Raw genomic sequence first — 115,343 nt, 5'->3', positions numbered from 1 at the left:
ACTACAGAAAAAGCATCAGATAAAACTGTTGTGGAAACAGTTACGGCAAGTGGAAAAATCCAGCCAGAAACTGAGGTTAAGTTAAGTTCTGAGGTATCTGGAGAGGTGGTAGAGTTAAAAGTAAAAGAGGGTGATATTGTTAAAGCAGGCCAGTTGCTTTGTAAAGTACGTCCGGATGTGTTACAATCGGGTTACGAAAGAACCGTGGCAAGTTTTAATGCACAAAAAGCCAGCGTAGCTGCAGCGCAACAGCAGCTTGCCCAAAACCAGGCTAATTTTGTGAATGCAGAAGCTACCTACAAACGTAATGTTGAACTTTTTAATAAAAAAGTAATTTCAGCTTCAGAGTTCGATGCAGCAAAAGCGGCATTTTTAACTGCTAAAGCAAATTTAGCCAGCGCAAAAGAAAATGTAACCGGCGCCAAATTTACTTTAGAGCAAACTGGTGCAAATGTTAAAGAAGCGGGTGCTAACTTAGCTAAAACCACTATCTACGCGCCGGTTGATGGTGTCGTTTCTAAATTATCAATTGAGCTTGGCGACCGTATTTTGGGAACTTCGCAAATGGCAGGTACGGAGATTATGCGTATTTCTAATCTTTCATCTATGGAAGTTAATGTTGATGTAAACGAGAACGACATTACCCGTGTTAAAGTTGGCGATAAGGCTTCTATCGAAGTAGATGCATTTTCTGATAAAAAATTCAGAGGTGTGGTTACCGAAATTGCAAGTTCATCAACTGCAGTTGGAACTACCACATCTACTTCTGTTGATCAGGTGACGAACTTTTCTGTAAAAATCAGGATTACCGAAGAAATGGAAGGCAAACAACAATCTATTTTCCGTCCGGGTATGTCGGCAACGGTTGATATTGAAAGCGAATCGTTAACCGGATTGGCTATTCCAATCCAGGCAGTGTTTACTGATAATGCAAAGTCGGGCGGTAGCAACAATAACCAGGGCAACCAGGAAAATACCGATAAACAGAAATCGAAACTTACCGACAAAAAGGTGAAGCAGTATGTTTACACTTACGATGCTAAAAGCAAAAAAGTTAAAAAAACAGAGGTGACTACAGGTATCCAGAACGATCAGTTTATCATTGTAAAATCGGGTGTTAAAGCCGGCGATGAAGTGGTAACTGGTCCTTATTCTGCCATTCAGAACAAATTGAAAGATGGTATGGTGGTAGAAAAAACAGCTAAAGACCAATTGTTTAGCAAAGACGGTAAGAAGTAGTTTATAAATAATAGCAAGAAATAGTAACTTGCGTTGTTTAAGGTGTATTCCTCAGGTTTAGGGTGTAAGGTTTAAGGTAGGGCAAGTTGCCTAAAACCTTAAGTCTTACACCTTTTGCCATATACCTTTTGAAAAAGAGTTTTACACCTTTTACCTTAAACCTTTTTTATAATCATGGTACCTAAAATAGCAATGATAGGGGGCGGGAGCTGGGCTACTGCCATCGTAAAAATGCTTGCAGATAATTTGTCTGAGAAAGAGATTTTTTGGTGGATGCGTAATGAAACAGCCATTGAGCACATTAAAAAATTTAAACACAATCCTCATTACCTCAGTTCTGTTGAGCTAAAGCTCGGTCAGGACAATATCTCGTCTGATATCAGTTCGATTATAAAATCAGCTGATTTTGTTATTTTAAACGTTCCTGCAGCTTTTTTAAAGGAAACACTGTCTGCCATAACCCCTGAAGATTTAAAAGGCAAGAAAATAGTATCTGCCATTAAGGGAATTGTACCTGAAGATAACCTGATTATCGGCGAATTTTTGCACGAAAAATACAACATCCCATACCACGATATTCTCGTTGTAAGCGGCCCCTGCCATGCGGAAGAAGTAGCCTTTGAGAAACTATCTTACCTGACCATTGCCTGCACCGATGTAGATAAGGCAGCTGCATTTGCCTCGATTTTAAATACACGTTACATTAAAACCAATGTTTCTGATGATATTTTCGGTACTGAATACGCTGCAGTTTTAAAAAATATTTATGCCGTAGCCAGTGGCATTTGCCATGGCATAGGTTATGGCGATAACTTTCAGGCCGTGCTGATCAGCAACGCCATACGGGAAATCAAACGCTTTGTAGATTTGGTTCATCCCATTGATCGCGACATTAAAGAATCAGCCTATCTGGGCGATTTGCTCGTAACTGCATATTCACAGTTCAGCCGCAACCGTACTTTTGGTAATATGATAGGCAAGGGTTATACCGTGAAATCGGCACAGTTAGAAATGAATATGGTAGCCGAAGGTTATTATGCCGCAAAATGCATGCACATCAAAAACCAGGAGTATAATGTAGACATGCCCATCTGTAAGGCTGTTCACAGCATCATTTACGAGAAACGATCGCCACAGATAGAAATGAAGCTACTGGCAGAAAAATTAAACTAAAATCAGCGTAGGTTAATAATTATAGTGATTTGATTCAATAATTGTTTTTGTAAAGCAGGTTTTGTACCGGTCGGTTAGGGCAGTCCTTCTTTCCACTATTATCTTTTTGTGAGCGTTAGAGGAAATGTTTTTGATTGTGCACCAAAAAGGATAACCGCTGCAATAAGGTTTATTTAACGGAGGGCAGGTGTAAGGAACAATTAACGCTTTGCCTATCATAGATGTTTGTATTTTGTTCTTGGCAGGAACAACGTTTCTAGCCCCGGGCGCAGCGGCATCCCTGAAGCGCAGCGGAGGGATACAGCGTAGCACGGGAACAAACTTTAATCATTATTACTGTCTTTGCGCTCCAAAAACAAATCTTTATTTTTTAAACCTGAGTTCGATTAATAATGTGCTTTAATTTGGGTTATTTGGCGCCTTGTATGAACGGTCGTCACCCTGAACTTGTTTCAGGGTCTTTATAGCAAGGCTGTTTAACAGGAAAGATGCTGAAATAAATCCGATAGCTATTGGATCAGCATGACGAAACGGCTAGCCAATTCGTCCTAATAAAGTACATTAATTTTTAAACATTAATCGAACTCAGGTTGAAAAGCAGGCTCATTGCTTTTCGGTTAGGGCAGTCCTTCTTTCCGCTATTATCTTTTTGTGAGCATTAGAGGAAATGTTTTTGATTGTGCTTCAAAAAGGATAACCGCTGCAATAAGGTTTATTTAACAGAGGGTAGTGTAAAGAACAACCAAACTGATTACCCTGCACGCTAAAAAAGCATCCTGAAAATTACGTTTCTCAATCTCAAAAAAAATCCTCTAATAACATTTATTAATAAATACTTTGCTATCAAACAAAAGAGGTGGCGAACTGTTATCATTATCAGTTAAATAAAAATATAGCTGTCATGAAAAAGAAATTAGTAATGGGTTTATTAACAATGGCCTTAATTGGCGGTGTAACCCTTAGCGTAAGCGCACAAGAAAAGAAAAAAACTGAGGTAGGTAAAGCATTAGATCATACCGGAAAAGCAATTGGTAAAGGTGCTAAATCGGTAGGGAATAAAACTGCTGAGGTAGCGGTAAAAGGCAGTTCGAAAGTTGCTGATAAAACCTGGAAAGGCAAAATGGCACCAGATGGTTCTGATGTTTATATTAATGCCAAAAATGAAAAATACTATGTAAACTCAAAAGGAGCTAAAATCTGGTTAAAACCTAGTCAGATTAAAACCAGACCAGCATCAAAAAACTAATAAGTATAAAATGTACTGTATCATAAAATAAGTTATTGAGCTTGAATCGAGGAAGCATCTAAACGCTTTAAACAATATTATGGCAAGGTGATTCGACAGGTTCAGGATTACAAGTCTATATTTCTGATACAGCTTCTTTTTATTAAGAGGTTTGATTATAGCCTTAAAACAAAAAAATCCCCAAAAGACTAGCTTTTGGGATTTTTAATTAATTATGTTTTATTAAATAATTGTTCCGTATAAATCGAAATCTTCTGCTCTGTCAACCTTTACATTAACAAAACTTCCATTAGCAGCATAGCCTGTTGTTGCGTCGATTAACACTTCATTATCTACCTCAGGTGAATCAAATTCGGTTCTGCCTACAAAAAAATCACCTTCTTTTTTATCAATCAGCACTTTGAAGGTTTTGCCTACTTTTTCCTGGTTGATATCAAATGAAATGCCTTGTTGTATTTCCATGATATCGTCTACGCGTTGTTGTTTAACTTCATCCGGGATATCATCAACCAAAGTATGGGCATGTGTTTTTTCCTCGTGCGAGTAGGTAAAGCAGCCTAAACGATCGAATTTGGTTTCGGCAACCCATTCCTTCATTTCTTCGAAATCGCGCTCTGTTTCGCCAGGATAACCGCATATTAAAGTGGTACGCATGGCAATATTCGGCACTTTATCTCTAATTTGGTTAACCAGATCGATGGTTTTCTGTTTAGTTGTGCCACGACGCATCGATTTTAGCATGTTATCGGTAATGTGTTGTAGCGGCATATCCAGGTATTTGCAGATGTTGTCGCGCTCATTCATGGCGTCTAAAATTTCCATCGGGAAACCAGAAGGGTAGGCGTATTGTAAACGGATCCATTCGATTCCGGGAACATCCGACAGGCGACGCATCAACTCGTCTAATTTACGTACGCCGTAAAGATCCAAACCATAATAAGTAAGGTCCTGAGCAATTAGAATCAGTTCCTTGGTGCCGTTTTTGGCCAATATCTTAGCTTCGTTAACCAGTTCTTCCATTGGCTTGCTTATGTGCTTGCCACGCATTAAAGGAATGGCACAGAAAGAGCAAGGACGGTTGCAACCTTCGGCAATTTTAAAATAAGCAAAGTGTGATGGGGTAGTGAGCAAACGTTCGCCAATCAGCTCGTGTTTGTAGTTCGCACCTAGTTCGTGCAAAATATTTTGTAAATCGTTAGTACCAAAAAATGCATCCACATTGGTAATTTCCGATTCCAGTTCTGGTTTATAACGCTCAGAAAGGCAGCCTGTAACTACAACCTTACCAATTTTACCAGCTTCTTTAAGTTCGCTGAACTGAAGGATGGTATCAATTGATTCCTGTTTAGCATTGTCGATAAAACCGCAGGTATTGATTACAACGATATCATCTTTGCCCATTTTGTCTGATTCGTGCACAACGTTTAAATTGTTGCCACGCAACTGTCCCATCAGTACTTCCGAATCGTATATGTTTTTTGAACAACCTAATGTAATCACATTGATTTTAGGCTGTTTAACTGCACTTTTACTTCTAACTATTTTGGTATTCATCTTTCACTTAATCTTTCTATAAACACAACATTTTGTAATCTGTGTCTTGTTGGAGTAGTCGTCATCCTGAATTCATTTCAGGATCTCAAGGACAGATGCTGAAATAAATTCAGCATGACGATTGATAACGATTTTATTTATAAATTTAGCTTACTTAAACAAACTATTCACAAACTCTTTCTTGTCAAAAAGCTGTAAATCGCCTATTTTTTCTCCTACACCGATATATTTAACAGGAATTCTGAATTGATCAGAAATGCCAATTACTACACCACCTTTTGCCGTTCCATCTAATTTGGTGATGGCCAATGCATTCACATCAGTAGCTTCGGTAAACTGTTTGCATTGTTCAAAGGCGTTTTGTCCGGTCGAGGCATCCAATACCAATAAAATTTCGTGCGGTGCACCTGGTACTACCTTTTGCATTACCTGTTTAATTTTGCCCAGCTCATTCATCAAGCCGATTTTGTTGTGCAAACGGCCGGCGGTATCGATAATCACTACATCTTCGCCATTTGCAACGGCCGACTGTAAAGTATCAAAAGCAACTGAGGCAGGGTCAGAACCCATAGCCTGTGCCACCACCCTCACGCCAACGCGTTCGCCCCAAAGTTTAATCTGGTCAACGGCCGCAGCCCTAAAGGTATCGGCCGCACCAAGAACAACCTTAAGTCCTGATTCTTTAAGTTTATGCGACAGCTTCCCAATGGTAGTGGTTTTACCTACACCATTTACGCCAACCACCATAATTACATAAGGTTTATGGTCGCCATATTCGAACTGACGGAAATCGTTACTGTTATTTTCCGATAACAGCAGTTGGATCTCATCACGAAGAATAAAATTCAGTTCAGAGGTGTTAAGATATTTATCTTTGGCAACACGCTCTTCGATGCGCCTGATGATTTTTAAGGTGGTACTTACGCCTACATCAGAAGTTACCAAAACCTCCTCCAGATTATCAAGTACTTCATCATCAACAGAAGATTTTCCTGCTACGGCCTTGGTAATTTTGTTAAAGAAACCATCCTTAGTTTTCTCTAAACCTTTATCCAGTGCTTCCTGAGCTTCAGGTGCAGTTTCTTTCTTTTTGAAAAAATCGAATAAACCCATTAGTTATTTGTATGTTTTTTTAGGAAATCGGTAGGTGTTTGAAAGCTACAGCTGGATTAATTTTCCATTAAATCTTCAGTAAATTTATTGGGAAATTTCTGAAGACCCTTCTTGAGCAATACTTTGTTCCGTTTGAACCAAAATAATTACTTCAACTTCTTTGTTTTTTTATATCAAATCCGTCAGGAACAACAATAGTTCCGTTTTCGGAAACTTTTGCTTTAAACTCATACGCTTCCATGGTTATGCTTTTTTCAAAGATAATCAATTATTTCCTAAGGTAAATTTCACTAACAAAAAAAGCCCTTCCGGTTAAAACGGAACGGCCTATAATATTTTATTTTAAAAAATATTAACCTTATTTAGATGCGATAGCATCTTTTACGTGGTCGTTGTGTACGATAAGTTCTTTGAATGAGTAAGCACCAGTTTTTGGTGATTTTACCATTGTAATCACTTTCGAATATTCTTTACCTGTACCTGTTTTAAGGGTTGCAACTACTTTCTTTGCCATGTTCTTATAATTTTAATGATCGAATTAGAGAATGTTAGAATGAGAGAATTTTTTAACTCAATCATCCAATCAATCTATCATTCAATTATTTTATCTCTTTATGTACGGTTACTTTTCTCAATACTGGATTGAATTTTTTCAATTCTAATCTTTCAGTAGTGTTTTTACGGTTCTTGGTAGAAATATATCTAGACATACCTGGCATGCCACTTTCTTTATGTTCAGTACATTCTAAAATAACCTGAACTCTGTTACCTTTTTTTGCCATTTTAATATAAATTGAAAACTGTTAATCTCAACAGTTAATGTTTTTTACAAAAATCCTTTTTTTACGAAACGGTTAATTGCTTCGCTAATACCCACTTTATTGATGGTTTTGATCGCTGAAGTAGAAACTTTCAACGTAATCCAACGGTTTTCTTCAGGAATATAAAATTTCTGAAGTTGTAGGTTTGGGTAAAATTTGCGTTTGGTTTTAACGTTTGAGTGAGAAACGTTGTTACCTACCATTGCTTTTTTTCCTGTTAAATCACAAACTCTTGACATGACTTGTAAATATAGTTGTTAATATCGTCCGCTTAATTTTTTTAAGAGTGTGCAAATATCTGAAAAATAATTGTAAACGGCAATAGCATAGCTAATTATTTTTTACAATTAATATTTACAGGCGGCAAGTGCCTTTACAATGATTGTTATGCGGAATATTTAAATCTCCGCATTCTAAAAATAAATATTTTTTATCAAACGTTTGATATTCATTTTGATACGATAAGACTATTTTTCCTTGGTATTATTTATTTAAATTAGCTGCCACTAATCCAAAATATAAAAACTAGCAATGCAAATTACATCTTTTAAGCAATACGAAGAAGATTATAAGAAAAGCGTAGAAAACCCTGAGCAGTTTTGGGGCGAAGTGGCACAGGACTTTCAATGGCGCAAACCTTGGTTTAAGGTATTATCCTGGAACTTTAACGAACCAAATATCAAGTGGTTTGAAGGTGCTAAACTTAACATCACCGAAAATTGTTTAGACCGGCACTTAGCTACCAATGGAGATAAACCAGCCATTGTTTGGGAACCCAATAATCCGGAAGAAGAAAGTGTTACTTATACTTATAAAATGTTGCATGAGCGTGTTTGCCGTTTTGCCAATGTTTTAAAACGTAATGGTGCTAAAAAGGGCGACCGTATTTGTATTTACATGCCAATGGTGCCCGAACTGGCTATTGCTGTTTTGGCTTGCGCCAGGATTGGCGCTGTTCACTCCGTTATTTTTGGTGGATTCTCTGCTAAATCTATCGCCGACCGGATCAATGATTCGCAGTGTAAAGTGGTGATTACGGCCGATGGTTCTTACCGTGGAAACAAGCAGATTCCCTTAAAAGATGTAATAGATGATGCATTAATTGGTTGTCCAACTGTAGAGAAATGTATTGTATTAACCCATGTTCGCACACCTGTTTCTATGTTGAAAGGAAGAGATGTGTGGTGGGAAGATGAAGTTAAGCACGTAAATGATATTTGCGAAGCGGAAGAAATGGATGCAGAGGATATGCTCTTCATTCTGTATACTTCTGGCTCTACCGGTAAACCTAAAGGTGTGGTACATACCTGTGGTGGTTATATGGTTTATGCGGGTTATACCTTTTCAAATGTGTTTAATTACCAACCTGGAGAAGTTTATTTCTGTACGGCCGATATTGGCTGGATCACCGGTCACTCTTATATTGTTTACGGACCGCTTTCGCAGGGTGCAACCTCAGTGCTTTTCGAAGGGATTCCGACCTACCCAAGTCCATCGCGTTTTTGGGATATTGTAGAAAAACACAAAGTAAATACCTTATACACCGCACCTACCGCGATCCGCTCTTTAATGAGTTTTGGTGAAGATCCATTAAACGGCAAAGATCTAAGCACAATCCGCGTTTTAGGCTCGGTAGGAGAGCCCATTAATGAAGAGGCATGGCATTGGTTCGATGAAAAAATCGGGCACGGTAAAGCGCCTATTGTTGATACCTGGTGGCAAACGGAAACGGGAGGCATCATGATTTCTCCCATCGCTACGGTAACACCAACCAAACCTAGTTTTGCTACATTACCTTTACCAGGAATTCAGCCAATTTTAGTTGATGAAAATGGAAATGAAATCAAAGGAAATGGGGTGATGGGAAATCTTTGTATTAAATTCCCGTGGCCGGGCATGTTGCGTACTACTTACGGCGACCATGAACGTTGCAAACAGACTTATTTCTCTACTTACGAGAATTTATATTTTACTGGTGATGGCTGTTTGCGTGATGAAGATGGTTATTATCGGATTACCGGTCGTGTTGATGATGTATTAAATGTTTCGGGGCATCGGATTGGTACAGCTGAAGTGGAAAATGCCATTAACATGCATGCGGGTGTGGTAGAAAGCGCGGTTGTAGGTTATCCGCACGATGTGAAAGGGCAGGGGATTTATGCTTTTGTAATTTACCCTGAAATGCATAGTGAAGCAGAATTATCTAAAAAAGATATATTACAGACGGTTACCCGCGTAATTGGGGCGATTGCCAAGCCCGATAAAATATTGTTTGTTTCTGGTTTACCCAAAACACGTTCAGGCAAAATTATGCGTAGAATTTTGCGTAAAATTGCCGAAGGTGATACAGCTAATTTAGGTGATACCTCTACCTTGCTTGATCCGGGTGTGGTAGAAGAAATTATTGAAGCAGCGAAGAAGCTTTAGTAGCTTATCATATTTAACGGGAAAGCCTCCAGATGTCAATCGGGAGGCTTTCCCGTTTATAAGCAATTATGATTAGTAGCCTGGGTTTTGCTTTAAAGCTTTGTTCACATTTATTTCACGATCTGGAATTGGAAATACCAATTTAGGGTCATTATAAGCAAAACTGCCTATAGAACGTTTGGTACGTTTATAATCATGAAGCCTGAAACCTTCATAATCCAATTCTTTTTCGCGTTCGTTTAAGATAATGTCGAGAGTTGGCACTACGTCTCCCAGTCCGGCTCTTGTTCTCAAAGTGTTAATATCATCAGCTGGAGTAGCTCCAATGTTAGTACCTAATCTGAAATTACATTCTGCACGGATCAGGTACTGTTCTGTAACCCTGCAAACAGGTATATTATCATAAAAGCTATACCATTTTTTAGTAAAAAGACCTGTCCTGGCACCAGTACCTTCATAAATCATTTCGGTCTGTCTTTTATCACCCGTTTCAAAAGAGTTGTAAAATGTGCTATTTACCAGCGCATCAGCTCTTCCTACATCCCCACCCGTACTGTTCTGGTAACTGGCATAAAAAGTAGCTAATCCATCGTTTGATGTTCCGGCATTACTTTGTTCGTTCTGTTTGATTTCGAAAATACCCTCACTTGAATTTTTGGTTCTGAACGGTGCTTCAAGAGAATTGGTAATTAAGTGATATGGACTGTTGGTAATAATATCATCGGCCACATCCCTTGCTAAAGCATACTTGCCTTCCTGTAGGTAAACCCTGGACAGAAAAGCTTTGGCTGCATATTGATCATCAACTGAGGCCAATTTCGTTATGGCCGATTTTAAATCGTTTTCTACTGCAATATAAACCTCGGCAACCGTATTTCTTGCAACTGAATTGGTTACATTATCAATGGTTTTTACCGCTTTTGTGATGATAGGAACGCCTAAGTTTGTATTAGCGCCGGATGCATCATAAGGCAAACCGTAAAGCCTCACCAGCTCAAAATGCATAATACCCCTTATAAATAATGCTTTACCTTCTATGATGTTTTTGGTATCGGCATCGCTTACCACATTTAAGGCAGAAAGTACAATATTTGCGGTATTAATTGCACTGTAAGCGGTTATCCAGGTTCTCCTCACATCAGCGTTATCTGCTACAATAGCCTTGCTCGAAATGTTGCGGTAGGTAGTAAAAGTGCCACGCCAGGTTAAGTAGTTATCGCTGGCATAAAGATCTGGTATAAATACCAGGTTATTCCCGTATAGATCGCCGGTAGCCATAAAGGTATAGGCACCCGTTAATGCATTTTGAACATCTGCAGTTGTATTGAGTGCCACATTGGCATCAATATTTTGTTTAGGATCTATTTCTAATTGCTTTTTACAGCTGGATATGCTTAAAACAATAAGAAATGCAGCTAATATATTTTTATAATTTTTCATATTCTAATGTTTTTATAAGCCAATGTTTAAACCGAAAGTAATGGTTCTTGCTTGTGGAGGAGTGTAAAAATCGTGACCCAGTTGAATGTTATCAGACTGGAGGTTGCCGCCACTAGGGGTATTTACTTCAGGATCGTAGCCTTTATAACCCGTTATGGTAAATAAATTAAGGGCTGAAGCAAATATTTTTACATTTTGCAATTTATATTTATTGGCAAACGCTTTAGGTACATTATAGCTGAAAACCACACTTTTTATCCTAAGGTAAGAACCATCCTGTATCCATCTGGATGACGGGCTTGTTCCGTTTCCTTCACCAAATCTTGGCTGTGGGATAGTCGTAATGGTGTTTGTTGGTGTCCAATAGTTTAACTGATCAATAGTCTGGTTATCAAAGTAGTCGCCATTAGCAGATTGGAAAACGCCTGCCATGTTATAAATATCATTACCAGAAACAAACTGCGCCTGAACATCCAGGTCAAAGTTTTTGAAAGAGAAATGATTGCCAAAGCCACCAAAGAATTTAGGATTGGGATCGCCCAGCTTTTGGTTTTGCGCAAGGGCATAATCATTGGTCGTTGCTGTTCTTGATGCATCAACAAAATAAAGGGCATCACCATTGGCCGGATCTACACCTGCATAAGCTTTGCCGTAAAAGTACCCTAATGGTTCTCCAACAGCCACACGGCCTAGAAATCTTCCGCCAGGATAAATCGGTTGGTCATCCACCAAGCGTAAAACTTTGTTCCTGTTAAGTGAGATGTTGAAAGAGGTAGACCATTTAAATTCGCCGACAAAATTTCTGGTATTTAAGGAAAATTCAAATCCCTTGTTTTGCATATCGCCAATGTTCTGTGTAATAGACGAAAAACCATTTGTAGCAGCAATTGGTGCATTTAATAATAAATCGGTTGTTTTCTTTTTATAGTATTCAACAGTACCAGAAATGCGGTCGGAGAATAGACCAAAATCTAAACCAATGTTGTAATTTGTGGTATTTTCCCAGCTTAAATTCGGATCGCCTAACTGGCTCGGACGTGTACCGCCTACACCTGCATAATTAACGCCACGGTATAGATTCCTTGAGGCAAAATCGCCAATTTCTGCATTACCCGTTAAACCATAACTGCCTCTAAGTTTTAACAGGCTTACCCAGCTGCTCGATTTTAGAAACTCTTCCTGGTTGACAATCCAGCCTGCAGAAACTGCCGGGAAAGTTCCATACCTGTTATTCACACCAAACCTTGATGAACCATCCGTTCTTATTGATGCACTTAACAGGTACTTATCTTCATACTTATAATTTACCCTCGCCAAATATGAAACAAAAGTGTGTCTGGTTTCTGAAGATTCACCTGCAGAAATTACTGCTGCACTTGCAATCTTAGTAAAACTGTCTGATGGTAGTGTAGTTCCCGTTACAGATGAGTATCTGAATTTCGTATCCTGAAAGGCAAAACCAGCCAATACGTTCAGGTTATGTTTTTCATTAAATGTTTTGGTATAATTAAGGGTATTATTGGTATTAAAGTTTATGGATTTGGCCATATAATCAGAAGAATAACCTCCTGTACTACCTCCATCCTGTGTTTTTGATCCTAAAAACTGCTCTTCTTCCAAATTGTTAAAATCAAAGCCGTACTCACTTCTAAAAACTAAATCGGGTGTGATTTTTAGGCTTGCATAAGCATTGGCAAAAGTTCTGTACGTAGTTGATAGATTTTTGCCATTTTCATAATCGATTAAGCTGTTATAATAAACAGTAGAACCATTCAATTCACCTGATGCATCACGTACAGGCTGAATTGGTGGCAAGGCATTTAATTGTAATGGATTAGAGAAGGCATTATCAGTAGGAATACGGTAATTATCTACTTTAGAGATGTTAACTGACCCTCCAACATCTAAAATTTTCGAAACAGTATGGTCTAAACTTAAGCGGCCACCAGTACGTACATAGCGGTTGCTCACTATAATTCCATCGTTATTGTTGTAGTTTCCGGAAAGCATAAACCTGGTTTTTGCATCACCACCATTAATATTTAAGTTGTACTGTTGTGTATGTCCTTTTCTAAAAGCTTCGTTTACCCAACTGGTATTGTTGTTGCTCGTCCAGTCATCTGTGCCCGTATAATCTTTCCACATTTCGGCGGCATTGGCATAGTCTCCGTCATCATAGTTGTTATATTTAAAAGATGCGTCTAATAATTGACGGTATTGATCGGCATTTAAAAATTCGCCCTTTTTGGTTGGATCGCTGAAGCCGGCATAATATCCAAAATCAATATTGGTTCTTCCTTGTTTGCCTTTTTTGGTTGTAATCAGCACAACCCCATTCGATCCCCTGGCGCCATATATGGCTGCAGATGCTGCGTCTTTTAAAACTTCCATCGATTCTATATCATCAGGGCTAATGGCCGCAAGCGGGTTATCCGCTTCAGTATAGGTTCCCAATGCTTCACTCACAATTGGCACGCCATCAATAACAAATAAAGGCTGGTTACTTGCCGAAATAGAAGAAATACCCCTTACCCGGATTTGAAGCGCCTGGCCCAGTTTACCACTACCAGAGTTGATAAATACACCAGGTGCTTTGCCTTGTAAAGCACTTTCGATAGTTGTCAGGGGTTTGTCTTTCAAATCGGCTGCTGTAACTCTTGCTATTGATCCCGTCACATCCCGTTTATTCTGCGTGCCATATCCCACCACAACTACGTCTGATAGCGTATTGTTTTCCTCATCGAGGTTTACATTAACGGTCTGCCCGGTAATGGGCACCTCTTTGGTTTTGTAACCGATAAAGCTAAAAACAAGTGTTTTAGCATTGTCTGCTACAGTTAATTTAAAGGCTCCCGAGGCATCACTTTGCGTGCCGTTAGCGGGTGAGCCTTTTACAAATACGCTAACGCCTGGAATTGGTCCGGAGGCTGACGTAACTTTCCCGGTAATTACTTTGCCTTGTGCGAAAGCAAACGAAATTGCACCGAGAGACAAAATCATACTTAAGAGTAGTTTTTTCATCAAATTATTAGTTTAGTTAGTAATGTTTGATAGTTGACAGAAATGATACCCTTAATATAATTAAAAAATCATATAAAACCTGAGGGAATAAGGTAAAATAACTCAGTTACTGAAGTAAAGAGGTGAAAAACTAAACAAAAAGTGCATAAGATTGTTATTTAATTTATAAAACACATTATTCACAACAAAAAAATACGAGCATGGATAAGTTAGAATTAAAAGGAAAGTGGAATGAAATAAAAGGAAAGGTTAAACAAGCTTATGCTGATTTAACAGACGATGATTTAAAGCACGAGGAAGGTCAGGATGATGAATTGCTGGGGAAATTGCAACAAAAAACTGGCAAAGGAAGAGATGAACTCGTGAAATGGATTAACTCATTATAGTCACAATTCTATAAGACAAACAGGCGGTCAATTTGGTCGCCTGTTTTGCTTTAAAAATATTTTTTATGCCCGATATCGCAAGAAGATTTCCCGAAAACCCAATTTTATGTCCAAAAGATCTAAGTGCCAGTAGGGCAGGACTGGAAATCGTTTGTCTTTTAAATCCGGGGGTTTTTACATTCGGTGGTAAAACATGGCTGCTTATACGGGTTGCCGAAAGACCTGAGCAAACCAGAGGTATTATTTCTTTCCCTGTATTGAAAGATAATGGAATTGAAATTATAGCCATAGCAGAAAATCATCCCGATTTGGATACTGGCGATCCGAGGGTGATCAATTATAAAGGTGCTGATTATTTGACCACTTTGTCTCATTTAAGATTGGTTTGCAGTGATGATGGTATAAAATTTTATCAGCCAGCTGGTTATCCTTTATTACAGGGTGAGGGAGAAGATGAAACATTTGGCATTGAAGATTGCCGTGTATCCTTAATCGATAAAACTTACTATTTAACCTTTACTTCAGTATCTGCCCATGGGGTTGGGGTTGGATTAAGAACAACAAAAGATTGGAAGATCTTTGAGAAACACGGAATGATTATCCCACCCCATAATAAAGACTGCGCCATATTTGAAGAATGCATTAACGGTAAATTTTATGCTTTGCACCGTCCTAGTAGTGTGGCGCTGGGTGGTAATTATATCTGGCTGGCCGAATCTCCCGATGGAATCCATTGGGGCAAACACAAGTGTATTGTTAAAACGAGACCTAACTACTGGGATAGTGCCCGTGTGGGCGCCGGTGCAGCACCCATAAAAACCGCAGCAGGTTGGCTCGAAATCTATCACGGTGCAAACGGAAAACATCAATATTGTTTAGGCGCCTTTCTCATGGATTTAAATGATCCATCGAAAGTACTGACCAGAACCGAAGAACCGATTATGGTGCCAACAGCAGATTACGAACTGCATGGTTTCTTTGGTGAAGTGGTATTTACAAACGGCCACATTGTTAACGGAGATGAATTAACGATTTACTATGGCGCCGCTGATGAATTTGTTTGCGGGGCTAAATTTTCGGTGAAGGCGATTTTAAGTACATTGATGTATTTTTAACTGTTGACCGTTAAATGTGAAAACACAATTTGCTTTTTTCTGCGCTACACAACTAATGAACTAATCAATCGATGATAAATAGCGTTAACGAGCGTGAAATATATCTCAAGTGATAACAGAAAACGTCTTTTTGTGCTTCTGAAGTGATAAAATGACTAAGGTTGGGAGATGCTTTTATGCGCTCTACAGCTCTAAATAGTAACAGAAATTTCGTTTTTAAACCGGATTGAAGGGGAGATCCTTTTTTGCTGCGGGGGCGTTTAGGTATGGGCAAAAAAGATCGGACCGGAAAGCCGGAAGAAATGCCAATAAAAGCTACGGACTCTGCTTTCCCTTTATTAGGAGTAAATACTCATCGCTCAGCGTATGACGAAACATCTGCTGGTATTTGGCATTCAATTTATTTGAACGATTACCCGCCTAGAAACTAACTATTTACCTAAAAAAAAGCGATTCCCGGAAACGGGAATCGCTTGCAATTTTAGTTTTATGGCAAAGGGTTTACCTTAAACCCTCCGCCTTCAAACCCTTAACCTTGTTAGTATCCAAAAATCTGCTCCAGGCTTAATTTAGTTACCGGGCCAAATTTTGCTAAATCAGTCATGTTGATTTTTTTCTCTGAAGCAACAATACAATAGCTGTATGGCTTGCCCGAAAGATTGTTCTGATGGAACGATTTTATATCAGCAAAAGTAAGTGGTTTCAGGTTTGCGTATTCATCAATTCTTGAATCGTGATCAAAACCTAATTTTTTATCGGCAAGGTAATTGTAAATGATACCGTCTTTAGTAACGCGGCTGGTTTCTAAACCATTTAATGAGTTGGACTTAGAAAGTGCGAATGATTTGTCGGACTCAGGCAAGGTGGTTAATAACTCATTCATACCGGCAACTGCCTCGTTCATTTTGTCGGCCTGTGTACCTACATAAGCAACAATTGTATTCTCTTTCTCTTTAGTATTTGGAGAAGAATATACGGCAAAGGTAGAATAAGCCAAGGCTTTAGATTCGCGGATGGTTTGGAATACAACCGAGCCCATGCCACCGCCAAAATAATTGTTAAATAAAGCAATTTTTGCAGCATTAGCCGGATCGTACAATCCACCATTGCGTACCCAACGGATTTCGGCCTGTACCATATCATAATCGGCAAAGTATACTTTGTTCGAATCGGTTTTGGTATATACAAATTTCTTAACCGGCGCAGCATCAGTAAATTCTTTTGCCAGTGGATGTGCCTTTACAATATCAGCAGAAAATGCAGCCAATGTTTTAGGTCCGTAATAAGTAATGGTGTGTTTGTAATTGGTAAGGTTATGTAAAATGTAGATCAAATCTGCCGATTTCATGTTTTTGATCTCGTCATTGGTTAATCCGTAATTAAAAGGATTATCTGCACCATACTGTGCATAACTCATTAAACCACTCAGAATTGACGATTTATTTAATTTTGCATTATCTCTTGATTTTAACAACCGGCCTTTTAAATCTTCTAAAGCTTTTTCGTTTGGTTTGCAATGTGCTAAAACATCTTCAAGTAAAGCCACCGCCTTATCAAAATTCTCTTGTAAACCGGTGATGGAAACGGTAGTTACATCAGTACCTACATTGATGCTATAGCTACAGGCAATATTATAAAATGCTTTATTAATATCTTCTGCAGAATATTTATCAGTACTTAGGAAAGATAGGTATTGCGTAGCATAAGGCAGCAATTTGTAGTTATAAGAACCCATATCAAAACGGTAACCCATGCGGAAAATGCCATTTTCGGTATTTTGTATCGCAATTACATCGGCAATACCTGCTTTACCAAAATTAAGGTCTTTGGTATAATCTAAAAACTTAGGTGCGATAGGTTTTACAGGAGCATCAATAATGTTTTTGGTAAATGGCGAAACTTCATTAGCATTGGTTTTTACCGCTGTAATGATAGGTTTTTCTACTTTAGCAATGCCTTTGTCTTCGCCCTTATGTTTTAAGATAGCAGCATAGTTATTAATGAAAAACTTGTTGGCAAAATCTACAATTTCCTTTTTGGTTACTTTAGCCATTGCATCGGTTGATGCCAGGGTTTTATCCCATTCTGTGCCGCGGTTTTGGATAAAGGCATTCATGGCAAAATCTGCGCGAACGTCGTTATTGTCAAAACTTTGCAGTTCTGCCAATTTAATGTTGGCCACGGTTGCTTTAATCAGGCTTTCGTCGAACTCGCCTTTTTTAAGCAATTCTACCTGCTCTAATAATAATTTTTGGGCCTCTTCTAAACTTTGTCCGGCTTTCGGAGAACCAGATAAAATGAAGATTCCGTAATCTTTCATCGAGTTATAACCCGCACCTGCACGCAACATCTTTTGTTGTTGGTTAATGTTGATGTCCATTAAACCTGCTTTGCCATTAGATAAAATGCTCCCGATTAAATCTAAAAGTAAACTTTGGTGGGTATTTTGGGCAAAGCCCCTGTAAGCAATATATAAATTTTCGGCACTTGGACCGTAAATATCAACCGTTTGAACCTGGGTTAATGGCTTTTCTGGCGCAGGATTGTAAAGTGCAAATGGTTTAGGAACCATATAAGCAAAATCTTTGTCGATTTTTTTAATTAAATCATCATAATTAATATCACCACTCATAATTAAGGCCATATTGTTAGGCACATAATATTTGTTGTAATATTTTCTGATTTCGACTAATGATGGATTTTTTAAATGTTCAATTGTACCAATGGTGGTCTGCTGTCCGTAGTTATGTGTTGGAAACAATGCATACAGCATTTTCTCATACATTTTACGACCATCGTTATCCATGCCGATGTTTTTTTCTTCGTAAACAGCTTCTAATTCTGTATGGAAGATGCGGAAAACAGGAGCGCGGAAACGCTCAGCCTGCACAGCCAGGAATTTATCAATAGCATTTGATGGAAGGTCTTCTTCGTAAACGGTTTCTTCTACCGCGGTATGCGCATTGGTAGAGTTACTTCCGATTGATTTCATCATTTTATCGTATTCGTTTGCGATAGAATAATTAGAAGCTTCGCCCGATGTTTTGTCTATTTCTTTATAAATCTCCTTACGTTTAGCCGGATCGGTAGTTTTGATGTACGTTTCGTAAAGTGCTTCGATCTTGTCTAAAAGTGGTTTCTCTTTAGCATAATTTAGTGTTCCGAATTTATCTGTTCCTTTAAATAAAAGGTGTTCTAAATAATGCGCCAAACCGGTATTGGTACGAGGATCGGTATTACTGCCCGCTCTTACTGCCATTTTGTAAGTAATATTGGGCTCTTTGTTGTTTTGAGATAAAATTACAGTCAAACCGTTTTTTAACGTATAAAAACGTGTTTTGGTTGGATCGTTGGTCACGTACTTGTAGGTATAGCCACCAGAAGTTCCTGTTTTCCATTGGTAGGTTGTTTGCGCCTTCGCTAAAGAACCTGTAATTAGAAAACAAGCCAAAGTAAATAGTTTAAATTTCATTGAATTGTTTGGTTTATGATCATGAATGTGTACCGGTTGATTTAAGTGTGATCTCCAGTACAGTATTCATTTTTAATAAGTTATTTGTTCAAATATAGATGCTTTCTGGCAGTGAACGAAATAATTTTGACTTCTAAACTAAAAATCCAGGAATAAATGGTTTTAGTATATAAGCCATGGTTTATTGTGCCTTGAATTTATAATCTGTATTTTTACAGGCATGACAAAGCAGGGCACAAAACCAAATATTTTAGTGGTAAATGATGATGGGATTACCGCTACAGGTATAAAGAATTTAATGGAGGTAATGCAGGAGCTGGGCAACGTGGTGGTAGTGGCACCAGATAGACCTCAAAGTGGAATGGGCCATGCCATTACCATTGGCAAACCGATCCGTTTTGATAAGGTTGATCTTTATGCAGGCGTAGAAATGTATAAATGCAGCGGTACGCCGGTTGATTGCGTTAAAATAGCGGTAAATAAGATTTTTAAAGGTAAAAAACCTGATTTATGTGTATCAGGAATTAACCATGGACTAAATAATTCGATTAATGTGCTGTACTCGGGCACCATGTCTGCTGCAGTAGAAGGTGCGATAGAAAGAATTCCATCTATTGGTTTCTCTCTCGATGATTTTGCTGCCGATGCCGATTTCAGTTGTACTAAAAAATACATTAAAAATATCTGTGAGCAGGTTTTAGCGAATGGTTTACCCGAAGGCACGCTTTTAAATGTGAATTTCCCGAAAGGTGACAAGCTAAAAGGGGTTAAGATTTGCCGCCAGGCCAATGCCAAGTGGATGGAAGAATTTGATGAGCGGACAGATCCTTACAAACGCCCATATTATTGGCTTACGGGTGTTTTTGAAAATTTCGATAAAGGAGAAGACACAGACGTTTGGGCATTGGAGCACAACTATGTTTCTATTGTTCCTGTTCAGTTTGATTTAACGGCGCATCATGCTATACAAGCCCTTAACAGCTGGGATTTCATAGGTAATAGCGATTCAAAAGCTGCGGGTACCAAAGTTTCAGCGCCCGATGGCATTAATTTAGGTTAAGCGCTTGCCATTATGATTGATCAGTTAAAAAGATTAAATAATTCGGTGTGGATAGGTTTGGGCATTGGTTTGCTTGTACCATCAATATTTTGTTCAATTGCCTGGTACATTATTCACCATGTGGCTTCCCTTGCTAAAGCTGATCTGTTATATATTGGTGGCATTGCCATAAATGCTTATACCATGCAATACTTTTTTAAATACAACAAAGAAAATATTGGTAGAGGTATTTTAGCGGCAACGTTTTTGTGTGCTTTTATATTCTTTGCATATAAAGTTTTTTAAGGGTGGAAAATGGAATGTGTAATGCTGATGATGGGGATTTTACCTTACATCTTCCATTGTCCATCTTACATCATACATAACAAATTATGAAATACTACCTCGTAGCCGGAGAAGCCTCAGGCGATTTACATGGCGCCAACTTAATGAAAGCCTTAAAAGCCGAAGATGGCGGAGCGGTATTCAGGTATTTCGGGGGGGATAAAATGCAGGCCGAAGGTGGCGAGTTGGTTAAACACTATGCTGATATGGCATTTATGGGTTTTACCGAGGTAATTTTAAACTTACGCACCATCTTCAGAAACCTCAAAGCATGTAAAGAAGATATTATAAAATGGAAGCCTGATGTTTTGATTTTGATCGATTTTCCTGGTTTTAACTTAAAAATTGCTGAATTTGCAAAGGCCAATGGCATAAAAGTGTGTTATTATATCTCACCCAAAGTTTGGGCCTGGAACCAGAAACGGGTGCTGAAAATCAAAAAGGTTGTGGATGATATGTTCTGCATCCTGCCTTTCGAGGTAGATTTCTATAAAGAATGGGGCATGCAGGTAGATTATGTGGGCAATCCATTATTAGATGAGATTGCGCAGTTTACACCAGACTTAAATTTCCGCAGAAGCCATCAATTAGGAAATGAAAAAATTATTGCCTTGTTACCAGGTAGCCGTAAGCAGGAAATAGAACGTTTACTCCCGGTGATGTTAAGCATTACCGAAAATCATCCCGATTATATTTTTGCCATTGCTGCTGCACCAACCTTTACCGAAAGTTATTATCGCCAGTTTACGGGAGACAAAAAAGTTCATCTTCTTTTTAACAATACCTATAATTTATTGTACCATGCCCATGCTGCAATTGTAGCTTCAGGAACAGCTACATTAGAAACTGCTTTGTTTAAAGTACCACAGGTAGTGATTTATAAAGGAGGCACAATTTCAATTGCCATCGCACGGATGTTGGTGAAAATTAAGTTCATCTCGTTAGTTAACCTGATCGTGAACAAAAAGATTGTAACCGAACTTATCCAGGAAGATTGTAACCCCCAAAAGGTAAACGAAGAACTCAAAATTATCTTAACAGGCGAGGGCAGGAACGAGATGTTAAAACATTACGACGAACTGCTATTACTTATGGGCAAACCAGGCGCTTCGGCAAAAACAGCCAGATTGATTGTAGAAAAGCTAAAAGGATAAAATTTTAGTCGAGTAAGTATCAACAACAATATACCCGGTGTTGGGTATTGATGGTATTTTAAAACGTGAGTTATTTTTAAATAAAAAATTAACCTCATGATTAAAGCCTTAACGACTGCCCTCTTAATTGCCGTTTTTTTTATTTCCAATAAATCAATTGCGCAGAACCCGTCTGGATACGATACCATAATGGTAAATTCTGTCCCTTATGCAGAACTTCCTAAGCAAATTAAATATTTTGTAGATAGAAACCGAAATAATTTTAGTTTCAATGAAGATATTTCCTCTTCTGTTTTTTTATCAAAAGCTTCGTTTGCTGCGAATAAGCGATGGATGACCAAAAGTGATTTTTCCGACCGGAAAAGCTTGATTTTAGATGCTAAGATCAGCCCTTACATTAATATTTCACCTTTTAACTGGACAATAAACTTAAATAAAGAAAAAGAAAGCTATCTTATGTTTGCTCTTTATTTCAATCCTGAATTTGAAGTGCGGATTTTTAATAACGACAAATCGGTTGGAGATAGTTCGCTACCGGTGCGTACGGCTTCATCACGGCCCGGAGGTGAATTATTTATCACTCATAGCGCGCTCTATAAAAAAGATAGGAGTCATAACTTTGGTTTCTCTGTTAAGGGTTATCATCATTCTAACGGCCAGGATGGGGAAGAGTTTAACAGTACCGATAAGGCTTGGGGTAAAAAGGGATATTTTAATACCTACAACGGTAATTTCAGTGATGATTTTGTAGTCGAATTTAATGGGATTATGTTTCTGAAAAATGCCAGTAACACCCTCAATCAGTATTTAAAATTTGGTTATGGCCAATCATCAGGATTGGCACCAGGAATGAAAAAGTATAATATTTATGGTACCAATAGGCTTAATTTATTTTATACCTATAAATGGTCCACAAAATATGGGCGCAATATAGTTGATCATGAAAATCGAAATGTTTATAATGTAACTGATGAAAATTATCCTGTTGAAAAATTAAGGATAGAATTTTTTGCAAGTTTCATCACGAACTCGATGAATGTTGGACCCATTTATAATTTATCTAAAGCAACTTTCCGGGATCGAATAAATTTTCATTCTACTCTGCACTACAGGATACGTGGCTTTAGTGCTGCAGGATTGTTTGTAGAGGGTGGTTATTATGGACAAGATACATACAATGCCTATTTTCAGCGATCAGCCTGGTTTGCAAAAGCTGGTCTTAGTTTTGGATTATTTACCTATCCAAAACATACTGATGACCTTAAATAATCAGGCTTTTTCATTTTGTTATTTTTAACCCTGTTTTTTATTATTTATAAATTCCTGCACTTGTTTTATTAGTAAAGTTTTGTTTTACTTATAATGTAACATTTTAAGGTGTTTTCATTTTTTTTAAAACAAAACCGTGTTTAAGGCGTTACTAAATCGTTTTGCGGAAAACCTAATCGTAACTAATTAATTTCATAGCTCTTATTAATTTGGTGAAATTTGGCCGCATTGCGTAACTAATTATAAACTAAACTAGTGAGTGCCAATGAGAAACATTTTACTCAGGACGACAGGATTCCTATGCCTTGTCCTACTTTCAAGCCCCCAGTTGTTTGCGAAAATTAATAGCGAAAACAAGAATTTTAACCGCTACTATTTTCAGCAGGATACAACTAAAAAACAAGACACAACAAAAAAAGTCCCGGTGGCCAAACCTGCTGATTCGGTAAAAGTACCGCCAAACCCGCTGGGTGGCTCGCGCCCTGTTACTTCCCCGGCACCAGCCCCAACAACAACAGCGCCTGCCACACCAGCAAGCACCGCCCCAGCAACATCAGCAGGTCAAAAAACAATTACCGGTATCGTTGTAGACGAGCAGAAAATCGGTTTACCTGGCGTTGGAATTAAAATCCAAGGTAAAACCGGAGGTGCCGTTACGCAGGAAAACGGTAAATTCAGTATAACTGTTACAGCGCCAACTGATGTACTTGTTTTCAGCTATATCGGCTATCAATCTAAATCTGTTCCGGCAGGGAATGGCGACGCCCCATTAACCATCAATCTTACACCATCTGGTGCTCAGAATTTAAGTGATGTTGTTGTGGTTGGCTATGGTACGATGAAATCTAAAGAAGTTACTTCGGCAGTAGCCCACGTAGATACTGCCCAGTTTAGGCAGAGTGGTGCCCGGAGCCCGCTTGATTTGATACAAGGTAAAGTGGCAGGTTTGAACATCACCCGGGCGGGGAGTTCGAACCCAAACTCAAGTCCAAGTGTGCAGCTGCGTGGTGTGGTTTCGGTTGCAGGTAGTGCCAGTCCGCTTTATGTAATTGACGGGATTCCGGGTGGGAACCCGGATTTGCTTCAACAGGATGATATTTTATCGGTTGATGTATTAAAAGATGGATCTGGAGCAGCCATTTATGGTACAAGCGCAAACGCGGGTGTAATTTTGATCACCACAAAAAAAGGCAAACCCGGGCCGCCAACCTTTAATTACTCGAGTTACATTCGTAAAGAATTTGTTCAAAACAGATTAGATTTTTTATCAGCGGAAGAATTTAGGGCAAAAATCAATTCGGGAGAGATTAATGCCCGTGATTACGGTGCAAGTGAAGATTTATATGGTGCATTGATTAACAAGGGTAATTTGTCGCAAAATCATAATCTTGCATTATCAGGTGGTACCGATAAAACGAGCTATCGTGCAAGTTTAAACTACCGCGATTTACAGGGTATTGCTTTAGAAAACGGAAGGAAAGAATATACAGGTAGATTGAATATCAATCAAAAAGGCTTTGATGATAAATTGAACATTCAACTAAATTTAGCTACAAATATTAATAATGCGAATCTGCTATCTAATGGAGTAACATCAGATTTTTTCAATAATGAGTTAAACAGAAGTGGTTGGGAAGAAGAGTTGGGTAAAAATCCGACTAAGCCAATTTATAATCCAGATGGTTCATATTATTACGATAATCAAAGTACAAACCAATATGCCAGATTATTTAATAATACCAGTTACCGCAAGCAGCAAACAACATCGGCAGATTTAAAAGCTGATTTTGACATTACCAAAGGATTAAAAGCAAGTGTTTTCGGATCTATGCAGCGTAACAGTTATTTAGATGGTGGATATGCAACCTTGGCAAGTGAAGATTCTTTTGAGAATAGTGATTACCCTAGCGGCGGTTATGCTTTCAAAAATAATTTCCTTTCTCAGGCCTATGCCTTTGAACCTACTTTACAATACAATACGGTTGTCGCAGATAAACATTCTTTTACTGCATTGGCAGGTTACAGCTATCGTTACAATATAGAGGAGGGTGCCAGAATGAGTACCCGTGGTTTTCTGAACGATCAGTTCAATGAAGATAACATGGAAGTTGGACAGGCATTAGCCGACGGAAAAGCATCAATGGGCAGTTATAAAAACGATAACACGCTAATTGCATTTTTCGGAAGGGTTAACTATGCATTTGATAATAAGTATTTGGTGCAATTAATTTTAAGGCGTGAAGGTTCTTCCCGTTTCGGTGATAATAACAAATGGGGAAATTTCCCAGCAGTATCATTAGGTTGGAATGTTACCGAAGAAAAATTCATGGAAAACGTAAAGTGGGTTAATTATTTGAAATTAAGAGCAGGTTACGGTGTAACGGGTAACTCTGGTTTTGCAAATAACGCATCAAGGGTAACACTCGGTCCGGGTGGAAAATATTTATATCCTGATGGCAGTTACCGCGAAACTTATGGGCCAACACGTAACCCAAATCCATTTTTGAAATGGGAATCGAAACGTGAAACCAACATCGGTGCCGATTTTACATTGTTCAATAGCAAGTTAACAGGTTCATTGGATTTGTTTGATAGAACAACTAAGGATTTGTTAGATCTTTACACTACGCCTCAACCGCCATATATTCAAAACCAGATCTATGCAAACGTAGGTAATATTTCTTCAAGAGGTATTGAACTTGCTTTAAGTTATCAGGCAATTAAAACCAAGGATTTTACTTTTAGTATGGATTTTACAGGAAGTACCATTAAAAACACTTTGAATTCTTACTCGAATGATGTTTTTGCTGTGAAGTTTAAAACATTTGGTGGTATTGGTGGTGCAGGAGATTTAGGTGATGCCATTACCACCTACGAAGGAGAAGAGGTAGGTATATTTTATGGGAAGCGTTTCGCCGGTTTTGATGCTAATGGAAAATGGCTTTTCTATAATAGAAACGGACAAGCCGTACGTAATGATCAGATCAACAACTCTAAAGATAAAAACCTAACAGATCTTGCTCCCCTGGGAAATGCAATACCTAAATATTACGCTTCATATACAGCGAATTTTACTTATAAAAACTTTGATTTTAGGGTTTTCCTCAGAGGTAAGTTTGACTATAAAATTTTAAATACTACCGCATTAACATACGGAAACCCTTTTGTTACGGGCTCTAACTATTTAAGAGATGCTTTTGGGAAGTATAGTGAAATCAACGATACTTTTATGTATTCAGACTATTACCTGGAAAACGGAACCAATGTTAAAATTGATGAGGTGACTTTAGGTTATAACTTTAAGTTAAAAACGAAGTTCATCCGTAATCTGCGGGTATACGCTACAGGCCAAAATTTAGCTACAATAACCGGTTACTCAGGTAATGATCCTGATTTTGTACAAGATACTGGCTTAGGTCCGGGTATTGATAGCCGTGGTGCTTATCCAAGTACAAGATCATTCCTTTTTGGTGTTAACGTAGGCTTCTAAAATATAATAAAATGAAAAATAAATCAATCATATATACAGCCCTTGCATTAGTGGTAAGTATGGGCACAGCCTGTACTAAACTAGATGAAAATGCATACGATGTTATCCCGGCTGAAAAATTCTACTCTAATAAAAACGAAGTTATTTCTGCTGTTTTAAGGCCGTATACTCATGCAAATGCCTGGGTTACGCCATCTGGACAAGATGGATGGTGGCGATTGGCCGAACTTTCAGCTGATCAGTTGGCATGGCCAACAAAGGGACCACATGGTGAAGACGGAGGCAAGTGGAAAAGATTACATTACCATACCTGGACGGTTGATGAAGGAGGTATCAATAATGCATGGTCCCTAATGTACGGAGGGGTTGGTTTTTGTAATGATGCCATTGGAAACATCGAGAAGAGAGATATTGCGCAGATGGGAATTACCCAAGAGGAAAAAAATGGCTATGTTGCAGAACTAAAATTACTTAGGGCATTTCACTATTTAAAGTTGATGGATTTGTTCGGTAATATTCCAATTGCAACAGATCTGGTTGATCCATCAAATCCTGTATTGCCAAATACTACTGCAAGGAAAGATGTTTTTACCTTTATTGAAAAGGAAATTAAAGATAATATCAATAACGTGCCTAAGCTGGCAAAATCGCAACTTGGAAGAATGAGCCAGGCAAGTGGTTATGCCATGCTGGTGGAGTTATATTTAAATGCAGAAGTATGGACTGGTACACCACGGTGGGATGATTGCATCGCGGCAGCTGATAAATTAATTAATAATGAGGCAGGTGGTCAAAATGGTAATATGGCGCTTGATCCAAACATTACCGATCAATTTAAAAATACAAATGATCAATCAAAAGAAGTTATTTTCTCCATTGCTTATGATTTTACCAGAGCTAAATTTGAACCATCGTGGACGGGTGAGTTTTATCATTTTGCACAACGTGATATTTATGGCGGCGGCAGGAATGGTAACGATGGCATCGTTTTAATTCCAGGTGTTTATGAAAAATTTGAAGCTGATGATTTGCGTAAAACTGGCTGGTTACTGTTTGGTCCTCAGAAAAAGTTCGCTGATGGATCTGATGTTCAAGGTACAGTAGAGTATGCAGGCAAGCCACTTGTATTTGTTGATAACATTCAAAGAAATTCGAAAAATTCTACCGTTAGCAATATGAGTGAGGGCGAAGAAAATAGTGGAGTTCGTTTTAATAAATATAAACTGGGCAATTCTATTCCAGGAATTGTAAATGGGGTGAGAGTAGAACCTAATCCAAATTACAACAATACAGACTGGAATGTTTACCGGTTAACATGGATCTATTTCGCAAAAGCTGAAGCCATTATGCGTAAAAATGGAGGTGTTGCCAATGCAGATGCAGTTAAGCTCATTAATGATTGTAAATCGAGAGCTTATACGCCGGCAGTTTGGGCTAGCAAAGCTTATACCGTGGCTACCTTAACGCTTGATGAGCTTTTGGCAGAACGCGGCAGGGAATTTATATTTGAAGGTTTTAGAAGGGACGATTTGATTAGATTCGGAAAATTTGCAACCGGAAGTTGGTGGGATCATAGTCCATCCTCATCATTTAAAACATTATATCCTATTCCACAAAGGCAAAGAGATTTGAATGTTAAACTGACTCAAAACCCAGGTTACTGATAAAAAACCACAAAAGGCGCTTAAATGCGCCTTTTGTGGTTTTAAGCTTTACATATATTTTGTTAAGCTTTAATAACTGTTTCTAAAACGATTATCATAAAAAATGTTAAATTGCGTTTTTATAACGGGCAAAAAATTAAAAGCTATAATTTTTATTTAGCTTTGAATCGAGTAACTTAAAAGAATTCCAGCCAAATGAAATCGCTTTCTATCAAAGATATAGCCGTAAAAGCCAATGTATCCATTACCACAGTTTCGTTCATTATTAACGGTAAAGCAAAAGAAAAATCGATAAGCGAAGCAGTAATAGAGAAAGTAGAAAAAATTATCGAAGAAAGTGGTTATAAACCTAATCAGATTGCAAGAAGTTTAAGAACCGGTAACTCCAATATCATCGGCCTGATTATCGAAGATATTTCCAACTCATTCTTCTCCAGGATTGCCAGGTTAATCGAAGACAAAGCTTATAAAAGAGGATATAAAATTATTTATTCCAGTACAGAAAACAGTATCGACAAGGCGAAGGAACTGATCAACATGTTCAAAACGCGAAAAGTTGATGCCTATATCATCTCTCCTATAAAAGGGATAGAAGAAGATGTAAAAATGCTGTTGGAAGATGGTAATCCGGTAATCTTTTTTGATAGAAACCTGCCCGATATCAATACCAGCTACGTTGGAGCCGATCATTTTAATGCTTCATACCAATCAATACAGCATTTTATCGGTCAAGGTAAAAAGAACATTGCCCTGGTTACTACTGATATCAACGTAGAGCAGATAACAGCGCGTTATGATGGTTATAAAAAAGCATTAGAAGATCATGGAATCAAGTATGACGACAACCTGGTTTTAAAGATCCATTTTAACCAGGAAGAAAGCGAAACCATTGCTCAGGTTAAAGAACTTTTCGATAATAAAAAAATTGAGGCAGTATTATTTGCAACCAATTATTTAGCAATCAGCGGATTAAAAGTATTGAAAAAGATCAATAAGAAAATAGGCGGGGATTTTGCTGTTATTGCATACGATGATCATGAAGCTTTCGAACTGCACACACCTGGTATTTCAGCAATTCAACAACCACTTGAGGAAATTGCAGAGAATGTAATTAAGCTGATTCTTAAACAATTGTCGACCAAAGCCAAACCCGAAAACCAGGAGATCATTATTCCAGCTAAATTAATCATAAGGGATTAAATTCAGTAACTTAAATATTACATTAAACTATTTTAATATGATATTTATTTCTCTAATATTGAATTAGTAAAACGTTTTACTTTAATTGAACACCAAACAACAATATTCCCATTTAATTTAGTGTTGATTTGACATTTTATTCTGTTGCAGAATTAAGAAATCAATTAAGGTCATTAAGTAAAACGATTTATTAATTGACCAAATATTAATTTATGAGAAAACTTTCCTTAGTAGCACTTTGTCTTTTTTTTAATTTAATTACTAAAGCACAAGATAAGGCACCTGCTTATCCGTTAATTACACATGATGCCTATTTCAGTATTTGGTCTTTCGGCGATGGGCTTAACCAATCTGTTACCAAACATTGGACCGGGAAGGAGCAATCTTTATTAGGTGTAATAAAGGTTGATGGCAAATATTACCGGTTTCTGGGCGAAAAAAGTAAAACTTTTAAAGACATACTTCCAGCAGCTGATGCATTAAAATATCAGGCTGGTTATCGCTTCGATAAACCTGAAGCAGGTTGGGAAAGCATTACATACAATGATAAGGACTGGAAAAAAGCCGAAGCTCCTTTTGGAGACGATAATTCTGCCAAAACAAAATGGAATAGTGATGATCTTTACTTCAGAAGAACCTTCGATGTGGCCAAAGTATCGGCTGCAAAAAAATACCTGAAACTCAATCACGATGATAATGTAATTGTTTATTTAAATGGTAAAATAATTTACAAAAAGAACGGATGGGTTTCTGATTATAGCTATTTGCCAATTGAAGATGGTATTTTAAAAACAGGAAAAAATGTACTGGCTATCCATTGTAAAAATACCGCTGGTGGCAGGCACCTGGATGCCGGGATAGTTGAAGAAGAGGCAGATCATCTAAACATTGCTCCAGCCACTCAAACCAATGTATCCATTCAGTCAACCACAACCAAATACACTTTTAGCTGTGGCCCGGTAGAACTACAGGTAGCTTTTACCTCCCCATTATTACTGAATGATATTAAATTAACCGCAAGGCCAATCAGTTATATTAATTATGCCGTTAAATCTACTGATGCCAGGCAGCACAGCGTAGCTATTTTCTTTGGGGCATCATCAAACCTGGCCGTGAATACACCAAATCAAAGCGTATCGGCTTGGAAGAGTTCAAAAAACAATCTCTCTATATTAAAAACAGGAACCGTAGAGCAGCCGGTGTTAAAGAAACGGGGAGACGACCTGCGCATTGATTGGGGCTATTTGTACCTGGCCGTTCCGGGCAGATTTAATGCCAGGCAATTTATAGCTCCGCAGAACGAAAGCTTAAAAGCTTTTATGGAGGCAAAATATCCAACTCAAAACCAGGTTTTAAATTCCAGGAACTTAAGTTTAAGTAGTGTTATTCCTTTCGGTTCGGTTTCTTCCACACCCGTAGATAAATATATGATGTTGGGATATGATGACCTGAAATCAGTTGAATACTTTGGTGAAAAACTACAGCCTGTTTGGCGACAATCTGGTTCAAAGCAATTCGAAGATCAGTTGGCTGAGGCCAGTGCCCAATATCCTGATTTAAAAAACAAGTGTGCCATTTTTGATGCCCAACTATATGCTGATGCAGAAAAAGCTGGGGGAAAAGAATATGCCGAACTGTGTAAGCTAGCTTATAGACAGGCTATTGCTGCGCACAAAATCGTGTATTCCCCAAATGGCGATATCCTTTTTTTATCCAAAGAAAATTTCAGTAATGGCTCCATCAATACGGTAGATGTTACTTACCCTTCAGCACCGCAATTTTTGGTGTACAATCCTGAATTGTTAAAAGGCATGCTGAATGGTATTTTCTATTATTCAGAAAGTGGAAAATGGAAGAAACCTTTTGCCGCACACGATTTAGGTACTTATCCTTTGGCAAACGGCCAAACCTACGGTGAAGATATGCCGGTAGAAGAGGCTGGAAATATGATCATCTTAACTGCTGCTATTACCAGGGCAGAAGGAAATGCAAAATATGCAGGGAAACATTGGGAGGTAATGTCAGTATGGGCCAATTATTTACTAAGAGAAGGATTCGATCCTGCAAACCAGCTTTGTACCGATGATTTCGCAGGTCATTTGGCCAGAAATTCGAATTTATCGGTAAAGGCCATTGTGGCTTTAGGTGCTTATGCACAAATGGCGCAATTATTAGGCAAAGCTGATGTAGCTGCAAAATACAGAACGGCTGCTTTGCAAATGGCGCAGAACTGGATGAAAATGGCCGATGATGGCGATCATTATGCTTTAACCTTTAATGATAAAAATACCTGGAGCCAGAAATACAACCTCGTTTGGGACAAATTGTTAAAACTTAATCTTTTTCCTGGAGAAGTATACAAAAAGGAGATTAACTTTTATTTAACCAAGCAAAAGGATTTTGGATTGCCGTTGGATAGCCGCAGGACCTACACTAAATCGGATTGGATTATGTGGACTGCGACTTTGGCTGATAATGAAGCCGATTTCCAAAAATTTATAAGTCCGATATACCGTTATGTTACCAAAACAGAAAGCAAGGTGCCATTGAGCGATTGGCATGAAACCACCAATGGTAAAATGACCGGCTTCCAGGCCAGGAGTGTTGTGGGAGGTTATTTCATCAAAATGTTAGCTGATAAATGGAATATTAAATAAAATATTAAGCCGCTTTGCCTGCAAGCATTTACCTCCGCAGGCAAAAGCTGATTTTTAAAAATACAGTTGATTTATATTGACTGAAAAGAACCAACACACACAAATGAAACTCAAATTAATCACATCAATTTTATGCTGCATTGCAGCCAAGGGGTTATTGGCGCAACAGAAGGATTTTGTCCATTATGTGAACACACTGCAGGGGACCAATTCTAAACATGAACTCACGCGGGGGAATACCTATCCTACTACTGCCTTGCCTTTTGGTATGCATACCTGGACGCCTCAAACCGGTCGGAATGGCGACGGATGGAAATACCAATACTTTAAAGACAAAATTAGGGGCTTTCAGCAAGCGCACCAATGCAGTTCGTGGACGAGAGATTATGCCGTATTTTCTTTAATGCCAGTGGTTGATGAGCTGATTGTAAATGAAGATAAACGCGAAACTAAATTTAGCCACCAGGCTGAGATTGCTAAACCAAACTATTATAAAGTAACATTCGAAAACGATATCACCACCGAAATTTCACCATCTGAACGTGGTGCACACCTCAGGTTCAGCTATCCAAAAGGCAAAAGAAGCTTTTTAATTTTAGATGGTTATACCAGATTGAGCGGTGTTCAAATCTATCCTAAAGAAAATAAAATAACTGGTTGGGTAAACAATGGCGAAGGTTTTAAAAGGGGGTGGAAAAGTTATTATGTAATCCGGTTCGATCAGCCAATTAAATCTTACGGTACATGGGAAAACAAACATAATACCGTTGCAAAAGATTCCATTTCTGCTGAAGGATTAGGTAAGGGTGCATTTGTACAGTTCGAATCGGGCGCAAAAGTGCAGGTAAAGACAGCATCATCTTATATCAGTCTACAACAGGCCGAACTTAATTTAAAACGAGAACTGGGCAACGATAAAACTTTGGAAGATACAAAAGCCAATGCTGCTGCGGTATGGAATAAATCGCTCGGAAAGATAGAAGTGGAAGGTGGATCGAAAGCAGATATGGAAACGTTTTATTCTTGCTTTTTCAGGGCAAGTTTGTTCTCCAGGAAGTTTTACGAAATTAACGAAGCTGGAAAACCATATTACTTTAGTCCGTATGATGGTAAAGTACATGATGGCTATATGTTTACCGATACAGGGTTTTGGGATACTTTCCGGGCCCAGTTTCCGCTAAATACACTGATACAGCCAGAAATGCATGGTCGTTATATGCAAGCCATGCTCGATGCCTACGCGCAATGCGGTTGGTTACCCTCATGGTCTTTCCCCAGCGAAGCCGGAAGTATGATCGGTAACCATGCTATTTCTTTGTTAGCAGATGCCTGGGCAAAAGGAATCAGAACATTTGATCCGAAAAAAGCTTTAGATGCCTATTATCACGAAGCGATGAACAAAGGGCCATGGGGACCGGCAAATGGCAGGGATGGCGTAATCGAGTATAACCAGTTGGGTTATGTTCCTTATCCAAAATATAGAGAAGCCACTGCAAAAACATTAGAATATGCTTACGATGATTATTGTGCTTACACTTTAGCCAAAATGATTGGCGATAAACATTATATGGAGGTTTTTGAGAAGCCGATGTTCAATTATAAAAATGTTTACGATCCGGCTACACGTTTTATGAGGGGAAGGAATGCGGAAGGCAAATGGTCGCCAAATTTCGATCCAACCGAATGGGGAGGTCCGTTTACTGAAGGAAATGCGTGGCATTGGCAATGGTCGGTTTTTCAGGATACCAAAGGTTTAATTAATTTGATGGGAGGAAACAGCAATTTTATCTCCAAGTTAGATTCTGTTTTTAGCGAACCCAATAAAGTAAATGTGGGTTCGTACGGGGGGATGATTCATGAAATGACCGAAATGGTAATGGCCAATATGGGGCAGTATGCACATGGCAATCAACCCATACAGCACATGGTTTATTTATACAACTATGCCAACCAACCCTGGAAGGCACAATTTTATGCCCGTGAGGTGATGCATAAGCTGTATGATGCAACAGAAAATGGTTATCCTGGAGATGAAGATCAAGGGCAAACTTCTTCCTGGTATGTATTAAGCGCTTTAGGGTTTTATAGCGTAACCCCTGGTTCTGGCGAGTATGTTTTAGGAAGTCCGGTATTCAAAAAAACAACCATAAACTTAGAAAATGGCAAAAAATTCATCATTGAAGCACCTGCAAATGATATTCATCATGTTTATATAAAATCAGCAAGCTTAAATGGTAAAAATTATACCAAAAATTTTATAAATCATAGCGATTTGTTAAAAGGAGGGGTGTTAAAATTAGAGATGAATGTTAAACCTTCGTTAAATAGAGGGCTATCAGAAGAAGATAAGCCATTTTCAATCAGTAAATAGATATGGAATTGCTACTTTTGGCGAATTAATTCAGATTAATAAAGAATAGATAACAGAAATATATATAGAATGGAAAAGCCTGTTGCATTAGGTGTAGATATTGGCGGCTCGCATATAACGGCCGCATTGGTGGATTTGGAAACAAGAACTTTAGTGAAGAATTCTATCAAACGTAGCCCTGTGAATTCGCAGGAGAGTAAAGAAGTGATTTTATCGGCATGGTGCGATATCATCAATAAGGCTTTTAAAAATATTAAAAACGGTGCCCGGAATGTTGGAATTGCCATGCCAGGTCCGTTTAATTATAGTGAAGGCATTTCATTAATTAAAGATCAGGATAAGTTTAAATCACTTTACCAGATCAATGTAAAAGAAGAATTGTCTGAAAGATTGGATATCCCTGCAGAGCATATTCACTTTATAAACGATGCGGCAGGTTTTTTACAAGGTGAGGTTTTTGCCGGCGCTGCCAAAGGAAATGGGAGTATATTGGGCTTAACGCTTGGTACCGGACTGGGTTCATCGCTTTGTCTCAATCATAAAGCTTTTGATGCTGACCTCTGGAACTCCGAATTTTTAGACGGAATTGCGGAAGATTACCTTTCTACGCGCTGGTTCGTAAAACGTTTTAACCAACTTAGCGGCAAAACGGTAGACGGGGTGAAAGAACTGGTGGAATTAATAGAAACAGATCATTTCGCGACCATGGTTTTTATGGAATTTGGCTATAACCTGGCTCAGTTCCTGATCCCTATTATTAAGGAGCACAAAATAGACACTGTAATAGTTGGTGGTAATATTGCGCAATCTTTTAACGCATTTGCCCCAGAATTAATTGCAACACTTAAAGGAAATGGAATAGATACTGAAATCAAAATTTCAGAACTTAAAGAACATGCAGCGTTAATTGGTGCTGCGAGTTGCTGCGATATGAGTTTAACTTAACGTATTTGCCATAATAGCTCACAATATTTTAAACTTATTCTAAAATAATCGCAGAATTGCAATTTTCATAATGTAATTCTGCGGTATATCTCCACTTTTTCTTTTTTCTTAAAAAATAGTGCTTTTCACAAGATTTTTATTACTATAATTTAATCCATATAGGCTACTGTCCGTAATTTCCGGAGATTAACTTTGATAAAAAAATAAAATAATTTTTGATTTATTAATAATATGCTTATTATTGTTTAATAAAACGTTTTAGTATTCAATTAATTAAACATTTTAGTTTATTACAACAAGTGTTGATCACCAGATCAGGGCTTTTTTTTATCTGACATTACTAAAACGTTTTAGTGTATTAAACTAACTATCTATTCATGTACAAATAAAAAGGAGAATCCAATGAAGTAAAATTTACATTTTAACATGTCCTCTTCCGCCTCCAACGGAAACCAAACCAAACTAAAACCCATTTATGAACAAAAAAACATCCGACCAGAATTGGCCATGTCTTTGGCAATACCAATGTTTTTTCTCGCCTTAAGAAGCCAGCACATAAGGTAGGTGTATAAGCTAACCCCTCCTTAAAATCAATTTAAACTCCTGATCATTCATTGATCTGCGATTAACTATTGCACATTTTAATAACCACCAAACTATAAATTAATCAATTATGAATCTTTTAAAAATTACCAGGAGCACTTTCGGACTCTGTGTTGCCCTGGTTTTACTTTTTGGATGCGGTAAAGAAGAATATCCTACAGTGGATCTTTTTACCTGGAAAGCCAAAGTAGATGTAACGGCAAAAGCCGCACTTTCTGTTAACATTGAGAGTTCCGGAGGATCAGCAGGTGCAGAGGGATCTGCAAAGGTGGTTGATAACGATCCAGCCACAAAATTCCTGATCAACCCTTATCAAAGCAACTTTTATTTGCAGTTATCTTTTGCGGCTCCCCAACAAGTAGCCTCTTACACGTTAACATCGGGTAATGATGCTCCGGGCAGAGATCCGAAAAACTGGAAATTAAGCGGTTCTTTGGATGGCACCAATTGGGTAGATCTGGATACCAGAAATGGCGAAACATTTTCAGGTCGTAACATGCTGAAAACCTATAGCTTCAAAAACAAAGTTTTGTATAAGCATTACAGGTTAAGCATTACAGCAATTGGTAGCGGTTCATTGTTTCAGTTGTCAGAATGGCGTGTAATCGAAGTGCCAGAGGAGCAACAGTAGCTTTCAATCCAACTTCTGTAAATAAGATACACAAAGATTTATTCAGCCGGTTCAATAGGTTAGGCAATAAATCTATTTCAATTGATCAATAGACCTATAACAGTAATCTGTTAACAACAAATGAATTTTATGATGAAAAAAAATACAAATTTAACTGGAGGCAGGCTCAGGCTTAAAGATTGTGCTTTTAAGGCTATCGCTTTTACTTTAGCTTTAAGCAGTAGTTTTTACGCAACAGCTAATGCTTCAGCGATTAATATAAACAGTTCGGTTTCTGTTAATAAAGCCAAGGCCGATATTGTGATACGTGGTATCATTAAAGATGAGGCAGGTTTGCCACTACCTGGAGCAGGTGTTAAGGTGAAAGGTAGTTCTACCAGTGCAGCTGCAGATGTAAACGGAGCTTTTACCATTACCGTTCCTGATCAAAATACAGTTTTGATTATAACTTATGTTGGTTATGATACCAAAGAAATTACAGTTGGTACCCAAACCACATTGGATATCCGTTTAAAGGAAACAACAGGTTCTGATTTACAGGAAGTTGCCATTGTAGGTTTCGGTGTGCAGAAAAAGGAAAGTTTAGTAGGTGCACAGTCATCGGTAAACGTTGCAGATTTGAAACAACCGGTTTCCAGTATGAGTCAATTATTGGCAGGTCGTATCCCTGGTGTAATTAATGTATCAAGGAATGGCGAGCCAGGTGCAACCGGATCAGATATCTTCATCCGCGGTATATCTTCATTGTCATCTGGCGATAGAAGCCCGCTTGTGATTATTGATGGTGTTCCTAACCGTAACTTAAATGATATCAGTGTTTACGATGTAGAAAACTTCACTGTACTGAAAGATGCAGCTGCCACAGCGGTATATGGTATCCGTGGTGCAAACGGTGTAATCTTGATCAATACGAAACAAGGAAAAACCGGTTCACCGAGAATTAACGTAGAATATTACGAAGGGATAAGCCGTTTCACCAAAAGACCACAATTGATTGACGGTGTTAATTACATGAACTTAGCTAATGAGGCCAAATACTCTGATTATTTGAGAGGAGGAGCTGCAGGTGCATTCACACCAGCATACTCGATAGATGCGGTTCAAAAAACTGCTGCCGGTACCGATCCGATTCTTTACCCGAATGTAAACTGGTTTGATGCCATTTATAACGATTTTGGTAGAAACAGATCAGCAACGGCCAACCTGTCGGGTGGTGTAAGCAATGCAAAATATTATGTATCATTAGGTTATTATGGTGAAGATGGTTTATTTAAAACCGATGAAGCTGTAAATTCTGCTGTTAAACAAAACTATGGCCGCTATAATGTTAGTGCAAACTTAAACTGGGATATTACCGGTACCACCAAGTTAGATTTAGGGATCAAGGGTATTTTGGGGCAAAATAATTATCCAAGTAACTTGCTTGCACAGGATATTTTCAGTCAGGCCTTTTTAATTAACCCTACCTCTTTTCCAGTGCTTTATCCAAATGGCAGTTTACCCGGCATCAGCCCGCAAGCCGATCAGCGTAACCCTTATGGTGATGTTACGAGAAATGGATATAGAACCAGTTACACTAACCAGTTGTATTCAAATATCCGTTTAACACAGGATTTAAAAGAAGTAACACCTGGTTTGTCGGTTACCACCATGTTTTCTTTTGATGTGAATAATACCAACGGAATTAACAGGACGAAAAGAGAGAGCTTGTACAGGATTAACCCCAGCGATCCTTACATCACTCCGGGAGATCCAAATTCAGGTTATAAATATGGTTTAGTTTTACAGGGACAAGACTTTTTAAACTACAACTATGATAATGGTGGTGACAAGAAAATGTACTTTGAAGGAGCTGTTAACTATAACCGTACCTTTGGCAAACATGCTGTAAGCGGCTTATTGTTGTATAATCAAAATGATAATACTAAAGCTTCTGCACCTAACCTAACACTATCACTTCCTTACCGCTTACAAGGTTTAGTAAGTCGTGCTACTTATGCTTACGATAATAAGTATTTCTTTGAATTTAACATGGGTTATAATGGTTCAGAAAACTTTGCTCCAAATAAACGTTATGGATTTTTCCCGGCTGTTGGACTGGGATGGTTGCTTTCGAGTGAGAAATTTTTCGAACCGCTTAAAAATGCTATCCAGATGGTCAAATTCCGTTATTCTGACGGTATTGTGGGTAGTGGAGGCAGTGGCAATAGTTATGCAGATAACGAAGGGCAACGATTCTATTATTTGACTAAAGTTGGGGATGCGGGTGATTATACTTTTGGCCAAAATGGAAATCTTGGAACGAACGGTTTAGGTGTAACGGCTTATGGTGTAGATGTAACCTGGGCGGAAACACGTAAACAGGATTTGGGTTTTGAATTAAAAACGTTGAATAACAACTTATCGTTAATCGTCGATTTTTATAAAGAAAGAAGAAAAAACCAATTTATCAGTAGGGGTACAGTACCGAATTATATCGGTTTGGCCAATACACCAATTGGTAACCTAGGTATTGTTGATAACAAAGGTATAGATGGTACCATCCAATATGATACACAATTCGGTAAAGATTGGTCGCTTAATTTAAGAGCTAACTTTACTTACAATAAAGATAAAGTAATCGAGAATGATCAGGCGCCGAAACCTTATCCCTGGATGGAGCAACGCGGTTATAATGTTTTAGCTGCCACACGTGTTGGTTATATTGCCGAAAAGTTATTCGATAGCCAGGCAGAGATCAATGCAAGTCCAACACAATTTGGTACGCTAATGCCAGGAGATATCAAGTATAAAGATTTAAATGGTGATGGTAAAATCGATTCATTTGATCAGACGATAATCGGTAGGGGTGATATTCCTAGCACAACCTATGGTTTCGGTTTCTCGTTAACTTACAAAAACTTCGATTTTGGTTTGTTCTTCCAGGGACAGGACAATGCTGATGTTATTTTAAATATTCCTTCATTCGCCAACTCGGGTGGTTTGGGTAATATGCTCGCCGTAGCTGCAGATCGCTGGACACCAACAAATCCTCGTCAGGATGCAGTTTATCCTCGTTTATCTTATGGTGGCACGAATAACAACAACTATCAATCGAGTACCTGGTGGAAACGCGACATCAGCTTCCTGAGGTTAAAAAACGCAGATTTGGGTTACACACTTAAGGAAGGTATAAAATCTATTGGCGTTAAACGCTTAAGGGTCTATGCAACAGGTTATAATGTGTTTACCATTAGCAAGTTTAAGCTTTGGGATCCTGAACTTGGTACTAATAACGGTACACGGTACCCACTAACCTCTAATTATTCTTTAGGTCTTACCGCTAATTTTTAAAATAAAAAGAATGAAAAAAATATTGATATATACAGTTGGCGCATTACTGATCGTTGGTAATTATGGCTGTAAGAAATTTTTAAATCAAGTACCTGATGATAGGCTAACCTTCGATCAGATGTATGAAAAAAAGTCTACTGTTGATCAGGCATTGGCAAACGTTTATTCTACACTTCCTGATCAGGATCAGGACCGCTCACCATCAGCAGGTGGAAACATTGGTCCGTGGACAGCTGCTTCTGATGAGGCGGATTACACCTTGCCAAACTTTAGCGAAAACGTAAATTCGGGTGCATGGGATGCAACCAGTGGCGCGGTAAACTACCATTGGCAAAGGTTTTATCAGGGAATACAATCTGCCAGTTCTTTTATGGCAAATATTAACAGGTGTACCGATTGTAACATTGGCGGAATTGATATTGTTAACCGTTACTATAGCGAAGCCAGGGCTTTAAGAGCCATTTATTACTATTATTTAGTGAGGCAGTATGGCCCTGTAATTTTATTGGGCAATGATCCAATCGCATCTGACGCCCCACTACCGGAAATCAGTAAGCCGCGTAATTCAATGGATGAATGTATCGATTATATCGTAAGTGAATTAGAGGCAGCAAGCTCGCGTTTACCCGCAACGCCACAAGCGAGCCAGGATTACGGACATATCACTGCTTCAGTTGCTGATGCCTACAAAATAAAAGCATTATTAACCGCTGCACGTCCATTATTTAATGGAAACACCGATTATGCCAGTCTTAAAAACCAGGATGGTAAACAATTAATCAGCCAAACTGCTGATGTTGCAAAATGGACAAAAGTGGCAACTGCTGCAAAAGCATTTTTAACCAACTCCCGTTATGCAAATTATGCACTTTATAATGTTACTGCTACCCCTGCTGGTTTGCCGGATAATGTTTTTAACAGGGCTTTCATTGCTACAAGAGATGTGTTTTTGAACGGTTGGAACTCAGAAATTATTTTTGGCAGGGGAGGTGATGTTACGCTTTATCAATATTCATTGGCACCAAATCACAACGGAGCTTCCGGTGGCGACAAAGGCGGGTCTTTCTTGTCTCCTTCGCAACAACTGGTAGATGCTTATTTTACAGCAAATGGATTACCAATTGAAAATGATCCGACTTATACTGCAAGTGGTACCTCGGCTTATCAGGCGCCAGATCCGAACGATCAGGATGGACCAAGGACAATTAGCAATATGTATGTTAATCGCGAGCCTCGTTTTTATGCAAATATTACGTATAGCGGGCGTAAGTGGATCAATCCATCATCAAATATTATCACCAGTTTTGAATTTAATGGTAATGCCGGCAAAAATGCTATTGCCAATAACGATTATACTAAAACAGGTTATACTTCAAGAAAGCATTTAACTGTTGCGGGTTGGACAGAAGGTAGACCTATTTTTACCATGATCAGATTAGCTGAGATCTATTTGGATTATATTGAAGCTCTGCAGGAGTCGAGTCCTTCAGATCCTGATATCTTGATTTATTTGAACAAGATCCGTGTTAGAGCGGGTATAGCACCTTACGGAAGTGGCGCTGGCGCATTACCTGTACCAACCGATATGAGAGATGCTATCCGCAGAGAAAGACGTGTTGAACTGGCTTTTGAACTAGACCGCTATTTCTATACCAGGGAGTGGAAAATTGCAGAAACGACCGATACGCAGATCAAGGGTTTAAACATTACCCAAAATGCACCAGGATTTTTTACACCTGTGGTTACCGAAAACAGGGTTTTCCAAAAGAAACATTATTTATGGCCTATACCAAATGGCGAAATTCAAAAAGTTCCTGTAATTGTACAAAATACAGGCTGGTAAATACTTATGGCACCGGGTGTTTCACCCGGTGCTTTTTTTTAACATTAATACTAGCGCTATGAAAAATATTTTATCGTTATCCGCAATTGTACTATTTGCTGTATTAGCTTGCAACAGTAAAAAAGCACCAGTAGAAACCGTAAAGCCCGCGCCGCCGTTGGTAGAAAGTGTAGATACACCAGATGCGCCACCTAAAACATGGAAAGAGCATTGGTTTGAGCATGTGCAATTGCTGAACCGGGTTTATTATGATACCAGTGTAGTGGTTTACTACGATGGCGATGTTAAACCAATTATTGCCTGGCCAAAAACATACATGGCAGAAGCCTGGAACTATACCAAAAAAACTTACGGCAAGTTTGGAGAGGATAGCCGCTTATTTGTAATTTATCATGCAGGTAAATATAGCGGAGGTCATCCGGGTACTTATCTGGATGCAGGGCATGATTATAGAAACGTAACCGATTGCGGTGCCAGCAGTCTCGATGCCTGGACTACCGGCATTGATAATGATATTGATTTGTCTACCCACGAAATCGGTCACATTGTAGAAGGAGCATCAAAAGGAGTAAAAGAATCGCCGGCTTTCGATATCTGGCATGATAGTAAGTGGATGGAGATTTATCAATACGATGTGTATTTAGGCTTAAACAGAACCGACGATGCGCAACGTTGGTACAATAAAATGATGACTGTTACTGACAGTTACCCTAAAGCAGGAACACAATGGTTCAAAAATTGGTTTCTTCCAATTTATGATAACTATGGTAAAGCAAAGGTTTTAAATGGTTTCTTTACCTTATTGTCTCAACAATTTCCTAAACAACAACTCATTGTACAAGGTAAAAGCTATCAACAATATACCCGGAAAATGAATTTTGGTGAATTTATTCATTTTTGGAGCGGTGCAGCAAAATCAGATCTGGCACCGCTGGCATTAACGGCTTTTGGACCAAAGGACGAAAAAGGAGCAGACTGGGCCCCAATGCTGGCGAAGGCTAAAACCGATTTTCCTAACATAAACTATTAAGATTTAATTACGATGAAAGATTCAGGATAACAGCCCTGGATCTTTACTTTTTATCAAAAACACATATATAAAACCAAATGATTAAGAAAATTTTAGTCCTCGCATTGGCATCATTCTTAGCAGGTACTACTGTTGCTCAAAACAGAGAAAGAGAATATAAAATTACCATCAATAACAAAGACAGTATAACAAATGCCTTGATTAATGCTAAACTTAAGGCCGCTTTTTTTCAGGTTTACCCAAAATTTGCCCAGGCAGATGGATACCGTACCAAAAGAAATGTAGTGTTAGATTTAGTAACGGAAGAAACACCAACAATACAAGCTAAAGCCGGAGAAATTAAAGTAAACAGTCAATGGGTTAAAAATAAATCGCAAAAGAGAATCCAAAAGGAACTATTTACCGCACTTTCAAAAAACTGGGTTTCTTACAGTAAAGAAAAACATAAAGGTTATGAATTAACATTTATCAGTAAAGACCCGGATTTAGATCCAATGGTAAGGAAGAAGTTAATTGCCACTTATTTCGAAATCTATCCAACTTTAGTTAAAACATTTAACGAGAAATCTACACACGATGTGCTTTTTGTGGTAGATACAGCTTATAAAGCAGTTGCAGAAGCAAGCGGAAACAGAATTTTATTTAGTGCTGGTTACATGAAAGCACACCCAACCGATATTGATGTGGTAACACACGAAACCATGCATATTGTGCAGGGTTATGGCTATAGTGCCGGCCCGGTTTGGCTAACTGAAGGCATTGCGGATTATGTGCGCTATAAATATGGGGTTGATAATGTAGGATCAAAATGGAGTTTGCCAGCCTACAATGAGAAACAGAGTTACACCAATAGTTACAGGATCACTGCGCGATTTTTTGCCTGGTTAGAACAGAATGTAAAACCTGGTTTAATTGCTGCGTTAGATAAGCAACTAAGAGCGCATCAATACACACAAGAATCATGGACAGACCTAACCGGAAAGACCTTAGATCAGCTTTGGGCTGATTATGGTAAGGAACCACAAAAAGTAAACCTTACTTATAGCAGTAAAGAATAAGAAATTTATCTACACAGAACGATCCGATAGCCTATCAGATGAACCGCAGTGGAATGGAAATCCTTCGACTCCGCTATCAATGACAGATTTAAAAAATCGACGTCATTTCGACTGAAGCGCAGCGAAATGGAGAAATCTTTGAACTATGTTAAAAGATTTCTGCACTGCGGTAAAAATGACGTCCCTTGTATATCTGTCATCAACACTCCGATGTATTGAAAAATCCTAACTTCTACCATTGACATACTCTAAAAAAAAGGTAGTCATCTCGATCGGAGCAACGCGAAGTGGAGAGATCTATCAAAACAGATTTAGCTTCGCAGAGCTTTCGGGTTTTCGATTCCGTTGCACTCCGGCCGAAACGACAACCGCTGTTATGTAAAAATAACCATCACTAAAGTAAAATTTTTGATCATTTACTAAAACGTTTTACATATTATATTTATTTTGCAGAACTAAACATGGCTAACCAAAATAATAATAACACAGATAAATGAAAAAAACAGCTATTCTTTCAATTTTCGTAATGTTTGTTTCCACGTTTTCATTGCAATCAAAAGCACAGGAAATTACCAAAAAGAGCGGTTACACTTTATCTTTCGAAAGCAATTTTGCGGCGCTGGATCCACAATTGAAAAAGCGCTTAATTAAGACCTTTTTTGATGTTTATCCAAAACTGGCAAAAGAATACAATCCATCAACCATTAAAGTGGTAAAGTTTTTTGTTGATACAGCTTATGATGGCGTTGCCGCGACTGCTGATGGAAAAGTAACCTTCAGTTCTATCTGGATGATTAAACATCCCGAAGATATTGATGTGGTTACCCACGAAGTAATGCACATTGTGCAGGATTATGGTCGGAGCGTTGGGCCAGGTTGGTTAACAGAAGGTATTGCGGATTATGCCCGTTATAAATTCGGTGTAGATAATGCAGGCGCTAAATGGTCTTTACCTGCTTTAAAACCAGATCATAGTTATAAAAATAGCTACCGTATTACTGCTGCATTTTTTGCCTGGATGGAAAAAAGTATAAAACCTGGGATTATTAAAACCGTTGATGCTTCTTTAAGAGATCATACTTATACTAAAGATATCTGGACAAAATTAACCGGTAAAGATTTGGATGCGCTTTGGGAAGATTATGTTAAAAATTCTGAAGTTTAAAAAATAAATACAAGCATATAAAAAACACAAACACAACAAATGAAAAGATTATTTATCGCCTTATTGAGTGTCGCGGCATCAACCAGTTTCGCGCAAACAATTGGTAAAATCACAGATCCGGTAGATTGGATTAACCCATTGATGGGAACAGCTTCGAAACCAGATCTATCAAATGGAAATACCTACCCGGCAATCGGATTGCCATGGGGAATGAACATGTGGTCGCCACAAACCGGTAAAAACGGAGATGGATGGGCCTATGTTTATGATGCCGACAAAATCCGTGGCTTTAAACAAACGCATCAGCCTTCGCCCTGGATGAACGATTACGGCGCTTTTTCTATTATGCCCGTTACTGGCAAATTAAGATTTACTGATGATGACCGTGCAAGTTGGTTCAGCCATAAAGCAGAGGTTGCAAAGCCATATTATTACAGTGTTTATTTGGCAGATGCTAATGTAACCACCGAAATTACCCCAACAGAAAGAGCCGCACAGTTCAGGTTTACTTTCCCTAAAACGGATAGTGCTTATGTAGTTGTAGATGCACAGAATAAAGGTTCTTATATCAAAATTATTCCTGCAGAAAGAAAAATTATCGGTTATACCACCAAATATGCACGTGGTCCATTGCCTAAAAATTTCAAAAACTACTTTGTAATCTATTTCAATAAAGATTTCAAGTTGGCTAAAACCTGGGATGATAAAAAACTGAACGACAAAGATTTAGAGTTAACGGTAGATCATGCCGGAGCCGTTATTGGTTTTGCTACACAAAAAGGCGAGCAGGTAACTGCTAAAGTTGCTTCTTCTTTCATTAGCTTCGAACAGGCTGATCTTAACTTAAAAAGAGAAGTGGCCAGCGATGGTTTCGATGCAACAAAAGCAAAAGGCAGGGCAACCTGGAACAAAACTTTGAGCAAAATTTCGGTTGAAGGTGGTACCATTGATCAGGCCCGTACTTTTTATTCGGCCATGTACCGCACTTTGTTCTTTCCAAATAAATTATATGAAATTGATGCACAAAACCAGATCGTACACTGGAGCCCTTATAACGGGCAGGTTTTACCAGGTTATATGTTCGCCGGTACAGGTTTCTGGGACACGTTTAGGGCATTATATCCTTTCCTAAACCTGGTTTATCCTTCCATCAATAAGGAAATGCAACAAGGCTTAATCAACGATTTTAAAGAAGGTGGCTGGTTGCCTGAGTGGAGCAGCCCGGGTTATGCCAACATTATGGTGGGTAACAACTCTGCTTCGGTAGTTTCTGATGCTTACATTAAAGGTATGCGTGGCTACGACATCGAAACATTGTGGCAGGCTTTAAAACACGGGGCAAATAACGAGGGGCCGATGGAAGCCGTTGGCCGCGATGGTGTTAAATATTACAACGAATTGGGTTACGTACCTTTCGATGTAAAAAAGAATGAAAATGCAGCTAAAACATTAGAATATGCTTATGATGACTTTACCATTTACCAATTGGGAAGAGCTTTAGGTAAACCGGCTTCGGAAATCGATATTTATAAGAAGAGAGCCATGAACTATAAAAATCTTTTCGATCCTGCTTCTGGTTTAATGCGTGGTAAAAATCAGGATGGAACTTTCCAAAGTCCATTCAGTCCGTTTAAATGGGGTGGTGCGTTTACCGAAGGCAATAGCTGGCACTATACTTGGTCTGTTTTTCAGGATATTGATGGTTTGGCCAGATTAATGGGTGGACATAATTCGTTTGTAACCAAATTAGATTCGGTTTTCTCTATGCCTCCGGTATTTGATGAGAGCGCTTATGGTGGAGTAATCCACGAGATCCGCGAAATGCAGATTGCAAACATGGGCCAGTACGCACATGGTAACCAACCGATTCAACACATGATTTACCTGTATAACTATGGTGGTGCGCCATATAAGACACAATATTGGGTAAGAGAAACCATGAACAGGATGTACAAAGCTACTCCGGATGGATATTGTGGTGATGAAGATAACGGGCAAACTTCTGCCTGGTATGTTTTTTCGGCAATGGGATTTTACCCGGTAACACCAGCAGTTGATCAGTATGTTTTAGGCGCTCCTTTGTTTAAAAAGGTAACCATTACTTTAGAAAATGGTAAAACGGTTGTAATTAATGCAGCAGCCAATAGCGATAACAACCGTTATGTTCAGTCGCTACAGATGAATGGTAAACCATATTCTAAAAACTGGATCAGCCATAGTGGTCTGCAAAAAGGTGCAGTGTTAAATTTTAATATGACCGCAACGCCGAATAAAACCAGAGGTTCAAATCCAGCTGATTTCCCTTATTCATTATCAACAGAAAAATAGAGAAGATAAAGACTGCATCATAAAATATAATTGTCATCCTGAGCCTGCCTAAGGACAGATTTAGGTTTACACTTTATGATACAGTCTCATTTTTAAAGTAATAATTGGCCTCAATATGCCTTAAACTAATAAATCAAATATATGAACATCTCAAAGACGGGTTTTACAGCCATTTTCTGGTTTTGCGGAACCCTGTTGGCATTTGGCCAGCGTATCGATCTAAAAGATCTTTCAGCCTTTAAAAACCCATCAAATTCATGGTCATTGGCACAAAATGTAGTGGCCGACCTAAACACCGAAAATGTTTTAAAAACAACAAAAGGCGAAGGGATTTTGGTTAACCAATCTACAGCAAAAAAAGCCGGATCTGATTTATACACCATAAATGAATATGGTGATGTAGCTGTAGAATTAGATTATTTAACTGCAAAAGGAACAAATTCCGGTATTTATCTTCAAGGTAATTACGAGATCCAGATTGACGATGCATGGGGATTGAAAAATGCCACATCATCAAACAATGGCGGTATTTACCAACGCTGGGATGATAGCAAACCCGAAGCCGATAAAGGATTTGGTGGTGTTGCTCCCCGTCAGAACGCAAGCAAGGCACCAGGTTTATGGCAGCACATTAAAATTATCTTCCAGGCACCAAAATTTGATGCCTCAGGAAAAAAAACACAAAATGCTAAAATCGTCAGTGCAGAACTAAATGGTGTGCTGATTCATGAAAATGTTGAATTATTTGGTGCAACCAGAGGCGCTGCAGGAGCTGAAAAAGCAAAAGGACCTTTACGTTTGCAAGGCGATCATGGTTCGGTAGCGTTCAGAAATATCCAAATCACTGAACTATCCGAAATTCCAAAACCAAACCAAAATGACGGTGCAGATCCTATATATATTGAAGCAGCAAGCAACAATATGATCAGAAGTTTTGTAGATATTGCACCACGAGTACGTTCGGTACACGCTATTTCGGTAGGTGGACCGGAAAAGGTTGCTTATAGCTACGATTTAGATAATGGTACATTATTACAGGGATGGCATGGTGATTTTATTGATGCTACACCAATGTGGGATGGCCGCGGAAACGGTACCTCACGTGCTTTGGGCAGTGTTACCCGTTTCACTAAAAAACCTGTTCTGGCTATATCAAAGTTAGCAAACGATCAGGCTAATTGGATTGCAGACACGGTTGGCACTGGTTTTAAAACCAAGGGTTATGTAATGGATAAACAAGACCGTCCGGAGTTTAAGTACATCATTAACGGAACAAATGTTACCGATGCGATAAAAGTAATGGAGAATGGACAAGGCTTAACCCGAGAGATTACTGTTGATAAACCATCAAAAGATTTGTATTTCCTTTTGGCTACTGCTTCAAACATTGAAGAAGCTGGCAAAGGTTTGTATTTAATTGATGATAAAGCGTATTACATACAGCTTGGTGAAGGCACCGCAAAACCGGTTATTAGAAATATTGATGGCAAATGGGAAATAATTGCAGCCATTGGAAGTAAGTTGAATTATACCATTTTGTTTTAATTGTGATAGTAATGAGAAATACATTTAAAAAATTAGCAATACTGGCATTAAGTTTTAGCTTTACTACAGTTTTTGCACAAGAAACACCGAAAGAAGAAGATTTTTTCAGGATAAATAAAGTACGCGTACCCGAAGGCCCGATTTTAGAAGTTGGCGGTCTGGTTACTTTACCAAATGGCGATTTAGGCGTATCTACCCGTAGAGGAGAAGTGTACATCGTAGAAAACCCCACAAGTGCTAAACCCTACTGGCGCAGATTTGCCTATGGTTTGCACGAAATTTTGGGCATTGCCTATAAAAATGGTGCAATCTACGTAGCGCAACGCGGCGAATTAACCAAATTGACCGATAAAGATCAGGATGGCAAAGCCGATGTGTACGAAACCATTTATGCATGGCCTTTAAGCGGTCACTACCATGAATATAGTTTTGGTCCGAAATTAATGCCTGATGGTACTTTTATGGTTACCGGAAACGTAGCCTTTGGCGATGAAGAATGGTGGCGTGCAGAAAGTCGTGTACCCATGCGTGGTTGGGCCATGAACATTACCGAAGATGGTAAAATGAGCCCTTATGCTGCTGGTTTCCGTTCACCAGCGGGTATTGGCAGTATTGATGGTCAGTTTTATTATACCGAAAACCAGGGCGACTGGGTAGGTTCAGGTGGTTTATGGAAAGTAAATAAAGGTGATTTTATGGGGCATCCGGCCAGTTTAAGGTGGACTAACCTGCCAAATTCTCCGGTTAAACTACAGTCCGATTTCTTCTATTCTCAAATGGATGAACGCCGTATTAAAAACGAACAGGGCAGATATATTAAACCGGAAAACAGGGTAAACGAAACTTTCAAAACTTTGTTTGAAATGAAAAAGGTATTTCCAGAGCTGCGTTTACCATCAGTTTGGTTGCCTTATGGTATTTTGGGTATCTCATCTGCAGAACCTGTTAAAATTCCAGCCAATACTTTTGGGCCATTTGCAGGCCAGATTCTGGTTGGTGATCAGGGGATGAGCATCATTTCCAGGATTTTCATGGAAACTGTAAAAGGTGAAGAACAGGGGGCTGCCTTCCTTTTCCGTAAAGGTTTCCGTTCGGGTGTGTTAAGGTTAGAGTGGGGTACTGATGGATCATTATTTGTGGGCGAAACCAACCGTGGCTGGGGATCGGCAGGTGATGCCAACGAGGGTTTGGAAAGATTGGTATACAATAATAAAACGCCTTTCGAAATGAAAGCCGTTAGGGCAATGCCTGATGGTTTTGAAGTGGAGTTTACTATGCCTGTTGACCGTAAGTCGGCAGAAGACCTGGCTTCTTACAATGCAGAAAGCTTTATTTACAAATATCACCCTGTATATGGTTCACCTCCTGTAAACACAGAGAAATTAAAAATCTCCGGGGTTAAAGTTTCGGCAGACGGTTTAAAAGCAAGAATCATTGTACAAAATCTTCGTCAATATTATATCCATACTTTAACATTAGATGGTTTAAGATCTCAAGATGGCTTTTACTCTTTAGTTCACCCGGTAGCTTATTATACCTTGAATCAGATTCCTGATGGCAATAAACTTTCTGCGAGCGAAGTGAGTACTAAAAACTCAGCAACACCTGTAAACGCTCCTGCTAAGAAAACAGTTGCACCAAAGGCAGTAACTGGAAAAGCGCCTGAAGCAAAGGGAACGGCAACTCCTGCTAAACCAGCTGCTATAGCCAAGGCACCTACCTTTAAAGAAGTTGAGGGTTTGTTAACTAAAAATACTTGTCTGGCTTGCCATAATCAAACCAAAAGACAAATTGGCCCACCATTCGTAGAAATTGCAAAACGTAAATATTCACCAGAGAAAATATTTCAGTTGATCCATAATCCGCAACCGCAAAACTGGCCGGGTTATTCAACAGAAATGCCTCCGATGCCGCAAGTAACCAAAGCTGAAGCGTTAAAAATTGCAGCCTGGATAAACTCTTTAAATAAATAAGTTGATTGTTAGGAAACGGTTGGTAGAAATACCAGCCGTTTTTTGTTTTATAAGAAAATGAAGTGTGTTGGTGTGGGGGGTTAGATGAACAGAAATTTTTAATTGAAGCGTCACCCTGAATTTATTTCAGGGTCTATTAAATGAAAAGATCCTTCGACTATGCTCAAGGATGACAAAATGCTTAGAAAAGAAATGGGGATTCCACTATTGCAGAATCCCCATCATCTAAATTAACGCTCTCATATACATAAACGCTGTAAAAACGATTTATTGCATTAGTAAAAAAAAATTTTTCGTTTTTGGGATGGTTTTCATAAAGCCTATTCTTACTTTATGCTACTACAGATAACGGTATAGTATCCTGGGTACCTGCTGGCAGGTAGCATGGGCCCTGGCTTACCGCAGAAAGCCCCAAAAAAGACGTTGGCTTTACCTTTTAGGTAACCAAAAGGTAACGGATAGGTAAGCCAGGGGTAACCGTGGGGTTAACCTGGTGCCTAGAAAGGGTAAATAAAGGGTAAAGAATAGGTAAACAAAAAATCTTTTGTTTTTTAAATTATTCCTCTTTGTTGCATCGCATCGGGATTGCCATTAACGACCTTTACGATCTTTCTATAATATCATCTAAAAGAAATGGGGATTCCACTATTGCAGAATCCCCATCATCTAAATTAACGCTCTCATATACATAAACGCTATTAAAACGATTTATTGCATCAGCAGTAATTTATTTTTCGTTTTTGCAATGTTTATCATTTAAACCTATTTTTACTTTATGGCTACTATAGATAAAACCCAACAAGATGCAGAAAAATTGGCGGCCGCCCAGGCTGCAGTAAAATTTGTTAAAGATGGCGATATAGTAGGCTTGGGTACGGGATCTACCACAACTTTTGCCATTAAAGAATTAGGTAAACGAGTAAAAGAAGGGCTTAAGATAAAGGCTGCTGCAAGTTCCATCCGAACAGAAGAACTCGCGAAATCTCTGGGCATAGAAATTCTTGACCTTGGGCGTTTAAGCAAAATTGATATCAGTATTGATGGGGCTGATGAATTTACAGAATCACTCGATCTGATTAAAGGCGGAGGCGGGGCACTGTTTAGAGAGAAGATAATTGCTTCACTTAGTAAAGATGCCATCATTATTGCCGACGCTTCAAAAAAAGTTAAAAAATTAGGTGCTTTTACTGTTCCTGTTGAGGTAGTTCCATTGGCCTATCAATACGTATTCGATCAAATTAATAAACTTGGTGGAAAGGGTATATTGAGAACTGTAGAAGACCGAACATTTATTACTGACAATGGTAACCTGATTATTGATGCAGATTTTGGTCTTATTGATGATCCTGCAAAATTAGCTTCTGATCTTAATCAGATTAACGGATTATTGGCCCATGGTTTATTCATTAACATCACTTCGAAAGTAATCATGAGCGAAGGGGCAGATATTATTATTTTTGAATAGCTATTAGTTCACTGGTTAATTAATCATTGGTTCATTTCCCTTTATTGCGCTAAAAGAAAATTTTTCTTAATGATCTTAATTTTCTAAATGGTGATCTAATTTTTAGTAAAGGAGTTAAGGAAATTAAGTTTTAATTCCGTGTTCTCGGTGTTTCCGTGGCAAAACTGATAATTTCACCGATAATTTCTTCTTTTCTTAAATCACCGTAAATTTTTACCGACAGTTTTATTTCACTCACCGATAAAACATCACAATTAGGGGAAAAGCCATTCTCCGGCATTGGTATTCGTGATACATTTGAATCATAAAACAAAACGGTCATGGAAAATTTAATCAAAAAAAATCACACAGATAAACAATTTGGTCTAGGCATTTTAATCATCGCCATCGGTTCGGTATTCTTATTAAGAAACTCGGGAATAGATGTGCCACATTGGATATTGAAATGGCACACCATTATGTTAGGTATCGGTTTATGGATGGGCTACCGTAAAGACTTTCAGGGAAGTGGCTGGTTGGCATTGACCATTATTGGAGGCTTATTCACTTTTAAAGCGATAAACATATTTGATTTTGATCTGTTTAGAATTAGTATGCCAATGGTATTGATCGGCTTAGGTTTATATGTAATCTTAAAGCCTAGAAAAGTACAAAACTTCGATCAGTATTTTGAAAAAAAACCAGTTGATTTTACTGATAAAGAAAGCTAAAATTCTTAACTCTATCATATATTTTAAAAGGGGACATTTTTTGACAATGTCCCCTTTTTATGCTTAATAGCAGAGGGTATTGAGCATGGAGCTCTGAATACGTTTAATTGCTGCCCCAAGCGCTCCGCGCTTAGCCAAAAAGAAACGGGGATTCCACCCTTAGGCAGTATCCCCGTCATCTAAATTAACGCTCTCACATACATAAACGCTGTAATTGGAATATATTGTGTTGAGTTTAATTTTTTTTCATTTTTTTGCTAAACCTGTAAAACCGGCACCGCTTTATGATATTTATTGCGGTATTCAATAGGGGTTAAGCCTGTTATTTTTTTGAAAACATCCCTGAATGATTTAGTATCGGTATACCCTACATCAAACATCACTTCGGTAATATTTTTTCTGCTCGATTCGAAACTCCGTTTTGCGGCTTCAATTTTAACCCTTTGAATATACTCGATTACGGTATTTTTGGTAGCACTTTTAAACCTCCGCTCAAAGCTCCTTCTGCCCAGCGCCAGCATATCAGCCAGTTGGTCTACCGTAATCCGTTCCTGGTAATTTCCATCAATAAATTCCTGGGCCTTTTTAATTTTTGCATCCTCATGTCCTTTTTGCCCCTGGAACATCATAAAAGCCAGCTGACTTTCGCGATCGATATCAATAGCGAAATATTTAGCGGCTAAAATGGCGGTATCCCGATCCGTATATTTCTCTACCAGGTATAAAAGCAGGTTCCAGTACGAATTTGCGCCACCGCTCGAATATAATCCCTGCGCATCGGTAATGATGCTGCCATCAACCAATTCTACATCAGGAAACATTTCCCTGAACTGATTGGCAAACAACCAGTGTGTAGAACATTTCCGGCCGTTTAACAAACCTGTGGAGGCCAATATAAATGCGCCTAAACAAAGTGAGGCTATTTCGGCCCCTTTTGCATGCTGTTTTACAATCCACGGTACCAGATCCTGATTTGCCTCCATGGCATAACCTACATTACCGCTTATTGCCGGAACAAAGATGAGATCGGTATGTTCCACTTCATGCAATAATTTATCGGCATGTACTGAGAAAAGACTATTGTTCAGCTTTACCTCTTTTGTCATGGCTACCAGCTCTACTTTAAAAAGCGGTAATTTACCTGATGCCTGTAAAAATTCGTTAACAGCGGTAAATAAATAGCGTGGATCTGCAATGGCCTCGATCACGGCAGTCTCTGGTATTAAGATAGATACGTGTTTCATATCTCAAATATAGCAAGGCTATTTGTCGTAAACAACCCCCGCAATTGTCGTTTCTACGGGTTCCGCTTGCTGTAATCATCCTGTATGTTTGTATATAGTTAAGGGTTTATGCCAAAATGTATGATGGAAGAACCGATTGCTAAATGGCATCAAATAAATAGGAACAAATGGCTAGCATAAATTCATATCTTACTTTTAACGGAAATTGCCGGGAAGCAATGACTTTTTACCAGGATTGCCTGGGTGGAGAACTAACGCTCGAAACCATTGGAGAATCGGATTTTGCAGGAAAAATGCCCAATGTCATACGAAGGAGCGTGATGCATGCCATTTTAGCTAAAGATGAAATGGTAATTATGGGTACTGATATGGTTGAAGAAAAGGGGCTTGTAAAAGGAAACTCCGTATCTATGATGCTCAACTGCAATTCCGAAGAAGAGGCAAAAGCTTTTTACCATAAACTTTCCGTTGGCGGCAGAGCCTCACACCCTTTACAGGAAACCTTTTGGGGAGCACTTTTTGGCGATTTAACAGACCGTTTTGGGAACAACTGGTTAATTAATTACGATAAAAATAGATAAACATGAAAAAGTTGACAACCTGGTATTGGATTGCAACCATCACTTTCGCTTTAATGATGATTATGGATGGCTTTGGTGGAGTAACACAGCAGGAAGCAGGGAAAGAAGTACTTAAACACCTCGGTTATCCGATGTATATGCTCATCATTGTAGGCATTGCAAAATTGCTTGGGTCATTATCAATTTTACAGAATAAATATACAACTATTAAAGAATGGGCTTATGCAGGTTTTGCCATCAATTTTATTGGCGCTTTTGCTTCCAGAGCATTTGTTGGAGATGGTGTATCGTTGTTGATCCCTCCACTTGTTGCTTTGGTTATGATGTTTATTCCTTATATTTTATGGAAAAAAGTAAAGCAAATGTTAAAAATAGTTAAAACTAAATAATTAGTTTGATTAAAAGCTTTTGAGAACCAAATATTGTTAACTTTGGGTATTGTAAACAACCAAACACAATAAAAAACGATCATGATTTCGGGTTTAATGTGGAATCATAATGGTTTAATTACCCTAAAAACAATATTATACGAATGAAAAAGAGCCTTTTATTCATAATCGCTTTACTATTTACTACTTCGGCATTTTCTCAAAATGTGATCCAGCTTTTCAATGGCGCAAACGATTTTTTTAAACTGTTACAGGAAGAGAAATTTAAAGATGCGCACGCTTTCTTTGATGATACTTTGAAAACGAAATTAACAGAAGAAAATTTAAAGAAACTTTGGGGAGATATAGGAACAAAATATGGAAAGGCAGAGTCTTTAGATGCCATTCAAAGTAAAGCTCAGGGCGAGTTTTTCGCTGTAACGGTTGAAGGTAAATTTGCTAACGGTAATCAGAACTTTATTTTAGGTTTTAATAAACAACAGAAAATTGTCGGAATCTTTCTGGCACCTTCCCGCAAATCGTCCACTTATTTAAAACCAACCTATGTAGATACCAGTTTATACCGGGAAAAGTCGTTATATATTGGTCCGGCAGGAAAACAATTGGCTGCCATTATCACAACTCCAAAAAATGCCAAAAATTTCCCTGTGGTGGTTTTTGTACACGGCTCCGGACCTGCCGATATGGATGAAACAGTTGGTGCAAATAAACCCTTTAAAGATTTGGCTGGCGGTTTAGCCTCTAAAGGAATTGCTTCTGTTCGATACGTAAAACGAACTTTAATTTATCCGAACGAATTTAATAAAGCTTTTACTGTAAAAGAAGAGGTGCTGGATGATGCAACTGCAGCTATTGCACTTGCAAAAACGGTTGTTGGGGCCAATCCCAAAGCGGTTTATGTATTCGGTCATAGTTTAGGTGGAATGTTAGCACCTAAAATAGCAACACTTACACCTGATTTAGCGGGGATTATTTTGGCGGCAACACCAGCGAGAAAATTAACAGATATTATTGTAGATCAGAATAAATATATGTTCGATCAGGCTAATGATACTACAGCTGCCTTTAAAAAACAATTGGCAGATGCTGATGCGGAAATTGATAAAAGTAGAATTTCGCAGTTGGGAACAACCATAAAACCTGATTCTGTAATTTTAGGATTGCCTGCCAAATATTGGGCAGATTTAAATGCCTACAATCAGGTTGCTGTAGCTAAAACTCTTTCGAAACCTAAAATCTACGTATTGCAAGGTGGTAATGATTTTCAGGTAGGTAAAGTAGATTTTGATTTATGGAATGCTGCTTTGAGTAAAAAGAAAAATGTGGTTCTTAAATTTTACCCGGATTTAAATCACCTGCTAAGTTCTCAAACCGAAAAGGGAACAATGGCACAATACCAGGCAGCGGTAAGTGTATCCGAAACTTTGGTTAACGATATTGCCTTATGGATTAAAGCCAAATAGTATAAATCACTTATCAAAAAAGAATAAAGCTCCGATCAAATTTCAGGAGCTTTTTTTGTGAATTAAGTTTCTTTACATCATGTCTTTGTTCATTAATCACAAACAATTCAAAAAATAAGCGGTTTAAGTTTATGACATCTCATCTTAAATAGTTTGTTTATGGAAAAGCGGAAAATCACTTTAAAAGGAATATGGGGCATTTTAAAAGCATCGTTTACCGGATTTAATAATCATAAGGTAACGAAACTTAGTGGCTCATTAGCCTATTATACGGTGTTTTCTATGGCGCCATTGCTTGTGGTTATTATTTCTTTGTGCGGTATATTTTTAGGCAGAGAAATAGCCGAAGGGCAGGTTTATGCCCAGCTTGAAGGATTTTTAGGTAGAGAATCGGCTACTTCCCTGCAACAGCTGATTAAAAATGCTTATTTGGATGGAAAAAGCACTATCGCCTTAATCATTGGTATTTTTACACTATTGCTTGGGGCAACTACCGTTTTTGGGGATATCCAGGATTCAATTAATACCATTTGGGGCTTAAAACCAAAACCTAAAAGGGGTTGGGTAAAGATGTTACAGAACAGGTTTTTGTCTTTCTCAGTAATTATCAGTTTGGGCTTTGTGCTATTAGTTTCACTTGCTGTAACCTCAGTCTTAGATGCTTTTAGCAGCCGTTTACAGGCCAGGTTTGCCGAAGTATCGGTCATTGTATTTTATATCATTAATCAAGTGGTTACCCTTGCTGTCATCTCTTTAATATTTGGAGTAATATTTAAAGTATTACCTGATGCAATTATAAAATGGCGTGATGTAATTGCCGGAGCAATTGTAACGGCAGTGCTTTTTATGATTGGTAAATTTGCCATTTCAATTTATATTGGGCAAAGCAATGTTGGGAGTACTTATGGGGCAACGGGTTCATTAGTAGTGGTGCTTTTGTGGACGTACTATTCTTCTATCATTTTATATTTCGGTGCCGAATTTACCAAGGCTTATGCGGTTGCTTTTGGGTCGGAGATTTATCCTTCGCATTATGCGGTCACCACGAAAGAAATTGAAGTAGAAACAGAGGGTAAATCTATTCAGGATAATCACCCTGAAATCAAAGAAGAGGTTAAAAAAGCATAAATTATTCTCCCCAGGCCGTAATGATCAATCTTCTTTGTCCACCATGGTTGCGGTGCTCGCAAAGGTAAATTCCCTGCCAGGTACCAAGTGCTAATCTGCCATTTCTTATCGGGATAATTACGGAACTACCCAAAAGTGCCGATTTTAAATGGGCTGGCATATCGTCCGATCCCTCGTAGTCATGCTCATAATCAGGATCGTTTTCCTTAACGGTTTTATTAAAGAACATTTCAAAATCCATTCTGACCGTAGGATCAGCATTTTCGTTAATCGTAAGAGAAGCAGAGGTATGCTGTATAAAAACCTGACAAATACCAATGTTAATCTCGTCAATTTGAGGCAAGGCATCCTCAATCTCATCGGTAATAATATGGAATCCCCTTCTACGTTCTCTGAGTGCTAAGGCTTGTTGATATATTTTCATTTGAATTAATTCTCGATGATTTTGATGAAATCCTTTTCACTAGGTAAGACAGTTAAATACTTACTTGCGAAAATTTGTTCATTGTTTTCAGGAAGTGTATATCTTACTACCGATTCACTTTTATCCTGGCAAAGAATAATACCGATGGTTTTATTTTCATCCTCAAGTTTTACTTCTCTGTCAAAATAGTTCACATACATCTGCATCTGACCAATATCCTGATGTTTGAGTTCTCCTATTTTTAAATCGATAAGTACAAAACATTTTAAAATACGGTTGTAGAAAACTAAGTCTATTTTGAAATGTCTTTCTTCAAAAGTTATTCTTTTTTGACGGGCTACAAAGGTGAAACCATTACCGAGTTCTAATAAGAAATGTTCAAGTTTATCAATTAATTTTTGCTCTAAGTCACTTTCTGAATAAAAACTTTGCTCTGGTAGTCCTAGGAATTCCAGTACATAAGGGTCTTTTATTAAATCCTTGTTTTTTTCAATTATTTGTCCTTTTTGGCCAAGTGATCTTATCTCTTCCTTGTTTTTGCTTATTGCCAAACGTGTATATAATGCTGAATCATATTGGCGCTGCAACTCGCGTAAACTCCAATTGTTTTTGATTGATTCTATTTCGTAAAAATTACGTTCGTTTACATTTGTTATTCTCATTAACTTGAGGTAGTGAGACCATGTAAGTTTGAATTCAGCAGACAGTGTCTGCTGAATTTTAGATTTACGAAATACAATGTTGGCAATTTCTTCATTTTTGAATTTATCAGTGGCTGTCTGATTTTTTTCCAATTGCGCAGACACTGTCTGCGCAATTGAATAAGTTAAATAAAACTGGCGCATTTGTTCTAAATTTCTTTTTGAAAAACCTTTGCCAAGTTCAGCAACTAATTTTTCAGAAAGTTCATTTAAAATCTGTTTACCGTATTCTGCTCTTTCTTTCCCCTGTTGCTCTTCTTCAACAATCATTCTGCCAATTTCGAAGTAAGCAGTAGCCATTGTATTATTAATGGTTTGTACTACATTTTGCCTCGCTTGGTTAAGCAATTTAATAACCTTTGTATATAAGTTTTGCTTTTCAATTTGCATTTTTATATTTATCTTATATATTGAAAGAATGTTTTTTCACTTTAAAACTGGTATTGATGATTATTTCAAAAACTCCACATTCCATATTTTTTCTGCTTTTCTGCCAATCAACCAAAAAGAGGTCGCTAATACAGAGAAGAATAAGGCTTTATGCCAACTGTCCCAAAAATATTCAAAATAGCGCGTATAGAGGTTAATAAAGAGAAAGGTAATGCCGAATTCGCGGGCAATATCATCACGGTATTTTAAGCCAAATAAAGTGCTTGCTACACAAATAGCTCCTGAAATCAGCGCCCAATAAAACAAGCTCAGTTGCCTAACCTTGTACCATTCTTCTAAACTGGCAAAATTGCCGAATACAGATAGGGCCCAAAGCGATACAAAAAGGTACACCATTCCGGCAATATAAGTAACCTGAAAGAAATTTTGCGTTTTAGGAAAAGCTTTCATAATGAAAGATGCCGCAGTTAATACTGCGCCGAAAACGACAAAGCGCAAGGGATAATTCATGCCAAGGAAATAATAATTCCATCGGCTTAAATAGCCTGTTTCTGTGCCAAACCAGGCACCTAATGATATCAAGGCAAAAATCCATATTAAACGTGAATTGAAGAGATAACCTAAAGCACCATAAATGAAAACAGATATTAAAATCAGGATGGAAAAATTGCCAGATCCATTATCCAGCACTTTTCCGAAATAAGCAATTGCATTTGCCGTGAGCAAAATAGCAGAAAACACAATGGCTTCATTGCTAAACTTTAAATGTGCCAGCTTCTTCTTCCGCCTGAAACCCAGGATATAAAGCCATCCCGCCAATCCGCCAGAAATGATAGCAATAACGATATTAGGCGTATTGTAAACCCGTTTTAAATAGTCTAAGATTGAATTATCAATAAGGAGCGATCCAAGAGCAATAAAACCACAAGCTAAGGCTACCCAAAAAGCATATTGTGCCAGACGTAACCAATCGAAGTTTTTGGCTTCATAACTTTTACGGAGTTTATCGCCTGTTTCATCATTAATTAAGCCATCATTTTGCCATTGCTCAATCATGTCATCTAGAAACTCACTCTTTTCTCTGTCAACTTTCATAGGTTAGGTTATACACGAAGATATGTTTTTTGACCGGAAGTCAGAAGTCCAAGTTCCTAAAGTGAAAAAACATATTATCTATACATATAGACTTCTGACTTCGGACTAATCTATATAACCTCTTTGATTTTTTTATTGTTCCCAACAATCCAAATTACATCGCCGTTGTCGAACACAAAGTCGGATGAAGGATTCAATATCCGATCAGCACCACGTTCAATACCCACAATTAGTGCCTGTGCTTTTTCGCGGATCCCTGCATTTCTGATACTCATGCCATAAACAGGCGATTCGGCATGAACAATAACCTTTTGCAAGGTCATTTCTTTATTCGGGAAATTATTTTCTTCGGCTGTTTCCGGAGCATCAACTTCTAAAAGTGCCTTAACAGCGGCCAATTGATCATCAGCACCAATCAACAATAGTTTGTCGTTAGGATAAAGCCGCTCGTCTCTGCCTGGCGTTGGGATATTGTTTCTTCCACGTTCGATTAAGGCAATATTTACCCCATATTTTTCCCTGATCATTAATTCGGTAAGCGTTTTTCCTACCACTTCCGATTCAGGTGAAACAGTAAGTTCTGTGAGGTGGGTATCCCAAGGCAAAATGTCAGGTTTTTGATTCTCACGGGCATTTAAATTCAACATGAAACGTCTTTCCAGCTTATCATAAAAAGACTGCAGTTTCCTGGAGAAGATAACCATGCCTAAAATAATCAGGCCTAATGCGATTACAGCTGCAATCCAGGTGTCGAAGAATTCATACATTAAAAATCCTACAAAGAAGATCCCTAAAGCTATTCTGAAAAATTCGATGGCAATTAACGGACCACGGGTATATTTTTTATTCAGCCAAAGGTGAGAATAGGCTGTTCGTTGAATCCTTCGGATAGATAATGCCCATAAAAATGGCGACATTAAAATGAACGAAACCACTACGCTGATGATAATAGAAGTTAAGCTATTGGAAATATTGCTTACAATAAAAGGCTGAACATATCGGTAAGCCAGAAATATGATTGCTATGATGATTACCGAGTGGATAATCGTATTAAAAATATAAGACCTTAATAGAACTTTCCAATCGCTTAACGTGGTAATCCCTTCAGTACTGGAGCTGTATCTTTCTATACCATCAAGCCATTTTTTTGGTAAAACGCGGTTTAAATACTGGTAAAAAGGTTCGGATAGTTTAATCAGGTATGGTGTGGTAAAGGTTGTAATAGCTGCCGCTGCTACAGCGATTGGGTAAAGGAAATCGCTGGTTACTTTAAGGGTTAATCCTAATGAGGCAATGATAAATGAAAACTCACCAATTTGTGCCAAACTCATGCCCGATTGTACCGAAGTTTTTAGCGGCTGACCAGACAATAACGCCCCTAAAATGGTAAATATGATTTTCCCAAAGATGATAACCACGGTAGCCACTAAAATGGGAACAGCGTATTTAACCAGCATCGAAGGATCAATCAGCATACCAACTGAAACAAAGAAAACCGCGGCGAATAAATCTTTTACCGATTTTGTTAAGTGTTCTATTCTTTCGGCCTGCGTAGTTTCGGCTAAAATAGAACCCATAATAAATGCACCTAAAGCCGGAGAAAACCCAACCTTATCGGCCAGTAATACCATCACCAAACACAAACCTAAAGATACCACCAGCATGGTTTCATCATTCATTAATTTTTTGGTTGCTTTAAGAAATGAAGGGATTAAAAATATTCCACCCAAAAACCAAAGCACCAAAAAGAATGCTAGTTTTAAGATAGAATACAGCATTTCTGTACCTGCCGACTGCTGGCTTACGGCCAACGTAGAAAATAATACCAATAACAAGATTGCCACCAGATCTTCAACAATTAAAACCCCGAAAACCAGACCGGCAAACTTTTTATGCTTTAGGCCAAGTTCTTCGAAGGCTTTTATGGTAATCATGGTTGAGGATATGGATAAGATTCCACCTAAAAACAGGCTGTCCATATCTTTCCAGCCCATTGCTTTACCAACCAAGTAACCTGCCAGAATGATAAAAAGGACTTTCACAATCGCGGTGATGGAAGCGGAACCGCCAACTTTAACCAGTTTTTTAAAGCTGAATTCTAAACCAAGGCTGAATAAAAGGAAAATTACACCAATTTCGCCCCAAATGTTAATACTCTTGGTATCGGTAACAGAGGGAAAAAAATCTAAATGAGAACCAACCAATAGGCCAGCCAGTATATAGCCCAGAACGAGGGGCTGTTTAATTTTTTTAAATATAAGAGTGGTTATTCCTGCGGCAGCAAGGATTAATCCTAAATCGGCTATTAAATCGGGTAAATGCATCTATATAAAAAGTAATGTTGTTTAAATAATTTATTTCCAGCTATAATTGATACCTGGCATTTTATAACCCACATTGAAGTGGTTAATAATGAAATTACTTACCAAAAAACATGTTTTGGATAGAGCATCTTAAACAGGCACCAATAATTATGATTTAATCTTTTGATTACAACTTTTGTATTGATGGTTTTGTTCTTTAAAAAAAGGAATAGCCAAAAAGTGATGAGAACAAAAGCACTGGAAGATATTTTTACAATAGAACTGTTAATAAAATCTTTTTGCAGGCTTTCATTATCCTGATTGAAACCAAGATTAAGGTTGATGTTTTTTTTACAGGAAAAGAAACTGATTTTAGTGTTTTTTAATGCGGCATCATTTCCTTGTTTTTGCGATGCGAAGACCGCAAAATTAATGGAGATAGATAGAAAGAAAATGATGTAAAAAACCCTCATTGCCGCTAATATAACGAAAATAAGGCTTTTTTGAAAGGGAAATCTGATTTAAACAGACTTAAATACCCTTTTGACTTAGATTATTAAAATTGAGTTTATAAAATCACTCTCATCTCGAGTTACCGTCATTTCGAGCGGAGTGCAACGAAGTCGAGAAATCTGTTTAGATAGATCTCTCCATTCCACTGCGTTTCAGTCGAGATGACAATCGAGCTGGATACCCTAAAAAAAATCACCTGTTAAAATAATTGAGCGTCGCTTCCTTATCTTTTTGCAATTGAACGGTAAGCGCTTCTAATCCGGTAAATTTTACATCGTGACGTAAGAATTTCAAGAAATTCATCTTGATGTCCTGTCCATAAATTTCCTGGTTAAAATCGAAAATATTAACCTCAATATTTCTGGTCATCCCATTAATGGTTGGACGCTGCCCGATGTAGGCCATGCCTTTATAAGTTTGGAGTTTGGCGTTTTGCGTTTGGAGTTGATCCACCGCTAAGCCCTCAACGCCCAGCGCTGAACCAATCTCAACTGTAACGGCATAAATGCCATCGCCAGGAATCAGTTTATATATTTCTTCTACGAAGATATTGGCGGTAGGGAAACCAATTGTTCGGCCAATTTTATCGCCTTTAATTACCCTTCCGAAAATAGAAAATGGATAACCCAGATAATCATTGGCTAAACTTACATCGCCAGCCAAAAGTGCCTGTCGGATTTTGGTCGAGCTTACTGCAACATCATGAATATCCTGTTCCATAATTTCCTCCACATTAAAGCCATAATGTAAGCCAGCGGCTTTTAAATCATCCAGGTTGCCAGAACGGTCTTTACCGAAACGATGGTCATAACCAATAATAATATGCCTGGTGCCAATGTTGTTTACCAGTATGTTTTTTATGTAATCTTCAGGCAGTTGATTGGAGAAATCTCTGGTAAATGGTGTAATGATTAAATGATCTACCCCTAAACCTTTTAAAATTTCTGCTTTTTCCGTAATTGTGTTAATCATTTTTAGATCCTGGTTTTCAGGATCAATAATCATTCTCGGGTGTGGGAAAAAAGTTAGTATTACGCTTTCTCCTTTATCAGATTTTGCTTTTTCTACCAGTTGTTTGATGATTTTTTGGTGCCCGAAATGTACACCATCAAAAGTGCCAATGGTTACAATGGCATTATCTAATTTCTTAAAATCCGAAAGGTTATTGTATATCTTCAATGGGATGGAAAATTAATGTAAGGCATGGCGTTTAACTACCCCGCCCTTTAAATCGGCAATTTGTTGTTGTATTACAAAGGCATCTGAATCAATCTGCCGGATAGCAGTTTGTAATTTGCTCATTTCTAGTTTGGTAACCACAGTAAAAATAATATCAATATCTTTCTTTTCTCCGTAACCGCCTTCGCCTTTATAAATGGTCACACCTCGTTTCATTTCGTTAATGATAAACCCTTTTATAGCTTCCTGATGTTCTGAAATAATGGTCACACCTGTATATTGTTCTATGCCATTTACGATAAAATCGATGGTACTAGATGCAGATAAGTATGTTAGAATGGCATAAAGCGCAGTTTCGATGTTTAGGAAATAAGCTGCGAATGCAAAAATAATGATGTTTAAAATCAGGATGATATTTCCAACAGTTAAAATGCTGTTTTTACTGATGTAAAGCGCTAAAACTTCTGTACCATCAATTACACAGCCGCCACGCATGGCCAATCCGATTCCTCCACCTAAAAACAAACCGCCAAAAAATGCAATAAGTAATTTATCGTGTGTAATGGGCTGAAAGGGCAATATAATTAGCGCCAGTGAGAGCGTAGCAATGGCGATAGCAGTTTTAATGGCAAAGCCTTTACCAATCTGCCTGTAACCTAAAATAACAAATGGGATATTGATGATAGCAATGAGGTACGATAAATTCCAGCCAGTTAAGGTGCTTAGCAAGAGGGAAATACCAGTAACACCACCGTCAATAAAATGGCTCGGCATTAAAAAGCTTTTTAGGCCAAAACACGCCGAAGTTACACCAGCAATAATTAAAAGAATTTCTTTTACAAACCTGGTGTGCCTGTTTTTGATTCGGTTCATGCTTCTGTTTCAGTTTTAGCTTCTTCTTTTTTACTGCGAATATAATTAACAAGTTCTAATACCTCAAACGCATCTTTTAGTAAAAAGTTTCCGCTTCGGGTACGGGTAAGTTTAGAAAGGTAAGCGCCGTTATTTAAAGTTTTACCAAAATCGGATATTAATGAACGGATATAAGTACCTTTGCTACACACAATCCTGAAATCGATTTCTGGCAGTTCGATCCGTGTAATTTCAAATTCCGGTACACTTACAAAACGTTTCCTTAATTCAACCTCTTCACCCAATCTTGCTTTTACGTATAAACGTTCACCATTTACCTTGACTGCTGAATGTGCAGGCGGATATTGCTCGATATTGCCAATAAATGCTTTACAGGCAGCATAAATTTCTTCTTCGGTAATGTGGCTGATGTCGAAGGTTTCATCAACCTCCGTTTCCATATCAAATGACGGGGTAGTAGCGCCCAAAATCATGGTGCCGGTATATTCTTTCTCTTCAGCCTGAAAAGTGTCTATCTGTTTGGTTAGCTTGCCGGTACAGATAATCAATAAACCTGTAGCAAGTGGATCTAAAGTGCCGGCATGACCAACTTTTAGTTTTAGTGGTTTTAAAGAATTACGTATTTTGCCAACCACATCAAATGAAGTCCATTTGTATGGTTTGTTAATTAAAAGCAATTCGCCTTCAGCAAAATTGAAGTCTTTGAATTTAGAATTTTCGGTACTCACAAATCTTTTTTGCGCAAAGATACGGATTCAATGTGGTTTGCTTAAGTTTTTTTAACCACAGATGTACAAAGATAAACACGGATGATTATTATCTGTATGCATCCTTTTTATCTCCCGAAAATCGGGACAAGTTGTGGTTAAAATATTTACATGAATTATATGATCTGTAAGTTGTGTCCGCTTAATAACAGGATGATAATGATTAAACCAGCAGCAATTCTGTACCAACCAAAGACTTTGAAACCATGTTTGTTCAGGTATCCGATAAAACTTTTAATAGCCAATAGTGCTACCACAAAAGCAATAACGTTACCGATAATTAGAAGATTAGTTTGATCATGGGTAATGGTGTGCCCTTCTTTGTAAAAATCGTACAGTTTTTTCGCGGTTGCAGCAAACATAGTCGGTACCGCAAGGAAAAATGAAAACTCAGCGGCCACTTTTCTGCTTAATTTCTGACTCATCCCACCAACAATAGTTGCTCCCGAGCGCGATACACCTGGTAACATGGCGATACATTGAAAGAATCCAATTTTTAAAGCGGTTAAATAAGTTACCTTTTCTTCTTCCAATACCGTGGGTTTATTAAACCATTTATCAACAAATAAAAGGATGATCCCCCCAATTAGCAGAGAAATGCCTACTGCCATCGGACTTTCCAATAATTCGTCGATTTTTTTGCTTAATAACAGGCCAAATACAGCCGCAGGAATAAAGGCAACAAGCAATTTAATGTAGAAAGTTATTGATTTGAAGAATCTCTTAAAATAGAGTACAACCACCGAAAGTATTGCGCCCAACTGGATGACAATGGTGAAGAGTTTTACAAATGGTTCGGATGCGATGCCCATAAATGATGATGCAATAATCATGTGACCAGTGCTCGATACAGGTAAAAATTCAGTTAATCCTTCAACAATTGCAAGGACAATAGCTTCAAAAGCGTTCATATTTTTAGGAAAGGAAGGAAATAAATAAAACGCTCAATCAATTAATTAAGCGTTTTAATATAATCCTAATAGGATAAATTTATTTTTTTAAGATTGCATAAATACCAAAAGCAAAACCTGCCAATACCACTATCGGAGCCAATAAAGTTCTTCTGAAGTCGTAAATGTCACCAGTAGTGCCCATCATCAAGATAAAACCAACCGCTACAATTGCTATGCTGATTAACAATAACTGATAGTTTTTTTTGGTAAAAACCAATTCGCTTTTAACGTCCTTTACAACCGGACTTGTTTTTTTTTCTGCCATTATCTATAAAGATGATAAGATTTTAAACGTAAATATCTGCTTACTGCAAACCATGTACTAATGCCTGTTATAAAAATACCCACAATTAAAAGGCCTGTAAATACGAAGCCAAATTCCTGGTAGTTATTTAAAATAATAATCTCAGGTACCTCTTTGCGGGCATAAATTAAAGTTGCCAATAAAATAATGATGGCAATAAATGCCGCAATCAGGCCGTGCAAAGCAGCATACAATAAGAAAGGACGTCGAATAAAATTTTTCGTTGCACCAACCAGCTGCATACTTTTAATTAAAAAGCGCTGTGAATAGATTGCTAGTCTTATCGTGTTGTTAATCAGTGCGATAGAAATGATTAATAGCAACGCTGCGAATGCTAAAATAATTAAACCAATAGTATTGATATTTTTGTTTACCATATCAATTAAAGAACTTTGGTAAACCACTTCTTTAACTACAGGATTCTTAGAAATACTTGTTTTTAAGGCATCTATACTTTTATTGTTTGCATATTCTGCTTTTAAATACACATCAAAGGTAGATGTTAGTGGGTTGTAGCCTAGGAAGTTAACGAAATCTTCACCTAAATCCTGTGTTAAATTTCTGGCTGCAAGTTCTTTATTTACATATTGAGTTTGCTTTACCGCCGGGTTAGCATTTAACTCTTTTTGGAAAGCCAAAACATCCGCTTCTTTTGCACCTTCATCAACAATAATGTTCAAAACGATGTTTTCTTTAACGTAGTTAGACAGGTTTTTGGCATGTACAAGTACTAAACCAAGTAGCCCCAGCATCAATAAAACCAATGCAATACTGATTATAGTAGAGATATAAACGGTTTTGGTTTTCTTAGATGCATCACTCACTTCGAATTCTTCCATGTATTTCATTTTTGTTTCTGCGAAAATATAAATTATACCTGATAAACACCAATTAATGATTGTTAAATGAATACTAACGTATGCGATTAGCTTTTAGTTTGAAGATTAAATTCCATGGCAAATCTGATTCTTTTTCGAATGCCGGTACGAAATTTGCTAAAACGGCGTTAATTATGGATATCTTAAAACTAAATTTAACTATGAAAAGACAAATTACAATTCTAAGTTTATTAATGCTTCTTACCTCAACCATTATTTCATGCAAAAAAGATACTACTTCTTTAAAAGCTCAAATGATGGGCCGTTGGACTTTAAATAGGATTGTGACCACAGGTTATACTGACCAAAAACTTAATGGAGACGTTAATTATGGCAAAACCACTGATTATATTGATTATAAATCAAATAATGATGACCAGGTGGAGATAAGTTTATCTGGAAACAGGGCAATTGGTGAGTATGTGATCATTTATTCTGATCAGTTTAGTATGAGTATTAATGATGGTCTTAATTATTGTAAAATAAACAGTCTTACTGCAAACAAATTAGAGTTTACTGCTAAAATTGATAAAACAAACATTACTAAAGTATATTATTTATCAAGATAAAATCTTAATCCCCCGATTATTTGCTTTGCCATTGGTTTTTAGATCAATGGCATATTTTTTTTGCGAAGGTATATTATAGCCATGGTGTCGGTTGTTACCAATTGACACTGAATCGCATAAGCTTCATTTTATTTTCGTGGTGTCAGTTGTTACCAACTGACACTAAAAACACATATTCTAGATATTTCATTATTTTAAGTAACCGATAGTCAGATCGTAACATCTGACTACACAAAAGGTGCCGGGGTTTTACTCTTAACTTCTTCTTATTCTGCATTTCTGCTGGCAAAATAATATCATGAATCTCCTTTTTTAAGCCCCTTAATTTCCGTATTTTCGCCCCTTTAAAAAATTAAAACTTGCAATGGATTACCAATTCAAAGAAATAGAACGGAAGTGGCAGAAATTCTGGGCAGATCATCAAACATTTAAGGCCGAAAGCAATTCTGAAAAACCAAAATACTATGTGTTAGATATGTTTCCTTATCCATCAGGAGCAGGCTTACACGTTGGTCACCCACTGGGTTACATTGCATCAGATATTTTTTCGAGATACAAACGCCTTAAAGGTTTTAACGTATTGCACCCGATGGGATACGATTCTTTCGGATTACCAGCGGAGCAATATGCGATACAGACCGGACAACATCCGGCCATTACTACTGAAGCAAACATTGCAACTTACCGCCGACAGTTGGATCAGATCGGTTTTTCTTTTGATTGGAGCAGGGAAGTACGTACCAGCGAGCCGTCTTATTACAAATGGACGCAGTGGATTTTTATGCAGTTGTTCAACTCGTGGTATAATATTGAGAACGACAGGGCAGAAGATATTACCACCTTGATTGAAAAATTCAACGCATCGGGTACTGCTTATGTAAAATCGGTTTGTGACGAAGATACAAAAGAATTTCTGCCAAGCGACTGGGCAACTTTTACTGATGAAGAGAAACAGATCGAATTGTTAAAATACCGTTTAACTTATCTTCGCGAAAGTACTGTAAACTGGTGTGCAGCTTTAGGTACCGTTTTAGCAAATGATGAAGTAAAAGACGGTTTTTCAGAGCGTGGCGGTTTCCCGGTTGAGCAAAAGAAAATGATGCAGTGGAGTATGCGGATTACTGCTTATTCAGACCGGCTTTTGCAAGGTTTAGATACGATTGACTGGCCAGAGCCAATTAAAGAAATGCAGCGCAACTGGATAGGCAAAAGTGTGGGAGCATCTGTTAAATTTCAGGTAGAAGGAAAAGATAAACAGATTGAAGTGTTTACCACGCGCGTAGATACCATTTTTGGTGTTTCGTATCTAGTATTGGCTCCGGAACACGAATGGGTTGCAAAATTGACGACTCCCGAACAAAAAGAGGACATTGCAAATTATATCGCTTTAACGAAAAAGAAATCGGAATTAGACCGTATGGCTGATACCAAAACCGTATCCGGTGCTTTCACAGGTACTTATGTCATAAATCCGGTAAGTGGTGAGCGCGTTCAATTATGGATTGCTGATTACGTATTGGCTGGTTATGGAACAGGTGCGGTAATGGGTGTGCCAAGTGGCGATCAACGCGATTGGTTATTTGCTAAACACTTTAATTTACCGATTATCCAGATTTTGGACGGGCAAAAAGATATTGATGTGCAGGCAGATCCGACCAAAGAAGGGAAATATATCAACTCTGGTTTTATTAACGGGTTGACTTATAAAGAAGCTGTAGCATTCTTGAATAACTGGTTAGAAGTTGAAAAAGTTGGAAAAGCCAAAGTGAATTTCCGTCAACGCGATGCGATTTTCGGTCGACAGCGTTATTGGGGTGAACCGATTCCTGTTTACTTTAAAGATGGGTTACCATATTTGGTAAATGAAGAAGAATTGCCTTTGTTGCTTCCGGAAATTGATAAATATTTACCGACCGAAACAGGTGAGCCACCATTGGCCAGGGCCGAAAACTGGTTGCCAAAAGATGGCGGGCACTATGAATTAAGCACCATGCCGGGTTGGGCAGGAAGCAGCTGGTACTGGTACCGGTATATGGATGCCAATAATGACGCAGAATTTGCTTCGAAAGAAGCAGTTGAGTATTGGAAGGCTGTCGATTTGTATATCGGTGGTTCTGAACATGCAACTGGTCACTTATTGTACAGCCGTTTCTGGAATAAATTTTTGAAAGATTTAGGTTATACCAAGGAAGAAGAGCCTTTTAAAAAACTGATTAACCAGGGGATGATTCAGGGTAGGAGTAATTTTGTTTATCGTATTAACGACGAGAACGGAAAACCTACCAATACTTATGTTTCTGCCGGTTTAAGAAAAGAATATAAAACTTCAGCTTTACATGTTGATGTAAACATTGTTGAAAACGATGCGTTAGATCTGACGAAATTTAAAGCCTGGAGAGAGGAATATGCCAATGCAGAATTTATTCTTGAGGGTGGAAAATACATTTGTGGTGTTGAGGTAGAAAAAATGTCGAAATCAAAATTCAATGTGGTTAATCCTGATGATTTGATTGAACGTTACGGAGCCGATACTTTGCGCATGTACGAAATGTTCTTAGGTCCGTTAGAGCAAAGTAAACCCTGGAATACCAATGGCATTGAAGGGGTATTTAAGTTCTTGCGTAAATTCTGGCGTTTGTTCCACAACGAAGACTGGACTTTCCATGTAAATGATAATGTACCTACCAAAGCGGAGCTGAAATCGCTGCATAAAATCATTAAAAAAGTACAGGATGATATCGAACGTTTTTCTTTCAATACTTCTGTATCAAGTTTCATGATTGCGGTAAATGAATTAACGGATCTTAAATGTAAAAACCGTCAGATTTTGGAAGATATGGTGATTATTCTTTCGCCTTATGCGCCACATATCTGTGAAGAACTTTGGGTATTGTTAGGTAACGAGGCTGGAACTTTATCCTATACTGCTTTCCCAACATTTAAGCCTGAGTATCTGGTAGAAGATGAGTTTGCTTACCCGGTTTCCATCAACGGTAAAATGAAAATGAACCTGAATTTGAGCTTAACTTTAGCCCAACCAGAAGTAGAAAGTATTTTATTGGCTGATGAGCAATTCCTGAAATTCTTAGATGGGAAACCAACCAAAAAGATCATTTTCGTTAAAGGAAAGATTATTAACGTGGTGGTTTAGAGAGGTAGAAGGCGGAAGGTAATAGGGTGGAGGGTTTTCCTTGCGCTTGCCTAAGCTAGAAATATAAAAAGTTCCGTCATTCCCGCGCAGGCGGGAATCTTAAAGCTATCGGATTGCGATTCCCAATCAAGTTGGGAATGACGCGGCGTTTTAATTCATTGATTATCAGATTAGACTAAAGCGATAAAAAACAAAACCCGGACTACGTTTCGTAATCCGGGTTTTTTATTTCTTTGGGACAGGTCCCAATAGAAAGGTCGTCATCTCGACTGAAACGCAGTGAAATGGAGAGATCTCCTTAGCAGATTTAGCTTCGCTGAGCACTTCGTGGTTCTCGGCTGTGCTCGAAATGACGATTGCACTGATATTAATTTGTAAATAATATACCTATTCAGCTATGTATCGTTCAGGATTTTGTTGCTAAATATAAATTAAACCTTCAGCCTTCCACCTCAAAAGCCTATCTATCTCCTCTTTTTCTGTTTCCACCAAATCTCCTGTTGTTGCTGGCATTACGTGGCTTACCACTCATATTGCCATCACCACTTTTTTTAGCACCGCCGCCGCCTTTAGATTGGGCTTGTGGTTTGCGTTTAACCTGATTTTTGGCTAACATACTTTCCCAGCTTAACGGGTAAGGGTGGTCGTCAACTACTGGCAACGTAATTTTGATCAGTTTCTGGATATCCAATAAGTATTCGTTTTCCTCTGCATCACAGAAAGAAATCGCAATACCGTTTGCACCAGCACGACCGGTACGGCCAATTCTGTGAACGTAAGATTCAGGAATGTTTGGTAACTCAAAATTGAAAACATGTGATAACTGATCAATATCAATACCACGTGCAGCAATATCAGTCGCTACCAAAACACGGATTTTTCTATCTTTAAAATCAGTTAATGCCCTTTGACGGGCATTTTGCGATTTATTACCGTGGATAGCAGCAGCTTTAATACCAGCATGAGCCAAATCCTTAACAATACGGTCTGCACCATGTTTGGTACGGGTAAAAACCAAAGCAGTTTCGATCTTTTTATCTTCAAGAAGATGGATCAATAATTTCTTTTTATCAGGTTTGTCTACAAAATACACCGACTGAACAATTGTTTCGGCAGTAGAAGAAATAGGGGTGACCTCTACTTTTGTCGGACTAGATAAAATCGTATTCGCCAACTTCTGGATTTCATCTGGCATGGTTGCCGAGAAAAATAAAGTCTGACGTTTAGCTGGTAATTTAGCTACTACTTTTTTCACATCGTGAATAAAGCCCATATCGAGCATCCGATCAGCCTCATCCAGTACGAAAAGTTCAATGGTATTTAAGCTAATGAATCCCTGGTTCATTAAGTCTAATAAACGGCCAGGTGTTGCCACTAAAATATCAACGCCTTTTCTTAGGGCTTCGACCTGCGAGTGTTGGTTTACACCCCCAAAAATTACCAGATGACGTAAGTTTAAGTGGCGGCCATAAGCTTTAAAGCTTTCTTCAATCTGAATGGCAAGCTCGCGTGTAGGCGTTAAAACTAAAGCCTTTATGTTTTTAGTTGCTTTGGTGTTGATGTGTTTTTCGTGCAATAACTGCAACATCGGAATAGCAAAGGCAGCAGTTTTTCCGGTACCTGTTTGTGCGCAACCTAATAAATCTTTGCCTTTTAATATTGTTGGAATGGATTGCTCCTGTATTGGTGTTGGTTGTGTATAACCTTCGGTCTCAAGGGCCTTTAAAATGGGCTCAATGAGGTTTAATTCTTTGAATAACATGTATTTTCTGTGTAATATTTATCGAAGAAGCTAGAACAATCATTTGTTGAAGGACTAACTTGCGGAGAGAATATGCCATTCAGAATGGCAAGCCCTTATTCCTGCTTCAGGTGCAAAGATACAAAAAATGTATAAAGAATGTGTTTTTTGATAAATGTAAATCTCAATCATTATGTTGATTACGCGTGTAAGCCTATTATATTACATCATAATCTTTTTAGTTAGTATTTTGTATATATATAATTTGTAGTATAATTATTTTTTATATGTATATTTATTTTAAATAAGTGTATTTTTTACACTAGTTTATATTTATTTGTAAAATACCACTATGTAAATCATAAATAAAGCAACTAACAATCTTACCTAACCAACCTACTTATGAGAAAAAAACTACTCCCTAATAGAAGAAATCACTTCTTCCTGCATCCTCCGTCTTTTAGCGGTGGTAAATCCTTTAAAGCAAGTTAATTAATACACCATCTTAACAGAGACAATAAACTGATGTTGTCTGTTTATCAGATATCAGAAGTATGAGTACGCATTATTAACCTAATCATTATAAACCTATGAAACAAAATCTATTTTGTATCAAGAGGAGTTTTCTTCTCTTGTGTTTGGGGATGCTATTTGCCCTTGGTGCAATGGCCCAATCAAAAATTACTGGTAAAGTTGTTGCCAGTGATGACAAATTACCTGTTATTGGAGCCACAATTAAAATTAAGAATGCCGCCGGAGGTACCACTACTGATGCCAACGGAACTTTCTCTTTGAATGTAAAGCCTACTGATATTTTGGTGATTTCTTTTGTTGGCTACGGGAATAAAGAAGTGGCAGTGGGTAAACAGACCAATATCACTATTATTTTACAGGCTGAGAATAACAATTTAACAGATGTGATTGTAACCGGTTATTCTTCTCAGCGGAAAAAGGATTTAACCGGTGCCGTTGCTGTGGTTAACATGGAACTGTTAAAAGCACAACCCGCTGCAAGTGCGGTAGAGGCCTTGCAAGGTAAAGCAACGGGTGTGCAGATTATAAACGACGGTGCGCCAGGCTCAACACCACAGATCAGAATCAGGGGAATCAGTACCATTAATAACAACGAACCACTTTATGTTATTGATGGCGTTCCTTTTGAAGGTAAATTATCATGGCTTAACCAGAATGATATCGAAAGCCTGCAAGTATTGAAAGATGCGTCTTCGGCATCTATTTATGGCTCAAGGGCAAATAATGGTGTGGTAATCATCACCACTAAAAAAGGGATAGTTGGTGCACCCAAAATCACGCTCGACTCTTATTATGGTACACAGGTTCCCAGAAAAAATAGTTTTCCTGAAATGATGAATCCCCAGCAATATGCACAGTATATATTTGACGGTTATGCCAATGCGGGGCTACCAGTTGCAGCAGGAAAAAATTATGGTTCTGGTTCAACTCCTGTATTGCCAGAATATTTGGTGGCCGGTTTAAGCCTTGGTCAGGATGTTACTGCTGCTGATGCAGATCCTTCTAAATACAACTATAGCCGTGATCCTGATCTTTTTTATCAGATTACAAAAGCAAATAAAGCGGGTACCAACTGGTTTGATGAAATTACTGAAGTCGCGCCTGTTCAAAATTATCAGCTTAGCGCTACAGGAGGTGGAGAAAATGCAACTTATACTTTCTCTGGTGGTTATCTGGATCAGAAAGGAACCATTAAATACACCGGATTTAAGCGGTTCAATTTTAGATCGAACACCAATATTTCAGCATTTAATAAAAGGGTTCGCTTTGGTGAGAATGCGCAATACAGCTATTCAGAAGGCTTTGGTTTGGGTGTAAACCCGAATGTTTCTGGTGATTATCAGGATCAGGGAAGTGCACTGGGCTGGGCATACCGGATCCCTACCATTATTCCGGTTTACGACATTGCCGGAAATTTTGCCGGTAGCCGCGGAAGCCAGCTGGGAAATGCTGAAAATCCTGTTGCTTTTCTGTATCGCGCAAAAGACAATAAGAATAAAAGTAATTTCTTTTTCGGAAACGTTTATGCGGAGGGCGATATCATTCCAGGATTAGTATTAAAAACCAATTTCGGTTTGCGTTATGAAAACTTTAATGGTTTATCTATGCGTTATCCAAACCTGGAATTTTCTGAAGGCAACAATTCGAATAACCTGAACGAATATCAGGGGTATAATACCGAATGGACCTGGACCAACACTTTAAATTATAGTAAAGTATTTAATGAAAAGCATAGGGTAAATGTATTAGTGGGTACTGAAGCCATCAGATCACGATCAAGACAGCTAAATGCCGGAAGAAATGGCTACTTCATTTTAGGCAGTCAGGATTATTACTACCTCAATACAGGTTCATCTAATATCAGTAATTCGAGTTACGGATCAATTGGCTCCCTTTTCTCGCTATTTGCCAAAGCAGATTATTCTTATCATGACCGTTATCTGGCTAGTGTTACCATTCGCCGTGACGGTTCTTCTAACTTCGGCCCTGCAAACAAGTACGGTTATTATCCGGCAGCGAGTGCAGCATGGAGGTTATCGGAAGAAGAATTTATGAAAGATGTTAAATGGATCAGCGATTTAAAATTGAGGGTTGGATATGGCCAAACCGGTAACCAGCGAATACCTCCATATCAATACATCAACAGATACCAGAGTTCTATTGTTAACTCAGCCTATGCTGTTGGCGGAGGCAATGGCCTTACTACCGGTGTGTGGCAAAATGCTTATCAAAATCCGGATGTAAAATGGGAATCGTTAAAAGCCTTAAATGTTGGTCTTGATTTTACGCTAATTGGCGGTGCCATTGACGGATCATTAGACTGGTACAACAAAAAAACTTCCGATATGCTTTATAATTTGCCATTACCATCGAGCGTAGTTGGTTTAGGTAGTTCGCCTTATGTTAATATCGGTGATATGAGCAATAAAGGGGTCGAATTTAATGTTGCTTATCACTACGGAAGAAGCGCAGATAACCCTTTTAAATTTGACATTGGTTTAAATCTCTCCAAAAACGACAATAAAATTGTGAGGTTAGCGCCTGGTATTTTTAATCAGATTTATGGCAATTACAGAAGCTTACAGACCAGTGTTTTGCAGGAAGGTGAGCCTTTCGGATCTTTCTTTGGATACAAAACAGCCGGAATCTATCAAAGTACAGCAGACATTCAAAATAATCCTTCGTACGCAGGCGCAAGGGTTGGCGGTTTGCGTTACCAGGATATCAATGGCGATGGTATAATCGATCCTAAAGACCGTACCATTATCGGCAATCCGAATCCAGATTTTACCTATGGTGTAAATTTAAATGCATCTTACAAAAACTTCGATATTTCCGCTTTCTTATACGGTGTTCAAGGCAATGATTTGTTTGAGGCGACCCGCTATTTTACTGACTTTCCATCTTTTGCCGGTGCTAAAAGTACAAGATTGTTAAACGCCTGGAGTCCGAGTAATTCTTCAAGCCTTACCCCATCTGCTTACGTGGGTGCATCAGATGTTGAACTGGCTTCTTCAAGTTATTATGTTCAGGATGGTAGTTTTTTAAGGTTGAAGAATATACAGATCGGTTATTCAATTCCAACAGCTAAAGCATTCGGGCCAAAATCGGGTATTACCAGAATCAGAGTTTATGTAAGTGCTACTAACCTTTTCACCATTACCAATTACACAGGTCTGGATCCGGAGGTGAGTCAAACCAGAGATGCTTCTTCTTCTGTAGGAAGTTCGGGTCCTCCTGCCGATACTTTTTCGGCACTTGGGGTTGATAAAGGCGTTTATCCTTCGCCACGTCAGTTTTTAATCGGTATTAATGTTGGATTTTAATTAAAAGATATCAAAATGAAACATATAAAATATATTCTTCTTTCCTTATTGATTTGCAGTACGTTTTCCTGCAAAAAGGAGTTTTTAACGCTTCAGCCTCAAGGCGAATTAACAGAAGCCCAGCTTACTACGCAAGATGGGGTAGAAGGTTTGCTGGTAGGGGCCTATGGGTTACTCAATGGCAATGTAAACGGAACTTATGGCAATTATGGCGCAGCACCAAGCCAATGGTTGTTTGGCGAGGTGGCTTCTGATAATGCACACAAAGGGAGTGAGATTGGCGATCAGCCACCAATGAATGCCATTGAGCAACATGCGCCAACCAGTACAAATGATAATTTATCGAATATTTGGGACAGGTGTTTTGAAGGGATCCAACGTTGTAACAATACCCTTAAAATTCTGGCCAACCTCCAGGCCGGACAAGGTACCGCAAAATTTAGCGATGCCCGCGCAAAGGAAATTCAGGGGGAAACCAGATTACTTCGGGCGCACTATTATTTCTTTTTGGTACGGATATTTAAAGTTGTGCCATACATTACAGAAGCCACAAGCGGTACATTTGTTCCGAATGATAAAGATATTTATCCAAATATTGTAGATGATCTTCAGTTTGCTGTTGCCAATTTAAGCACAACTAAACCAAAAAATCAAAAGGGCAGGGTAGATAAATATGCTGCTCAGGCTTATCTTGGAAAGGTATTTTTATATCAAAAAAAATATCCTGAAGCCTACGATTTGTTGAATGCTGTAATTTTGGCAAAACCATCTCTGATTGATATGCCCTATTCCGATAACTTTGATATCACTAAAGAAGACGGACCAGAAACCATTATGTCTGTTCAGCATTCTGTTGGAACAGATGGTACTGGCGGAGATAATGGCAATGTAGGCGATATACTTAACTTTCCTTATGGAAATGCACCTATTAACTGCTGCGGTTTTTTTCAGCCAACTATAGATTTAGCCAATTCATTTAAAGTAAGTGCTGTAGGGTTACCGCTATTGGATGGCAGCTACCGTACTAATCCATATAAATCTGATTATGGGTTAACCGAAGCAGATAAAATAAATTATGCTGTAGACAAGACCTTACCTTTAGATCCAAGAATTGAATCGACAATAGGAAGACGCGGTGTTCCATATCGGGATTGGGGTATAATGCCTGGCGATACCTGGATTCGTGATGCCAGTAATGGCGGTCCTTTTCTGGCTGTTAAGAATACCATTGATGTTGCTCAGATTTCGAGCGGAACTGCACCAGGTACCACCAATGTAACCGGATTAAATGTGAATCTGATCCGTTTAGGCGATGTTTATCTGATGGCGGCAGAATGTGCGGTAGAAAAAGGCGATTTAGCCAGGGCCTTAACGTTGGTAAACGCAGTGAGGGCCAGGGCAGCCAAAATAACGCCCAGAGATATAAACGGTGTGCCGGCTGCGGCTTACAAAGTTAGTGAGTATGTATCGTTCCCAAATGATACTTATGCCAGAAATGCGGTACGTTTTGAACGCAGATTGGAATTGGCAATGGAAGGCCACCGGTTTTTCGATCTTGTGCGTTGGGGCATAGCCAAACAAACCCTTGAGAGCTATTTTGCTTTTGAAGGCGGATACTTTAATTACTTAAAAGGCATCACCATCGAAGCCAGGGACGATTATTTTCCTTTACCTCAGGATCAGATTGATAGAAGTAAAGGCACACTCAAACAGAGTCCGGGATATTAGGATACTGATATAAATAAAATACATGGGTGGAGTAATGGTATTAAATACTGGTATGCCCATTCATGTATTTTTACTTAATTAATCTTTAATTCAGGCTAAAATCAAAAGTCATTTTTCGTGGCTGCTGTTGTTGCATTTCTTGATTTAGCTTATCTGCCATAAGATTAAATTCTATGTTGTTGATCACTTCATTGTTGGCTAACCACACCAGGTTCTGGTAGTTTTCTTCAAGGGTACAACTGAAATTTATTTGCCCATATTTATTAAGTAAAAATGTATTCCTTGTTACTTTTAGCACCTCAATAAAAGCGTTAACTTCTGCTTTGGATGGTTTGTTCTGTAAAAATTCGATAGCTTCTACATTGCCATATTTCACTAAATAAAAGGTCCGTTTATAAGTGAGTAAAAACAAAATAAAGAGTATCAGCGATATTCCAAAATAGAACAAGTATACTGAGCTATCAACGCCTTCTCCAGTATGTCTTAACAAGTATAATAATACGGAAACCAAGCCCAGTAATGTTGATGAAAATAGCAGTCCATAAATGCCCTTGTTATCTTTATAAATTCTTGTGCCAACATTTTCGTATGCTAATAGGTACTCTCCCGAACGGAGCAGGCTCTTATGTTTTACCTGAAGTCCTTTTTCGGTAATTAAAAATGATTTATACCTTAACCTTAAGTCTTTTTGTATAATTGATTCATTCATATTTATTAGATTGCATCGACTCCCAACTCAAAACGCTTAACGCCAAACTATTTCTCCTCCTTAAATCTGCTGAAAACCAAAAGCGCGATTAAACACAGCCCGAAACCTACCACGCCATTTAACCTTAATCCATAATCATTGCCCGGATCTTTGCCGTAAATGGTAAGCATGGCGAAAATGGCAATACCCAGGGTTTGTCCGAGTTTTACAAAAAGGTATTTGACAGCAAAAAACATTCCTTCGTGGTTTTCACCTGTTTCTAAAGTATCTCTTTGGGCGATATCAGCCAGAATAGCCGTAGGTAAAATGCCTAGAGCAGCTAATGGAAACGATGCCGATAATACCAAAATATAAATCTGTGTATGCGGGCCAAAGGGTAATTTGCCTAAAAAGAAAATGGTGACAAAGATTAAGCACAACACGCCAAAGGCAAGCAATACAAAAGGTTTTTTGCCTATTTTAGCCGAACCAAAATTAACCAGCGGATAAAATAACAAAGAAGCCAAAACCATGGCGCCCATAAATTTCCCGCCTTCCGATTCCGGCAGGCCCAATAAAACGGTACAGAAAAATAATAAACCGCTCGAAATAATGCTCAATGCCGTGTAAAAAGCAAAATCAGATATCAGGTAATATTTAAAATTGCTGTTTTTAAAGGTGCTCTTAATTGCTGGCCATAAAGGCACATGAGTAGGTTTCGCAACCGAGAATTCCTTTTCGTTGATGAAGAAAATAGGCAATAACATCACCAGTCCGGATAAGATACACAAACCCCAAATTGCGATCTGGATGGCTTCGCTGCGGTTGGCTACATGAAAATGAGTCTCAACCAGATCGGCAAAGTTGTTGGTGCAAGCCGATAAAATGATTCCGATTACAAAACCAACCTGCTGATAACTGGAAAGCTTAACTTTTTGTCTTGGTGTGTTGGTTACTTCTGCCAACAGCGCGTTATAAGGAATAATATAGGTAGTAACCGATACAAAAAATAAACAAAGTGTGACGGTTAGCCACCAGGCATTGTGCAGGCTCTCCGTTTTTTGGATGGGGTAGAAAACCAGTCCGCAGAAAAGCATGGCCGGAATAATGGCCCATTTCATAAAAGGCATCCTGCGACCGTTTTTATTGGTACTCGCATCGCTCTTTGAGGCTATGAAAGGATCGTAAATGGCATCTACCAGCCTGCCTGATGCAGCAATAATAGAAAGGATATTAAACGCACCCAACAAAACAAGCTGTGGCACCAAAGGTGGTAAGCCAGCATTACTTGGGGGCAGATAGAAATAGGGAAGCATTACGATGATGATGTTTGTCATCGTGCTCCAACCAATCATACCGGCAGCGTAAGCAATTTCTTGTTTTAAGGAGAGTGTTTTGTTCATTAATTATTTAAAATTATTTTATGTTTAGCAGATTTATTTTACTACGGTTTGCCTTAAATCATAAACCCGACAGCAGCGGAAATACTTTTTGTAGCTCCTTCGACAGGCTTAGGATGACAACAACAAAAAGATTGTAGCGTATGGCGGGACTATCGAAACCGACCAGCACTGCAATTGCTTTTCAAATTAAAACTATTTTTTATTAAACCACCTGCTTACAAAATAAATCGCCAGAAAGCCTGCAAAAATATATAATCCGTTCAGCGCCGCATTCGGATCATCGGCATAAATGCTAAAGGCCACGAAAGTATAAGCCGCAATAAATATAATAGGCAATATAGGATATAAAGGAACAGTATAGATAGTTTTTTTATCAAGATTTGCTGTTCTTTTTCGAAGGATGAAAATTGTGGCAGCCGAACTGGCCATACTGATGCTCTCTAAGAAAATGGTATAGTTTAAAATCTTATCGAAGGTTTTGGCATAGAAAATAATCACCACTGCAATCAAGGTGAAAACCGTTAAGCTAATCGTAATTACCTCGGTTTTTCTGTTCATCCTGCTGAATATTTTTGGCAGTGCACCTTCTTCGCCCATGGCAAACATCGCCCTGGGGTTGCTTAACAGATTTACATTTACATAACCCATTACAGAGAAAAATATAATTACCGAAAGTGCGTTAAATCCTGCCGGGCCAAAGATTTTTGAGGCCAATATCGCGGCTATACTTTCTGCCGATTTTAATGCTTCGAAACCGATTACCTTTACATACACATAGTTGATGGCCAGGTAGAGCATTACAATAATGGTTAAGCCAATAATGATAGCACGTGGGATCACTTTTTTGGCTTCTTTCACTTCGCCACCAAAGTTGATGGTTTGTGCATAACCTGCATAAGAAAAAGAAACGGCAATTAAGCATAGGCCTAAAGCTTTTCCATAATCAGACCAGGTTGGCAAAGCGCCAGCTGCTGTTTTAAAAATTGGTGTAACTGTTTGCGTTTGTCCGCCAAAAAATACTGCGCAAATCAGCATTAAAATCATTCCGATTTTAACTACCGTTAATACATTTTGCGTTTTAGAACTTGCTTTCAAACCGAAAAGGTTAATGAAATAGAATGTTAAGATCGTAATAATGGCAATGGCTACCCGATAAGTTTCTGTTTGCTTGTCAACCGGTAAAATAATTTTACTCAGGTATTCTGCCCCAATAATTGAGATTGCTGCTACAGAAGCTGCGCTCGAAATAATCACGATACAATTAATGGCAAATGCAATGGATGGGTGATAAGCGGAAGAAAATATTTTATAATACCCGCCCGTTACCGGAAAACGAGAGCCAATTTCTGCATAAGTTAATGCACCGCAAAAGGCTACAAAACCACCGATAAACCAGGCCAGGTAAAACAGTTCGGGAATCTGGGCCTTAGCTGCTACGTTTACAGGTGTGCGGAAAACGCCCATCCCAATAACCAAACTCACCACAATCATAGATAAATCGAAGAGCGAAAGCTGTTTCTTTTGTTGCATTAAATAGAATTTTGAATATGGGATGAAGATAGGGAAATTATGGAAGATGTAAGAGGGAAGAGGGGGATTGACTTATGGTCTTTTGGTTCATGATTGATAGCTTAAGGGGTTATCAATAATTGCCTATAAAAACCATGAACCATCAGCCGCTAGGCTATTGACTATTAGCCATGAACTGAACTATTAACCATAAAACCATGAAGTATCTGCAATCGCCCTGCTATCTGGCCATCGTCCATCTTACCTAATACCTCTTCCATCTTTTTGTGGAAATTTTATTTTGCGAGCCTCACAGAATAAATCTATTATTGTATAATAATTCTGAAGAGCGTATTTAAAAATATTTTTATTTCAATCATCAGGGTTATTTCTACAAATTCTTCATCGCTTTGCAGGCCTATAAATGCAAAGTTTTTCACTGAAGAACAGATAAATACAGTATGGCAGAAGTAATTTATAACGACGACAGTATTCGTTCACTAGATTGGAAAGAGCACATCAGGCTTCGTCCGGGAATGTACATTGGTAAACTTGGCGATGGTTCTGCACAGGATGATGGTATTTACGTTTTGTTAAAGGAGATTGTAGATAACTCTATTGATGAGTTTGTAATGGGAACGGGGAAGACCATCGAAATTACACTATCTGAACAAAAGGTGAATGTGCGCGATTATGGTCGCGGTATTCCATTGGGCAAAGTAATCGATTGTGTAAGCAAAATCAATACGGGTGGTAAATACGATAGCAACGCCTTTCAAAAATCTGTTGGTTTAAACGGGGTAGGTACCAAAGCCGTTAATGCACTATCTACCAGTTTTACCGTACAATCTTACCGTGATGGAAAAACGAAAAAGGTAGAATTTTCTAAAGGCGAAATTGTAAACGAGCAACCTGTTATCGATACCACTCAGCGCAATGGTACCGCAATTACTTTTTATCCTGACGAAACCATTTTCAGGAACTACCATTACATTCCTGATTTTGTAGAGAGCATGGTGTGGAACTATGTTTTCTTGAACACGGGTTTAACCGTAAATTTTAACAACCAGAAATATTTTTCAGAGCGAGGCCTGTACGACCTGCTCTCTAAATTTAATAAGCCAGAAGAAATCCGTTACCCGATTATTCACATGATTGGACCGGATATTGAAATTGCCATGACCCACGGTCAGCAATATGGCGAAGACTACCACTCATTTGTAAACGGACAACACACTACGCAGGGTGGTACACACCAGGCGGCCTTTAGAGCTGCAGTAGTGAAAACGGTTAGAGAGTTTTTCAAAAAAGAGTTTGATGCGGCCGACGTACGTTCGTCCATTATAGCGGCAATTTCTGTACGTGTGCAGGAGCCTGTTTTCGAATCACAGACCAAAACAAAACTGGGTTCGCAGAATATGGGACCGGAAGGACCATCGGTAGCTACTTTTATTAACGATTTTGTTAAAAAAGAGCTTGACGATTATCTGCATAAGAACCCAGATGTTGCCGATGCCTTGCTGAAAAGAATTATGCAATCTGAGCGTGAGCGTAAAGATATTGCAGGCATCAAGAAACTGGCGAATGACAGGGCAAAAAAGGCGTCCTTACACAATAAAAAACTGCGCGACTGTAAAGTGCATTTTAATACTACGCACGAGAAACGATATGAAACTACCTTGTTTATTACCGAAGGAGATTCGGCATCGGGTTCGATCACAAAATCGCGCGATGTAGATTGTCAGGCCGTATTTAGTTTAAAGGGTAAGCCGCTTAACTGTTATGAGCTTACCAAAAAAGTAGTTTACGAAAATGAAGAATTTAACCTTTTACAGCACGCTTTAAATATCGAGGATGGTTTAGAAGGATTGCATTATAATAATATTGTGATTGCAACAGATGCTGATGTAGACGGTATGCATATCCGTTTGTTAATGATGACTTTCTTCCTTCAGTTTTTCCCTGATCTGGTAAAAGCTGGTCATGTTTATATTTTACAAACGCCGCTTTTCAGGGTTCGGAATAAAAAGGAAACCATTTATTGTTATAGTGACGAAGAGCGTAAAAATGCAATCGAAAAACTAGGCAATAAACCAGAAATAACGCGATTTAAAGGTTTAGGCGAAATTTCGCCCGATGAATTTGGATTATTTATTGGAAAAGATATCAGGTTAGACCCTGTGATTTTAAAAGATCAAACCATTAAGAGCCTGCTCGAATATTACATGGGTAAAAATACGCCAGACAGGCAACAGCACATTATCCGTAACCTGAGGGTAGAGAAAGACGAAGTGACTGAAGAACCTAAAGTGATTAGTGAAGAGGTAGCATAAATCCTTCGACTCTGTTACCATTGACGGACTCCAATGGAATGGTCGTCATCTCGACTGTAGCGCAGCGAAATGGAGAGATCTTTGACCAAGTTATTGAAATCTAATTTGAAAGATTTTGCTTCGCAGAGCCTTCGGGTTCTCCACTGCGGTCGAATTGACGATACTTCGAGATCATTCACATGAAATTGCAATAGCACTATTCTCCAGCGTCTTTAAGAATTTGTAAAGTCAACCAATCAGAAATCCTGAAATTAGTTTGCTGTATTTTTGTGACATAGGGTTTAACAGCGGGAATAATGCCATTAAGTTTTGCGCTAAGTATCACGCCAATTGTACCTGTAATATTAAGCTCAAGCTTTTTAGCAAATCTCCTGGCTTTCGCATCATCTATAATAAGTAAATCTGCACGGATTTCTGTTGCAAGAGCCATTGCACTCGCTTCGCCAATATCTACAGTTTCAGCATAGTCATATAACAAGCCACGATTCAATACCGCTCTTACGTCAACCCAATCAGGTAGTCTTTTGCCGAATTCAGCAGCTATTTCGGGAGTTGTTATTACCTGCTTGTACAGGGAGTGGAGTAAATTTATACCATCTATTTTGTCCAGCGTAATGAAACAGCTAGCATCGGTAATGACAATTTTATCCTTTAAGAGCATTTCTGAATGTTTCAAGATCTTCAGTCGCACCTTCGTCGAGATAATGGACATTATACTTGATCAGGATTTCAGCAAAATCCCATTTTTTCATCTGGCACATTTCAGCGGCTTGTCTTAAGGTAAGCTTACCTGCTTCATATAGTTTGGCTGCAATAAGGCGCGTTGTCTCATCATGCTCTTTCTCAAGGGCATCAGGAACTTGTATGGTCATTGTAGTCATTATATAAAGATACAGATTATTAAAATTTAAAACAAAATGTACGCTGATAGGTTTACTACTCCAATTTTAAAAGCAAGGATTTATCTGCTGTGGTCGAAATGATGGTTTATATCAATCTGTTATTCAGTTATTTATATTCTAAAAAAAGCATTTGGTAATGATGATCGTTTTTTGAAAAGATTCTGAAACAAGTTCAAGATGACGGCTATAATCTCAAATGGTAATTATTCCTTAGGGGCATTCACCGTATCCTCCGGATGTTGCGGTGGCAGCACATCTACCTTTTTCTCTACGATGGTAATTTTGGTGAACACTGCATATTTACTAGGAGAGATGCCGTTATCATATTTTTCGGCATAAGCCTGGGTAAATTCTGCCCCAAAATACAAGATAATAGATGTATAATAAATCCACAATAAAATAACAATGATAGAACTGGCGGCGCCAAAAGCAGAACCTGGATTACCTTTTTCGATATAAATCCCGATCAGGTATTTACCTAAACTGAAAAGAACAGCAGTAAATAATGCGCCAATTATTGCCGATTTCCAGCGGATGATCACATCTGGTAATACTTTAAAAATAACAGCAAATACAGCGGTAACTGCTGCCAGTGTGATGACGTTGTTCAGGATATAAATAATCAGCGCCATGGTATCATTTGCAACCGGAATAACTTCGTTTATATTGCTCCTTGAAAGCAGACTGGCCAATTTAGAACCCAAACCCACCACTACACTATTTACAACCAGCGATACCAGTAATAAAAAGCCCATCGAAACAATCAACGAAAATGATAATAATCTGTTGGTCAGCATTTTTATCCAACCCTTTTTGGGTACGGCCTTTACTTTCCAGATCATATTGATACTGTCCTGAATTTCTATGAAAATGGCCGTCGAACCTATAATCAGCACCACAATACCTACTATTAAACTAAAAGTAGACTGACCTGTTTTATTGGCATGTTCTACAAAACCCTGTATTTGGCCGGCAGCATCTTTACCAACCAGTTCGGTAACCTGTCCGAAAAATTTCCCTCTTGTTTCTTCATTTTTTTTATCGCCTAAAAATAAAGTTGCAGCCGACAGGAGGATAATGATTAGCGGCGTAAGTGAAAAAATGGTGTAATAGGCAAGTGAAGCACTTAATTTAGTGACCCTATCTTCAACAAAACCTTTTCCTGCAGCAATAAATAGGTGATAAAGCGCAATAAAGAAGTTTTTGATCCTGGTGATTACTTTCATCGAAAAATTAAAACGGATATCCTATTCCTATGTTAAAAATTAAATTTTGTCTGCGCCAATCTTTATTGCCAAAGGCAATATCATCAAATACCCATCTTTGTCCTTCGGGCAGGTATGGCTTACGAACAGGGAATGCCACATCTAACCGCACTACAAAAATTGTAGCATCTACACGTAAACCTGCTCCGGTACCTACGGCCAGTTGGTCAAAAGCATTACTTAATTTAAAGCCAGACCCTAATCTCGCCGTCTCTGGTTTGCCAGGTTCTCCCAGATCTTCTTTCCTTAACCAGATATTACCTGCATCTACAAATAATGCACCATAAAGCACACTTACTATCTTAAACCGAAGTTCTGAATTGAGCATTAATTTAATATCACCACCCTGATCTGCAAAAAGCGCAGTGTCTGGTACCTTGTAAGTACCCGGACCTAACGTACGTGCCGGAAAGGCCCTGATATCGTTGCTACCCCCTGCAAAAAACTGCCTTACAAATGGTAATGAAGTACTATTGCCATAGGCATAACCATACCCCAGGTTTAAACGGTTTGCCCAGATCAGGTTACGATTGATTTTGTAAAAATCCCTAAGATCAGCCTCAGCCCTTATAAATTGAGTTAATGGCTTATTTAAGAAAGTTTTTTGTCCTTTATCATTAGTTGGGGTAAACAAACCCCAAACGTTGCCGCCCGTTTCCAAACCACCATAAAAATAAATATTATTACGGCGTTTAGTTTCCATCTGGTTGGTGTAGGTAAAATTGTAGCTACTTCCGATGATAAACTGCTTTTCTAAGGTAGTTCTCAATAAAGGATTTTGCGCATATATCCTTTGTTCTGTTGTGTCAGAAGGGAAAGTAGTTGATACATAACTGATTGATATAGGATTAAAATTGTGCTCTTTATATTGATTTTCTCTAAAATTGTAACCGTATTCACCCTTTACTGCATGTAAAGTATACTCTGAACCCCGGTTGAGCATTTGATAAGATAGGGTTGCGATGGTTTTTGGAATGAATGCGTTTGTGCTATTCGGTTTATAAAAAGGAACAATAAATCTTGGGAAGGTTAACTTTCCCTCAGCTGTTAACGATAATGAATTCCGCCCTAAAGAAGTTCCTTTAGTTTGTGTCTCAAAACCACCGCTCACACTTATATCCAGTTGTTCGGCATTTCTAAACAAGTTTCTGGTAGTTTGCGTAACTTTCACTTCAGAACCTACAAAATTGTTCGATTTACTGGTACCTGTAACGGAAAAGCTCAGCGAGTTTTTCTTTAGCGGAGTAAGGTAAATGTTCAGGTCCAATTCGTTATTCTTGAAGCTATCAACTGGTAAGAACTCAGCCCTAACATCCCTGAAAGCACCAACATTCACCATCCTGTTTAACGATTGATTATGATCTTTACGGTTGTAAGGTTCACCTTTCTGGAAGAAAACCAAACGATCGAACAATTTTGGTTTAAAGGTGTTTCGGTCATCGTAAATACTGAAATCGTGATATTCCAGTGGTTTTAGCTTTCTTAATATGGTATCTCTCCTTAAGCTATAGCTAGGGTAAATATTAATATTCCTGATGGTGTAAGGTTTCAATCCGGCATCAGGCGCAATGTCTTTAACTTTGACGGTCACATTTACCAGATTTTTACCAATAGTACTATCAATCTGCATAATCAGGTAATCAGGACTGAAATAGAAATAACCCTGCTCTTTAAGGTCATTATCGATCCTAATACGCTCATTTTTATAATTATCAAGGTCATAGTAGTCGCCTACTTTTAATAAAGTTTTATCTTTGTTCTGATTGATGATTTTGGTTAAAATTCCACTATCAGGCGGGAAGGTAACTTTATTTATTTTATATCGGTTACCAGTTTCTGCAGTGTAAACGGCTTTACCTTTTTTATCTTTCACTACAGTATCGCCGGTAACAGTGGCCTGTAAATAACCCTCGCTGATTAAATAACTGGTAAGAACATCATTATTGTATTTTAGTTTTACCTCGCTAACCAATACAGGTGGTTCGCCTTGCTTGCGTAGCCAATTTCTAAAACCTTTTGGCTTTTTAGGTTCGCCCGCCAGGTTATAAATGCCGAGTTTATATTTTACACCCAAAATGGATTTGTTCGGGCGGGGTCTTGTTTTGCTTTCTAAATCACGCTTTACCTGTTTTTCGTCATCAATTTTGCCTGATGAATCTGCATTGATCTTTACTTCAGCACCTGTATATAAATGTTGTCCCGGCTTTAACGATTTGGTAGAGCTACATGCAGCCCAAACTAAGCAGGCCAGTACAAATAAAATTGGTCTAATTAGTTGTTTCATTTTTTGGTTTTTGTTCAATGTTTCTTCTGTTGCGTTTTTTCTGGAAAATCTCTCTGAATTTATTGTAATCGACTACGAGGGTAAAACCTAAGCCAGTTTCGATAATCTGCCCCTGTACAATTACGTCATTTTGGTTGCGTCGGTAAGCCCTTAGTCTGTATCTTCCATCAGCTGATAAAGCATATTCAACATTTACGTTCCCGCCGATATCTGTCGATTTTTCGCCCGGTGCCTGCGGTCCTTCCAATGCGAAAGAACTACCCACCGTTACTGTGAGCCTATCGTTCAATAATTTTTTAGATAAACCAACTTCCAGGTCTGTTTTCTGTTGAAGTGATCCGGTAGAATAATCTTCTGAAGAATTTACCCCAAAGTTCAATTCTACACCTTGAATTAAATCGGATGCAAGATTATTCAACTGCTCGGTTAATAATTTACTTACACTCGATCTTGCCAGGGTAGAAACACCACCACCACCGCCGGCCAAACTCTCAAAAGGATTGTTGGCGATAAACCTGTTCAAGGCTAACAGTGCAAAAACCTGTTTATTCAACTCACTTTCGTCGCGGTTTACATTGATCAGTTTGGTATAAACCGTTCCATTTAAGGCGCCACGTTCATTTTCCGGCAAATCAAGTTTGAAAGAAATGATCGGTTTCAACAGTTCACCTTTCATCATTAAATAAACCTGGAAAGGCAGTTTGGTTTTAGCCTGAACATTATCCGGCTCATTAATCAGATCGATAGGAGCCGCGTTTACTTCGTACAGCGCTGTTAAATTGACATTTGCCGAAGTAGGCTCGCCCGTCCAGATAATGGTACTTCCTTTAACCAGTTTAAATGCTTTTTTACCCAGCGGACCAACCGATAAATTATAAGAACCATCAATAATTTCGTAACGGCCTGTTAAACTGATTTTACCGCTTGGATCCATAGTGGCATTAAGATCTGCCTCGCCTTTAATGTTCAGGGCATCGCCATTTGACGGATCTACCACCACATTAAGTTCGGCCTCAGGATCGATGGTGATAGCTGCAACCAGGTTAATCCCTTTCATAGCAGCTTTACTTACGCTATCTACTTTTAAAGCCTTCTGACCGTTAAATGGTGGGGCATCCGCATCGATAAATTGCACAATTCCCTCCTGATCAATAATAGCAGGATCGCTTGATGGCAAGGCAAAGAAGAATTTGGTGCCTTTGTTTACCCTGATGTTCATGTTCACATCTGGCTGGTTCAAATCGCCGCGCACTTTTATATCACTGGTTAAAAATACAGTTCCATAAATCATATCATTATCTGCCGCAGTGGAATTGATGGCTCTGAAATTGTTCATTTTGATATCTAAACCAAAACGGTAATTTTTAAAATCGCTGGTATAAACTTTTCCGTTGATGGTTGCTTTCTGATTTAAAGAATCAATGAGGGTGAAGTTGTTAAAACTGATGCCTTCATTTGTAAATGATATTTTCTCATTTGGCATACGGAAATAGGAGTTTACATAAGCCACTCTAATCCCTGCATTATTGAAAGTTAAATCACCGAGTATTTTAGGGGCCGTTAGCGCACCTTTAACAGTAAGAGCGCCAGTTAAGGTACCTGTGCCGTTTTTAAGCTGACCAGCAGATAAACTTTCAATGTTTTTCATTTCAATTTTATCGATGTTCACCGTAAGATCTAAAGCACTTTGAGGTGTAGTATAATAGAATCCATTTACCCTTAACTCATGCACACCGGTTAAGGCAACATTTACTTCGAACGCATTTTCGGTATTGTTGTTTACGGCTAAACGTAATGTACCCAACTGATCTTTCTGATAACGCAACTGATCGATGGTTAAATTGGCTTCAAATTTTGGTGTGCTGGCCAGATCTTTAACATTTGCGGTTCCGTTTAAACGGCCACCAACCAGCGTAGTATCGGTTTCTGCAAATTTGGTTAAGGTTTCCAATTGGAAATCTTTAAACGCTACAGCCAAAGGTGCATTAGGTTGGGTAGGGTTGCTGTTGATGGAAAGTGACTGCCCGCTGTTGCTGATCTGAAATTGGTTAACCAATATGCCCGATGCGCCAAACTGAATGTAATTATCTTGCGAAACCACCCATTTTTGATAATCGAGCAATAACTTTTGAGGATCTAAAGTGAATTTAAAATCTTTATTAATGGATTGAAAAGTGCCACCAATTACATATTTATTTTTGAGCTGCCTATCGCGTAGGAAAATGTTAACGCCTAAATTATTGTTAGCCGCATCGCCGCTTACCTCGGTATTGAAAAGTGAAATAGATGGACTTTGAAGGCTTTTAACGGTTAAACTATAATCTAATTTATCGTTATCGTTATTGATGTTTAGAACCGTGGTATCTACTTTGAAATCGCCATAAACTACCTGCGGGAAATTACCTTTGAGCTGCAGGCTGTCTTTTTGCGTATCAATCAATCCGTAAAACTGTGATTGTTTAAATACCGTTAATTCAGGCACAAAATTCTTTAATAGTTTAGAATCATAAACCTGGACAAAAAATCTTAAACGCTGATCGGGAACCTTAGTAACGGTACCAAAAGCATAATATTTATTGATTTGGTTAATTATTGCACTACCCATTTTGGTCAGTTGGTATTTGCCGTCAATTTTTGCTGAAAGTATTTCAGATTTTAGGGTCAGTTCGTTTTCTGTTGCATTAGATTTTGCACGGATCGAAATCGTATCAACATTAATTCTTTGTTTATCTTTAACCAGTTGTAAGCCCGTAACATCAGCCGATCCATTTAAATAATCGGCATCTGCAGTGGCCAAATCTACTTTAACCACTCCGGCAGCACTTAAAACCGTCGGACTGAAGTTTAAAGCCTGAAGGTTTACCTGTTTTAAATTCAGATCAGCCTTTACCGCAGGATATTTGCCCGCCATGTTTACTTTCGCGTCTAAATTAAAATTGGCGTTGCTATCGGGCATGCTACTTTTAATGCTGATGTTCTGGTTGCTATAATTTCCGGCAAGGGTTAAGTTGCGGTAGGTATATTTATTATAATAAGCACTTAACACCTTTGCATTAAACTTCGCATTGATTTTTTTAGGATCGAGTCCTGTACCAGCCACATTGGCCTTAACTGAAACCCGGCCTAGTTTAGGTTGCATTTTTAACAGCCTGCCCACGTTGAAGTTGTTTAAACTGACGTCTGCCTTGTAACTTTCTTTACCCTTAGGGCCATTCATGCCTGCAACTACCACAGCACCACCCATATCAGTATTGATGTTCAGGTTGGTGTTGAAATCAGTCATCGAACCTTTAAAATTACCTTTTGCATCGATTACGTTAGGCAGTTCGATTGAAGGGGGAAGAGACTTTTTAGGTACAGCCACCAAAATATCACCTTTGGTAACATGAATTTTTTTAATGTTTAAATCCAGAAAGGTTTTTTTTATATCAGGCAGCCCTTTTGCTTTTCCACTGATATCAATCTGTGTATTTTTTAATCCGCTGATCTGCAGTTTCGGAATATTGAGGTCGTTTAAATAGCCGTTAACATCAGCATTGATTTTTATTTTTTCGTTGCGGTAATTGGCCGGTACTGCAGTGCTAAAGTATCCGGCATCTTTTAAACCAATGGTGGTATTTTTAAGGGTAATATTCAGTTTTACACGTTCAGGGTGTTTGGTTAAATCCTCCATTGAGGTGAAATTTAATTCTGTAGCATTCTCAATTGAAGTATTTGGTGTTTTCAGGATAAAATTGCTCAGCTTGATCTGTTTATCGTTATATACCGCATCACCACGTAATTCGTCTAATACAAATCCGCTTTTTTCTTTTAGTGATCCGTTTTTAACATTAGCTTTGATACCTGCGGCGCTATAACTTACATCACTTGCCCCCAAGTTAAGCTGGTTAATTTTAAGGTGGTTAAAATCCATTCCCTTAGGTGTTGGCTTTGCACCCAGATTATCAAACTGTACATCGTTATCAGCTAAACTAATGTTCTTAATTATTAAACCCAAAGGCGATTTTTCGGGAACTACGGTATCTTTAACCTTCTTTAAATCGTTGCCTGGTACTGGCTTAAAGGCGAAAAGAATATTCGATTTATTTAAATGTGCATCATCAACTGAATATTTGCTATTGGTTAAATCTACATTCAGGTTTACCAGACCAAGATCATTTACATCAGCAACTGCTTTGGTGGTCGAAATCTGGTCGTCGTAATTTACCTTTACATTTCTGAAAACAAAATTTTGTACTTCGATCAACGGCAATTTACCCTGCTTTTTCTCTGTACTATCCACACTATTGGTGATGTGCTGAACCAATTTAACTAGTGGCTTTTGCTGTAAATAACGAAGCGAAGTATTCACCAGACTTAATTCTTTAATTACATAGTGCTGATTGGCCAGATCAAAATCTTTTATTTTGGTTTTAAATGCGCCTAGATATAATTTAACATCGTTGCCTGCAACATCATCGCGATAGTTAATGCCAATATCTTCGAACGAAACTTTATCAACAGAGAATTTGAGGGTAGAAGTAGTATCTTTCTTTACGTTCTCTTCTGGTTTTTTCTGATCGCTTGCAAAAGCATCCACCAGGAAAGAGAAGTTAAATGTTGTGTCAGGACTGATACGCTTCACATTTGCACGTACATTTTTTAGTTCAATGTCATTGATCTCAACCGTATTTTTTAACAGCTTAAATAAACTGATGTCTACAGCAAGTTTTTCAGCATATAATAAGGTATCCCCTTTGCGGTCTTCGATGTAGAATTTGTTTAAGACCACGTCTTTCGGTAAAGCAATTTTAATGCTTTCTAAGCTTACTTCTGTCTTGGTTTTGTTTTTAAGGTAGTTTATAGCTTTGCCTTTAACAAAATTCTGAACGGCAGGGATATTTAAAGATAGGGCTACACCCACCACCAGAATGATGATGGAAGCAATTACCCACAATAAAATTTTAAGACTTTTGCGTACGTATTTATTCAAAGCTAAAGGTGTTTGGTGTTTGATAAATGCCAAAAGCATGCCGCTAAAATTAATTTTAAGGCATGTTTTACTAAATAATACAAAAAATAACTTAAATTGTTCGCCCGCTATAAAAATTTAACATTGGCGGTTTCATAAATAGTTAAAAATGAATTCAATAAATCTAAATATAAGTTTTGAACAATACTCGGGTATTTCAGAATTAACATTAGCTGATAGAACCCTTTGTGAACTTTCAGAACAGGCTTTAAATACTTCTTACTCTCCCTATTCCAGATTTAGGGTGGGTACAGCAATCCGTCTGGCCTCGGGCGAAACCATTCTGGGCAGCAACCAGGAAAATTTAGCCTATCCATCAGGACTCTGTGCGGAGCGTGTTGCACTTTTCAGTATCGGTTCTACTTATCCGGATGCGGTGATAGAAAGCATGGCAATTACAGCACAGACCGATAATTTTGAAATTTTAAAACCAGTAACTTCTTGCGGAGGCTGTTTACAGGTAATGGTAGAATTTGAGCGTAAACAGAATGCACCTATAGAGGTGATTTTTTATTGCTTAAACGGAGAAGTTTTAAAAGTACCCAGCGTAAAGAGTTTAATACCATTTGCTTTCGTTGAGGATAGGTTGGAAAGATAAAGCAATATCAGACTTTCGATGATATATTAAGTTAATCGTCATTACAACCGGAGTGCAACAAAGTCGAGAAATCTATACAATTAAATTTTTCCACTCCGTGTTGCTTCGGTCGAGATGACGATTTCTACTTTAATCTACCGGTTGCCATCTTACCTACCACACTTATTAAACTATTCTCTATATTTGGGTTTTAATCATAATGAAGCACCTCTACATCCTTATTTTTTCGGTTTTTCTTTCTTTTAAGCTGCAAGCTCAGGACTTACTTAAAAGTAATGCGGTTTATAAAATAGTTTACTTCCGTTCATCCGATGGGAAACCAAAAGAAGATCGAAATCCCGCTGTGGTAATGGCTTCAGCAAAGCAGAACTTAATCAGCAATACGTCCATTCTTGATCATAAGGCAAAATATCCTTTCGAACAAAGCATCGTAACCAAACCAGATCAGATTTTATTTCAGGTGGCTGATTTAGGAGCTAATAATCAGATTGCCACTGCTGATAGCGCTGCAATTGTTAAGCAGGTTTTTGAGTTTGGTACAGAAACCAAAGTAATTTTGGGCTATACCTGCAAAAGAGCAACAACAGTGGTAAACTCTAACCGTATCGATTTATGGTACACCAGAGATGCTGGTATAAAAGCTGCACCAACCAGTTTAGGGCAAAACTTGGGCCTGGTTTTGGAGCAGGTTCGTAATGGAAACAGTTATGTAACGGCTACAAAAATTGAAGAAGTTAAGAAAGCACAGACTATAGATCTACAAAAAATAAGTGCTAAACTTACCGATGGATTAACGTATAAAGATTTGCTTTGGAAAAGCAGGTTTACCACGATAAGTGTTTTTAATAACGAAACGATTAATTTTATAGATAAACCGCAATCAAACGATTCTGTATTCCGCTTTGCTGGTGGAACTGTAATTGCCAGAAAGATTAAATTCCCTCAATTGACCAACCCAAATGTATTTGTCGATTTAACCGAACAATCAAACGGTGATGCTTATGATAGAACAGGATCAGTATTTATCATCCCGACAGATAAGCAGATCAGTTTAATGGATGCGCTTAAAAATTCCATTAAAGACCTACCGGTTTACGACAATGGTAATGGAAAGAAATACCAGGGGGTTGTTGCCACAGCAAATTATAATCCTGTAATAGAATTGATGCGTTTTTTTACCCCCTTTGGTGTGGGCAAATACAATAATTTAAAATTGAAGGATAAAAATTGGGCTGAAAAGGTTTACTATAGACAGGATATCTCGGAATTGTTTCCACTGGTAAATGACAAAGAAGCCTGGGTAGCAGTTTTCGTTGGTAATTACGATAAAGGTGGCCATAACGTTTCTTTAAATATAACCCTGCACAACGGCGGAAGGCCAAAAGAAGCGAGGGGAGTGATTTTTCCTTTATTCAATTCGACCAATGTAATGGAAATGTCCGGACAGGAATATGCAACCATGTTCAGTAGTGAAAAAGGTTTGGAAGTTTCTTTTACTTTAGCAAAAGATTTAAAGGATGCGAAATTGCGCTACATTACCACCGGACATGGCGGCTGGGGTAATGGCGATGAGTTTGTGCCACGGAAAAATACCATCTGGCTGGATGAAAAAGTGGCATTCGCTTTTACACCATGGCGCCAGGATTGCGGTTCGTACCGGTTGTCGAATCCAGCTTCAGGCAATTTTGAAAGCGGACTTTCTTCGTCGGATTTAAGCCGCTCTAATTGGTGCCCGGGTACGGTTACCAATCCGAACTGGATTAGTTTGGGTGATTTAAAAGCCGGTACGCATACCATAAAAGTAACCATCCCGATGGGTAAACCAGAGGGTGGCAGCTCTAGCGCCTGGAATGTTTCGGGCGTGTTGTTGGGGGTGGAATAACCAAATGATTTGTCATCCTGAACGCAGTGAAGGATCTTTTTCCTGCCTCTTTTTACCATATCAGGCATAAGGGGATATAAGTTCGGCTGACCCTATAATTGTTTTTTTATTTTTACTTTTCAAATAGCGTCTAGGTGTGGTTTTATGCACCCTGTAACCCTAAATAGGACCACAAACTATTTTTCTAAACCGGATTGCAGTGGAGATACTTTTTGCTACCCTGGGTTGAGCTGGAGCATCAAAAAGATCGCATCTGAAAGCCGGAGGAAACACTTAATAAAACTTACGGAACCCTGCTTTCCGAATCAACACAAACAAATTTAGATTTCGGCAGGTGAGACACCAGCCAATAGGATAATATTATTTTCTAGAGATGGGTACCAAGCGATCGTCATTTCGAGCGGAGTGCAACGCAGTCGAGAAATCTATCTAGATAGATCTCTCCGTTCCACTTCGTTTTAGTTCAGATGATGACTTTTCACATCGCAAAATGTGAATAACCTCTCTTCACTCGGTGTAATCATTTTTATTATATTTACGGCTGCCAATTTTTGTAAATAAATGAGTGAAGAATTAGATCAAAACGTAAACGAAGAGCACAAACATACCATAACCCCAATCAATGGTTTATACGAAAACTGGTTTCTCGATTATGCGTCTTATGTAATTCTGGATAGGGCAGTTCCACACATCAACGATGGATTGAAACCCGTTCAACGACGCATTATGCACTCTTTAAAAGAGATGGATGATGGGCGTTTCAACAAAGCTGCTAACGTAATCGGTAACACGATGAAATACCATCCGCATGGTGATGCCTCAATCGGCGATGCGATGGTACAGATCGGTCAAAAAGATTTATTGATTGATATGCAGGGTAACTGGGGCGATCCGGTTACGGGCGATAGCGCTGCGGCACCACGTTATATTGAGGCACGTTTATCAAAATTTGCCAATGAAGTGGTATTCAATCCTGATACCACTGAGTGGCAGTTGAGTTATGATGGGCGTAACAACGAACCGATTACTTTGCCTGTTAAATTTCCGTTATTACTGGCGCAGGGGGCTGAAGGTATTGCCGTGGGTTTAGCCACCAAAGTAATGCCGCACAATTTTATTGAATTACTGGATGCCTCAATAGAGGCACTGAAAGGTGTGCGCCCAAATATATTACCCGATTTTTTTACAGGCGGGATGGCCGATTTCTCGAATTATAATGAGGGACAGCGTGGCGGAAAAATCCGCGTGCGTGCAAAAATAACTGAAAAGGATAAAAAGACTTTGGTGATTACCGAGGTTCCGTTCAGTACCACAACGGGTTCTGTTATCGATAGTATTTTATCTGCCAATGATAAAGGTAAAATCAAGATTAAAAAGATTGAGGATAACACGGCAGCCAGTGTAGAAATTGTAGTGCACCTGGCACCAGGTATTTCGCCTGATGTTACCATTGATGCATTGTATGCCTTTACGGCCTGTGAGGTTTCGATTTCACCAAATACCTGCATTATTCAGGGTGATAAGCCACTCTTTTTGAGTGTGAACGATATCCTGATCGAAAATACCAAACACACTAAAAATTTATTAAAAAGGGAACTCGAGATCCGCTTGCACGAGTTGCAGGAGAAAATTTTCTTTAGTTCGTTACTTAAAATATTTATTCAGGAGGGGATGTACAAAAATCCTGAATATGAAAACTCATCCAATTTTGAAACCGTAGTTGAGGTATTACACATTTTATTCGATCCGTTTAAACCATCACTTTACCGCGAAATATTACCTGAGGATTTTAAAAAGCTGATTGATAAGCCAATGAGTAGCATCACCCGTTTTGATGTGAAAAAGGCCGATGAGCAGATGAAAAACCTGGAAGATGAGATTAAAGTAGTTAAAAACCACTTAAAACACCTTACCGATTACGCCATTGCCTGGTATCAGAAACTGAAAGATAAATACGGTAAAGGTAGAGAACGTAAAACCGAAATCCGTTTGTTCGATAGGGTAGAAGCATCTAAAGTGGCACTAGCCAATGTGAAGCTTTATATGAATAAGGAAGATGGTTTTATCGGGACGGGGTTAAAGAAAGATATCCATGTTGCCGATTGTTCGGATATAGATGAGGTAATTGTTTTTCGCGAAGATGGTAAATGTATCATTACTAAGGTTGCTGATAAAACCTTTGTAGGTAAAAATATTATACACGCACAGGTATTTAAGAAAAATGATGAGCGTACCATTTACAACATGATTTATAAAGATGGTGCAAGTGGTACATCATATATTAAAAGGTTTGCCGTAGTTGGGGTAACACGTGATAAGGAATACGACTTAACGAAAGGATCAAAAGGATCCAAGGTATTATATTTTACCGCGAACCCGAATGGTGAAGCTGAAGTAGTGAACGTTGGCTTGAAACCGCATTCTAAATTGCGTAAACTTCAGTTCGATCAGGATTTTGCAGAGGTGGCTATAAAAGGGCGCGGATCTCAGGGAAATATCATTTCAAAATATCCGGTTAAAAAAATCGTTCTGAAGAGCAAAGGCGTTTCTACCTTATCAGGACTTAAAATCTGGTACGATGATTTATTAAAGCGCTTAAATGTTGATGGTCGCGGAAAATACCTGGGTGAATTTGATGGCGATGACCGCATTTTACAGGTACATAGAGATGGTTATTACGAGTTAAGTTCTTTCGAACTGAGCAATCACTTTGATGACGGATTAATCTTGATTCAGAAGTTTGATCCTGAACAGATTTTTGCCGCTGTTCATTTTGAAGGCAAAGCGCAGAACTATTTTATCAAACGTTTTGCATTCGAACTGCAGGCTAACGGGAGGAAAACAATTTTCATTAGTGAGGAGCAGAAATCGAAGTTGCTGTACCTTACTTCAAATCCGGCTGCGAAAATTATTGTTGATGTTTTAAAAGGTAAAACCCAAATTCCGGAAACATTGGATTTAATCTTAGCTGAATTGATTGATGTTAAAGGGTTAAAAGCAAATGGCAATCGATTATCACCACATGATGTACAGAAAGTAGTATTAGAAGAGCCTGAAGTAATTGTTGAAGAAGATGAAGAAACCAATGTTGATGAAAATGAGGATGATGGGATAACTATTAATGAGGCGGTTAGTAATGAAGAAACGACAATCGATATTGAATCAACCAATATTGAAGCGACCGATACTACAGTTATTGATGAAGCTGTTGTTGTACAGCCAAAGCCAAAATTCGAACGTACCGAAACACCTGTAGTTAAAGCTGATCAACCGGAGGTAAAAGAAAAACCTGCTGCGATAGAAAAGCCAGTGGTAGAAAAACCAAAGCCAACAGCCGAACCTGTTAAAAAGGAAGAAATTAAAACCGAAGAGAAACCCGGGGTAGAAGAAAAACCTGCTAAGAAGATAGATTTCGAAATCACCAATCCGGATGACATCGATATTGACGATAAAGGACAGTTGGGCTTGTTTTAAATAGACTTGAGAGTTGTCAACTCTAATGGCCTGGCGGCAAGAGAGTTGACAACTCTTCACATTTCAATCAAAACATTTCATTTTTAAACCTATATTTGCCTTGCTCAAAGGGGTGCTTTTTGGTATTGCAATTTCTTTTGCTTCCAACTTGCTGAGATTATACCCATTTTGAGGTGAAAGGTAGATAGGTAGAAGGCAGAGGGTTTTCCCCTTTACCTTACAACCCTCCATCCCTCAACCTTAAATGAACCTGATGCGGGTAATGCCGTCGTAGGAAGAGGTTAAAATTTACAAAACTGTTTCGCCCTGAAAATAGTAGCTAATTGTTTTTTTACCGGCTGCAAAGCAAATTATTGTAAATGAATTTTCAAGATTGGTTTAAGCTTTTTCAGGAGCAAATTTTACACACCTCATTAATCGAATGGCTGGCTGTAGGTTTCGGCGTATCTGAAGTTTTACTGGCGAAGAGGAATAATATCTGGCTATATCCAACTGGGATCATTTCTATTTTATTGGTGATGAGCTTACTATATAAAGCGAATTTATATGCAGAAATTGTACTGAATGTTTATTATTTGGTAATGAGCGTGTATGGTTGGCTAATTTGGAAAAATCAGGAAAATCATCACCATAAGGAAGTTCTATGGTCAACAAGAAAAGAATTACTTATAGCTGTTTTAATTTCTGTGATAGGATTCGGAATTTTCTACACCGCTCTAATCAATTTGCCTGAACATTTTGTAATTGCTAAAATAGATATTTTCTTTACCAAATCGGATGTTCCAATCGCAGATGCCTTTGTTTCTGCATTTGCATGGGCAGGTATGTGGCTGTTAGCCAAACGCAGAATAGAAAACTGGATATTCCTGAATATTTCGAATATTGTTGCCATTCCATTACTGTTTCATAAAAAGCTCCCACTCATGGCCTGTTTAACTACGTTTTTGTTCACCGTAGCTATATTTGGATTTTTTGACTGGAAGAAAACCATTAACAAAAGTAAACTCAAGTTGGCTTAATTACATACTACACAAAAAAATCATGAGTGAAATATTGGCAACTACCTGGCAGGAGAAAGTAAAAGCTTATGCCGCACTTTCTGAAAAAATGGGTAAACTTCATCCCGAAATTTTAGAACTGGCCTATCAGGAAAATTGGTTTAAGCTTTTTGTGCCTGAAATTTATGGAGGACCAAATAAAAAACTTCCTGAAATTTTAAGACTGGAAGAAGAATTGGCAGAAGCCGACGGAAGTTTAGGTTGGACCATTACACTTTGTGCCGGTGCTGGCTGGTTTGCCGGGTTTTTAAATCCAGGGTTGGCCGCAGAGATTTTTGCTGACCGTGAAGTTTGTTTTGCAGGAAGTGGTGCTATTGGTGGAGTGGCCATTAAAACACATCGGGGTTATCTGCTCAATGGAAAATGGAGTTATGCCAGTGGTGCATTACATGCTACTATATTTACCGCTAACTGTACACTTAAAAACGAAAATGGCGATGACATCTTGGATGAAAATGGAGTGCCGGAAATTAAGTCATTCATTCTTAAAAAAGAGGAAGTAAATATTTTGCCTGGTTGGTCTTACTTTGGCTTAATAGCTACAGGAAGCCATGCTTTTGAAGTTTGCGATTTAAACGTTGAAGAAAATCGGGCTTTTAAAATTAACCAACAAATTGAAGTGGCCGATTCCGGCTTTGATTATCCTTTTTTACAGCTTGCAGAAACTACGCTAACGGTGAATAGTTTAGGAATGACCAATCATTTTATTAAACTGGTAGAGCAATCATTTTACTCCCGTTCTGGCTTAGGAAGGTATAACGAAGCACAAATTTTGTTTTTTAACAGTGAACTTAACCGTTGTAAAGAAGAAGTAATAAATCTTCGTAAAAAATTCTATCATACGTTTGATAAATCCTGGAATCAGTTAATGAGTGAAGGCAAAATTGCTGAGGATACTATAATAGAGGTGAGCTCAATCAGTCGTAAATTGGCTCATACCTGTTGGAAGTCGGCAGCTAATTTATTTCCGTATTGTGGTCTAGAAGCAGCCAAAAAGGAGTCAGAAATCAACAGGGTTTGGAGAGATATTCATACGGCTAGTCAGCATGCCTTACTTACTTTCGAAATTTAATTATTCCAAAAGCTCCGGCTTAATTTTATCTCTAAAATCAATAGCAAACTTATTCAGTTTTGGTTGTATTACAAAGGCACAATAAGGCTTTCCATGATTGTTATTGAAATAGTTTTGGTGATAGTCTTCAGCCTCATAAAATTCGGCTATGGGAGAAATTTCGGTTGTTATGGGCTTTTCGAAAATATGTTGTTGTGTTAAATCTGCTATTATTTTCTCCGCCTGTTTTTGCTGATCTTCATTTTGATAAAAAATCACCGAGCGGTACTGTGTACCCACATCATTACCTTGCCTATTTAAGGTTGTTGGGTTATGGGTTTTAAAAAATACCAATAGAAGTTCACTAAACGAAATAATACTTTCATCGAATACGACTTGAACTACTTCTGCATGTCCGGTATCACCATTACAAATTTCCATATAAGTAGGATGCTTTAAATCTCCCCCCATATAGCCTGATGTAACCTGGCTAACGCCATTCAATGTCTGAAAAACCGCTTCGGTACACCAAAAACAGCCTCCGCCAAATGTTGCTATTTGCATATCCTACACATATAAAATCTATACCAATTTTTTAGATCAATCAAAAAAAGACATTTTTTTGATATTAAACATTGGTTACATATTGATTATTCCTTTAAGTTTTAAGCAGGCGGTGTCTGGACCACTCTTTTAGGCAAATACATAATGAAATGTAGCTATATAGCAGTAAAACAAAAAAGCCTGTAATCGTAAATTACAGGCTTCAATTTTATTGGTATTGAATATATATCGGTTTTGGAGTAAGCTTCAGTAGCTCCTCAGGGGTCATCAAACGCTTAGGATCTTTCTTTAAATCATTTTTGTAAAATAATTTAAAGCCTGTAAACTGTACAGGTTCGCCCTGTATGAAGTGGCGATAGGTGCCTTTTTTTAAATCGGGTTCGCCCCACCCGTCCATGTGCACTACCACCTGCACTTCAGGACGTAATTTAATGTTAGCTGAATTGGTTACCATTTTCTTAGTAAAACGGTGCAATACAAATACTTTTGGAGGCAAATTGTGTTTTTTAACAATATCGGCCAGGTATTGAGTTACATAATTTACATCGGCAGCATCATAAGTGCCTATTTTTCTGCCAGGTAATGAACCATCCTTCATTGAAAATTCCGGGTCGATACCCAAATGTACATAAGGCAGTTCAAGATATTTTTCGATGTGCGGTAATTCTGCTTTTATGGTACTTAAAGCTACCTGAAGATCCAAAAATACAATTGTGTTAGGTTGCATTTTAGCAATTTTTAAAACAGAATCTATCTGTTTATTGCCCATCCTGTTGATGTATTTTCCATCTTTTCCTGGTGTTCCGCTTGCTACTGCGGCAATATAGTGTAATCCTGGTTGTACAGGGGTAGTAGGATCAGCCTTTTCCCAATGTTTAACCTCAGCATTTAAGCGTTGCCACATTTCTTTAGGTGCATATTCACCGAGTGCGCCCATTTTTTTCGAATGCAGGTTTCCATAATAAACAACAATACGTTTAAAAGGTAAAATAGCTCCTGCTAATGGATACGGCTGTTTTTTAACCGGCCATTTCCCGGTAGTATCTCCGTTTGCCAGTTTTTTTACCAACGAATCGTAAAGCTTTGGATCAACCGGTTTCATCACGTTCACAGTTGAGTCGGTTTTCTTTTTCGAGGTATCAGATGAGAAGATTTTACCAATGCTGTTTCCGCCTTTACCGTCTGAATTACAGTTGGCGAATAAACTGATTGCGGCAAAACCAAGTATTAGGGTGCCTGCTAATTGAGGGAATTTCATAGATATATTAGATAATTAAAATTTAGTCTTTTTCCGGACCGATGAAAGTAGGGCGGAAATCTGATAGTTTAAAATAAAGTAATCAACATTTACACATTACAGAATTTACCGAAAACGCCCAATGGCAATTTAATGCCTGAGGTAGCCTGTAAATAAAGTTCTCCCGTTTCGAGATTTTTAACCGCAGGAAAAGAAGTACGGATTAAATTTTCAACAATTACTGATGAAAAACCAAGCGAGTAGGTATTTAATATAAGGAAATGTTCTTTTTCATCTAATAATTGTACTACATCCTGCATCATTTCCTGGATATGATCTTCGAGTTTCCATTTTTCTCCATTAGGACCATGGCCATAAGCCGGTGGATCTAGAATAATACCATTGTATTTTTTGCCTCTTTTTAATTCTTTTTTTACAAATTTTAAGGCATCTTCCACCATCCAACGGGTATCTTTCAACCCCGAAAGTTCCTGATTTTCATTTGCCCAGGTAACTACTTGTTTAATCGAATCAACGTGAGTAGTTTCTGCGCCAGCTGCATTGGCGATTAATGAGGCTGCTCCGGTATAGGCAAATAGGTTTAAAACCTTTGGTTGCGGTGTTTTAAATTTTTTGATAGAAGAGGAGATACAATCCCAGTTTACAGCCTGCTCAGGAAATACGCCTACGTGTTTAAAAGAAGTTAAACCTAAGCGGAGTTTAATGGCCACTTCATCATTTTTATATTCTACATGCCAGCGATCAGGAATAGATTGATTTTTTTTTACCCATTCGCCAGAAGTTGCCGAACGGCCCCTGAATATGATGTTGGCCGTTTTTTTCCAATCCTGTTCTGAGTATGTTTTTTTCCATACCGCCTGAGGTTCAGGACGGATAAGGGTTACACTTCCAAAACGTTCTAATTTTTCAAAATCCCCGCAATCAATCAGTTCATAATCTTTCCAATGGGTGGGGGCAAGTAATTGTATCATGTATTAAAATAACTTTAAATTTGGGTAGCTTCTGATATATTGATCATCGGTTATCAGTGTTAAATCATTAGCTATTGCTTGTGAAATAATAAGCCTATCAAAAGGGTCTTTATGTATTAAGGGTAGTTTAGAATAAGTAGTAAAATCATATTTAGAAGGCTGAAGAATTTTTACCTGATACTTGTCGAGCAATTGATAAATGGAGTTTATATCATCTTTTAACTTCAGTTTCCCAATATTTAGCTTTATTGTGATTTCCCAAATGCTAACAATACTTATATGTTTTTCAGTATCAGGATTGTTTATGATCTCTATAATCTTTTTTGAAATAGCATTATCTCCATTAATAAAAAAAAGAAATATGTGTGTGTCTAATAAAAAACGCATTACATATAATCCTTTAGCTCGTCTAATGGCTCATTAAAATCATCAGAAATATAAAGAATTGTACCTTTTGCTGCACCATACAAGCTTTTTGGTTCTTCAACAATGTTTGACTCTTCACTTTTCGACTTTGGAAAACTCTTCGAATGTTTGGCTTTTAAAAAATCAATAAAATCTTCTACCTCATTTACCATGCTTTCTGGTAAGGTTTCCAATTTGTAAATGATATTTTTTGTAGCCGCAGTCATAATAAACAAATATAAGAATTTTCTTAAAACTTATCTTTTGCAGCTTTCATGAAGCGACTTGCAAATACGAAATCGTTTAGTTCCTTAATATCGGTATGTGCTATTTCTTTGTTGCTGCCTTCCCAGAATTTTTTTCCTTCGTGTAAAAATAAAATATAATCGCCGATACCCATAACCGAGTTCATATCATGTGTTACTACAATGGTTGTTGTTTTATATTCTTCTGTAATTTCCTGAATCAGTTCATCAATTACGATCGAAGTTTTTGGATCTAAACCCGAGTTAGGTTCATCGCAGAACAAATATTTCGGGTTCATAGAAATGGCACGTGCAATACCCACACGTTTTTTCATGCCACCAGATAATTCTGCAGGGAATAATTTGTTTTTACCTGCAAGGTTTACCCGTTCTAAACAAAAATCAACTCTTTCCAGCTTTTCTTTTCTACTTTGATCCGTAAACATGTTTAATGGAAACATGATATTTTCTTCAACAGTCATACTATCGAACAGGGCAGAGCCTTGAAATAACATACCGATTTCTTTACGCACCTCGATACGTTGCTCATAGGTCATCGGTGTAAAATCGCGGCCATCGTACAATACCGATCCAGAATCTGGCTGATGTAAACCTACCATGCATTTCAGTAAAGTCGTTTTTCCTGATCCGGAACCGCCAATAATTAAATTGGTTACACCTTCTTCAAACTTTCCGGAAATACCTTGCAATACATCATTTCCGGAAAACGATTTATAAATATCTTTAATTTCGATCATTACAATAAAAGTTGAGTAACTAAATAATCGCAAACAAGAATAGAGATACAGCTAATTACAACTGCTCTGGTACTGGCCTGCGAAACTTCTAAAGCACCACCACGAACATAAAAACCTTCGTATGCCGGAACTGATGTAATGATGAACCCAAATACAAAAGCTTTTACCAGTGCCACTACGATGGTATAAGGATTAAAATCGGTTGTAATACCCTGTATATATTCAGCAGGCGTAACCGCTCCTGAAATAGAACCGCCAATATATCCGCCGGTAATACTTAAAAACATAGAAATGATTACCAACATGGGTACCATGGTTATGCCTGAAATAATTTTAGGGAGAATGAGATATCCTGGTGCGTTGATACCCATAATTTCTAAAGCGTCAATCTGTTCAGTAACACGCATCGAACCAATTTCTGATGAAATGGCCGACCCTATTTTTCCTGCCAATACAATTGCACTAATGGTTGGGCTTAACTCCAAGATACTCGAGTCGCGGTTTACAGAACCAATAATGGTTTTTGGAATAAAATCACTAACCAATTGGAAAGCAATTTGTAAAGTCATTACCGCACCGATAAAAGTAGAGATAATCGCAATTAAACCTAAAGAGCCTACACCAACATAATCCATTTGTTTGGCGATTTCTTTCAGGTAAATTTTCAGTTTTTCCGGCCTTCTGAATACAGACTTGAGTAGCAGGATGTATCTGCCGAAATTGGTAAAATTCATTCCGTATGTATTTGCTTAATTTAAATGATCGTTCTATACTACTACAAAGAAACAATAAAAAAGTTGGAGCGCTTTGCTAATTACAAAAATATTCGTGGTTTTGAATATAATTATGGTTTTTTGTTAACAAAAATTAAACCATAAATGATGAAAGCGGTAATTACGGGTGCAACTAAAGGAATTGGAAGAGCCATTGCGACTAAATTTGCCCAGAACGGGTACGATTTAGTTTTAGTAGCAAGGGGATTAGATGAACTTGCCCGACTTCGGGAAGACTTAACCCCTTATGGGAATATTATTGTTACTCATGGAGCAGATTGTTCGGTTAAAGAGGAAGTGTATGCTTTTTTGAATTCGACAGCTATAAATTTTGATTACGTAGATGTTTTAGTCAACAATGTAGGGATCTTTTTGCCTGGCAGCATGCTTGATGAGGAGGACGAAACCTTCGAAAAGCAACAGCATTTAAATACCAATGCCAGTTATTATATCAGTAAGTTTTTTGGAAAAAAAATGCGTTCAGCCAAACGAGGCCATATATTCAACATCTGTTCTGTGGCTGGTAATGTACCCGTAAAAAATGGTGGTAGTTATAGTGTAACAAAAGCAGCGATGTTGAGTCTTAATCATGTATTGCGGCAAGAGTTAGCACCTCACAATGTTAAAGTAACAGCATTTTTGCCAGGCGCTACTAAAACTTCATCCTGGGAGGGAACAACAATTCCGGATGAGAAATTTGTACAGCCTGAAGATATTGCAGAAACTTTATTTACCATTTTAAACTTAAGTAAAGGGGTAAATGTAGATGAGGTTTTAATCACTCCGCTTGATTTTTAAACACAAAAATGAACAACGTTATGGAAAAGAAGCTTTTTAGAAACGAACACGATAAGATGATTGCCGGTGTAGCTTCGGGACTTGCAGATTACATGCAGGTGGAGGTTACCATAATTAGATTATTGTTTGCATTATCGGCTATATTTATGGCTGGAGGTGGCTTAATTGCCTATATTGTAATGTGGATTATTGTTCCGGTTAATAACGATCCGGCGGCAAGATTTTCCAAATTCAACGACTACTTTGGTAATAAAAACTCAAATCCACAGCCATTTGGAACCGCCGATCCTTTTGCAGGGCCTGCTAATCAAGGAAATCAGAATTGGACACAACCTGTAGATGGCACACAGAAAACACCTTTCGAAACACAGCCAGACTTTAGTAAATTCAATAAATCTAATGATACTGGTCGCACCATAGGCGGATTGGTATTGCTGGTAATAGGATGTTTTTTTCTGATGCGCGAAATGGATTTTATACCTGACTGGTTTAGCATCCGTAACTTATTCAGGTATATGTGGCCGTTAATATTTATTGCTTTAGGTATAAGTATTATTGCCAAATCAAAAAGAAAAAATGACTGGGCGACTTTTCAGCACCAACAAGAGGCTGAGCAGCAGAAAACGGCAGATTTTTCTGAAGCTGTTGTAGAAAATGAGCCTGTTGCCCCTGTAAATAAAGATGATCAATCAACACCCGCTAACCCTCAAGTATAAATAAAATGAAACTAGATAGATTAATATGGGGTATCATCCTGCTTTTTATTGGCGGTGTACTTCTACTCGAAAACTTTGGAGTAATCGAATTTTATTGGCGCAGCGTATGGAGCTTTTGGCCGGTATTCTTAATTATAGCAGGCTTAAATATCCTTTTTAACAGAAACAATTCGCAAACAGGCAGCATGATTTCGATTGGTGTTCTGGTGATTGCTTTATCGTTCCTTTTTTATAAAGGACAACAGGTGCCAGAACATGGGAATTGGTGGGGACGCCATTTCAAAAAAGATATTGACGTAAATATCGATCACAATGATGGCGACAATGATAATGACGATGATCAGGATACAACATCCTATCACTCCAGTTTATCAGAGCCATTTGTAAACGCCGATAATGCTAAGAAAACGGTTTTGAATATTTCAGGTGGTGGTATATCATTTAACCTTGATGGCGAAACCTCCGAATTGATTAGTGCGGATATAAAGAAAAAACATGGCAACTTTTCTTTAAAGAAAGTCCTTACCGATAGTGCGACTGTACTTACTTTCCAAATGGACGATAAAAAAAACAAATGGAATTTTGGAGATGGGGGTAACGATGTTGATTTTAAATTGAATAAAGGCGCCAACTGGGATATCTTAATGAAACTTGGTGCAGGCGAAGCAAACTTCGATTTCGCTGATTACAAAGTACGTACTTTTCGTTTTGATGGTGGGGCAGCAGCTCTTGATATCAAGTTTGGAGATTTGTTACCAATAACTGATGTGATCGTAAAATCGGGTGTTGCCGATGTTAAAATTAAAGTACCTGCCAACTCGGGCTGCAGGATTAAAACCAAAACAGGTTTATCGGCAAAGGATTTTGATGGGTTCGAAAAACTGAGTGAGGGTGTTTATGAAACTTCAAATTACAAAACTTCCACTAAAAAAATCTTTATCAATTTAGATGGGGGATTGAGTAACTTTGAAGTAAGCAGGTATTAGGAAGACTGAAGGTTTTAAGGTGGATGGTGTAAGGCTTTATTCGATCTAAACTTTTATGCACTACTGATCTTACAATCCTAAAATCTCAAATCCCGATCCAACCTAATGAATCCTGATCAATACACAGTAGTAATTAATGGTAAGCCACAAGGCCCATATAATTTATCCGAACTGAAAGATTTAAACATCACAGCGAATACTTTTATACGTAAGCCCGGAATGGACGATTATAAAGAAGCTCATGCAATTTCCGAATTGCGTGAGCTTTTGGGCTTTAGTTATCAAAAAACAGCCCCCCAATATTTCGCCGCTTTTGATCAAAGATTATTGGCTTCAGTAATTGATCATTTTATTATTTTTGGAATATATAGCATCATTATTTTAACAAGCTATATTTTTATCGAAGGCAAAGACCAGCGGATTATGGCTTTTCTAATCCCATTCCCATCCATATTTATCATTAAACTCATTTATGGCAGTATTGCAGAGGCATCAGCCAGTCAGGCTACTATTGGTAAAAAACTCCTCAACATTAAAGTAACCGATTTAGAAGGAAGCCGGGTTTCTCTCGGTATGTCTCTGGTTAGGAATTTTTCCAAAATCTTATCGGTAATTCCTGTTTTTTTTGGCTATCTGTACAGTTTCCTGAATAAGAAAAACCAGTGCTGGCACGATATTGCGGCTAATACTTTAGTAATAAAGGATAGATTGATCTGATTAGAAAAGCAAGGTTATCACATCTATTTTCGTTATCCGGGCTGTACGCTATATCTTTGGCTAGCTTTCGACTACGCTACCATTGACTTTATTTCACAAAAAAATTGTTAATCAGTGCTTTGACTGCTTTCGCATTTCCATCCAGCTAGGCCATAGCACAGTATCGCCGTTCTACGTAAATCCGGCCTAACAAATTTTTCGGGCTGCACCGTTCTGGCCGCACAACTGGCTTCAAAAGAAAACGGCGAAGCCCTCATGAATGCAGCTGAAAGTTATAAACAACAAATGAATAAATTTTCAGCCGGCATTTTTTGGTTCTTTTTGATGCCAAAAAGAAGGAGCCCTTCGGCGGCGGCGAGCCGAGGCAAGACCGTGGTGTATGGCAAAGAAATCAATTATACGTAATTCATATTGATTTTTATTAAATAAATTATTCCTTAGGCTGACAGCCAAAGGATGCCGCTTTCATCCCGTTTATGAAACTTAGGTCGGTGCAATGATGCCAAACCCACCCACCGTTAAAAAATAACCCCAATTTCAATTTCTGCTTTCAGTTAAAAGATGTTAAATATGAATTAAGCTATTATTCTATTGATTAGTTTTAGTAAAATTAATCTAATATGCTACGTATATTTCTCACCGCTGTTTTTGCTTTTTATCAATTTAGCTCTTTTTGCCAAACATCATCAGATTCGTTAAAACTTGTTAAGGATGAATATAATCTTGGGTTTGAAAAAATAATCCCTAGTACTAAGTCTTCTGTTGGATGGAATACGGGAACAACCAAAAGTGGATATAAGGTTGAAATCGATTCAACCCAAAAACATACAGGCAAATACTCCTTATTGATAGAAAATATTGCCCAAGATGTTGAATCAAATTATGCCATGTCTAGTTTAATTATTCCTGCAAAATTTGATGGGAGGGAAGTAGAAATTAGATTTTATCTAAAATTAGAGCATATTACCGGCCATGTGGATTTTCCATTTAGAATTGATGATGAGAATAATGACAAGTTACAATTTACCAATCTACTAGCGAAGAGGATATATGGAACGCAAGACTGGAAGCAATATAGCCTTAAATTGCCGCTTCAAAAAGAGGCCACAACAATTAATCTTTTTCCTTTGTTATATGGTCCAGGTAAGATGTGGATTGATGATGTTCAGGTTCTGATTGATGGTGTGGATATTAGTCAGGCTAAGATTAAGACAGATTATAACCCCAATCCGCCACAGCCCATTAATTATGGTAGTAATGTTTCAGCATCAGGTAAAGTTAAAGTAAAAGATGCTGACCTATATTATGAAACTTACGGAAAAGGCGAGCCCCTATTGTTATTGCATGGAAACAGCCAATCGATAAGTGTTTTTAAGAAACAGATTAAAGCGTTCTCAAAAAAATATAAAGTTATTGCAGTAGATACCCGTGGACAAGGTAAAAGCACTGATTATATTACAGATCCACTTTCTTATGACCTGTATGCTGAAGACATGAAAATATTACTTGATTCTCTGCATATCAATAAAACGAATATTTTAGGGTGGAGCGATGGTGGAAATACAGGATTGATAATGGCTGCTAAATACCCTAAATATGTAGATAAACTCGCCGTTACTGGTGCCTGTACAAATCCAAATGATGCCGTTTCAACCAGCACGTTAGAGGAAGTTCGCAAGGCTATTGAAAGTTTAAAAACGAAATTAGATGCTCAGTCAAAGTATCAGGTTAAATTATTTACCATGTTATTAACTGAGCCACATCTTACGGCTTTAGACCTAAAGAAGATTAAAGCTCCGGTATTGGTAATGGCAGGCGAAAAAGATATGATTTTAGAAAAGCACACTAAGTTTATAGCTGATAATATTCCTAAATCGCAACTTTTTATTTTTAAGGGCGCTTCACACTATGTGCCTGTAGAAAAGGTTTCCGAATTTAATACTGAGGTACTCACTTTTTTAAACCAGTAATATCTGTTACAGGTAAGAGTTTTTGACGTTGCTAACCTGCATCTTTTACAACATTCCAACTTAAAACATTCCAACAATCCTTATCTTTGCAAACAGATGGAAAATATATTGGCAAAACATGATCTGGCTGGCGGATATTGCAACAGTTTAACCACTTATTCGAGGTATTTAACCCGGGAAGTCAACATTGGTGATATCGCACTGGGTGGGCACAATCCGATCCGGATTCAATCGATGACGACCACCGATACGATGGATACTTTGGGTACGGTAGAACAGACGATCCGCATGGTAGAATCGGGTTGCGAATATGTGCGTATTACTGCGCCAAGCATTAAAGAGGCCGAAAATCTGGCCAATATTAAAAAAGAACTGCGCTTGCGTGGTTATAATGTTCCTTTAATTGCCGACATCCATTTTACACCAAATGCAGCTGAAATGGCAGCACGAATTGTAGAAAAAGTGCGTGTTAATCCGGGTAATTATGCTGATAAAAAGAAATTCGAAAATATAGAATATACGCAGGATGCCTATAATGCAGAACTAAGCCGGATTTACAAAAAGTTTATCCCTTTAGTTAAAATTTGTAAGGAATATGGTACGGCCATGCGCATCGGTACTAACCACGGATCGCTTTCTGACAGGATTATGAGCCATTATGGCGATACACCCCGCGGAATGGTTGAATCGGCAATGGAGTTTATCCGAATGTGCGAAGACCAGAATTATTATAATCTGGTAATTTCGATGAAAGCCAGCAATACCCAGGTGATGGTTCAGGCTTATCGCTTACTGGTAGAAACCATGGCTAAAGAGGGGATGAATTACCCTTTGCATTTGGGCGTTACAGAAGCTGGTGACGGCGAAGATGGTCGCATTAAATCGGCCGTTGGTATTGGTACTCTGTTAGAAGATGGACTGGGTGATACCATCCGCGTTTCATTAACCGAAGACCCTGAATTTGAAGCACCGGTGGCTAAAGCTTTGGCAGACCGCTATGCTTTAAGGAGTCCGAAGTCCGAAGTCGGAAGTCCAGAATCGATTAATTTACGCCCCGCGCCCCACGCTCCACGCCAAACTTATAATCCTTACGAATACAACCGCCGCATCACCACTCCAGTACAACATATTGGCGGGCATCACCATCCGGTAGTGATGATTGATGTTTCGAAAGAAAATTTAAAAGATCCTTACTTTTTAAGTTCGGTTGGTTATAACTATAGTGCAGGTTTAGATAAATATAATCTGGCCGATCAGGCATGCGATTTAGCTTATTTAGGCGATAATTTACCTTCTTTCTCTTTTCCGGGAAATTTAAAACAGGTTTATAATTATCAAACCTGGTTAAAATTAAAAGATAAGAACAATTGTCATCCTTTATTTTCCCTGGGAGAATTTATTGAAAGTGAAGTTCGAGATGAAGTGTTGAACTTTGTCCAGGTTGATTCAAAACAATTCAGCAATATAACAATTGCACAATTGGATAGCACGGTTGTTTTAATCCTCGAAACCAGTTCAACTCACGGAATGGCTGAGCAAAGGGCATTTTTTGTTTCAATGCAGGAAAAAAATGCTCAGATTCCGGTTATTATAAAAAGAACTTACCAGGATGCTGATGCCGATCATTTAATGCTTTATGCCGCTACGGATCTTGGTGCCTTGCTTACCGATGGTTTCGGTGACGGTCTATGGATTGACGCGGAAGGACAAAATCTTTCGTTGATCAACCCGACCAGTTTCGGGATTTTACAGGCTACCCGTACAAGGATTAGTAAAACGGAATACATCTCATGCCCAAGCTGCGGCCGGACCCTTTTCGACTTGCAGGAAACCACACAACTGATCCGCTCACGTACCAATCATTTAAAAGGAATTAAAATAGGTATCATGGGCTGTATTGTTAACGGTCCCGGCGAAATGGCCGATGCCGACTATGGTTATGTTGGTACCGGACCTGATAAAATTACTTTATACCGTGGTAAAGAAGTGGTAAAGAAAAATGTAACTACTGCTTATGCTTTGGATGAGTTGATCGACATTATTAAAGATGATGGCAACTGGGTAGAGAAAATTTAATAAAATTCAAATGTTTAATAGCGCTCCAAATAAATATTATCTTCCTCCTGAGTTTAACCTGAGGAAGAAAGTGATGCAAATTTATGATGATAAGATTATCGTCACCGATCGTCCTGATTTTAGTTATGATCATGTTTGGAAACCATTTGTATTTATAGGAATTTATCTGATCAGCTTTTTTTTTACCGGGTTTATGAATTATGTTCAGATAGCCATCACTCTGATTGTCTTTTTTGAGAGTTTAAAAGAGCCTGATAATAGATTAACCAATTTCGAAGCTGCATTTCTAATATTTCAACGTTTAATTGCGGTTGGGTTGCTTTTTTTATTTGACTTTAAAATTTTTCTAGGATATGTTCTATTGACTGAAATATGTTTTAACTTAAGGTTAAAGTTTTTGAAACGAGAAGAACCAAGTGAATTTAATCGAGCTGATATTCAATCTATAACTTTTAAAAAAGCTGCTGTTTTTAGAAGCCCAATTATTACCATTTCATATTTTGATCATCTACATTCTTTGAAAACGGCTAGCTATACTTTTTCAGATGATTGCGAGCTAGATTTCGGTAGAATTAAATTAGCTGAAACT

Annotated in this window: 85 protein-coding genes (2 of these 85 cut by a window edge); 49 read left to right on the top strand and 36 right to left on the bottom strand. The window is 38.2% G+C overall.

What is annotated here, in order from left to right; all coding sequences use genetic code 11:
- The 3 genes from FFJ24_RS17125 to FFJ24_RS17115 all read left to right on the top strand — a co-directional run.
- Nucleotides 1-1,239: the 3' portion of an efflux RND transporter periplasmic adaptor subunit gene (locus FFJ24_RS17125; protein ID WP_138818359.1), read on the top strand. It extends 102 nt beyond the left edge of the window; only the last 1,239 of its 1,341 coding nucleotides appear in the window; its start codon lies beyond the left edge, outside the window; the stop codon is at nucleotides 1,237-1,239.
- A gap of 174 nt (nucleotides 1,240-1,413) precedes the next feature.
- Nucleotides 1,414-2,412 carry an NAD(P)H-dependent glycerol-3-phosphate dehydrogenase gene (locus tag FFJ24_RS17120; protein ID WP_246862641.1) on the top strand — a complete coding sequence of 333 codons (999 nt, stop codon included), beginning with the start codon at nucleotides 1,414-1,416 and terminating at the stop codon, nucleotides 2,410-2,412.
- Nucleotides 2,413-3,313: 901 nt separating this feature from the next.
- Nucleotides 3,314-3,658, top strand: a complete 345-nt coding sequence (locus FFJ24_RS17115) for a hypothetical protein (protein ID WP_138818358.1) — start codon at nucleotides 3,314-3,316, stop codon at nucleotides 3,656-3,658.
- Nucleotides 3,659-3,880: 222 nt separating this feature from the next.
- Here FFJ24_RS17115 and rimO read toward each other — a convergent pair whose 3' ends face one another.
- The 5 genes from rimO to rpmB all read right to left on the bottom strand — a co-directional run bounded on the left by rimO (nucleotide 3,881) and on the right by rpmB (nucleotide 7,385).
- Entirely contained in the window at nucleotides 3,881-5,212 is a 1,332-nt protein-coding gene (rimO, locus tag FFJ24_RS17110; RefSeq protein ID WP_138818357.1) for a 30S ribosomal protein S12 methylthiotransferase RimO, read from the bottom strand.
- 150 nt (nucleotides 5,213-5,362) lie between these two features.
- The gene (gene ftsY / locus FFJ24_RS17105; RefSeq protein ID WP_138818356.1) at nucleotides 5,363-6,325 is read right to left on the bottom strand and encodes a signal recognition particle-docking protein FtsY; all 963 of its coding nucleotides are present in this window, start codon (nucleotides 6,323-6,325) and stop codon (nucleotides 5,363-5,365) included.
- 358 nt (nucleotides 6,326-6,683) lie between these two features.
- Nucleotides 6,684-6,839 (bottom strand): DUF4295 domain-containing protein, encoded by a 156-nt coding sequence (locus FFJ24_RS17100; RefSeq protein ID WP_010599808.1) that lies wholly within the window; start codon nucleotides 6,837-6,839, stop codon nucleotides 6,684-6,686.
- A gap of 85 nt (nucleotides 6,840-6,924) precedes the next feature.
- Nucleotides 6,925-7,107, bottom strand: coding sequence for a 50S ribosomal protein L33 (rpmG, locus tag FFJ24_RS17095; RefSeq protein WP_010599807.1), 183 nt, complete (start codon nucleotides 7,105-7,107; stop codon nucleotides 6,925-6,927).
- Between the two features lie 44 nt (nucleotides 7,108-7,151).
- Entirely contained in the window at nucleotides 7,152-7,385 is a 234-nt protein-coding gene (gene rpmB, locus FFJ24_RS17090) for a 50S ribosomal protein L28 (RefSeq protein WP_025145121.1), read from the bottom strand.
- Between the two features lie 292 nt (nucleotides 7,386-7,677).
- Here rpmB and acs point away from each other — a divergent pair, with 292 nt between their 5' ends.
- On the top strand, nucleotides 7,678-9,573 hold the full coding sequence (gene acs, locus FFJ24_RS17085) for an acetate--CoA ligase (protein ID WP_138818355.1): 1,896 nt from the start codon (nucleotides 7,678-7,680) through the stop codon (nucleotides 9,571-9,573).
- Between the two features lie 72 nt (nucleotides 9,574-9,645).
- Here the strand turns inward: acs and FFJ24_RS17080 are convergent, their stop codons facing one another.
- Both FFJ24_RS17080 and FFJ24_RS17075 read right to left on the bottom strand, forming a co-directional pair.
- The gene (locus tag FFJ24_RS17080; RefSeq protein ID WP_138818354.1) at nucleotides 9,646-11,013 is read right to left on the bottom strand and encodes a RagB/SusD family nutrient uptake outer membrane protein; all 1,368 of its coding nucleotides are present in this window, start codon (nucleotides 11,011-11,013) and stop codon (nucleotides 9,646-9,648) included.
- A gap of 12 nt (nucleotides 11,014-11,025) precedes the next feature.
- The gene (locus FFJ24_RS17075) at nucleotides 11,026-14,034 is read right to left on the bottom strand and encodes a TonB-dependent receptor (RefSeq protein ID WP_138818353.1); all 3,009 of its coding nucleotides are present in this window, start codon (nucleotides 14,032-14,034) and stop codon (nucleotides 11,026-11,028) included.
- Nucleotides 14,035-14,234: 200 nt separating this feature from the next.
- Here FFJ24_RS17075 and FFJ24_RS17070 point away from each other — a divergent pair, with 200 nt between their 5' ends.
- Entirely contained in the window at nucleotides 14,235-14,420 is a 186-nt protein-coding gene (locus FFJ24_RS17070) for a CsbD family protein (RefSeq protein ID WP_029276197.1), read from the top strand.
- 65 nt (nucleotides 14,421-14,485) lie between these two features.
- On the top strand, nucleotides 14,486-15,535 hold the full coding sequence (locus FFJ24_RS17065; RefSeq protein ID WP_138818352.1) for a glycoside hydrolase family 130 protein: 1,050 nt from the start codon (nucleotides 14,486-14,488) through the stop codon (nucleotides 15,533-15,535).
- A 538-nt stretch (nucleotides 15,536-16,073) separates the two neighbouring features.
- Here the strand turns inward: FFJ24_RS17065 and FFJ24_RS17060 are convergent.
- Nucleotides 16,074-19,007 carry a pitrilysin family protein gene (locus tag FFJ24_RS17060; protein WP_138818351.1) on the bottom strand — a complete coding sequence of 978 codons (2,934 nt, stop codon included), beginning with the start codon at nucleotides 19,005-19,007 and terminating at the stop codon, nucleotides 16,074-16,076.
- 220 nt (nucleotides 19,008-19,227) lie between these two features.
- On the opposite strand from FFJ24_RS17060, the gene surE reads away from it, so the two are divergent.
- The 21 genes from surE to FFJ24_RS16955 all read left to right on the top strand — a co-directional run bounded on the left by surE (nucleotide 19,228) and on the right by FFJ24_RS16955 (nucleotide 52,825).
- Nucleotides 19,228-20,067, top strand: coding sequence for a 5'/3'-nucleotidase SurE (gene surE / locus FFJ24_RS17055; RefSeq protein WP_138818350.1), 840 nt, complete (start codon nucleotides 19,228-19,230; stop codon nucleotides 20,065-20,067).
- A 12-nt stretch (nucleotides 20,068-20,079) separates the two neighbouring features.
- Complete coding sequence (locus FFJ24_RS17050) at nucleotides 20,080-20,352, top strand: stationary phase survival protein SurE (protein WP_138818349.1); 273 nt, start codon at nucleotides 20,080-20,082, stop codon at nucleotides 20,350-20,352.
- A gap of 86 nt (nucleotides 20,353-20,438) precedes the next feature.
- Nucleotides 20,439-21,545, top strand: coding sequence for a lipid-A-disaccharide synthase (gene lpxB, locus FFJ24_RS17045; RefSeq protein WP_138818348.1), 1,107 nt, complete (start codon nucleotides 20,439-20,441; stop codon nucleotides 21,543-21,545).
- 96 nt (nucleotides 21,546-21,641) lie between these two features.
- Nucleotides 21,642-22,814: a hypothetical protein gene (locus tag FFJ24_RS17040; RefSeq protein WP_138818347.1), complete on the top strand. Its 1,173-nt coding sequence runs from the start codon at nucleotides 21,642-21,644 to the stop codon at nucleotides 22,812-22,814.
- A gap of 265 nt (nucleotides 22,815-23,079) precedes the next feature.
- Nucleotides 23,080-26,304, top strand: a complete 3,225-nt coding sequence (locus FFJ24_RS17035) for a SusC/RagA family TonB-linked outer membrane protein (RefSeq protein ID WP_138818346.1) — start codon at nucleotides 23,080-23,082, stop codon at nucleotides 26,302-26,304.
- An 11-nt stretch (nucleotides 26,305-26,315) separates the two neighbouring features.
- The gene (locus FFJ24_RS17030) at nucleotides 26,316-27,968 is read left to right on the top strand and encodes a RagB/SusD family nutrient uptake outer membrane protein (protein ID WP_138818345.1); all 1,653 of its coding nucleotides are present in this window, start codon (nucleotides 26,316-26,318) and stop codon (nucleotides 27,966-27,968) included.
- 195 nt (nucleotides 27,969-28,163) lie between these two features.
- On the top strand, nucleotides 28,164-29,168 hold the full coding sequence (locus tag FFJ24_RS17025; RefSeq protein ID WP_138818344.1) for a LacI family DNA-binding transcriptional regulator: 1,005 nt from the start codon (nucleotides 28,164-28,166) through the stop codon (nucleotides 29,166-29,168).
- Between the two features lie 212 nt (nucleotides 29,169-29,380).
- The gene (locus tag FFJ24_RS17020; RefSeq protein ID WP_138818343.1) at nucleotides 29,381-31,825 is read left to right on the top strand and encodes a glutaminase family protein; all 2,445 of its coding nucleotides are present in this window, start codon (nucleotides 29,381-29,383) and stop codon (nucleotides 31,823-31,825) included.
- A gap of 103 nt (nucleotides 31,826-31,928) precedes the next feature.
- Nucleotides 31,929-34,196 carry a GH92 family glycosyl hydrolase gene (locus tag FFJ24_RS17015; protein ID WP_138818342.1) on the top strand — a complete coding sequence of 756 codons (2,268 nt, stop codon included), beginning with the start codon at nucleotides 31,929-31,931 and terminating at the stop codon, nucleotides 34,194-34,196.
- A 69-nt stretch (nucleotides 34,197-34,265) separates the two neighbouring features.
- Nucleotides 34,266-35,141 (top strand): ROK family protein, encoded by an 876-nt coding sequence (locus FFJ24_RS17010; RefSeq protein WP_138818341.1) that lies wholly within the window; start codon nucleotides 34,266-34,268, stop codon nucleotides 35,139-35,141.
- Between the two features lie 673 nt (nucleotides 35,142-35,814).
- The gene (locus FFJ24_RS17005; RefSeq protein ID WP_138818340.1) at nucleotides 35,815-36,375 is read left to right on the top strand and encodes a discoidin domain-containing protein; all 561 of its coding nucleotides are present in this window, start codon (nucleotides 35,815-35,817) and stop codon (nucleotides 36,373-36,375) included.
- Between the two features lie 129 nt (nucleotides 36,376-36,504).
- Nucleotides 36,505-39,708: a TonB-dependent receptor gene (locus FFJ24_RS17000; RefSeq protein WP_246862640.1), complete on the top strand. Its 3,204-nt coding sequence runs from the start codon at nucleotides 36,505-36,507 to the stop codon at nucleotides 39,706-39,708.
- A gap of 10 nt (nucleotides 39,709-39,718) precedes the next feature.
- On the top strand, nucleotides 39,719-41,551 hold the full coding sequence (locus FFJ24_RS16995) for a RagB/SusD family nutrient uptake outer membrane protein (RefSeq protein ID WP_138818339.1): 1,833 nt from the start codon (nucleotides 39,719-39,721) through the stop codon (nucleotides 41,549-41,551).
- A 58-nt stretch (nucleotides 41,552-41,609) separates the two neighbouring features.
- Nucleotides 41,610-42,581, top strand: coding sequence for a hypothetical protein (locus FFJ24_RS16990; protein ID WP_138818338.1), 972 nt, complete (start codon nucleotides 41,610-41,612; stop codon nucleotides 42,579-42,581).
- A 77-nt stretch (nucleotides 42,582-42,658) separates the two neighbouring features.
- Nucleotides 42,659-43,639, top strand: coding sequence for a basic secretory protein-like protein (locus FFJ24_RS16985; protein WP_138818337.1), 981 nt, complete (start codon nucleotides 42,659-42,661; stop codon nucleotides 43,637-43,639).
- A gap of 493 nt (nucleotides 43,640-44,132) precedes the next feature.
- Complete coding sequence (locus tag FFJ24_RS16980; RefSeq protein ID WP_138818336.1) at nucleotides 44,133-44,804, top strand: basic secretory protein-like protein; 672 nt, start codon at nucleotides 44,133-44,135, stop codon at nucleotides 44,802-44,804.
- Nucleotides 44,805-44,843: 39 nt separating this feature from the next.
- Nucleotides 44,844-47,132 (top strand): GH92 family glycosyl hydrolase, encoded by a 2,289-nt coding sequence (locus FFJ24_RS16975; RefSeq protein WP_138818335.1) that lies wholly within the window; start codon nucleotides 44,844-44,846, stop codon nucleotides 47,130-47,132.
- Between the two features lie 141 nt (nucleotides 47,133-47,273).
- A complete protein-coding gene (locus FFJ24_RS16970) occupies nucleotides 47,274-48,677 on the top strand; it encodes a DUF1080 domain-containing protein (RefSeq protein ID WP_138818334.1) in 1,404 nt (467 codons plus the stop codon).
- Between the two features lie 11 nt (nucleotides 48,678-48,688).
- The gene (locus FFJ24_RS16965; protein ID WP_138818333.1) at nucleotides 48,689-50,650 is read left to right on the top strand and encodes a c-type cytochrome; all 1,962 of its coding nucleotides are present in this window, start codon (nucleotides 48,689-48,691) and stop codon (nucleotides 50,648-50,650) included.
- A gap of 775 nt (nucleotides 50,651-51,425) precedes the next feature.
- The gene (gene rpiA / locus FFJ24_RS16960) at nucleotides 51,426-52,115 is read left to right on the top strand and encodes a ribose-5-phosphate isomerase RpiA (protein ID WP_138818332.1); all 690 of its coding nucleotides are present in this window, start codon (nucleotides 51,426-51,428) and stop codon (nucleotides 52,113-52,115) included.
- A gap of 320 nt (nucleotides 52,116-52,435) precedes the next feature.
- Nucleotides 52,436-52,825: a LiaI-LiaF-like domain-containing protein gene (locus FFJ24_RS16955; protein WP_138818331.1), complete on the top strand. Its 390-nt coding sequence runs from the start codon at nucleotides 52,436-52,438 to the stop codon at nucleotides 52,823-52,825.
- A 257-nt stretch (nucleotides 52,826-53,082) separates the two neighbouring features.
- On the opposite strand, the gene FFJ24_RS16950 is transcribed toward FFJ24_RS16955, so the two are convergent.
- On the bottom strand, nucleotides 53,083-54,069 hold the full coding sequence (locus FFJ24_RS16950; protein WP_138818330.1) for a GlxA family transcriptional regulator: 987 nt from the start codon (nucleotides 54,067-54,069) through the stop codon (nucleotides 53,083-53,085).
- Nucleotides 54,070-54,236: 167 nt separating this feature from the next.
- On the opposite strand from FFJ24_RS16950, the gene FFJ24_RS16945 reads away from it, so the two are divergent.
- The 4 genes from FFJ24_RS16945 to FFJ24_RS16930 all read left to right on the top strand — a co-directional run bounded on the left by FFJ24_RS16945 (nucleotide 54,237) and on the right by FFJ24_RS16930 (nucleotide 57,630).
- Nucleotides 54,237-54,650, top strand: a complete 414-nt coding sequence (locus FFJ24_RS16945; RefSeq protein ID WP_138818329.1) for a VOC family protein — start codon at nucleotides 54,237-54,239, stop codon at nucleotides 54,648-54,650.
- Nucleotides 54,651-54,652: 2 nt separating this feature from the next.
- Nucleotides 54,653-55,039: a DoxX family protein gene (locus FFJ24_RS16940; RefSeq protein ID WP_138818328.1), complete on the top strand. Its 387-nt coding sequence runs from the start codon at nucleotides 54,653-54,655 to the stop codon at nucleotides 55,037-55,039.
- A 143-nt stretch (nucleotides 55,040-55,182) separates the two neighbouring features.
- The gene (locus FFJ24_RS16935) at nucleotides 55,183-56,502 is read left to right on the top strand and encodes a DUF3887 domain-containing protein (RefSeq protein ID WP_138818327.1); all 1,320 of its coding nucleotides are present in this window, start codon (nucleotides 55,183-55,185) and stop codon (nucleotides 56,500-56,502) included.
- 159 nt (nucleotides 56,503-56,661) lie between these two features.
- Nucleotides 56,662-57,630, top strand: coding sequence for a YihY/virulence factor BrkB family protein (locus FFJ24_RS16930; RefSeq protein WP_138818326.1), 969 nt, complete (start codon nucleotides 56,662-56,664; stop codon nucleotides 57,628-57,630).
- 1 nt (nucleotide 57,631) lies between these two features.
- On the opposite strand, the gene FFJ24_RS16925 is transcribed toward FFJ24_RS16930, so the two are convergent.
- The 11 genes from FFJ24_RS16925 to FFJ24_RS16875 all read right to left on the bottom strand — a co-directional run bounded on the left by FFJ24_RS16925 (nucleotide 57,632) and on the right by FFJ24_RS16875 (nucleotide 67,971).
- Nucleotides 57,632-58,054, bottom strand: a complete 423-nt coding sequence (locus tag FFJ24_RS16925; protein WP_138818325.1) for a secondary thiamine-phosphate synthase enzyme YjbQ — start codon at nucleotides 58,052-58,054, stop codon at nucleotides 57,632-57,634.
- 5 nt (nucleotides 58,055-58,059) lie between these two features.
- A complete protein-coding gene (locus FFJ24_RS16920; protein ID WP_138818324.1) occupies nucleotides 58,060-59,145 on the bottom strand; it encodes a YhcG family protein in 1,086 nt (361 codons plus the stop codon).
- A gap of 60 nt (nucleotides 59,146-59,205) precedes the next feature.
- Nucleotides 59,206-60,240, bottom strand: a complete 1,035-nt coding sequence (locus FFJ24_RS16915) for a DUF2157 domain-containing protein (protein ID WP_138818323.1) — start codon at nucleotides 60,238-60,240, stop codon at nucleotides 59,206-59,208.
- A 110-nt stretch (nucleotides 60,241-60,350) separates the two neighbouring features.
- The gene (locus FFJ24_RS16910; RefSeq protein WP_138818322.1) at nucleotides 60,351-62,564 is read right to left on the bottom strand and encodes a cation:proton antiporter; all 2,214 of its coding nucleotides are present in this window, start codon (nucleotides 62,562-62,564) and stop codon (nucleotides 60,351-60,353) included.
- Between the two features lie 98 nt (nucleotides 62,565-62,662).
- Nucleotides 62,663-63,016, bottom strand: a complete 354-nt coding sequence (locus FFJ24_RS16905) for a hypothetical protein (RefSeq protein WP_138818321.1) — start codon at nucleotides 63,014-63,016, stop codon at nucleotides 62,663-62,665.
- 232 nt (nucleotides 63,017-63,248) lie between these two features.
- A complete protein-coding gene (locus tag FFJ24_RS16900; RefSeq protein ID WP_138818320.1) occupies nucleotides 63,249-64,235 on the bottom strand; it encodes a bifunctional riboflavin kinase/FAD synthetase in 987 nt (328 codons plus the stop codon).
- Between the two features lie 12 nt (nucleotides 64,236-64,247).
- On the bottom strand, nucleotides 64,248-65,108 hold the full coding sequence (locus FFJ24_RS16895; RefSeq protein WP_138818319.1) for a YitT family protein: 861 nt from the start codon (nucleotides 65,106-65,108) through the stop codon (nucleotides 64,248-64,250).
- Nucleotides 65,105-65,836, bottom strand: coding sequence for a tRNA pseudouridine(55) synthase TruB (gene truB, locus FFJ24_RS16890; RefSeq protein ID WP_138818318.1), 732 nt, complete (start codon nucleotides 65,834-65,836; stop codon nucleotides 65,105-65,107). Before truB ends, FFJ24_RS16895 begins: the two co-directional genes overlap by 4 nt.
- 155 nt (nucleotides 65,837-65,991) lie before the next feature.
- Nucleotides 65,992-66,786: an undecaprenyl-diphosphate phosphatase gene (locus FFJ24_RS16885; RefSeq protein ID WP_138818317.1), complete on the bottom strand. Its 795-nt coding sequence runs from the start codon at nucleotides 66,784-66,786 to the stop codon at nucleotides 65,992-65,994.
- Nucleotides 66,787-66,865: 79 nt separating this feature from the next.
- On the bottom strand, nucleotides 66,866-67,093 hold the full coding sequence (locus tag FFJ24_RS16880) for a DUF3098 domain-containing protein (protein ID WP_138818316.1): 228 nt from the start codon (nucleotides 67,091-67,093) through the stop codon (nucleotides 66,866-66,868).
- On the bottom strand, nucleotides 67,093-67,971 hold the full coding sequence (locus tag FFJ24_RS16875) for an ABC transporter permease (protein WP_138818315.1): 879 nt from the start codon (nucleotides 67,969-67,971) through the stop codon (nucleotides 67,093-67,095). The genes FFJ24_RS16880 and FFJ24_RS16875 overlap by 1 nt, the downstream gene beginning before the upstream one ends.
- Before the next feature lie 80 nt (nucleotides 67,972-68,051).
- On the opposite strand from FFJ24_RS16875, the gene FFJ24_RS16870 reads away from it, so the two are divergent.
- Both FFJ24_RS16870 and leuS read left to right on the top strand, forming a co-directional pair.
- The gene (locus FFJ24_RS16870) at nucleotides 68,052-68,579 is read left to right on the top strand and encodes a hypothetical protein (protein ID WP_145315347.1); all 528 of its coding nucleotides are present in this window, start codon (nucleotides 68,052-68,054) and stop codon (nucleotides 68,577-68,579) included.
- A gap of 364 nt (nucleotides 68,580-68,943) precedes the next feature.
- On the top strand, nucleotides 68,944-71,730 hold the full coding sequence (gene leuS / locus FFJ24_RS16865) for a leucine--tRNA ligase (protein ID WP_138818313.1): 2,787 nt from the start codon (nucleotides 68,944-68,946) through the stop codon (nucleotides 71,728-71,730).
- Between the two features lie 460 nt (nucleotides 71,731-72,190).
- Here leuS and FFJ24_RS16860 read toward each other — a convergent pair whose 3' ends face one another.
- On the bottom strand, nucleotides 72,191-73,492 hold the full coding sequence (locus tag FFJ24_RS16860) for a DEAD/DEAH box helicase (protein WP_138818312.1): 1,302 nt from the start codon (nucleotides 73,490-73,492) through the stop codon (nucleotides 72,191-72,193).
- A gap of 569 nt (nucleotides 73,493-74,061) precedes the next feature.
- Between FFJ24_RS16860 and FFJ24_RS16855 the strand changes: the two genes are divergently transcribed.
- Nucleotides 74,062-77,331, top strand: a complete 3,270-nt coding sequence (locus FFJ24_RS16855) for a TonB-dependent receptor (protein WP_138818311.1) — start codon at nucleotides 74,062-74,064, stop codon at nucleotides 77,329-77,331.
- A gap of 15 nt (nucleotides 77,332-77,346) precedes the next feature.
- Nucleotides 77,347-79,059, top strand: a complete 1,713-nt coding sequence (locus FFJ24_RS16850; RefSeq protein ID WP_138818310.1) for a RagB/SusD family nutrient uptake outer membrane protein — start codon at nucleotides 77,347-77,349, stop codon at nucleotides 79,057-79,059.
- An 85-nt stretch (nucleotides 79,060-79,144) separates the two neighbouring features.
- On the opposite strand, the gene FFJ24_RS16845 is transcribed toward FFJ24_RS16850, so the two are convergent.
- The 3 genes from FFJ24_RS16845 to FFJ24_RS16835 all read right to left on the bottom strand — a co-directional run bounded on the left by FFJ24_RS16845 (nucleotide 79,145) and on the right by FFJ24_RS16835 (nucleotide 82,680).
- On the bottom strand, nucleotides 79,145-79,768 hold the full coding sequence (locus tag FFJ24_RS16845; RefSeq protein ID WP_138818309.1) for a hypothetical protein: 624 nt from the start codon (nucleotides 79,766-79,768) through the stop codon (nucleotides 79,145-79,147).
- Between the two features lie 47 nt (nucleotides 79,769-79,815).
- Entirely contained in the window at nucleotides 79,816-81,150 is a 1,335-nt protein-coding gene (locus tag FFJ24_RS16840) for an MFS transporter (protein WP_138818308.1), read from the bottom strand.
- 192 nt (nucleotides 81,151-81,342) lie between these two features.
- A complete protein-coding gene (locus FFJ24_RS16835; RefSeq protein ID WP_138818307.1) occupies nucleotides 81,343-82,680 on the bottom strand; it encodes an APC family permease in 1,338 nt (445 codons plus the stop codon).
- A gap of 440 nt (nucleotides 82,681-83,120) precedes the next feature.
- Here FFJ24_RS16835 and FFJ24_RS16830 point away from each other — a divergent pair, with 440 nt between their 5' ends.
- Nucleotides 83,121-84,992, top strand: a complete 1,872-nt coding sequence (locus tag FFJ24_RS16830) for a DNA topoisomerase IV subunit B (protein WP_138818306.1) — start codon at nucleotides 83,121-83,123, stop codon at nucleotides 84,990-84,992.
- A 196-nt stretch (nucleotides 84,993-85,188) separates the two neighbouring features.
- Here the strand turns inward: FFJ24_RS16830 and FFJ24_RS16825 are convergent, their stop codons facing one another.
- From FFJ24_RS16825 to FFJ24_RS16805, 5 genes are all read right to left on the bottom strand, one after another.
- Nucleotides 85,189-85,668 carry a DUF3368 domain-containing protein gene (locus tag FFJ24_RS16825; RefSeq protein ID WP_210419387.1) on the bottom strand — a complete coding sequence of 160 codons (480 nt, stop codon included), beginning with the start codon at nucleotides 85,666-85,668 and terminating at the stop codon, nucleotides 85,189-85,191.
- Nucleotides 85,637-85,864, bottom strand: a complete 228-nt coding sequence (locus FFJ24_RS16820) for a UPF0175 family protein (RefSeq protein ID WP_246862639.1) — start codon at nucleotides 85,862-85,864, stop codon at nucleotides 85,637-85,639. The genes FFJ24_RS16825 and FFJ24_RS16820 overlap by 32 nt, the downstream gene beginning before the upstream one ends.
- Before the next feature lie 233 nt (nucleotides 85,865-86,097).
- Nucleotides 86,098-87,120: a YihY/virulence factor BrkB family protein gene (locus FFJ24_RS16815; protein ID WP_138818304.1), complete on the bottom strand. Its 1,023-nt coding sequence runs from the start codon at nucleotides 87,118-87,120 to the stop codon at nucleotides 86,098-86,100.
- A gap of 7 nt (nucleotides 87,121-87,127) precedes the next feature.
- On the bottom strand, nucleotides 87,128-89,443 hold the full coding sequence (locus FFJ24_RS16810) for a BamA/TamA family outer membrane protein (protein WP_138818303.1): 2,316 nt from the start codon (nucleotides 89,441-89,443) through the stop codon (nucleotides 87,128-87,130).
- Nucleotides 89,427-94,454 (bottom strand): translocation/assembly module TamB, encoded by a 5,028-nt coding sequence (locus FFJ24_RS16805; RefSeq protein ID WP_246862638.1) that lies wholly within the window; start codon nucleotides 94,452-94,454, stop codon nucleotides 89,427-89,429. The genes FFJ24_RS16810 and FFJ24_RS16805 overlap by 17 nt, the downstream gene beginning before the upstream one ends.
- A 109-nt stretch (nucleotides 94,455-94,563) precedes the next feature.
- On the opposite strand from FFJ24_RS16805, the gene FFJ24_RS16800 reads away from it, so the two are divergent.
- From FFJ24_RS16800 to FFJ24_RS16780, 5 genes are all read left to right on the top strand, one after another.
- On the top strand, nucleotides 94,564-95,052 hold the full coding sequence (locus FFJ24_RS16800) for a cytidine deaminase (RefSeq protein WP_138818302.1): 489 nt from the start codon (nucleotides 94,564-94,566) through the stop codon (nucleotides 95,050-95,052).
- 199 nt (nucleotides 95,053-95,251) lie between these two features.
- Nucleotides 95,252-96,934: a PNGase F N-terminal domain-containing protein gene (locus FFJ24_RS16795; protein ID WP_246862637.1), complete on the top strand. Its 1,683-nt coding sequence runs from the start codon at nucleotides 95,252-95,254 to the stop codon at nucleotides 96,932-96,934.
- Nucleotides 96,935-97,495: 561 nt separating this feature from the next.
- Entirely contained in the window at nucleotides 97,496-100,408 is a 2,913-nt protein-coding gene (locus FFJ24_RS16790; RefSeq protein ID WP_138818301.1) for a DNA gyrase/topoisomerase IV subunit A, read from the top strand.
- A 359-nt stretch (nucleotides 100,409-100,767) separates the two neighbouring features.
- Nucleotides 100,768-101,427, top strand: coding sequence for a nicotinamide riboside transporter PnuC (pnuC, locus tag FFJ24_RS16785; protein ID WP_138818300.1), 660 nt, complete (start codon nucleotides 100,768-100,770; stop codon nucleotides 101,425-101,427).
- 22 nt (nucleotides 101,428-101,449) lie between these two features.
- Nucleotides 101,450-102,538 carry an acyl-CoA dehydrogenase gene (locus tag FFJ24_RS16780; RefSeq protein ID WP_138818299.1) on the top strand — a complete coding sequence of 363 codons (1,089 nt, stop codon included), beginning with the start codon at nucleotides 101,450-101,452 and terminating at the stop codon, nucleotides 102,536-102,538.
- Here FFJ24_RS16780 and msrA read toward each other — a convergent pair whose 3' ends face one another.
- The 7 genes from msrA to FFJ24_RS16745 form a co-directional block, all read right to left on the bottom strand.
- Complete coding sequence (msrA, locus tag FFJ24_RS16775; RefSeq protein ID WP_138818298.1) at nucleotides 102,539-103,081, bottom strand: peptide-methionine (S)-S-oxide reductase MsrA; 543 nt, start codon at nucleotides 103,079-103,081, stop codon at nucleotides 102,539-102,541. It lies immediately after the preceding gene.
- Between the two features lie 208 nt (nucleotides 103,082-103,289).
- Nucleotides 103,290-104,339, bottom strand: coding sequence for a hypothetical protein (locus FFJ24_RS16770; protein WP_138818297.1), 1,050 nt, complete (start codon nucleotides 104,337-104,339; stop codon nucleotides 103,290-103,292).
- An 89-nt stretch (nucleotides 104,340-104,428) separates the two neighbouring features.
- Nucleotides 104,429-105,310 (bottom strand): class I SAM-dependent methyltransferase, encoded by an 882-nt coding sequence (locus FFJ24_RS16765; protein ID WP_138818296.1) that lies wholly within the window; start codon nucleotides 105,308-105,310, stop codon nucleotides 104,429-104,431.
- 3 nt (nucleotides 105,311-105,313) lie between these two features.
- Nucleotides 105,314-105,697, bottom strand: coding sequence for a type II toxin-antitoxin system VapC family toxin (locus FFJ24_RS16760; protein ID WP_138818295.1), 384 nt, complete (start codon nucleotides 105,695-105,697; stop codon nucleotides 105,314-105,316).
- Complete coding sequence (locus tag FFJ24_RS16755; RefSeq protein WP_138818294.1) at nucleotides 105,697-105,942, bottom strand: DUF2281 domain-containing protein; 246 nt, start codon at nucleotides 105,940-105,942, stop codon at nucleotides 105,697-105,699. Before FFJ24_RS16755 ends, FFJ24_RS16760 begins: the two co-directional genes overlap by 1 nt.
- Nucleotides 105,943-105,965: 23 nt before the next feature.
- On the bottom strand, nucleotides 105,966-106,718 hold the full coding sequence (locus tag FFJ24_RS16750) for an ABC transporter ATP-binding protein (protein ID WP_086547603.1): 753 nt from the start codon (nucleotides 106,716-106,718) through the stop codon (nucleotides 105,966-105,968).
- A complete protein-coding gene (locus FFJ24_RS16745) occupies nucleotides 106,718-107,452 on the bottom strand; it encodes an ABC transporter permease (protein ID WP_025145954.1) in 735 nt (244 codons plus the stop codon). Before FFJ24_RS16745 ends, FFJ24_RS16750 begins: the two co-directional genes overlap by 1 nt.
- Before the next feature lie 144 nt (nucleotides 107,453-107,596).
- Between FFJ24_RS16745 and FFJ24_RS16740 the strand changes: the two genes are divergently transcribed.
- The 8 genes from FFJ24_RS16740 to FFJ24_RS16710 form a co-directional block, all read left to right on the top strand.
- Nucleotides 107,597-108,289: an SDR family oxidoreductase gene (locus tag FFJ24_RS16740; RefSeq protein ID WP_246862636.1), complete on the top strand. Its 693-nt coding sequence runs from the start codon at nucleotides 107,597-107,599 to the stop codon at nucleotides 108,287-108,289.
- Nucleotides 108,290-108,309: 20 nt separating this feature from the next.
- The gene (locus FFJ24_RS16735; protein WP_168202498.1) at nucleotides 108,310-109,005 is read left to right on the top strand and encodes a PspC domain-containing protein; all 696 of its coding nucleotides are present in this window, start codon (nucleotides 108,310-108,312) and stop codon (nucleotides 109,003-109,005) included.
- Nucleotides 109,006-109,010: 5 nt separating this feature from the next.
- Entirely contained in the window at nucleotides 109,011-109,991 is a 981-nt protein-coding gene (locus FFJ24_RS16730; RefSeq protein ID WP_138818292.1) for a LiaI-LiaF-like domain-containing protein, read from the top strand.
- Between the two features lie 105 nt (nucleotides 109,992-110,096).
- On the top strand, nucleotides 110,097-110,708 hold the full coding sequence (locus FFJ24_RS16725) for an RDD family protein (RefSeq protein ID WP_138818291.1): 612 nt from the start codon (nucleotides 110,097-110,099) through the stop codon (nucleotides 110,706-110,708).
- A gap of 255 nt (nucleotides 110,709-110,963) precedes the next feature.
- Nucleotides 110,964-111,113, top strand: a complete 150-nt coding sequence (locus FFJ24_RS26145) for a hypothetical protein (protein ID WP_168202497.1) — start codon at nucleotides 110,964-110,966, stop codon at nucleotides 111,111-111,113.
- Between the two features lie 215 nt (nucleotides 111,114-111,328).
- Complete coding sequence (locus FFJ24_RS16720) at nucleotides 111,329-112,678, top strand: alpha/beta fold hydrolase (RefSeq protein WP_138818290.1); 1,350 nt, start codon at nucleotides 111,329-111,331, stop codon at nucleotides 112,676-112,678.
- A gap of 96 nt (nucleotides 112,679-112,774) precedes the next feature.
- Entirely contained in the window at nucleotides 112,775-114,754 is a 1,980-nt protein-coding gene (ispG, locus tag FFJ24_RS16715) for a (E)-4-hydroxy-3-methylbut-2-enyl-diphosphate synthase (RefSeq protein ID WP_138818289.1), read from the top strand.
- Between the two features lie 10 nt (nucleotides 114,755-114,764).
- A protein-coding gene (locus tag FFJ24_RS16710) for a hypothetical protein (protein WP_138818288.1) crosses the window boundary here: on the top strand, nucleotides 114,765-115,343 show its 5' portion. The gene runs 18 nt beyond the window's last position; only the first 579 of its 597 coding nucleotides appear in the window; the start codon lies at nucleotides 114,765-114,767; the stop codon falls past the right edge of the window.

The organism is Pedobacter sp. KBS0701 (assembly GCF_005938645.2).
Classification (GTDB): domain Bacteria; phylum Bacteroidota; class Bacteroidia; order Sphingobacteriales; family Sphingobacteriaceae; genus Pedobacter.
This window is presented reverse-complemented; position numbering and strand designations above follow the sequence as displayed.

What these genes read in the sequence shown, in the direction of transcription:
- rpmB (WP_025145121.1), bottom strand. Translation starts at nt 7,385, where the DNA reads ATGTCAAGAGTTTGTGATTTAACAGGAAAAAAAGCAATGGTAGGTAAC.
- FFJ24_RS16940 (WP_138818328.1), top strand. Translation starts at nt 54,653, where the DNA reads ATGAAAAAGTTGACAACCTGGTATTGGATTGCAACCATCACTTTCGCT.
- FFJ24_RS16910 (WP_138818322.1), bottom strand. Translation starts at nt 62,564, where the DNA reads ATGCATTTACCCGATTTAATAGCCGATTTAGGATTAATCCTTGCTGCC.
- FFJ24_RS16895 (WP_138818319.1), bottom strand. Translation starts at nt 65,108, where the DNA reads ATGAACCGAATCAAAAACAGGCACACCAGGTTTGTAAAAGAAATTCTT.
- FFJ24_RS16840 (WP_138818308.1), bottom strand. Translation starts at nt 81,150, where the DNA reads ATGAACAAAACACTCTCCTTAAAACAAGAAATTGCTTACGCTGCCGGT.
- ispG (WP_138818289.1), top strand. Translation starts at nt 112,775, where the DNA reads ATGGAAAATATATTGGCAAAACATGATCTGGCTGGCGGATATTGCAAC.
- surE (WP_138818350.1), top strand. Translation starts at nt 19,228, where the DNA reads ATGACAAAGCAGGGCACAAAACCAAATATTTTAGTGGTAAATGATGAT.
- FFJ24_RS17060 (WP_138818351.1), bottom strand. Translation starts at nt 19,007, where the DNA reads ATGAAATTTAAACTATTTACTTTGGCTTGTTTTCTAATTACAGGTTCT.
- FFJ24_RS16845 (WP_138818309.1), bottom strand. Translation starts at nt 79,768, where the DNA reads ATGAATGAATCAATTATACAAAAAGACTTAAGGTTAAGGTATAAATCA.
- rpmG (WP_010599807.1), bottom strand. Translation starts at nt 7,107, where the DNA reads ATGGCAAAAAAAGGTAACAGAGTTCAGGTTATTTTAGAATGTACTGAA.
- FFJ24_RS17120 (WP_246862641.1), top strand. Translation starts at nt 1,414, where the DNA reads ATGGTACCTAAAATAGCAATGATAGGGGGCGGGAGCTGGGCTACTGCC.
- FFJ24_RS16720 (WP_138818290.1), top strand. Translation starts at nt 111,329, where the DNA reads ATGCTACGTATATTTCTCACCGCTGTTTTTGCTTTTTATCAATTTAGC.
- FFJ24_RS16885 (WP_138818317.1), bottom strand. Translation starts at nt 66,786, where the DNA reads ATGAACGCTTTTGAAGCTATTGTCCTTGCAATTGTTGAAGGATTAACT.
- FFJ24_RS16875 (WP_138818315.1), bottom strand. Translation starts at nt 67,971, where the DNA reads ATGGAAGAATTCGAAGTGAGTGATGCATCTAAGAAAACCAAAACCGTT.
- FFJ24_RS16920 (WP_138818324.1), bottom strand. Translation starts at nt 59,145, where the DNA reads ATGCAAATTGAAAAGCAAAACTTATATACAAAGGTTATTAAATTGCTT.
- FFJ24_RS17070 (WP_029276197.1), top strand. Translation starts at nt 14,235, where the DNA reads ATGGATAAGTTAGAATTAAAAGGAAAGTGGAATGAAATAAAAGGAAAG.
- FFJ24_RS17025 (WP_138818344.1), top strand. Translation starts at nt 28,164, where the DNA reads ATGAAATCGCTTTCTATCAAAGATATAGCCGTAAAAGCCAATGTATCC.
- FFJ24_RS16730 (WP_138818292.1), top strand. Translation starts at nt 109,011, where the DNA reads ATGAAACTAGATAGATTAATATGGGGTATCATCCTGCTTTTTATTGGC.
- FFJ24_RS17020 (WP_138818343.1), top strand. Translation starts at nt 29,381, where the DNA reads ATGAGAAAACTTTCCTTAGTAGCACTTTGTCTTTTTTTTAATTTAATT.
- FFJ24_RS17030 (WP_138818345.1), top strand. Translation starts at nt 26,316, where the DNA reads ATGAAAAATAAATCAATCATATATACAGCCCTTGCATTAGTGGTAAGT.
- FFJ24_RS16770 (WP_138818297.1), bottom strand. Translation starts at nt 104,339, where the DNA reads ATGAAATTCCCTCAATTAGCAGGCACCCTAATACTTGGTTTTGCCGCA.
- FFJ24_RS16745 (WP_025145954.1), bottom strand. Translation starts at nt 107,452, where the DNA reads ATGAATTTTACCAATTTCGGCAGATACATCCTGCTACTCAAGTCTGTA.
- msrA (WP_138818298.1), bottom strand. Translation starts at nt 103,081, where the DNA reads ATGCAAATAGCAACATTTGGCGGAGGCTGTTTTTGGTGTACCGAAGCG.
- FFJ24_RS16855 (WP_138818311.1), top strand. Translation starts at nt 74,062, where the DNA reads ATGAAACAAAATCTATTTTGTATCAAGAGGAGTTTTCTTCTCTTGTGT.
- FFJ24_RS17075 (WP_138818353.1), bottom strand. Translation starts at nt 14,034, where the DNA reads ATGAAAAAACTACTCTTAAGTATGATTTTGTCTCTCGGTGCAATTTCG.
- FFJ24_RS16740 (WP_246862636.1), top strand. Translation starts at nt 107,597, where the DNA reads ATGATGAAAGCGGTAATTACGGGTGCAACTAAAGGAATTGGAAGAGCC.
- FFJ24_RS16755 (WP_138818294.1), bottom strand. Translation starts at nt 105,942, where the DNA reads ATGACTGCGGCTACAAAAAATATCATTTACAAATTGGAAACCTTACCA.
- FFJ24_RS16750 (WP_086547603.1), bottom strand. Translation starts at nt 106,718, where the DNA reads ATGATCGAAATTAAAGATATTTATAAATCGTTTTCCGGAAATGATGTA.
- FFJ24_RS16930 (WP_138818326.1), top strand. Translation starts at nt 56,662, where the DNA reads ATGGAAAAGCGGAAAATCACTTTAAAAGGAATATGGGGCATTTTAAAA.
- FFJ24_RS16860 (WP_138818312.1), bottom strand. Translation starts at nt 73,492, where the DNA reads ATGTTATTCAAAGAATTAAACCTCATTGAGCCCATTTTAAAGGCCCTT.
- FFJ24_RS16970 (WP_138818334.1), top strand. Translation starts at nt 47,274, where the DNA reads ATGAACATCTCAAAGACGGGTTTTACAGCCATTTTCTGGTTTTGCGGA.
- rpiA (WP_138818332.1), top strand. Translation starts at nt 51,426, where the DNA reads ATGGCTACTATAGATAAAACCCAACAAGATGCAGAAAAATTGGCGGCC.
- FFJ24_RS16790 (WP_138818301.1), top strand. Translation starts at nt 97,496, where the DNA reads ATGAGTGAAGAATTAGATCAAAACGTAAACGAAGAGCACAAACATACC.
- FFJ24_RS16975 (WP_138818335.1), top strand. Translation starts at nt 44,844, where the DNA reads ATGAAAAGATTATTTATCGCCTTATTGAGTGTCGCGGCATCAACCAGT.
- ftsY (WP_138818356.1), bottom strand. Translation starts at nt 6,325, where the DNA reads ATGGGTTTATTCGATTTTTTCAAAAAGAAAGAAACTGCACCTGAAGCT.
- pnuC (WP_138818300.1), top strand. Translation starts at nt 100,768, where the DNA reads ATGAATTTTCAAGATTGGTTTAAGCTTTTTCAGGAGCAAATTTTACAC.
- leuS (WP_138818313.1), top strand. Translation starts at nt 68,944, where the DNA reads ATGGATTACCAATTCAAAGAAATAGAACGGAAGTGGCAGAAATTCTGG.
- FFJ24_RS16805 (WP_246862638.1), bottom strand. Translation starts at nt 94,454, where the DNA reads ATGCTTTTGGCATTTATCAAACACCAAACACCTTTAGCTTTGAATAAA.
- FFJ24_RS16800 (WP_138818302.1), top strand. Translation starts at nt 94,564, where the DNA reads ATGAATTCAATAAATCTAAATATAAGTTTTGAACAATACTCGGGTATT.
- FFJ24_RS17080 (WP_138818354.1), bottom strand. Translation starts at nt 11,013, where the DNA reads ATGAAAAATTATAAAAATATATTAGCTGCATTTCTTATTGTTTTAAGC.
- FFJ24_RS16905 (WP_138818321.1), bottom strand. Translation starts at nt 63,016, where the DNA reads ATGAGGGTTTTTTACATCATTTTCTTTCTATCTATCTCCATTAATTTT.
- FFJ24_RS16880 (WP_138818316.1), bottom strand. Translation starts at nt 67,093, where the DNA reads ATGGCAGAAAAAAAAACAAGTCCGGTTGTAAAGGACGTTAAAAGCGAA.
- FFJ24_RS16725 (WP_138818291.1), top strand. Translation starts at nt 110,097, where the DNA reads ATGAATCCTGATCAATACACAGTAGTAATTAATGGTAAGCCACAAGGC.
- FFJ24_RS17035 (WP_138818346.1), top strand. Translation starts at nt 23,080, where the DNA reads ATGAGAAACATTTTACTCAGGACGACAGGATTCCTATGCCTTGTCCTA.
- FFJ24_RS16915 (WP_138818323.1), bottom strand. Translation starts at nt 60,240, where the DNA reads ATGAAAGTTGACAGAGAAAAGAGTGAGTTTCTAGATGACATGATTGAG.
- FFJ24_RS17015 (WP_138818342.1), top strand. Translation starts at nt 31,929, where the DNA reads ATGAAACTCAAATTAATCACATCAATTTTATGCTGCATTGCAGCCAAG.
- FFJ24_RS16925 (WP_138818325.1), bottom strand. Translation starts at nt 58,054, where the DNA reads ATGAAAATATATCAACAAGCCTTAGCACTCAGAGAACGTAGAAGGGGA.
- FFJ24_RS16985 (WP_138818337.1), top strand. Translation starts at nt 42,659, where the DNA reads ATGATTAAGAAAATTTTAGTCCTCGCATTGGCATCATTCTTAGCAGGT.
- FFJ24_RS17100 (WP_010599808.1), bottom strand. Translation starts at nt 6,839, where the DNA reads ATGGCAAAGAAAGTAGTTGCAACCCTTAAAACAGGTACAGGTAAAGAA.
- FFJ24_RS16935 (WP_138818327.1), top strand. Translation starts at nt 55,183, where the DNA reads ATGAAAAAGAGCCTTTTATTCATAATCGCTTTACTATTTACTACTTCG.
- FFJ24_RS16810 (WP_138818303.1), bottom strand. Translation starts at nt 89,443, where the DNA reads ATGAAACAACTAATTAGACCAATTTTATTTGTACTGGCCTGCTTAGTT.
- FFJ24_RS16735 (WP_168202498.1), top strand. Translation starts at nt 108,310, where the DNA reads ATGGAAAAGAAGCTTTTTAGAAACGAACACGATAAGATGATTGCCGGT.
- FFJ24_RS17050 (WP_138818349.1), top strand. Translation starts at nt 20,080, where the DNA reads ATGATTGATCAGTTAAAAAGATTAAATAATTCGGTGTGGATAGGTTTG.
- FFJ24_RS16820 (WP_246862639.1), bottom strand. Translation starts at nt 85,864, where the DNA reads ATGACCATACAAGTTCCTGATGCCCTTGAGAAAGAGCATGATGAGACA.
- FFJ24_RS16780 (WP_138818299.1), top strand. Translation starts at nt 101,450, where the DNA reads ATGAGTGAAATATTGGCAACTACCTGGCAGGAGAAAGTAAAAGCTTAT.
- FFJ24_RS16815 (WP_138818304.1), bottom strand. Translation starts at nt 87,120, where the DNA reads ATGAAAGTAATCACCAGGATCAAAAACTTCTTTATTGCGCTTTATCAC.
- FFJ24_RS16965 (WP_138818333.1), top strand. Translation starts at nt 48,689, where the DNA reads ATGAGAAATACATTTAAAAAATTAGCAATACTGGCATTAAGTTTTAGC.
- FFJ24_RS16835 (WP_138818307.1), bottom strand. Translation starts at nt 82,680, where the DNA reads ATGCAACAAAAGAAACAGCTTTCGCTCTTCGATTTATCTATGATTGTG.
- FFJ24_RS16950 (WP_138818330.1), bottom strand. Translation starts at nt 54,069, where the DNA reads ATGAAACACGTATCTATCTTAATACCAGAGACTGCCGTGATCGAGGCC.
- FFJ24_RS16980 (WP_138818336.1), top strand. Translation starts at nt 44,133, where the DNA reads ATGAAAAAAACAGCTATTCTTTCAATTTTCGTAATGTTTGTTTCCACG.
- FFJ24_RS17040 (WP_138818347.1), top strand. Translation starts at nt 21,642, where the DNA reads ATGATTAAAGCCTTAACGACTGCCCTCTTAATTGCCGTTTTTTTTATT.
- FFJ24_RS17010 (WP_138818341.1), top strand. Translation starts at nt 34,266, where the DNA reads ATGGAAAAGCCTGTTGCATTAGGTGTAGATATTGGCGGCTCGCATATA.
- FFJ24_RS16945 (WP_138818329.1), top strand. Translation starts at nt 54,237, where the DNA reads ATGGCTAGCATAAATTCATATCTTACTTTTAACGGAAATTGCCGGGAA.
- FFJ24_RS16850 (WP_138818310.1), top strand. Translation starts at nt 77,347, where the DNA reads ATGAAACATATAAAATATATTCTTCTTTCCTTATTGATTTGCAGTACG.
- FFJ24_RS17005 (WP_138818340.1), top strand. Translation starts at nt 35,815, where the DNA reads ATGAATCTTTTAAAAATTACCAGGAGCACTTTCGGACTCTGTGTTGCC.
- FFJ24_RS16955 (WP_138818331.1), top strand. Translation starts at nt 52,436, where the DNA reads ATGGAAAATTTAATCAAAAAAAATCACACAGATAAACAATTTGGTCTA.
- FFJ24_RS16765 (WP_138818296.1), bottom strand. Translation starts at nt 105,310, where the DNA reads ATGATACAATTACTTGCCCCCACCCATTGGAAAGATTATGAACTGATT.
- FFJ24_RS17000 (WP_246862640.1), top strand. Translation starts at nt 36,505, where the DNA reads ATGATGAAAAAAAATACAAATTTAACTGGAGGCAGGCTCAGGCTTAAA.
- FFJ24_RS26145 (WP_168202497.1), top strand. Translation starts at nt 110,964, where the DNA reads ATGAATGCAGCTGAAAGTTATAAACAACAAATGAATAAATTTTCAGCC.
- FFJ24_RS16870 (WP_145315347.1), top strand. Translation starts at nt 68,052, where the DNA reads ATGCGATTAGCTTTTAGTTTGAAGATTAAATTCCATGGCAAATCTGAT.
- acs (WP_138818355.1), top strand. Translation starts at nt 7,678, where the DNA reads ATGCAAATTACATCTTTTAAGCAATACGAAGAAGATTATAAGAAAAGC.
- FFJ24_RS16760 (WP_138818295.1), bottom strand. Translation starts at nt 105,697, where the DNA reads ATGCGTTTTTTATTAGACACACACATATTTCTTTTTTTTATTAATGGA.
- FFJ24_RS16830 (WP_138818306.1), top strand. Translation starts at nt 83,121, where the DNA reads ATGGCAGAAGTAATTTATAACGACGACAGTATTCGTTCACTAGATTGG.
- FFJ24_RS17065 (WP_138818352.1), top strand. Translation starts at nt 14,486, where the DNA reads ATGCCCGATATCGCAAGAAGATTTCCCGAAAACCCAATTTTATGTCCA.
- FFJ24_RS17115 (WP_138818358.1), top strand. Translation starts at nt 3,314, where the DNA reads ATGAAAAAGAAATTAGTAATGGGTTTATTAACAATGGCCTTAATTGGC.
- lpxB (WP_138818348.1), top strand. Translation starts at nt 20,439, where the DNA reads ATGAAATACTACCTCGTAGCCGGAGAAGCCTCAGGCGATTTACATGGC.
- FFJ24_RS16995 (WP_138818339.1), top strand. Translation starts at nt 39,719, where the DNA reads ATGAAAAAAATATTGATATATACAGTTGGCGCATTACTGATCGTTGGT.
- rimO (WP_138818357.1), bottom strand. Translation starts at nt 5,212, where the DNA reads ATGAATACCAAAATAGTTAGAAGTAAAAGTGCAGTTAAACAGCCTAAA.
- FFJ24_RS16990 (WP_138818338.1), top strand. Translation starts at nt 41,610, where the DNA reads ATGAAAAATATTTTATCGTTATCCGCAATTGTACTATTTGCTGTATTA.
- FFJ24_RS16795 (WP_246862637.1), top strand. Translation starts at nt 95,252, where the DNA reads ATGAAGCACCTCTACATCCTTATTTTTTCGGTTTTTCTTTCTTTTAAG.